This is a genomic window from Paucibacter soli, from assembly GCF_037482845.1.
GTDB lineage: Bacteria > Pseudomonadota > Gammaproteobacteria > Burkholderiales > Burkholderiaceae_C > Paucibacter_B > Paucibacter_B soli.
The window spans coordinates 218,472-311,220 of sequence record NZ_JBBHJW010000008.1 but is presented as its reverse complement, the minus strand read 5'-3'; the positions used below and the strand labels follow the sequence as shown (position 1 = coordinate 311,220).

Here is a 92,749-nt window from a genome sequence, read left to right as displayed (position 1 = left end):
CTAAACATCAGGATCCGGCTCTTGCCAGAGGCGCCCACTTCGGTGGGCGCCTTTTTGTTTGTGTCATTCCCACAGTGATGGATTGGAAAACCGGAATGGCGTGGAAAACGCACGTGAGAGGTGATGCAGCATGTTCGGCTCGGCTGCGCTTGCTGGTTGAATGCACCTGGTTCAACACGGCGCCTCCAGCGTCGCGGAGCTTCGGAGTGCGGCGGGAAGAAGTTTGTCCCCTGAATTCGTGAAGAACCGCGGTTCAAGCCACTCTCACCCTTCAAACGGGGGGCTTTCAAGAGTGCCTGCTGGAGGCATGATCGCCTCGCAGTACGGTTTGCGCCCTTTCGAAGCAGCTCCTTGGTCGGCGGATTCTGGTAGTCCTCTGACAGGCCGCTAGATTCGGCTTGCTCACCAACCGAACGGTGCTGAAGGCGTGCAATTGGGGACAGGCATGATTCGGATATTTAACCATTACCTGCACAGACAGACTTTGGTCCAGGTCTTCTTTGACCTCGGGCTGATCATCGTTGCCATCTTCTCGGTCGTGCTCAGTCAGGGTGATGGTGCTGGGCAGGTGATTCCGTTCGCTGCGTCACACGGCCTCTCGCTTGCGGGATGCATGTTCGTTATCAACTCGGCGTCCGGTCTGTATCAGCACGCTCACAATCGATCGCTGACCGAGTCATGCGCGCGCGCCCTGCTCGCTTTGTTGATAGGGTTGCCGCTTGCCTATGGGATCTTCAGCCTTGTTCCTGCCAATGCAAGTCACCGCGACCTGCTGATTCTTGCCGCCATGGGGGCAGTGGCTGCGGTAATGGTTCACCGGGTTTATGCCGCGCATCCAATCGGTCAGTCACGTACGCGCAGCAAGATTCTGATCTTCGGCTCGGGTGCTGCGGCCTTGTCGGTCGGCAATACGCTGCGTGCTGCTGATCCGCATGCCCAGGTGGTGGGCTATTTCCCTGGCCCCAATGAGGATCGTTCGGAAGTGCCGCATGGCGAGTTGATCGAATCCAAGGGGAGTCTGACCGATACCGCACTGCATCTCGGTGTGGATGAAATCGTGGTGGCGTTGTCTGAGCGCCGTGGTGGCAGCATGCCTCTGCGCCAGTTGCTGGACTGCAAGCTTTACGGCATCAAGGTGGTGGATATCGCCACTCACTTTGAGAAGACGCTGGCGCAAATCAAGATCAGCCATGTGAATGCGGGTTGGCTGGTGTTTGGTGATGGCTTCAATCAAGGTGCTTTGCGCTCGGCAGTGAAGCGGCTTTTTGACATTCTGTTCTCGTCTGCGATCCTGGTGCTGACCGCCCCCATCATGGCGGTGACGGCAGTGCTGGTGAAGCTTGAGTCCAAAGGCCCCGTGTTCTATCGCCAGGAACGTGTGGGTCAGAATGGTGCGGTGTTTGACGTGGTCAAGTTCCGCAGCATGCGTACCGATGCCGAGAAAGATGGCAAGCCAGTGTGGGCCACGAAGAACGACGATCGTGTGACCAAGGTCGGGCGATTCATTCGCAAGGTGCGCATTGATGAGTTGCCGCAACTGATCAATGTGCTCAAGGGTGAGATGAGCCTCGTTGGGCCTAGGCCTGAGCGTGCCTATTTCGTGGACGAATTGGTTGCCAAGATTCCGTACTACGCTGTTCGCCACAGTGTGAAACCCGGTGTCACCGGTTGGGCGCAAGTGCGTTATGAGTATGGATCCACCATAGAAGACTCGGTGGAGAAGCTCCAGTACGATCTGTACTATGTCAAGAATCACACCCTGTTCCTGGATCTCTTGATCCTGTTGGAGACAGTGGCTGTGGTGTTGACCGGCAAAGGCGCTCGCTGAGTCAGTAGTCCACACTCCATCGTCGTGTGGATCGCTCAACTGGCGTGATCCATTCCCGCTTCATAGCGCTTTGAACGCTAACATGCGTTAGGCATTCCTGAGTACCGGCCGCGCGTTCGACGAAGCGGCTTTTTTGGCTCTACGACGCATGCTTGAACATGGCCTAAATTTGGGGGCAGCATCGGGACTGATTGCTGCCTTGGCCCATCTTGGGCTTGGGCTTTGGGCCCTCTGGTTTCTTGCCAAGCAACCCCTGCATCGCCGCCTATCGTTTGCTTTTGTTTCGGCCCTGCTGCTGACTGCCGCTTGGTCCGGGCTGGATGCTGTCGCACAACAGGGAGTGTGGCCCAAGCGGGACTGGATGCTTGCCGTATTGCTGCCCGCATTGGATGCCCTGCGCTACGGTGCTTGGTTTGCCCTGCTGCTGGGCTTGCTGGCGGGTGGGCACGGGGGAGCGCTTCTCGGGCGTCAGGGCTGGGGTTGGCTGTTGTTCGCCTGCGCCGCAGTGGCCACGCCCTTGGTGCTCGTGCTTGGGCGCCAAATTCTGGCGTTGCCGTATTTCAGCCTGGAGCGTGTCCAAGCCTATGCGGCACTGGCGCTGGCAGTCTATGGGCTGCTGCTTGCAGAGCAGGTGCTGCGTAACGCCTCAAAGGATGCACTCTGGAGTGTCAAGCCCATCTTTCTCGGCCTGGGAGCGATATTTGCCTTTGACCTGTTTGTGTTTTCCCAAGCCGCGTTGTTTGAGGATTTTGATGGCGACGCCCTAACGGTCAGAACAGCGGTGCATGCTGCCGCAGTACCCTTGTTTTGGATGGCCAGTCGCCGAAACCGCCAGTGGACGAGCCGGCTCCATGTGTCTCGTGCCGCGGTGTTTCACTCTGCCACTTTGCTGCTCGTCGGTGGCTATCTCCTGATAGTGTCGGCGGTCGGGTATTACGTGCGCTACACCGGCGGCGAGTGGGGCCGTGCATTGCAACAGGCGCTGGTTGCGGTGGCGGTGGTGGTGTTGCTGTTGATTGGCCTCTCGGGCTCGATGCGCGCAAGGCTGCGTGTGTACATCAGCAAGAACTTCTTCAGCTACCGCTATGACTATCGCGAGGAATGGTTGCGCTTCACCGCGATGCTGGCATCAAGTGGCTCGCCGCATCAATTGGGCGAGTCTGTTGTGCAGGGGCTCGCGAACCTGGTGGAAAGTCCGGCTGGATCGCTCTGGCTAGCTAATGGCAGCGGCGGCACATTCTTCCAGTCGGCACGCTGGAATCTGCCGGAATGCCGTGCAACCGTGGAGGCAGGTTCGTCGTTTGTCCGCTTCCTGCAAGAGCGTGCATGGATAGTTGATCTAGAGGAATGGCGCACCGCGCCTCATCGCTACCAGGATGCGGACGTACCGGCGGTATTGTCGGATGAGCAGCGACACTGGCTCATTGTTCCCTTGTTGACCGCAGGTGAACTGATGGGCTTTGTGGTGCTTGCCAAGCCCCGCACGACGATCGACCTGAATTGGGAGGTGCGGGACTTGCTTAGGACCGCAGGCAGTCAGGCCGCCAGCTATCTGATTCAAATGCAGGCTACTGAGGCCTTGCTGGAAGCGCGCAAGTTCGAGGCCTTCAATCGGATGTCCGCATTTGTCGTGCACGACCTCAAGAACATCGTGACGCAACTGTCGTTGATGCTCAAGAACGCCAAGCGTCTGCGCGATAACCCCGAGTTTCAACAGGACATGTTGGACACCGTCGAGAACTCCTTGGAAAAGATGCGGCAACTGATGCTGCAACTGCGGGAGGGGGGCAAACCGCATGGCGTCGCAGGCGGCGTAGACCTTGTCATGATCGCCAGGAAGCTGGCTGATTCAGCTCAGCGCAAAGGCCGAGTGCTAGAGCTGCGGGTGCCAGAACCGCTGAGTACGCGGGGTCATGAGGATCGCGTCGAGCGCGTTATCGGGCATGTGGTGCAAAACGCGTTCGATGCAACGCCAAGCGACGGGCGCGTTTGGCTGGCACTTAAGCAGTCAGGCAGCCACGCATGCGTCGAAGTCGGCGATACTGGCTGCGGGATGTCTGCTGAGTTCATCGAGAACAGGCTCTTTAAGGCATTTCAAACGACGAAGTCCACCGGGATGGGCATCGGTGCATACGAGAGCTTTCAATACCTGCAGGAACTTGGCGGAAAAATTGAAGTGGAGAGCAAAGTGAATTCGGGTACCAAGGTCACGATATTGCTGCCAATCTTTCATCCCGGGCATGGCGTGGGTCTTGCTATGACCACTGCGCGATGAGTTCGCCCGCGTGTCCAGCCCTGTTGATTGTCGAAGACGATCTTGCGTTGCAAAAGCAACTCAAATGGTCGCTCGACAAATTTGAGTCGGTTTCGGCGCATGACGGAGCAAGTGCGCTGCTGCTGTTTCGCCGGCACACCCCCGCGGTTGTCACCATGGACCTGGGTCTGCCTCCGGATCAGGACTCGGTGAGTGAAGGCTTCAAGTTGCTGGAGCGTCTGCTCGAGTTGGAGCCAATGACGAAGGTCATTGTCTTGACCGGGCAAAACGACCAATCGAACGCTTTGCGTGCCATTCGGATGGGGGCGTACGACTTCCTCGCCAAACCGGTGGATCCGGATGTGCTGTGCCTGACAGTTGAGCGGGCCCAGCGCTTGTACGAACTGCAACAAGAGAACCGCAGACTGCAGATGCAGCAGTCCGATGGGGCGTTGCGCGGACTGCTGACGCGCGACCCTGCCATGTTGAAGATCTGTCGAACGATTGAAAAGGTTGCCAGCAGCAGCGCCACTGTGCTGTTGCTTGGTGAAAGCGGGACTGGCAAGGAGGTGCTTGCGCAAGGGCTGCATGAAGCCTCCGGCCGCAAGGGGCGTTTCGTCGCAATTAACTGCGCGGCCATACCCGACGCCTTGCTTGAGAGTGAGCTATTCGGCTATGAGAAGGGCGCGTTTACGGGCGCCGTAAAAACCACGATTGGCAAGATCGAGACCGCAAATGGCGGCACCTTGATGCTGGACGAAATTGGTGATCTACCAATGCCACTGCAAGCGAAGTTGCTTAGGTTCTTGCAAGAGCGCAGCATTGAACGTTTAGGCGGACGGACTGAAATCGCTGTTGATGTACGCATCGTTGGCGCTACACATCAGAATCTACAGAGCCTGATTGCACAGCAACAGTTTCGCGAAGACTTGTACTATCGCTTGGCCGAAATAGTGGTTGATATCCCGCCGCTCAGGAAGCGCCAGGGTGACGCAGTCCTGCTGACGCACGCTTTCGTCCGGAAATACGCGTCTGAACTCCGACGCGCCGCCCCCAGCCTAACTGACGATGCGGTGCGAGCGATCGAGGCGTACAACTGGCCTGGCAATATCCGGGAACTGCAGAATCTGACACGCCGTGCTTGCATCATGGTGGATGGTGATCGTATTGCGGCTGAAGACCTCAGTTTGAAGTCGGCAGAAGTCCCAGAGGACGAGGCTGGCACGCTTGATTTACGTACGGTGCGCGAATCGGCTGAGCGGCGTGCGGTGATCACGGCCCTGGCGCGTGCTGGCGGGAACATGGTGAAGGCCGCAGAGTTGCTGGGCGTGAGTCGACCCACACTCTATGACCTGATGAGCCGGCTGCAGATCAAATGACGTGTAGATAATCGGGGGTGCGAGCTTGAGAACAAGGAAACTTTCGGCCACGGTGACTGTGGCGGCGCTGAGCTTGTTAGTGCTCTCCGCGTGCAGCGGCAATTCACCGGAAGCCTCCATTGCGAATGCAAAGGCAAGTATTGCAAGAACCGACAGTGCGGCCGCGTTCGTTCAACTGAAGAGTGCGTTGGAGAAGAATCCGAATTTGGCCGAAGCCAGATTCCTGCTCGCGCAGCTGCTGCTGGATGGTGGCGATGCCAAGGGTGGCCTGATTGAACTGGATAAGGCCAAGGAGCTTGGCTATCCAAGCGAGAAGCTGGCAAGCAAATATGCCCAGGCCTTGCTGCTGCAGGGCAAGCCGGATCAGGTGCTTGCGCAATATGGGAAACTGGCACCCGCCACCCCGCAAGATTCCGCTGAATTACAGATTTACCTTAGCAGCGCCTATGCACTGCAAGGCAATTCGGCGCTGGCGCTGAGCACGATAGAGAATGCTCTCAGCATTGACCCCGATAATGTAAAGGTGCAGTTGGCACGTGTGCGATTGCTGGGGTCGTCTGGTGCGCTTGAAGCCGCGTTGTCCGCCCTGTCCGATGTGCAACTGAAGCATCCTGAACTGGCTGACGCTTGGCTTTTGAAGGGGCAGTTGTTGGGAGCCGCAAGCAAGCCCGACGAAGCACTGCAGGCGTTCGACAAGACAATATCGCTGGACAAGAACAACAGGATTGCATATTTTCATGGCATTACGCTGTCGCTTGGGAAGCGGGATCTTGACGGCGCGAAAAAACGGCTGGATGGGTTGGTTGCGCTAGGCGCGAATCACCCTCAGACGCGCCTGCTCGTGACCTCTGTTGCCCTCGCCAGGAAGGACCTGACGGTTGCGAGGGAGAATGTTCAGCAATTGCTGAAATTGGCGCCAGATGATGTGAAGATTCTGTACCTCGCTGGAGTCGTTGAATTTCAGCGTGGTGCCCTGCTTCAGGCTGATAGTTATCTTAGTAAAGCGCTTTCAATACAGCCAGACTCTGAGAAGATTCGAATATTGTTGGCGAAGAACCATACAAGGCGCGGTGAGTTCTCTAAATCGACCGCGGTGCTGAGTCCGTTGCTGGCGAATGCCAAACCGAGCTTTGAAGTCTATTCTGAGGTTGCCGAAGCGTATCTGCAGCAAGGTGATTTGAAAAATGCCGAACTCTACCTGGCTAAGCAGGCAAAGCTAAACCCAGAAGATGCTAGAAGCCGGACGCTGTTGGTGTTGATGCAGATGCCTCGCGGTAATATCGGTCAAGCCCTCGGGGAATTGCAAGCCATATCAGAGGCCAGCGCAAGTACCGCACCGGACATGGCGCTCATCACAAGCTATTTGCGCATGGGTGATGCGGAAAAGGCACTCAAGGCAATTGCTGTGCTAGAGAAGAAGGAACCGAACAAACCGAACGCTGCGAATCTGCGCGGGCGGGTCGAACTTGCACGTGGCAATCTGGAGCAGGCGCGTGCGGCGTTTGAATCGGCGTTGAAAATTGATCCAGTGTATTTTCCGGCTGCCGAGAGTCTCGCGTCGCTTGATCTTGAGGCGAACCAAAGCGATGTGGCGATTGTCCGTTTCAAGAAATTACTAGAAGTGGACCCCAGGAATTTACAGGCCCTCATGGCTGTCGTGCAGATTCAGGAGAAGGCTGGGCTTGGCAAGGACGAGTTGGTTGCGCAGTTGGGTAAGGTGATCAAGCAAGTGCCGGGTGAGGTGCTGCCGCGCCGGGCGCTTGTTAACTTGCTGCTGGAGCGCAAGGACATCAAGGCGGCACTGACCGCTTCGCAGGATGCAATCACAGCGTTCCCGGATGACTCTGATATGCGCATCTTGGATGGAAAGGTGCAGGCTGCTGCAGGCGATGTCAATCAAGCATTGGCCGCAATGAATAAGGCGATCGGCTTGCAGCCAAATTCGCCGGTGCCTTTGCTGGCGCAGGCTGAACTTTATGCCGCTCAGAAAGACTATGCCGCGGCGATGCAGGGCCTTAAGAAGGCGCTGAGTATCAAAGCAGATTACCTTCCCGCGCAAAAAATACTTCTGACGATTCAGTTGGCGACAGGGCGTTTTTCCGAGGCCCGAAGCATGGCCAAGGCGATGCAAGCGGAGCCGGCGACCGCGACCTTGGGGAAAGTGTTCGAAGGTGATGTTGCGGCTGCCCAGAAGAACTGGCCGGAAGCAATCGCAGCGTACCGGAACGTTCTCGACAAGAGTCCGACCTCGGAGTACGTCATTAAACTTCATCGTGTCTTGGCCGCGGCGGGCAAGGCCGGCGAAGCCTTGCAACTGGAAGGCGATTGGCTGAAGCGTCATCCGCAAGACGCCGTCTTCTATCACTATCTCGGAGATGTCGCGCTATTGCGCGCGGATTTTGAGCTGGCCGAACAAAGATTCATGAAGGTGCTGCAGTTGCGGCCCAACCATGTCGTGGCCGCCAACAACTGCGCCTGGTTGCTTATGCGTGCCAAAAAGCCCGGGGCCCTCGACTATGCATTGAAAGCAGTCAAATTGGCGCCGAATCAGCCGCCGCTGCTTGCGACGCTCGGCGAAGTATATGCGGCTGCAGGGGATCTGAATAAGGCGATTGAAACGCAAAAGCGAGCAGTAGCCTTGTCTCCAGATATCGGCGACTTCCGCATGGCGTTGGCAAAATACTTAATCGCGGCCGGTGACAAGAACTCAGCCCGTGAGGAACTCAACAAGTTGCGCGCATTGGGCGACAAGTTCGGTGAGCAGAATGAGGTACGGGGATTGCTGGCAACGCTCTGACCGGTGTGTGGAATGATGGCCTGAATGAAGGATTGTCATGAGTCATATTCGGCGTTCGACGTTGCGGAAGCGGCTCCATCATGCGCTCCGTCGTTTGTTCTCGGGCGTGCCTGCCTCGCTTAGATTTGCGATTTATCGCCTGATGGTTGACTGTGATCCAGCACCCGACAGTCGCCTTGAATTGAAGATCGCCGAGACGCAGGAAGAATTGGAGGCGTGCTTTCGCATACTTCACGATGCCTACGTCGCGAGTGGCTTTATGAAGGCCGATCCTAGTGGCATGCGTATCACGATCTATCATGCGCTCCCAACCACCACCACGCTATGTGCCAAATATGACGGCCGCGTCGTTGGTACGATTTCAATGATTCGCGAAGGTGTTTTTGGCTTTCCATTGCAGTCAGTCTTTGAATTGGGGCATGTGAGGGCAAAGGGTGGGAAGTTAGCTGAAATTTCTGCGCTGGCGGTGCATCCGGACTTCAGAAAAACTGGCGGGGCGATCCTGTTTCCTCTGATGAAGTTCATGCGAGAGTACTGTTCAGAGTATTTTGATACACGGCATCTTGTGATTGCAGTTAATCCTGAAAAAATTGAGCTTTATGAGGCCTTGCTTTTCTTCGATCGCTTGCAGGAAAAGGTTGTCGAGAGTTACGATTTCGCCAATGGCGCACCGGCGGTGGGCGCGACACTGGACTTGAAGTATGCTGCAGAACTGTTTAAGGCGGGCTATAAGGGACGTCCGACGCATAAGAACCTGTACAAGTATTTCTTCAGGTTGAAGCTCCCAAACATCAGGATTCCGCAGCGCCGCTACTTCACCACCAACGATCCGGTGATGACGCCGGAACTGCTGGACTACTTCTTCAACAAGAAGAGTCAGGTTTTTGACAACCTGGACGATCGGCGTAAAGCGCTGCTCTGGTCGATCTATACGATGGTGGAATATCGGGCTGTGCTGCCAATGCTTGCCGGGCCCAGCTTGCCGGGTCACCCGATGCGGCAGCACCAGCGCTATTCGATCAATTGCCCTGGCGAGGTCCGATTTGGACTACCAGATGGTGAGCAAGCTTATGTGTTCAATGTGATCGAAGTATCGCTGCACGGTTTTCAGGCAGAGTCCAGCCTTGAGCTTCCTCTTCAGGCTGAAGGTGTTGCCGCGATTGAATTGGGCAAGGGCGAGCTTTCGCAGGTCACAGTGTGTGTGATGCGTCGGCGCGATACCGAATCTGGAACGTTTTTTTATGGCTTCAAGTTGGAAGAACCTGACGCGGTGTGGCGCCGGTGTGTTGCGGCGCTGGAGGTCGGGCATACCTCTGGCGACCTGATGCAATGATCGCGCCCATGCACGTCCGGCGGCGAGCCATTAGCGCGCTTATGGTGCTATCGGCATGCTATTCCGGGGCTGGTGCTGAGGATTTGCCGGCGCTGATCGAACAGAGCAAGCCGTCGCTCCTGCTCATAGGTACCTTCGCCGACACCGACAACCCACGTTTTACGTTCAGAGGTACGGGCTTCGTCGTTGGGGACGGGCGTCTCGCCATCACAAATGCACATGTGTTGCCGCCGGACGGAGAGATGGTTGTGGCAAATCGTCGCCTTGTGATCCAGTCGCGCGATGCTGGCAGCGGTGTCTGGCGTATGCGTGGAGCCAAGGTCGTGGGGTCGGATGCGACGCATGATCTGGTGCTGCTTCGCTTCGATGGCGCGGAGATGCCTGCCCTCAGATTGGCACCCGAGGGGCGCGTGCGCGAAGGCGGGGCCATCGCGCTGATGGGTTTTCCGCTCGGGGGCGCATTGGGCTTTTCCCCGGTGACGCATCGAGGGATTGTTTCTGCAATCACCGCGATAGCCTTGCCTCCTCCGACTGCCCGCACGCTCAATCCGCAAGCAATTCGGCAATTCAGGGATGGGGTTTTCGATATTATTCAACTTGACGCCACGGCATATCCGGGCAACAGTGGCGGGCCAGTGTTTAGTATCGATTCCGGCGAAGTGCTTGGCGTCGTCAATATGGTGCTTGTCAAGGGGCGAAAGGAAACCGCCTTGAGCAGCCCATCGGGCATCAGTTACGCGATTCCTGCACATTTCGCCCGCCAACTGATTGACGCGGAACGAAAGGATTGACCGGCGATGTCTCGTGTCGGTAGAGCGAAATAGAAAGAGGCCGCTTTCGCGGCCTCTCTTTATTGCTGACGAATTCGAGAGGGCCTCATCGCAAGAGGCCCACTAACATTACGCGCGCGTGGTGCGACGGCGTGCAACACCGGCGCCCAGCAGAGCCAAGCCGACCAACGCCAGGGAAGCGGGTTCCGGCACAGTTGCCAGCTTGAATTGACCGTTATTGCCAATCCAGAGCAGGCCAGGATTGGTAGCGGGGTTCCAGCCAGCGCCAGTCGCGCAATTTACGCCCACCGGCGTCAGACCGGCAAAGTCGCATGCGTATTCCTTAACATTCGACGCAGTCGGTACTTGCAGGGGATTTGCGTCCGTGAATGCGAAGGACAGGATGTCTTGCGTGCTCAGATCGCCACCAGTCGGATTGAACCAGTATCCGGCCGTCAGATCACCCGCCACTGCGCTCATGTTCACGATCACCTTGCCGTTTCCGGTCGGGTTGCCGGTACCATCCACCAGGCCGCCGCCGCCAGCCAAGACGTTGAAGCTACCAATCTTGGTGCCATCATTGGAACCATTGATGAGCGTGCTGCTGGCACTCAGCAGGCCGAAATTGTTGGCGGTGTCCGAGTAGATATCCATCTTCCCCGAGGCAAAGGTGAAGTTGCCGCTGAAGGTGCCGGTACCGGATGCCTCGAAAATCGCCGTGATGTAGTTGGGCGTCGGCAGGGGAACGCCGCCGTCGTACTGCGTCACGCTGAACGTCGCGTATTCCTTGAAGCTGAAGGTCCCGCCGCCCGTGGGCGTCAGCACGATCAGTGCGCGGCCGCTAAAGTCAAGATTCTCATTGATGATGGTGGCGGTGGCAAAGCCGGTGCCGTTGGGGTTGAAGCCCCAGTCGTTGACGATCGAAGCTGCCTGAGCAGTGCCAGCGAGCGCCATTGCTGCGCCTGCGATGCAGGCCATTTTCTTGATCAGTTTCATGTTGACTCTCTTGCGGTTGCCGCCGGGATTGGCTTGCCCTTGTTATGCAATGTTGGTGCCAGTGATGAAATTGTGAATTAAATCAATAAGTTGGAGATGTGTTGCGCTGCCGGAGGTCGGCGAATGTAAAGAATTTCGACATGGCTGAATTGTCGCAAGCTAGTGCTGCCCAGGCTTGGCCGTCGATGCACGGGTATCTGACGCACCAAGATCGCTCATCAGCAGTTCGCTCAGTGGCTTGCGAATGGACCGGGCCCGGGCTGGTCTCCCGGCGCCTATGCGGCCCATGAAAACCGCAAGGTGCGCGGTGCTTGCGCCGATCGTCCGGTCAAGACTTGCGCCGACCTCGGCTGCTTTGTCGCTCATACCAGGGACCTTGGAGAAGGTCCGCTGTTCGCGCGCATAGCGTGCAAAGACCAGTGGCGTGACCTCGGGTTGCAGCTGCAGCCCCAGACTCGTGGCAGTCAGCCAGAATCGCTGTACCGTACGCCCGGCCTCTATGTAGTCGTCGATATCCTTGGGTACGGCTTTGGCGCAAATGACGAAGTGTGCTGCGCACGCAAGGCTTGGCAGCAGGTCTAGTTGAATTCTTGGGGCCCAGGTGCCAGCGAGGTAGCGATTGAAGAACTCCACGCGTTTCCAGTCGTGCATCACAAACTGCATCAATCGCGTGGTGCCTGGGTCTGTGCCGAGCGCTTGATCGGGTACGCGGTCGCGGCTGAATTGGGCGTTCCATTCGATGATGTCGCGATGCACTTCGTAAGCTTCGGGCATCGTGAGCCGCAACTTGGCTGAATGAAACATGAGCAAGGCAGCCTGCAAGCGCCTGCGCGGTCCTTCTAGCCAGATCACATCATGCTTGGGCCCCGCAGCCGTGTTCAGCGCTTGGCGCTCACCGTCCGTAAGAGTCCGCATACTCAGAGGGCGTCGCTGTACGCTGCGCCGCTCAATGCTGTCGCACAGCGGACTGGTGACGACGCTTGGGTCGCTGTAGAAATGCAGGTCGAATACTGGGTTGGTCACAGGCGAGTCGGCTCTGCGGCAGGCCTGTACCCGCAGGCCGTGTTTGCTTGCTGCAATCGAGGTGGTCTCCAGCAATGCGCCGATGGAAATTTGGCTCGGGTGGCCATCCAGGTCATAGACGCAATGCTCGCGCGTATCAAAACCATGCACCACGACATGACGAGAGTCGACTATCTGAAAACGCCAAGGCTGGGTGTTGTCGCCGCTGGGGGCCCAGCGCGCCAAGTCAAGAATTTGCCTGAGCGTGTCGTTCGATGTCATATAAAAATCTTACGCAATGCAATAGGCGTTGGGCAGGCCAGCGCAGGGAAGTGGCAGATTTCGAAAGGCGCCCTTGGGGCGTGGCATGATAGTTCCTTCTTGGCATTGAAGTGCGAATTGGAGGCATGCCCGTGGCAACTGCATCCTTGTTTGACTACAACCGCGCTTTCTCGCGGAACATTGGTTGGGTGACGCGCGACGAGCAGCAAGTCCTGCGGCGAACGAGAGTCGCAATTGCAGGCCTTGGGGGCGTCGGCGGTACCCACGCCTTGACGTTGGCGCGCTTGGGTGTCGGCAAGTTCTGCATAGCGGACTTCGACTCGTTTGAAGTGCATAACTTCAATCGTCAGGTGGGCGCTTCTATGGCCACGCTTGGTCAGCCAAAGGCGGAAGTGCTGGCGCGCATGGTGCTGGAGATCAATCCGGAAGCGGATGTGCGGGTTTTCAAGGAAGGCGTGACGCCCGAGAATATTGGCGAATTCCTGCGGGACGTCGATGTCTATGTGGATGGCATCGATTTTTTTGCGATGGAAGCGCGTCGGCTGCTCTTCAATGCTTGCGAGCGCTTGGAGATTCCTGCATTGACGGCTGCGCCGCTGGGTATGGGTGTGTCATTCCTATACTTCAAGCCTGGCGCTATGCGCTTCGAGGACTATTTCCGCTTCGAAGGCGCTTCTGTACAGGAGCAATATGCACGCTTCATCGCGGGGTTGTCGCCGGCCATGCTTCAACGCGCCTATATGGTGGTCCCTGATGCCGTCAATTTCGCGCAGCGGCAGGGGCCATCGACCATGATGGCTTGTGAACTGTGCGCTGGGGTCATGGCGACCTCCGTGTTGAAGCTTGTCCTGAAACGTGGGAATCTGCGCGCGGCGCCATGGGCCATGCAGTTCGACGCCTATCGGCAGCAACTCAGGTTTACCTGGCGTCCGCTTGGGAACGCCAATCCGTTGCAACGACTGATGTTGATGTTCATCCGACCGATACTGCGGGGGCAAATGGAACGATGAAGTCGTGGGGTTGCTTGGCGCCCAGCATTTGATCGGGCCCCTTGCTTCGTTCAACCGTTGCGTCGGTGGTTCTGTACGCCTACTCGCGGGATTCCACAAAAGGGACGAGCTGGGGTTGAATTGCGGCGCGCCGGCAAGTGCCAATCCGCGTCGTGTTGCTTGCGTGCGGAACATCACATGGCTGGCAAGGTGTGGCAGCAAGTACTTGGCGAAGTTGCCGATACTGCTAGCTACGGTGCAGACCCCTTTCCCTGTTGCATGTGCGGGGAGGTCATTTGCGTGCGCATCCGTCGCGATGTGCCATGATCGTGCAGGCGCTGAAACAGTTCGTAGAGAGGATGTGACGTGAAGCAAAAAAGCAAGTTGGTTGGTGCTATTTATCGGGTTGCGCTGCTTGGTTCAGTGGCGCTGGCGTTGGGCGGCTGCGCTGGCCTCGGGGCGCCCAAGTACCCGGCAGCGCCGGCCGGTGTTGCTGCGCAGGACTACAGCTACATCGTTGGCGCGGGTGATAGCCTCAACATCATCGTCTGGCGCAATCCGGAGTTGTCGATGGCGGTGCCAGTGCGGCCTGACGGCAAGATCGCAACGCCACTGATCGATGAACTGGTGGCGCAGGGGAAGAACTCTGTTGAAATTGCGCGCGACATCGAGAAGCAATTGTCCAAGTACGTGCGCGATCCCGTGGTTACCGTGATCGTGACTGGCTTTGTCGGCCCTTACAGCGAGCAAATCCGTGTCGTGGGCGAGGCCGCAAAGCCGCAGTTCCTTCCGTACAAGCAAAAGATGACGCTGCTCGATGTCATGATCGCCGTGGGTGGGTTGACCGACTTCGCGGCGGGCAATGACGCGAGCATTCTTCGCTCATCGGAAGGCAACAAGCAGTATTCGGTGCGACTGAAGGATTTGATCAAGCGTGGCGACGTTTCGGCCAATGTGGAGATGCGTCCTGGCGACATATTGATCGTGCCGCAAAGCCTGTTTTGAGTGGCCGAGCCCTGGCTGGGGCTTTGCTGGTTTTTTGTCCCCGGAAGTCGGCTGATGCCTGTTGCGTCCCCATTGGGTGCGCGAGTCGGTCGGTGGCTCCGGTTCCCCATCCTTACCAAGTGTTGTTCCGATGGACTTATTGATAGCCCAGCTACTTTCCATTGCAAAGCGCATGTGGAAGTACCGTTGGTATGGTGTGGTGGTGGCGTGGCTGGTTGGTGTCGTGTCGGCCGTTGTTGTGCTCTTGATGCCCGATCGCTTTGAGGCCAGCGCGCGGATCTATGTGGATACGCAGTCGATCCTGAAGCCGTTGATGTCGGGCCTGGCTGTGCAGCCCAATGTCGAGCAGCAAGTTGTGATGCTGAGTCGCACGCTGATCAGCCGGCCCAACGTCGAGAAGCTCGTTCGCATGGCTGACTTGGATCTGAAGAGTCAATCCAAATCGGAGCAGGAGGCAACCATCGATCGGGTCACCAAGGCGCTGTCGATACAGAGCACCGCGCGCGACAATCTTTATACGCTTGCCTACCGTGACAAGGATCCTGAAACGGCCAAACGGGTGGTGCAGTCCTTTGTATCGATCTTTGTTGAGTCGAGTCTTGGCGCAAGCCGCAAGGACACCGCCACAGCGGCGACCTTCATTAACGAGCAGATCAAGAACTACGAAGCCAAGCTTGAGGAAGCGGAGGGGCGGTTGAAGGCGTTCCGGCTGCGCAACATCGAGCTGACTGCTGCTGATGGCAAGGACTCGGCAGGGCGCTTGAGCGAGATGTCGGCACAGTTGGATCGTGCCCGGCTTGAGTTGCGTGAGGCGGAAAACGCTCGGGATGCTGCAGAACAGCAGATCGAGGGCGAGCGATCGAAAGGCAGCAACTCCACCACGCAGAGCTTGTTGCAAGAGTCGGCATTGAGTGTGGCTACCCCGGAAATTGATGCGCGTATTGAGGCGCAGAAACGCAACCTTGATGCCTTGTTGCAGCGCTACACGGACGTCCATCCCGATGTTCTCAGTGTTCGCAAACTGATCAAGGATCTTGAGGAACAGAAGCGCAAGGAAGTTGCAGAGCTGCGCAAGGCGGGTATGGCGGCGCCTTCAACCTCCGGCACGGGTAGCAGCCTTGCGCAACAGGAATTGATGCGCATGTTGGCAGCAAGCAAGGTGCAGGTGGCGGCGCTGCGTGCTCGGGTACAGGAGTACGCCAGCCGCTATGCCGCTGCCCTGAACGCCATGAAGACCTCGCCGCAGCTTGAGGCTGAGGCCGCCCAGTTGAACCGTGATTACGCGATTCACAAGAAGAACTACGAGGACTTGGTATCGCGTCGCGAATCTGCCGCAATATCCGGTGAGCTCGATGTGGCCAGCGGCGTGGCTGACTTCCGCTTGATCGATCCGCCGCGCGCGTCGGACAAGCCCGTTGCGCCCAATCGCATCCTGTTGCTGGCTGGGGCCTTGCTTGTGTCCTTGGCGGCGGGGGTGTTTACATGTTTTGTGGCATGCCAACTGCGCCCGGTGTTTCATGATGCGGCAGAGCTGCACAGCCGCAGTGGTCTACCGATACTGGGGGTCGTCTCCAGCCTGGTGACACCAGGAGAAAAGCGTCGTGATCGTGTTGACTTGGTGCGTTTTGGCGCCGCCACCTTGGGGTTGGTCGGGGCCTTTGCAGTAGGCATGGCAGTGATGGCGATTATGTTGGCCAAGCAGGTGGGATAAGCGATGAGTAGCCTTATTGAACAAGCCGCGCAGCGCCTGGAGCAGCTGCGTCAGGCTGGCGCGAATGTTCCCGAACTTGAGCCGCAGGCGGTTGAACCCGTGGCGGATCCTGTCCGGGTGGCTACAGAAAGCCAGGCGCTGTCACGGCGCGTTGATCTCGATCTGGACATGCTTTTGGCGCAGGGGCTGTTGACGCCCAATGCGCCGCGTTCCATGCTCGCCGATCAATACCGCGTCATCAAGCGTCCGTTGATCAAGAACGCCATGGGCAAGGGTGCGGAGACCATCAACCATGCCAATCTGATCATGGTGACCAGTGCACTGCCGGGCGAAGGCAAGAGCTTCACCTCGCTGAATCTCGCCATGAGCATTGCTGCGGAAATGGACAACACCGTGATGCTGGTGGATGCCGACGTCGCGCGCCCCTCGGTGCTGCGCATGCTGGGCTTGCCGCCCGGGCCCGGCCTGCTGGACATCCTTGAGGAACGCGCCTCAATCTCCGACGTCCTGCTGCGCACCAATATCGACAAGCTGACGGTCTTACCTAGCGGCACACCGCATCCAAGGGCGACCGAGTTGCTCGCCAGCGATGCCATGACCGCGTTGCTGAACGACATGGCCGAGCGGTATTCGGACCGGATCATTATTTTCGATTCGCCGCCGCTCTTGCTTACCACTGAGTCGCGCGTGCTGGCCTCACACATGGGGCAGATCGTGATCGTCGTGCATGCCGACAAGACCCTGCAAAGCGCCGTGCAGCAGGCCTTGTCCACGATAGATACCTGCCCGCTCAAGCTGATGATACTGAACCATGCCCGTGGCAATGCGTCGACAGGCTACGGCTATGGCTATGGCTACGGCTACGGCTACGGATACACCCATGACGATGCAGCCAAGGCCGCTTGAATTGCTGCAGTTGACGAGGGCGGCTCCATCCAGTGCTGCAAGTGCGGGCGGCGTTTGGCTGTTGTGCCTGGGGCTGCTGGCGGGCGGCTGTGCGATTGCCCAGACCGAAGCGTCAGGCCCGGCTCGTTCGGGCATGAGGGTTGAGCCGCGCCTGTCGGTCTCGGAGATGTATACAGACAACCTGCTGCTGGACGACGCGCTCAGGGATCGGGCCCTTGTCACGACACTGGCCCCCGGTGTCAGCGTGGCGATGAACTCGGCGCGTACGCGCCTGGTGCTTGATTACAGTCTGAATGGTCTGCTCTACACCAAGACCGAGCGCAAGAACCGCACTCAGAATGCACTCTCCGCTAATGCGAGCGTCACCCTGGTGGACGATTGGCTGAGCGTGGACACGCGTGCCCAAGTCGGGCAGCAAGCCCTGTCCGCCTTCGGCGCAGTGGGGAGCAACAATGCGCTCGTGAACCAGAATCAGGCCGAGACCGCGACGGCCAGCGTCACGCCCATCATGCGGGGGCAGTTGCTCGGGCTGCTGCGCTACGACCTGCGCGGCACCGTGAGCGAGACCCGCACCAGGAACAATCTGGTGGGCGATGGCAGCGGCCGCAGCGCGTCGCTGCGTGTCGACAGCCTTGCCGCAGCAGGTAGCCCTCTGAGCTGGTATCTGAGCTCACAGGTCCAGCGCAACACCATCAAGTTGGGCCGCAGCAATCAGACTTCCAACCAGACCGCCGGGCTGCGCTGGCATCCCGACGTCGATTGGACGCTGGGTGCCCTGGTCGGCGCCGAGCGCAGCGACCTGGGCTCGGTGCGCCAGACTGCCGGCACCACGTACGGCGCAGATCTGTCCTGGCTGCCAACGCCGCGCACCAACGTGCTGCTCAACTGGCAGCACCATGTGTATGGCGACAGCCATAGCCTGAGCTTCGATCACCGCATGGCACGTTCCGCGTTCCGCTTGAGCGACACCACCAGCGCCAGCGCGGGCGGTGTGATCGGGGCGGGCGGGCAATTGACCAACTACGAGTTGCTATTCCAGCAGTTCGCCAGCATCCAGCCCGACCCGGTCAAGCGCGACGAACTGGTCAAGGCCTTCCTGCAGGCCAATGGGCTCGCCGCGGATGCCTTTGTTGGCAGCGGTTTTGTGAGCAACGCCGCAACACGCTCGCGGCGCCAGGAGGCATCGTTCTCCTGGACCGGCATACGCACGTCGCTGATTGCGTCGGTCAACCAGAGCCGCTCGGTCCGTTTGGGCCCACAGCCTGGGCAGCCTGACGATCTGGTGAGCAGTGGACTCATCAAGCAGCAAGGCGCGTCGCTCAGCCTCAGCCATCGGCTGGCGGCTCAGGCTTCTGCCTCGCTGACGGCCAGCTACCTGCGCACGCGTGGCGACTTGGCAAGCCAGAGCACCAGCCTGAAGTCGCTCATGGCAAATTGGAATGCGCGGCTGGGCCATAGACTGACCGGCCAGCTAGGCTTGCGGCGTGCGCAGTTCTACAGCCTTAGCAAACCCTACCGGGAGAACGCCTTGTTCGTCACCTTGGTCCAGCAGTTCTAGAGCATGTACGAATCGTTCTATGGCCTGAGCAGCAAGCCGTTTCAACTCAGCCCAGATCCCAGCTTTTACTTCGGCAGCAAGCAGCATCGTCGCGCCAAGGCCTATTTGGACTACGGCGTGCTGCGCAGTGACGGCTTCATCGTCATCACGGGGGAAATCGGCGCAGGCAAGACCACCCTGCTGCGCGGGCTGCTCGACAGCCTGAACCGTAGCAATGTGGTGATCGGCAATGTCGTCACCACGCAGCTGGATGCCGAAGACACGCTGCGCATGGTGGGGGCGGCCTTCGGCGTGAGGGTCAAGGAGCTGTCCAAGTCAGAACTGCTGATGGCGCTCGAGGCCTTCCTGGTTGGGCAGGTGACGCAAGGCAAGCGCTGCCTGCTGATCGTCGATGAAGCGCAAAACCTGACCCCGCGCGCCGTCGAAGAGTTGCGCATGCTGTCGAATTTTCAGTTCGGCAACCAGTCTTTGCTGCAGACATTTCTGGTCGGGCAACCCGAGTTCAGGCAGATCCTGCAGAGCCCGGAAATGGAGCAGTTCCGGCAACGGGTCGCGGCGACCTGTCATATCGGACCTCTTGCCGAGGACGAGACCCAGCGCTACATCGAACATCGGCTCAAGTGCGCCGGCAGTACCGGCAAGCCCAGCTTCGACCCGGAGACCTTTGTTGCCATTCATACCGCCAGTCATGGCATTCCGCGGCGCATCAACTCGCTGTGTGACCGCCTGCTGCTGCTGGGCTTCATGGCCGGCCGTACGCATCTGTGCGTTGCCGATGTGGAAGAAGTGCTGCAAGACGTGGCCAAGGAAAACGAGTTGCCGGCGGTGGTTCCGGTGCAGGGTGCGCAACGTGCGCTGGCGGCCCTGCCCGATGAGGGTGTGAGCATCGACGTGAGCCAGTTCCAGCACGCGCCTGGCGCACTCGATGGGATTGCCACGGACTTTGGCCAGCTCGGCCAGCATCAGGTGATGGACCGTCTGCAAAGCTTGGAATCCAGCCTGATGCGGCTTGAGCGCATCAACCTCCAAACCCTGGGCTTGTTGCAGAAGTTCGTCGAGGCGGTGCGCGGTGGCACGGGCGAGGGCAAGCCATGAGCGTCCCGCGCAATGCGATGACCATCGACGTGGAGGATTACTTCCAGGTCTCTGCGTTCGCGCCCTATATCGCGCGGACCGATTGGGATCGCCGCGAATGCCGCGTCGAGCGCAACGTCGAGCGCATTCTTGCCTTGCTGGGCGAGCGCGAGGTGAAGGCCACGTTTTTCACCCTGGGTTGGGTGGCTGAGCGCTATCCGCAAATGGTCGCTCGTATCGTCGCAGCCGGTCATGAACTGGCCTCGCATGGCTACGGTCATGAGCGTGCCAGCGACCTCAGCCCGGAGGCTTTCCGTGCCGATGTGATGCGCGCCAAGCAGCTGTTGGAGGACCTGGGCGGCCAGGCTGTGTTGGGCTACCGTGCCCCCAGCTTCTCGATCGGCACGGGCAACCTATGGGCCTTTGATGTGCTGCAGGAGGCCGGCTATCGCTACAGCTCCAGCGTCTATCCGATTCGGCACGACCATTACGGCATGCCGGACTCGCCGCGCTTTGCCTATCCCGTGAGGGATGGGCTGCTGGAGGTGCCGGTCACGACGCTGCGCATGCTCGGGCGCAATCTGCCATCCAGCGGCGGCGGCTATTTCCGTTTGCTGCCCTATGGCCTGTCACGCTGGATGCTGCAGCGTGTCAATGAGAGCGATGGCCAGAGCGCCGTGTTCTATTTCCACCCCTGGGAGATTGATGCCGAGCAGCCGCGCATTGCAGGCATCGATGCAAAGACGCGTTTCAGGCACTACGTCAACATCGACCGGACTTTTGGGCGCATCGCCCAGTTGCTGGGCGACTTTCAATGGGGACGCATGGACGAGATATTCCTGCCGCAGACCAATCGGTCCAAGGGGGCGCACTGATGGTGGCGCCATGCCAGGTGCGGCAGCTGCGCGTCGAGGATCAAGCAAGCGCGCGACGTTGGGACGAGTTTGTGCTGACCTGCCCGGGCGCCAGTTTTTTCCACCGTGCCGGCTGGCTGCAGGTCATTCATAAGGCATTCAGCCACCGTTGCATGTTTCTATACGCGGAACGCGGCGGGCGTATCGAGGGTGTGTTGCCGCTGGCCCAGGTCAAAAGCCTGCTGTTCGGCCATGCACTGGTGAGTCTGCCCTTTGGCGTGTATGGCGGCGTGGCCGCTGTCGATGAGGAAGCGGCGCAAATGCTGGAGCGCGAAGCACAAGTGCTTGCGCAGCAGCTGGGCGCAGAGCATCTGGAACTGCGCCATATGCAACAGCGCCACGCGGACTGGCCACAGCAGGACCTGTACGTCACCTTTCGCAAGGAAATCCTGCCTGACGAGGAGGCCAATATGCTGGCGATTCCTCGCAAGCAGCGCGCCATGGTGCGCAAGGGCATCAAGAACGGGCTTGTCAGCCATCTGGACGAGGGGGTCGATCGCTTCTTCGTCTTGTATGCGGACAACGTGCATCGGCACGGCACGCCGGCCATGCCCAAGCGCTACTTCGAGTTGCTGCGCGAGGTGTTTGGACAAGACTGCGAGGTATTGACCGTCACCGATGCGGCAGGCCAGCCGCTCAGCTCGGTCATGAGCTTCTATTTCCGTGACGAAGCCTTGCCCTACTACGCTGGCGATGCCGAAGCCGCTCGCGACTTGGCTGCGAACGATTTCAAGTATTGGGAGCTGATGCGCCGCGCCTGCGCGCGTGGCCTGAAGGTGTTCGACTATGGCCGCAGCAAGCAGGGCACGGGCTCCTACGCCTTCAAGAAGAACTGGGGCTTTGAGCCTACGCCTCTGCACTACGAGTACCGCCTTTACAAGCGCCAATCCGTGCCCCAGAACAATCCGGCCAACGCCAAGTACCAGCTGCTGATCAAGACCTGGCGCAAGCTGCCTATCAGCTGGGCCAATTGGCTGGGCCCCTTCATCGTCCGTAGCCTGGGCTGAGAAAGCACTGCATGAAGCAAGCAGGCATCCCTCACGTTGAAAAGGTCGGCGCATGATCCGGGTGCTGCGCGACCCCGGCATCGCATTGCCGCCGCCGGCCTGGCGGCGGCCGCTGCTGACCCTGCTGCTGGCACTGCTGTTGCTGGGGCTTCTGTTCCATGACAGTCTGTTGGCCATGGTGCGGATCTGGGAGCGTTCCGAGACCTTCGCACATGCCTTCCTGGTACCGCCGATCAGCTTGTGGCTGATCTGGCGACAGCGCCATCAGTTGGCAGTGCTGCAAGCGCGCCCGGCGCCTCTGCTGCTGTTGCCAATGCTGATCCTTGGCCTGGGATGGCTGCTTGGCGAGTTGGTGTCGAGCAACGCAGCGACGCAGTTGATGGTCGTATCCATGATCGTCTTGCTGGTGCCGACCCTGCTTGGCGTCGAGATCAGCAAGCGCATTGCCTTTCCCTTGGCCTTCCTGTTCTTCTGCGTGCCCATCGGCGAATTCATGTTGCCGGTGCTGATGCAGCACACCGCGGACTTCACCGTCGCGGCCCTGCGCTTGTCGGGCATACCGGTGTATCGGGAGGGCCTGCAGTTCATCATCCCGTCGGGGCAGTGGTCGGTAGTGGAAGCCTGCAGCGGCGTGCGCTACCTGATTGCCTCGGTGATGGTGGGCAGCCTGTTCGCCTACCTCAACTATCGCTCGTACACGCGCCGTCTGCTCTTCATCGGTTTCGCGATCGTGCTGCCTATCCTGGCCAACTGGATTCGGGCCTATGGCATCGTGCTGCTGGGGCATGTATCGGGCAACACCCTGGCCGTGGGGGCCGATCATCTGATCTACGGCTGGGTGTTCTTTGGCGTCGTGATGCTGGCGATGTTCATGCTGGGGGCGCGCTGGCAGGAGCCCGAGTCCGCGCAGACGCCCGCGGCGTGCCCGACCGTACGCGCGGACGTCGGTGCCCGGTATCCCGTCTGGGTAGCGCTGCTGAGCATACTGGTCCTGAGCCTTCCGACACTGGTGCTGCGACAGCTGGATGCAGATGCCGACGGTCAGCGCACGACCAGTTTGCACGCGCCCGCCATCGCGGGCTGGACGCGCAGCGCCGAGGCCTTGAGCGACTGGGGGCCGATCTACCAGAACCCAGCCGCCCAGTTGCAAACGGTCTATGTTCATGGCGAACAGCGCATCGGCCTGTATCTGGCCTATTACCGCCAGCAGGATCACCAGAGCAAGCTGATCAGTTCGGACAATGTGATCGTGGCATCCGGCGATCCGCGCTGGGCGCGCGTCGCCAGCAATGCCACCACGCTGCGACTGGCCGGTACCGACTTGCCGGTACAAGGCGTGCAACTAAAACGCGCGGATGCCACATCGGGGACGGTCGGCCGCTTGCTGGTGCTGCGCTATTTTTGGGTGCAGGGCGAATGGAGCTCCAGCGAGGTCTATGCAAAGCTCCATACCGCCGCCTCGCGTCTGCTCGGGCGCGGCGACGATTCGGCCGTTGTGATGATTTACGCTGCCGCAAGCGAACGCGACAGCGGAGCTGCCGAACAGGTCCTGCGCGACTTCGTGCAGCAGCATTGGCAAGCGATCGAAGCCAGCCTGCAGCAAGCCCGCGGCACGCCGCCATGAGCCACCAGCCGCACGGCAAGTGCGGCATGCCGATGTCATCCAGACCTGAACCATTGCTGATCGTGCATGTGATACACCGACTCGCGATCGGTGGGCTGGAGAACGGCCTGGTCAACCTGATCAATCGCCTGCCGCATGAGCGTTTTCGGCATGTGGTGGCCTGCATCGAGGATTACACCGACTTCGCACAGCGCATCGAGCGCGACGATGTGGAGCTGGTGGCTTTGGGGCGTTCACGCATCGGGGTATGGCGCTTGCGTTGGCGCCTGTGGCGATTGTTTCGGCGCCTGCGGCCGCATATCGTGCACTGCCGCAACCTGTCGGGTCTGGACGGGCTCTTGCCTGCACGCCTGGCGGGCGCGAAGACCGTGCACAGCGAGCATGGCTTTGATGTGAGCAACCTGCGCGGACGCGCCACCAAGCCGGCGCTGCTGCGTCGCCTGCATGCGCCGCTGGTCGGTGCGTATGTGTGCGTGTCACGCGATCTCAAGCGCCTGATGATCGAGCAATGGGGCATCGCGGCGACGCGCATCACGCAGATCTACAACGGCGTCGATACCGCCCGCTTCAAGCCGCCGGCCGCAAACGATCGGCAAGCCCTGCCAAGCGGTTTTGCAGGCAGCGATGCCTTCATCGTCGGCACGGTTGGGCGGGTGCAGGCGATCAAGGATCAGGCCACCTTGTTGCGCGCCTTTGCTGCGGTGCTGAAACGCCGGCCCGATTGGCGCTCGCATCTGCGCCTGATGATCGTCGGCGATGGCCCCCTGCTGGAAGCCCTGCGCCAGCAGGCGCAAGAGCTGGGTGTGACGCCGGCCTGTTGGTTCACCGGGCCGCGGGACGATGTGGCCCGCTTGATGGGCACCATGGACTTGTTCGTGCTGCCATCGCTGAACGAAGGTATTTCCAACACCTTGCTGGAGGCCATGGCCACCGGCCTGCCGCTGTTGGCCACCGCCGTGGGCGGCAATGTGGAGTTGCTGGAAGAGGGCGTGGTCGGCACGACCTTTGCACCCGGCGATGTCGAAGGCCTGGCCGACATGATCGAGAATTACGCCGCCGATCCGGCCATGTGCCGGACCCAGGGGAAGGCTGCGCGTCAACGTGCCGAGACCCAGTTCAGCCTGCAGGCCATGGTGGCCAGTTATCAACGCGTCTACGAGACGCTCTAGAGTCAAACAAGCATGTGCGGAATCACCGGAATCTTCGACACCCGCGGCGCGCGTGACATTGAGCGCACGCGCCTGCAGCGCATGAACGACTCGCAGCTGCATCGCGGCCCGGACGAAGGCTCGCTGCACCTGGAGCCCGGGCTGGGCATGGGGCATCGCCGCCTGTCCATCATCGATATCGCCACCGGCCAACAGCCGCTGTTCAACGAGGATGGCAGCGTGGTGGTGGTATTCAACGGCGAGATCTACAACTACCAGTCGCTGATTCCCGAACTGCAGGCACTCGGTCATGTGTTCCATACCAAGAGCGATACCGAGGTCATCGTGCATGCTTGGGAAGCCTGGGGCGAGGACTGCGTGCAGCGTTTTCGCGGCATGTTCGCTTTTGCGCTCTGGGATCGCAATCGCCAGACCTTCTTCATGGCGCGCGACCGCCTGGGCGTCAAGCCGATGTTCTATGCCCTGCTTGACGATGGCGCTCTGCTGTTCGGCTCGGAACTGAAGTCGCTGCTCGCGCATGGCGGCATGAAGCGCGACCTCGACCCGGCGGCGCTGGAGGAATATTTCGCGCTTGGCTATGTGGCCGAGCCGCGTTGCGTTTTCAAGCAGGCACGCAAGCTGGCGCCCGGACACAGCCTGTGCATCCGACGCGGTGAGGCGATGCCCGCGCCGCGCGAATACTGGGATGTGCGCTTCACGCTCGATCGCAAGATCGGCGTCGATGAGGCCTGCGCCGAGCTGACGCGCCGCATCGACGAGTCCGTCAAGCTGCGCCTGATCTCCGAGGTGCCGCTGGGCGCCTTCCTGTCGGGCGGGGTGGATTCCAGCGTCGTCGTGGCGTCGATGGCCGGCCTGTCCGAGGGGCCGGTGAACACCTGTTCGATCGGCTTTGACGATCCGGCCTTCAACGAATCCGAGTTCGCCCAGTTGGTGGCCGACCGCTACCGCACCAACCATCGCCTGGAGGTCGTGGGCAGCGATGATTTCGATCTGATCGACACCCTGGCACGGCTTTACGACGAACCCTATGCCGACAGCTCGGCGATTCCGACCTACCGCGTCTGCCAGCTGGCACGCAAGCATGTGACCGTGGCGCTGTCGGGCGACGGCGGCGACGAGAGCTTTGGTGGCTACCGGCGCTACCGCATGCACCTGATGGAGGAGGGCATGCGCGCCAAGCTGCCGCTCGCGCTGCGCAGGCCGCTGTTCGGCACCATGGGCAGGCTCTACCCCAAGGCCAACTGGGCGCCGCGGGTGTTCCGTGCCAAGACCACCTTCGAAGGCCTGGCGCGCGATTCGGTCGAGGCCTACTTCCACGCCATGTCGATCTTTCGCGGGCCCATGCGCGCGCAGCTCTTCAGTCCGGCCTTCAAGGCCGAGCTGGCGGGCTATTCGGCCGAGCAGGTGTTCAGCCGGCATGCGGCGCGCGCCGATACCGACGATGGCTTGGCCCTGATCCAGTACCTGGACACCAAGACCTATCTGGTCGGTGACATCAACACCAAGGTGGACCGTGCCAGCATGGCCCATTCGCTGGAGGTGCGCGAGCCCTTGATGGACCATGAATTGGTCGAATGGCTGGCCAGCCTGCCGTCGAATCTGAAGATCAAGGGCAGCGAGGGCAAATACCTGCTGAAGAAAGCGGCCGAACCACGCCTGCCCGACGAGGTGCTCTACCGGCCCAAAAAGGGCTTTGCGGTGCCGCTGGCGCGCTGGTTCCGCGGCCCGCTGAAGCAGCGCGTGCGCGACGCCGTGCTCGGCCCGCGTCTGGCGGCCACCGGCTGGTTCAATCCGGCCTATCTGAGGCAGTTGCTGGACGAGCATCAGTCGGGCAGGCAGGACTACAGCGCACCGCTGTGGACCCTGCTGATGTTCGAGGCCTTCCTGCGCAATGTGGTGGATGGCGGCGAGGCCCAGCTCCAGCTCCCGGAAAGCGCGGTGGCCCACGCATGAGCCCGAAGATCCTGCACCTGCTGGACCATTCGCTGCCGCTGCACAGCGGCTACAGCTTCCGTACCCTGGCGATCCTGCGCGAGCAGCATGCGCTGGGCTGGCAGACCCTGCACCTCACCACGCCCAAGCAAGGTGCGGGCGAGCAACTGGAAGAAGAGGCCAGCGGCCTGCGTTTTCTGCGCACGCCCAGCCCGGCCGGTGCCGGCCTGATCCAGCAGATGCGGCTCACCGCGCGCCGCCTGCGCGAGGTTTGCGAGCGCGAACGGCCCGATCTGATCCATGCACATTCGCCGGTGCTGAATGCGCTGCCGGCGCTGTGGGTGCGGCGCAGCCTCAACATCCCGGTGGTCTACGAGATGCGCGCCTCCTGGGAGGATGCGGCGGTGGACCATGGCAGCACCACCGAGGGCAGCCTGCGCTACCGGGTCTCGCGCGCGCTGGAGAGTTTTGCGCTCAAACGCGCCGACCAGGTCACCACCATATGCGAGGGCCTGCGCGGCGATATCGCGGTGCGTGGCGTGGCCGCCGAGCGCATCACGGTGATTCCGAATGCGGTGGATGCGCAGCTATTTCAGTTCGGTGTTGAGCCCGATGCGGCCCTGCGCAGCCGGCTGGGACTGGATGGCGCCACCGTGCTGGGCTTTGCCGGCTCGTTCTATGGCTACGAAGGGCTGCATCTGCTGCTCGACGCGGTGGCACGCATGCACGCCCGTCATGCCAGGCTGCGCGTGCTGCTGGTGGGCGGCGGGCCGCAGGAGGAGGCCTTGCGGGCCCAGGTGCAGCGCCTGGGCTTGCAGGAGCTGGTGGTCTTCACCGGCCGCGTGCCGCATGCCGAGGTGCAGCGCTATTACGAACTCATCGATGTGCTCGCCTATCCACGCCTGCCGATACGCCTGACCGAGCTGGTCACACCCTTGAAGCCGCTGGAGGCGATGGCCCAGGGCCGCATGTTCGTGGCCTCCGATGTGGGCGGCCATCGCGAGCTGATACGCGACGGCGAGACCGGCTTTTTGTTCCGCGCCGGCGATGTGCCCGCGCTCGAGCAGGCGCTGGAGAAGGTGCTGGCGCAGCGCGAGCAATGGCCGCGCATCCGCCAGCAGGCACGCCATTTCGTCGAGAAGGAGCGCACCTGGGCCTCCAGCGTGGCGCGCTACCGCGAGGTCTACCGCCGTGCCCTGGCCGCGCGTGGCCACGATGTTCAACCCGTTCTGAGCTGAGGCCCGACCAAGGTGTGTGGAATCCACGGACTCTATCGATTTGACGGCCGTCCGGTCGAGCCGGCCTGGCTCACCGCGATGGGCAACGTCACCCAGCATCGCGGGCCGGACGACGAGGGCCAGCATATCCATGGTGCTTGCGGCATCGCGATGCGGCGCCTGTCCATCATCGACCTGGCCGGCGGCCATCAGCCCCTGTCCAATCAAGACGACAGCCTCTGGCTGGTCTGCAACGGCGAGATCTACAACTACCGCGAGCTGCGCAGCGAGCTGCAGGCCAAGGGCTATCGGTTCAAGACCGGCTCCGACAGCGAGGTGCTGCTGCACCTCTACGATGCCGAGGGCGATGCCTTTGTGCACCGCCTCAACGGCATGTTCGACTTCGCGCTCTGGGACGCACGTCGCGAGCGCCTGCTGATCGGCCGCGACCGCATCGGCGTGAAGCCGCTCTATGTGCTGCAGGATGGGCAGCAGCTGGCCTTCGCCACCGAGGCCAAGGCCTTGCTGGCCCTGCCGGGCGTGCGCGCCGAGCTGGACACCGCGGTGCTGCCCAGCTATCTGCAGCTCGGCTATGTAGCCGCGCCGGCCAGCATGTTCAAGGGCATACGCAAGCTGCCGCCGGCCACACTGCTGAGCGTGGAACGCGGTCAGGTCAAGCAGTGGTGCTACTGGCAGCTCTCGCCGCAGATGCAGACCGGACGCAGCGAGGCCGACTGGATAGAGCAGGTGCGTGCCGGCCTGGAGCGCTCGGTGCGCATGCAGATGGTCAGCGATGTGCCCATTGGCGCCTTCCTCTCCGGAGGCGTGGACTCCAGCGCCGTGGTGGCCTATATGGCGCGCCAGACCGGCGAACCGATACGCACCTATGCCATCGGCTTCGAGGGCGGCGAAGCCGAGGCGCTCTACAACGAGCTGCCCTATGCGCGCCAGGTGGCCCAGCTCTTTGGCACGCGGCACCGCGAGATCGTGGTCAAACCCGATGTGGTGGACCTGCTGCCCCAGCTGCTCTGGCATATGGACGAACCGGTGGCCGACACCGCCTTCATCACCACCTATCTGGTTTCGCAGTTCGCGCGCCAGGATGTCAAGGTGATTCTCTCGGGCGTGGGCGGCGACGAGCTGTTCGGCGGCTACCGCCGTTATCTGGGCGGGCATTACGCGCGCAAGCTGCAAGTGCTACCTGGCTGGTTGCGCGGCGCGCTGGCGGGTGCCGCACGCAGCCTGCCGGCCGATCGGCATTCCGGCCTGCTCAACACCCTGCGCCTGGCCAAGGGCTTTCTTGCCTCGGCCGAGATGGGCGCCGACGCGCGCTACCAGAGCTATCTGCAGGTGCTGAGCCAGGATCTGATCGCACGCCTGCTGCTCAAGCCCGCTGCCGCCTACGATCCGCTGGCCGCCGCCTTCGCGCAGGCCGGGCATGAGGACGAGCTCAACCGCATGCTGGCGGTGGACATGCAGACCCAGCTGCCCGATGACCTCTTGATGCTCACCGACAAGATGAGCATGGCGGTTTCGCTGGAATGCCGCGTGCCGCTGCTGGACCATGAGCTGCTGGAGCTGGCGGCGTCGATGCCGGCCGGCATCAAGGTCAAGGGCGGGGTGCTCAAGCATGTGATGAAGCGCGCGCTTGCCGATCTGCTGCCGCAGGACATCCTGCATCGCAAGAAGCGCGGCTTTGGCACGCCCATGGGCGCCTGGCTGAAGAAGGAGCTGGCACCGCTGTTGCGCCGCCTGCTCAGCCCCGAGGTGGTGGGCGCGCGCGGCCTGTTCGTGCCGGCGGTGGTCAGCGGCCTGATCGCCGACCACGAGGCCAACCGTATCGACGGCACCGACGCCTTGCTGGCGCTGATGAATCTGGAAATCTGGAGCCGCATCTATCTGGACGGCCGCGCGGCCGCCGATGTGGCGCATGAACTGAAGAGCTATCTGGCCGCATGAACATCCTCTACCTCTGCCACCGCTTCCCGTTTCCGCCCAAGCGCGGCGGCAAGATCCGGCCCTTCAATATGATCCGCCACCTGACCGCCCAAGGGCATCGGGTGACGGTGTGCTCGCTGAGCCGCTCGGATGCCGAAACCGCCGAAGGCCAGGGGCTGGAGAAACATTGCCAGGCCTTCGAACTGGCGCGCGTGCACAACCCGGTGCAGGCCCTGCGCATGGTGGCGCGGTTGCCGCTGCTCACGCCCTCGTCGATGGGCTTCTTCTACTCGCGCGATCTGCAGCGCCGCGTCGACCACTTGCTCGCCACGCAGCAGTGGGACCTGATCTTTGTGCACTGCTCGTCGGTGGCGCAGTATGTGGAGGACGTCAAGGGCATCCCCAAGATCCTCGACTTCGGCGACATGGACTCGCAGAAGTGGCTGGAGTACGCGCACTACAAGCCCTTTCCGCTCTCGCTGGGCTATACGCTGGAAGGCCACAAGATGCTGCGCGCCGAGAAGGCACTGGCGCGCAAGTTCGATCTTTGCACCGCCACCACGCGCGCCGAGTGGGAGACCTTGAACTCCTACGGCACCGGGGCTGCCAGCGACTGGTTCCCCAATGGCGTTGACGCCGAGGCCTTCAGCCCGAAGCCTGATGGAGAGGGGGCGGCCTACGACCCCGATACCATCAGCTTCATCGGGCGCATGGACTACTACCCCAACCAGGAGTGCATGGCGCGCTTCTGCGCCGAGACCTGGCCCCTCATCAAGGCGCAGCGCCCGCAGATGAAGCTCACCATCGTCGGTGCCGATCCTTCGCCGGCGATGCGCAAGCTCGGTGAGATCGACGGGGTGACGGTCACGGGCTCGGTGCCGCAGGTGCAGCCCTATGTGCGAAAGTCCGCATTGATGGTGGCGCCCTTGGCGATTGCGCGCGGCACCCAGAACAAAATCCTCGAGGCCATGGCCATGGGCGTGCCGGTGGTCACGAGCACCATCGCCGCGGGTGGCGTGGATGCGGTGGCGGGCGAGCATTTGCTGGTGGCCGACTCGGCCCAGGACTGCGCGGCCGCGGTGCTGCGCATCTGTGCCGACCCCGCGGAGCGTGCGCGCCTGGCCGAGGCGGGCAGGGCGCGCATGCTCAGCCACCACGCCTGGCCGCGCTCGATGGAGCGGCTGGACAAGATCATCGAAGGGGTCCGCAATCGCGGCTCGAAGCAGGGAACAGGTGTCAGAACATGAAGATCAGTATTTTTGGCTTGGGTTATGTGGGGGCGGTGTCGCTGGCTTGCCTGTCGCGCGATGGCCATGAGGTCATCGGCGTGGACATCGAGCAGGCCAAGCTCGACCTGATCAAGGCCGGCAAGACCCCGGTGGTCGAAGAAGGCATGGTCGACTTGATGGCGCGCGTGGCCGCCAGCGGCCATGTCAGCGTGACCAGCGATGCCAGGCAGGCGGTGCTGGGCAGCGAGATCTCGCTCGTCTGTGTGGGCACGCCCTCGGCCGCCAACGGCAGCCAGGATCAGGGCGCGGTGCTGCGCCTGGCGGCCGAAATCGGCGCGGCACTCAAGCACAAGGCCGAGCCGCATGTGGTGGTGTTCCGTTCGACGCTCGTGCCGGGTACGGTGGAAGACGTGCTGCGCCCCATCATCGAGGCCCACTCGGGCAAGCGCGACGGCGAGGACTTCTACCTGTGCTTCCAGCCCGAGTTCCTGCGCGAGGGATCGTCGATCCGCGACTACGACAAGCCGCCCTTCACCATCGTCGGCGCCAACCACGCCTACCCCGCGGAGCGCCTGCAGGCCCTGTTCGGCCACCTGCCGTGCAAATTCCTCAAGACCTCGGTGCGTGCGGCCGAGATGATGAAGTACAGCTGCAACAACTTCCACGCGCTCAAGATCACCTTCGCGAACGAGACCGCGCGCCTGTGCGACGCGCTCGGCGTCGATGCCTTCGAGGTGATGGACCTGGTGTGCCAGGACACGCAGCTGAACATCTCCAAGGCCTACCTCAAGCCCGGCTTTGCCTTCGGCGGCTCGTGCCTGCCCAAGGACCTGCGCGCCACCAGCTATCTGGCCAAGGTGCATGACCTTGAATTGCCGATGCTCTCCAACATCCTGGTGTCCAACCGCATGCACCTGGACCAGGCCTTGGACAAGCTGCTGGCGCTGGGCAAGCGCAAGATCGGCTTCATCGGCCTGTCCTTCAAGACCGGCACCGACGACCTGCGCGAGAGTCCCTTGGTGACCCTGGCCGAGCAATTGCTGGGCAAGGGCTTCCAGCTCTCGATCTATGACCCCGAGGTGCACCTGGCCAGCCTGCTGGGTGCCAACCGCAGCTTTGTGCAAAAGCATCTGCCGCATATCGGTCAGATGCTGAAGCCCGAGTTGGCCGAAGTGGTGGCCGATGCCGAGGTGCTGGTGATGGGGCTTTCGGGGGCCGAGATCGCCGCCGCCGTGGCTGCCTTGGCCAGGCCAGATCAGGTGCTGCTGGATCTGGTGAAGCTGCCCAACCGGCAGGACTTCAAGGCCGAGGTACAGGGCCTGTGCTGGTGAAGTCAGTCGCCTGCTGCGCCAGCGCTGCCTGCCGGACCTGCCCGTGCCTGCGGTGAGCTTCGAGGGCTTGCGCGTCGGTGTGATCGGCCCATTGGCGCCGCCGGCGGGCGGCATGGCCTTGCAGACCGAACAACTGGCGCGCTTGCTTGGCGAGGCCGGCGCTCGCGTCGAACTCCTGCAAACGAACGCACCCTATCGGCCCGCCTGGGTGGCGCGGCTGCCGGGGCTGCGCGCGGGCTTTCGCCTCTTGCCCTATTTGCTGCGGCTCTGGCACATGCTGGCGCGGCAGGACGTGATTCACCTGATGGCGAACTCGGGTTGGGCCTGGCATCTGTTCGCGGCGCCCGCGATCTGGATGGCCTCTTGGCGCGGCACGCCGCTGGTGGTGAACTACCGCGGCGGTGGCGCCGCCGAGTTCCTGCAGGGTTCGCAGCGGCAGGTGCACGCCAGCATGCGGCGCGCCGGCGCCCTGATCGTCCCCTCGGGTTTTCTGCTGGAGGTGTTCGGTCGCTTCGGCATGCCGGCCAGCGTGGTGCCCAATATCGTCGACCTCTCGCGTTATGCGCCCGCGCCGGCCGATGCGGCTCGCGCGCTGGGGCCGCACCTGATCGTGACGCGCAATCTTGAGGCCATCTACGACAACGAGTCGGCGATCCGCGCCCTGGCGCTGGTGCGCAAACGATTCCCGACGGCCCGCCTCACGATTGCCGGCAGCGGGCCCGAGCTCGGCCGGCTGCAGGCGCTGGTGTCGCAGCTGCGCCTGGATGAGGCGGTGCGCTTCGCTGGGCGCCTGGACCGTGGCGCCATGGCCGAACTCTACCGCTCGGCCGATCTGATGTGGAACCCCAGCCGCAAGGACAATATGCCCAACTCGGTGCTGGAAGCGCTGGCCAGCGGCGTACCGGTGGTGAGCACGGCGGTGGGCGGGGTGCCTTTCCTGCTGGATCATGGCCGCACCGGCTGGCTGGTCGAGCCCGGGCAACCGGCCGCGTTGGCCGACGCGGCAGCCCTGCTGCTGGGTGACGCCGCGCTGCGCAAGGCCTTGATCCATGCCGGGCTTGAGGAGGTGCAACGCTATACCTGGGACCGGGTTGCGCCGGTACTGCTCAACAGTTATCGCCAAGTGATAGCCACAAGGCGTCCGCAATGAACGACTACAGCATCTACACCCGCTTCGTGTCCGGCGTACTGTTTCCACTGCACGAGAAACTGAAGCGCCATGACACGGTGGCGGTGCGTCGCGAACTCGATGCCTCGCAATGGTGGAGCGCGGCGCAGTTGCAGGCCCACCAACTGCGCCGCTTGCGTGAACTCCTGTGCGAGGCCGGTCGTGCCGTGCCCTATTACCGCCAGCTCTTCGCTGAACTGGGCTTCGATCCGGCGGCAATCCGTTCGCTGGACGATTTGAGGCGCCTGCCCATGCTGACCAAGCCGCTGATACGCGCGCACAGCGAGGCCATGAAACACCCGCAGGCACAGCAGCTGAGCATGTCCTCGACCGGCGGGTCCTCGGGCGAGCCGCTGCGTTTTTACATCGGGCGCGAACGCGTCAGCCACGACGTGGCGGCCAAGTGGCGCGCCACCCGCTGGTGGGACGTGGACATCGGTGATCCGGAGGTGGTGATCTGGGGCTCGCCGATCGAACTCGGCGCGCAGGACCGGGTGCGCGTGTGGCGCGACCAACTGATGCGCAGCACGCTGCTGAGCGCCTTCGAGATGTCCGAGGCGAATCTGGACGGCTACATCGCCCGCATCCGCGCGCTGCGCCCGAAGATGGTGTTCGGCTACCCCTACTCGATTGCGCATATCGCCGCCCATGCCGAGCGGCGCGGTGTGCGGCTCGACGATCTGGGCGTGCGGGTCGTGTTCGTCACCTCCGAGGCCTTGCACGAGCATCAGCGCGAGATCATCTCGCGTGTGTTCGGCGCGCCGGTGGCGAACGGCTATGGCGGGCGCGATGCCGGTTTCATCGCCCATGAGTGCCCGGCGGGCGGCCTGCACATCACCGCCGAGGACATCATCGTCGAGCTGCTGGACGAGGCCGGTCAGCCGGTGCCGGATGGCACGCCGGGCGAAGTGGTGGTCACGCATCTGTGCTCGCGCGATTTTCCATTTGTGCGCTACCGCACCGGTGACGTGGCGGTGCGCGCCACGCAGGCATGCGCCTGCGGCCGTGGCCTGCCGATGCTGGCCGAGATCCAGGGGCGTACCAACGACTTCGTCCAGGCGCTGGACGGCACCTTGCTGCCCTGCAAGGCCTTCACCTACATGATGCGCGAGATCGACGGCATCGATGCCTTCAAGATCATCCAGGAGACCTTGCAGCTGACGCGGCTGCAGCTGGTGCGGCCTGCCGGGCTTGATGCGGCCTTGCGTGAGCGCCTGATGCAGGGTTTCCGGCAGCGTCTGGGCGAGGGGGTGCAGATCGAGATCGAACTGCTCGACCATATCCCGACCCAGGGCAACGGCAAGTACCGCTATGTCGTCAGCCATGTGGTGGGGCAGGGGGCGTCGGTGCCGGGGGTGAGCGCATGAGCCCCTTGCGCATGGCGATTTCGCTGCTTTCGCCAGCGGCGGCGGGCGCGCGCCTGTCGGTATTCATCTTCCACCGCGTCTTGCCCGAGCCGGACGCGTTGTTCCCCGACGAGGTGCATGCCGCGCGCTTCGATCAAATGCTGGCGTGGATCAAGACCTGGTTCCAGGTCTTGCCCCTGGACGAGGCGGTGCAGCAGTTGGGTGCCGGTCGCTTGCCCGCGCGCGCGGCGGCCATCACCTTCGACGACGGCTACGAGGACAACGACAGCGTGGCCAGGCCGCTGCTGCGGCGCCACGGCCTCACGGCCACGTTTTTCATCGCCACCGGTTTTCTGGACGGCGGGCGCATGTGGAACGACACGGTGATCGAGTCCATACGCCGCACCCAAAAGGCCGAGCTCGATCTGCGCCCGCTCGGCTTGGGGCAGCATGCGCTCGCCTCGACGGAGGCGCGACGCGCTGCGATTGCGCAGCTGCTGCCGCAGCTCAAGTACCAGCAGCCCGAGGCCAGGCTGGCGCTGACGCAGCGCCTGGCCCATGTGGCTGAGGTGTCGCTACCCGCGGATCTGATGATGCGCAGCGAACAGCTGCTGGCCATGCGACGCGCCGGCATGCAGATCGGCGCGCACACGGTGTCGCATCCGATCCTGGCGCGGCTTGATCTCGCCACCGCACGCCAAGAGATGGCGCAGAGCAAGCAGGCGCTGGAGCAATTGCTGGGCGAGCCCGTCACGCTGTTTGCCTATCCGAATGGTCGACCCGGCAAGGACTATCTGCCCGAGCACGCCCAGCTGGCGCGGGAGCTGGGCTTCCAGGCCGCCGTCTCGACCGCCTGGGGCGCGGCGCGCCAGGGCTGCGACCCCTTCCAAGTCCCGCGCTTCACTCCCTGGGACCATGACAGGCTGCGCTTCGGCCTGCGCATGATCCGCAACCTTCGGCTGTCGGCCTAACACTATGCGTGACCTGCTGCTCTTGCTGATCATCGCGCCGGGTTGCCTGATGGCGCTGCGCTTCCCCTTCGTGGGCGCCATGCTGTGGCTGTGGATCAGCACCATGAACCCGCACCGCCTGACCTATGGTTTCATGAACGAGGCACCGCTGGCGCAGGTCATTGCGCTGTGCATCCTCGTCGGCATGCTCACCAACAGCGAAAAGCGCTCGCCCTGGCTGGGCGCGCCCATGACCTGGTTCGCGCTGCTGATCGCCTGGATGTGCCTGACCACGGCGACGGCCTTCTTTCCCGAGTCGAGCTACGAGCAACTCACCAAGGTTCTGAAGATCGACCTGATGATCTTCGTGACCGTGATGCTGGTGCGTACGCGCCGCGAGATGATGGTGTTCGCCTGGATCATGGCGCTCTCGGTGGCCTATTACGGTGTCAAGGGAGGCATCTTCACGCTGGCCTCCGGTGGCGGCTCGCGCGTCTATGGGCCAAGCGGCAGCTATATCCAGGAGAACAATGCCCTGGCCGTCGCGGTCATCATGACGGTGCCGATGTTGCGCTTCCTGCAACTGACGCTGAGCAAGACCTGGCAGAAGCACGCCATGACGGGCGCCATGCTGCTGTGCGGCGTCTCGGCGCTGGGGTCACACTCGCGCGGCGCCCTGCTGGCGATCTGCGCCATGCTGACGGTGATGTGGTTTCGCAGCCGCAACAAGTTCGGCATGGGGATCTTGCTGCTGGCCGTCGGGGCGGCGGCGCTGGCGTTCATGCCCGAGAACTGGTGGACACGCATGGGTACGCTGCAGACCTATGAGGCCGATCAGTCCGCCACCGGGCGCCTGAACGCCTGGCACCTGGCCTTTAATCTGGCCAAGGACAACCTGCTTGGCGGCGGCTTCGCCATCTGGAACAAGTACGTCTATTCCATGTACGCCCCGGATCCCAACTTCGTCGTGTCCGCGCACAGCATCTACTTCCACATGATGGGCGAGCATGGCTTCATCGGCCTGGCCCTGTACCTGGGCTTCTGGGTGTCGACCTGGATCGCGGCGGAATGGCTGCGCAAGAACGGGCCCAAGCATCCTCAGTCGGAATGGTGCGGGCATCTGGGCGCGATGGTGCAGGTGTCGCTGATCGGTTTCGCAGTGGGTGGGGCCTTCCTCAGCCTTGCCTATTACGACCTGCCCTACAACGTGATGGCCTTGACCGTGATGGCCCAGGTATGGGTCCGGGCCCGCGGCTGGGAGCTTGAAGGGCCAATGCAGCCGCTGAAAAAGGTGATGGGTATTCCGCTGTTCGTGGGTGATCGCCTGCTGGCGCAGCGCCAGCGCATGTCCTAGCCCAGCGTTCAGCGGCGGATCCAGCGTTTGAGCTTGGCCTTGAGGCCGGCTCGCTGCAGCGCGCGGCCCAATGCCGCCGAGCATGTGTTGGTGGCCTTGTGGGCATGCACCACCAGCCTGTTGCGCAGGCTGTCGCGCAGGAAGTAGACGTTGGCGCATTGCCGTTGATGCGTTGCGAACAGGCGCTTGTGTTCCGACTGGCCCTCGGTGAAATCAAAGTACTTGAAGCGCGCTTCGTTCATCAAGTACTCCAGCGCCAGCCATTGCAGCACCGTCCCGGCCGACAGGCTCGCATAACTCGGCTCATAGCCCAGATAGGCGTAAATCAACGCGTCCTGCTCGGCAGGACAGTAGAGGTAGGACACGGGGCGCTGCCGGTCGAACAGCACAAAGGCACGCACGCGGTCGGCCTCCGCCAGGCGCTGCACCTCGCGCGTGAATTCCTCCGAGCCCGGGATGCCCACGTCCAGCAATCGTTCCTGATAGGTCTGTTTGGAGACCTGCCGGGCATGCTGCAGAAACTCGGCCATCTCCGTCGGACGGGTATAAACCTTCCATTCGAGGGCGCCGCCGCCATGCTCGGTGAACTTCCTCACCTTGCGCTGGATGGTAGAGCGCGTCTTGGATGAGAAGCGCTGGGTATAGGCGTCCCAACCCAGGCCCAGGTCAACGTGGCAATGCTGGTACTGCAGCGGCGCGTAGCAGAGCAGCTCACCCTGCTTGGACAGGGTTGGCAGGCTGGCGTTGATGGGCAGGCCGCGAATCAGCAGACCCTGGCTGCCCGCAGGGATCTGCGAGGCATCCTGCCGCAAGGCGGACGATGGATCCGGGTTGCTGCCGAGGCGCTCCTGCCTGACCTGCATGGGCAGGCGAAAGCTGGCCAGGGTGAGGTCACCCAGCCGCAGTCGCAGCCACACGTTCGAGGACTTCCATTCGTTCATCCGGTCCGTCCTCAGAAGTGCAGGCGCCGCTGCAACTGCTCGATATGGCGCTGCGCGGTGCTGAGCATTTGCGCATGGGGCCTAGCGTCATGCGTCGCCACCGAGGCTGTGCCCAGTTCCATATCCTTGGCAAAACCACGCACGGTGTAGCGCTCCGGGTGTGCGGCGAGATGGGCGCACAAGGCCTCGAAGCGGCGCGCCACGATCCAATCGGGTTCGCTGCTGCCCGCCTTGAGCATCTCGAAGTTGTGCGACACGATCACGAAGGCGGCGTGGCCTGCGTCGGCGGCCGTCGCGAGTGCTTCGCGCATCTCGCTGGCGCTGCAGGCACCGACCTGCGCCGGCCTCAGCCTGCCAAAGCCGTCCTTGAACACCGTCACCGGATAGGTGCTGACGCCGTCGATGATGAAGGGCGAGTCCGATGACCAGTCACTGCCCAGATCAGCGCCGCTCACCGCATGGCAACGATTCAAGCTGGTATCCAGCATGAGGCCATTGCGCCGCAGCGCGGCATAACTGTCGCGGTTGACGGCAAAACTGCCCGCCCGGAATGCCGTCAAGGGGCCGCTGCCAGCTGCCTCCAGCAACTCGCGTCCGCGGGCGATCAAGGCCACCTGTTCGTCCAGGCTGTAATAGCACAGGTGCTGCCGCTTGTGCTTGCAGTCCGCGATGATGGGGTCGCGGGCCTCGTCGGTCCATTCCGGATGCAGATGCAGTTGGATCTCATGGCCGGCCTCGCGTATCAAGCGGACGATGGTCTGCAGCGCCGGCAGGCCAAAGCGCGCCGCAAACAGCGGCTCGACGAAGAACACGCCGAGCAGCCCGTGGCGATTCAGGATCGCCAAGGTTTCTGGCAACGCGTATTCGCCGTGCGCCGAGCGACCGTAGACATAGCGCTCAAAGCTGCCGGGAAAAGCCTGGTCGAGGTTCTCCCAGCCATTGCACCAGACCTCGATGTCAAAAGTCAGATAGACGTTCATGCGGCCCGTCATCCGGCTCAGTTGAAGCGGCAATGTGGCGCCTTGGCCTGCAGCCATTGCTCCAGCATCATCAGGATCCAGACCATCTCGCCGTAATAGCCCGGGTGTTCGTGCAGCCGCTGCTCCAGCAAGGGCTTGACGAAGTCGGATCTAAGCACGCCGCGTCCGGCCAGGCCGTGCAGCGAGTCGCGCGCCAGCGCCAGCAAAGCCGGTGTGCGCGTGGTCCACACACCGAAGGGCAGCCCGAAGCCATGCTTCTTCTTGCTGATGATTTCGTCCGGCAGGAAACCACGCAATGCCTCCTTGAAGAACCAGCGCAGCTGATGGCCCCTGAGCTTGTAGTCGAGCGGCAGCCTGAGCGAAAAGTCGAGCAAGCCCTGGTCCAGCAGTGGGAATCCAACGCTCACGCCTGCCATGCTGGTGGCGCCATTCACCTTGGGCAAATCGCTCTCGGCCAGGGTGAAACGCCAGTCATAGGCCAGTTCGCGATTCAATGCGTGGCATTGGCCGGCTTGCTGCCATACCTGTTGCTGTAGTCGTAGCGGGGCCTGCAGGTCGACATGGCGCAGGAAGCCGTCGTCCAGCACCTCGGACGGGCCAAGCCGCATGATCAGGTTGTAGAGCTGCAGTCGATCGGGCATCGGCATGCGAGCCTGCTCCACGTAGCTCTTGGCCTTGCGCGTCAGCGCCAGCGCGGAGGCGGCGCCGGTGCCCAGCAAGGGCTCCATCAGCCCCTTCCTGACGAGTGCCGGCACATGCTCGTACAGACCGAACACGCGTTGCTTGGCATAGCGCGAGTTGCCGCCGAACAGCTCGTCGCCGCCATCGCCGGCGAGCAGGCGCGTGACGCCATCCTCGCGCGCCATCTTGGCGCAGTAGTAGGCGGGCAGGGCGGACGAGTTACCGAAGGGCTGGTCAAAATGCTGGGCCACCGCGGGAATGCTGCGCAGCAGGTCAGCCGGCGTCACGTAGTACTCGTGATGCGAGGTGCCGAAGCGCCGCGCCGCCAGTCGCGCGTACTCCATCTCGTCATAGCCCTGGGCATCGAAGCCGATTGAATAGCCAGATACCTGACCGACGCCCAGCTCGCTCATCATGCCGGCCACCGTGGAGCTGTCGGTGCCGCCGCTCAGGAAACAGGCCGGTTTGCTGCCGTCCAGCTGCTGTTGCACGGCACGTTTGAGCAGCTCCCTGAATTCATCGCGCAAGGCGTCGAACGAGGCGCCGCGCGGTTCCGTGAAGGCCGGCGTCCAGTACGGCGCCACCGTCAGCTTGCCCTGGTCGAACAGCGCATAGTGGCCGGGTGGCAGCCTATGTACCTGCTGGTAAATGGTGCCAGGCGAAGGGATGTTGTGGAAATACAGGTAGTCGAAAACCGCCTGGGCGCTGATGCGTTCATCGCCTCCCGCGAGGGCATCGGCGCGCTCGGCGAAGCGCAGTTCGTCGCCATCGACGCGGTAGCACAGCGTGCGTTGCGCAAAACGGTCCACCGCCAGCCAGGTGCGGCCAAGCGAGTCGCGCAAGCCCACGGCAAAGTCACCCCCCACCTGCGCAAGCAGCTTGGGCAGATCGCCATGCTCGGCCATCTTTGCCCAGGCCGCGGCGGCCCCGTCGCGCTTGGCGATGGCGTCCCAGTCCTGATTGGCAAAACGCGGGAATCCAGTAGCCAGGGGCGTCAATATCATGTTGGAAATGCAGGGGCGGTAATTTGAATGCGCAGCCGGCCATGCGGCGGCAGGCGGGTAAATGCGCTGCGCGGAGTTTATGTTGCTGGCCCGGCCAAGCCCGTGAATTATTCTGCATCGCCGGCCCTGCGGCGCCCCCTGAATGCGTGGCTTGTGGCGCAGTCGAGCCAGGCCGGGGAAGTCATTGACCCATAATGCGCGATCCCATGGGGGGAGCAAGAAAAGGGCTGTGAATGGTGGTGCGTAGAGCGTTGGGAATCGCTGGCCTGTCCGAAGCAGTGACCTTCGTTCTGGGTTTCGCCAACGTCGTGATCGTGTCGCGCCTGCTGCGCCCGGACGAGATCGGTGTGTTTTCGGTGGCGGTATCGGTGCTCGGCTTTGCGCACATCTTCCGCGAGTTTGGCGTCGGTCAGTATCTGGTGCAGGCGCCCGTGCTCGGCAAGGAACAGTTTCGGGCCGCGGTGACGGTGAGTATTGGCAGCTCCTGGCTGATTGCCGCGCTGCTGTTTCTGATCAGTCGACCTATGGCCGCCCTTTACGGGCATCCGGGTATCGGCGAAGTGCTGGCGATGCTGGCGGTGAACTTCCTCATCATGCCGTTTGGCGCCCCGCTGCTGTCGGTGCTGAGGCGCGAGTTGCAGTTCGGCAAACTGGCCTGGGCGACCGTGCTGGGCGCGGTGGTGCAGACGGGCGTGACCATCGCCGCTGCCATGCATGGCGCCAGCTACCTCAGCATGGCCTGGGGCTCGATCGCGATGCATGTGTTCAAGACCAGCTTTCTGAATTTCCTGCGCCCCGGCGAGACCTTTGTGCTGCCGACGCTGCGTGGCTTGAGCGATGTGCTCAAGTTCGGTTCCTTGGTCAGCGTCGGCTCGGTGGTGCGCCAGATCGGTTCCAGCGCGCCGGACCTGGTGTTCGGGCGTACCTTGGGTTTTGTCGAGGTGGCCATCTTCAGCCGCGGTGTCGGCCTGCAAAAGATGGCCATCGAGCGCATTGAAAGCATGGTGCGCAGCGTGCATTTCCCGACCTTTGCCAGCAGCCTGCGGCAGGGCGGCGACGCCGCACATCTGTACACCCAGGCCAGCGCCTACCTGATCGCGGTCACGTTGCCGGCCCTGGCCGTGCTGGCCAGTCTCGCCGAACCGCTCATCCTGTTCGTGTTCGGCGAGCAGTGGGCTCGATCGGTGCCGATTGCGCAGGTGTACTGCCTGGCCTCCATGCTGACCGCGCCCTATTCGCTGTTCACGCTGTCGTTGACCGCAGCCGGCCGCGCCGCACTATGCCTGCGCACGGAGTTGATTTCGCAGACGGTGCGTGTGGCGGCTCTGCTCACGTCGATCTGGCTCGACCTGCATCAGGTGGTCTGGCTGCTGCTGATCGCGCATGCCGTGGAAGCCCTGCTTTCGCAATGGGCGCTGAAGCAGGCCTTCGGACTGAGCGGCCTCGGCTTCCTGCGCGGCATCTGGCGTGGCTTGGCCTTGGTTCCATTCGCTGTGTGCATGCCGCTGCTGCTGGCGATGTCCGCATCGCATGTCCCGTTCCTGTCAGGGCATGCCCTGCTGCTGCTCCTGGCCGGCGGGGCGACGGCCTTGCTTGGCTGGTTGCTGGGTCTGCGCGTGCTCGGGCATCCGGTCTATGCCGAGGTGCAGCGCCTCGTCGCGCTGCCTAAGCGCTGGGTTTGAGATGCTGCCGCGACGTTTGCATTTGGCTGTTGATCGTTCGAGGTCCTTATGGTGCCGATGACAGAGTATTTCGGTGATCCGCAGGGGCGCTGGCTGGACTGCGACCGCGATGCGCGTCCCTATCTGGGCCTGCAATGGCGCCCGGATGGGGTGCTGGTGCATGGTCAAGCCGAATGCAGCCTGGGGCGCCGTTTGGGCGACGACGCGGGTGACGAAGGGGTGTTTCTCGAGTGGCGCTGGGATGGGCAGCGCCTGACCGTGCGCAACGATCGTTTCGGTGTCTATCCGCTGTTCTACTCGGCGGTGGGCGACGAAATCTGGCTCTCGCCCTCGCTGGCGGCGGTGCTGCAAGGCAATTCGGCGCGCCGGCCCAACGCCGCCGCACTGGCCGTGCTGCACCGGCTCGGACATTTTGTCGGTGAGGACACACCGTTCGAGGATGTGCACTTTCTGCCGCCCGGCGCCACCTTGGTGTGGGAGGCGGGGCGGTTGGATCTGCAGTCGCGCGGCATCGAGCCCAGGCTGGTTCAGGAGCTTCCCGCCGACTTCGATGGCGCCATCGCGCGCTATGGCGAGCTGTTCGCGGCCGCCGTCTCAAAACGGCTACCGCATGGCGAAGCGTTCACCGTGCCGCTCAGCGGCGGGCGCGACTCGCGCCACATCCTGCTCGAACTGGTGCGCCAGGGCGCAATGCCGCAGGCCTGCCTGACCGTCAAGTACCGCCCCCCCGCCACCAATGAAGACGCGCGCATTGCCGGCCTGCTGTGCGAACGCTTGGGGCTGAGGCATCACGTCATCGACAAGCCTGCGTCGTTCTTCCAGGCGGTGCGCAAGGACATTCAGCTGACGAGTTACTGCGGTGGCGGCCACGGCTGGTCGATGCCGCTGGCGGCCGAACTGGCGCGCACGGCAAGCCTGAGCTACGACGGCCTGGCGGGCGACATCTTGTCGGCCGGCCATATGCAGGACGCCGGCAAGGCACGGCTGTTCCAGGCCAATCAGTTGCGTGAACTTGCCGTGCAGTTGCTCAGCGAGACGCGCCACGAGGCCGTGCTCGCAAAGGTACTGCCTGCCGCCGTGCTGGCCGAGCAGCACTTCGAATTGGCAGTTGCGCGCATGGTCAAAGAGCTGGAGCGCCACCAGCAGCGCGCCAACCCGCTGCGCTCCTATCTGTTCTGGAATCGCACGCGGCGCTGTATTGCCTCGATCCCATACGCCATCCAGTCCAGCGTGGCGACCGTGCACTGCCCCTATCTGGATCATCAGCTGTTCGACTTCCTGATGGCACTGCCACTCGAATGGACGCAGGGCGGGCGTTTGCACAACGCCACCATCAAGGCCAGCTATCCGGAGTATGCCGACGTCCCCTACGAGGACAAGACGCTGGTGGCCACGCTGTCGCCGGCCGATTGCCGTTACTACGATGGTGCGCGGCGCGAATTCGCTCGCTATCTGATGGCCGGGCTGGGGCGCCATCGGCGCGCCCTGAGGCTTGGATTCCTGCTGCCAAAGCTGCTGCAGGAGTTGCTGGGCCGTCAGGCGGGCTCGCCCTGGTACCTGTTCACCGCCGTTTATGCCGCGGAGTTGCACGCCTTGGCGGCGCGCGCGCGCCTGCCCGACAGCGCACGATGAGAAGGAATTTGCCATGCATGCCCTGAAGGTGGCGGTTGTCATCCCCTTCTTTCAACGCCAGGTCGGCCTGTTGACGGCCGCCGTTCGCTCGGTGTTGGCGCAGTCCGGCGGGCATGTGCTGACGGTGATCGTCGTGGACGACGGCGCGCCCATCGCTGCCAGCGAGGAGTTGGCCGACCTGATGGCACAGTACGCCGGGATCAAGGTGGTGCGCCAGCCCAATAGCGGCCCGGGTGCGGCGCGCAATCATGCGCTCGGTCTGGTCGAGCCCGATACCGATCTGGTGGCTTTTCTCGATTCCGACGATGTCTGGACCCCGGACTTTCTGAGCCAGGCAGCGGCGGCGATGGCCGCCGGCTGCGAGATGTTTTTTGCGAACAGCCAGCGCTATGGCAAAGAGGGCACGCGCTTCGAATGGCCGACCGCCTCGGGGCGACAGCTGCTGGCGGCCGAGCATGAATGCCTGGATGCCGCCACGGGCTTGCACGCCTATCGCGGCGACTTCTTTGATTTCGCCCTGCGCAGCAGTGGCGTCATCAGCACCTCGACCCTGGCCTACCGCCGCGCCTGCGCGCCCGATTTGCGCTTCAACGCCGAGCTCTTCAATGGCCAGGATCGCTATTTCAAGCTCGAGCTGGCATTGCGCGCCAAGCGCGTCGGCTTTTCTACGACGGTGGGGGCGGTTGAGGGCGTGGGCGTCAATATCTTCGACAGCGCAGGCTGGGGATCGGCGCGTTCGCTCAATCTGGTCTGCAACTACATCCGGTTGTCGCGCTTGATCCTGCGTCGTCTGCCGGTCGACGCGCAGCAGCGCGCCTATATGCGGGCGCAGCTGCAGAAGTCGCGCTACTCGATGGTCGGCACCATCCTGCACCTGCTCAAGAGCGGTGTGCATATCGACCTCGCGGCCCTGCGTCGCGTGGCGCGTGACGATCCTGGGTCGATCTTGTGTTTCGGCCCCAATCTCGTGCGCATTCTGCTCGCCAAGCTGCCCGGATTGGGCAGGGCGTTGCGGCAGCACTGACCCACAAATCAACCGCGCAAACTCAGCCCCTCATCATGAACGCATGGCCCCTGGTTTCCGTCGTCGTACCCGTCTACAACGGCGCTCAACATATCGGCGCCTGCCTGAGCAGCATCTTGCGGCAGGACTACCCAGCGCTGGAATTGATCGTCGTTGACGATGGCAGCACCGACGAAACGGCGGAGCGCGTGCGTGCCTTCGGCGACGCGGTGAAGTATGTGCGCCAGGACAACAGCGGTTCGGCCGTAGCGCGCAATCTGGGTGTAGAGCTGGCGCGCGGCGAATACATCGCGTTCAACGACGGCGACGACCTGTGGGCGCCGCATCGGCTCAAGCAGCAAGTCGCCTATCTTCGTTCGCAGACCGAGTATCAGGCGGTGTGCGGCCGCTTCCTGGCGGTGCCGGATGACTACACCCTGGACGAGGCCGACCGGTTGGAGTACCAGGAGGAGGCCGTGTTCGACCCGCAGAAGAGTGGCTGGACCTATTTGCGCCTGATCGAGACCTCGATTTATCACATCGACACCTTGCTGGTAACGCGCGAAGCGATGCGCAGCATCAAGTTCAACCGCGACTATCGGCGCGGGCAGGACTTCGACTTCTGGCTGCAACTGCTGCACGTGACGCCGATGGCCCAGCTCGACAATCTCTACGCCTTTTACCGTCAGAACCCGCAGAGCATCACCAACAAACCCTTTGTGCGCAACTTCCGCGCCGAGATCATCGGCGCCGCGCTGAAGAAGTACGGCCGGCGTGATCAGCTTGGCCGGGAAATCAGCCAGCAGCAGTTGGACACCATTCTTGCCAAGAGCTGGTACGGCCATGGCTATGAGCTCTATCAGGCCGGCTGGTTTCGCGAGGCGGCGGCGGCGTTCCGGCTCGCGCTGCGACATCGACGCAGCCATCGCGGCGCCTACAAACTCCTGCTGTTGAGCTATCTGCGTTGGTTCCAGGACAGGATGCCGGCCCATGCCCTCAAGCGCTGAGCTTGCGAAGCTGGGGCGCTTTCAGTGGCAGCGCCTGCAGCGGCTGCTGCGCATGCGCCGGCCCTATCGGCAAGGCGACGCAGCCATGGTCGCGCGCGCGGCGGACCTGGGTGACGACGCGTCGGCCTTGTCGGATGAGCTGGTGGCCTATTTCTGGGCCGCGCAGCGGCACTATTCGGTGCGGGGTGGGACGCTTGCCTACTATCCCGGCCACCCCAGCATTTACGGCGCGCGCAACGATGCCATCGAGGGTGTCAGCCGCCTCATGCCGGTGTGGGCCGCCTATGTCACCAGCCCTGGCGCGGCGCCCCGCCTAGCTGCGCAGATGCGCGCCCATCTACGCCAGACTTTGGCGCTCGCCTTTGACCCGCATTCGAGTGACTACTGGGGGCAGATCGGCGATCGCAGCACGCTGATCTGCGAGGCCGCCGATGTGGCGCTGGCGCTCTGGCTGCTGCGCGACGACCTCTGGGCAACGCTAGACGGGGCGAAGCGGGAGTTGTTGCTCGCCTGGCTGCGCCAAGCCGTGGGGCGCGAGACTGCGGACAACAACTGGCACTTGTTTGTGGTGTTGATCGACGCCGTGCTCGCTGAATTGGATCCACAGCACCGCTTCAGCAGCGCCGCGAGATTGACACGCATTCGCGAGTTTGCCCGCAGCGACGGTTGTTTTGTGGATGGGCCCAAGGGAGACGTCGACTTCTACAACGCCTGGGGCTTTCACTACCCGCTGTTCTGGTTGCGCCAGATGCCCGTAACGGCGCGACTGGCCGGCTTTGGCGCGGCGGCCCTGCGTGAGTTTTGCGACTGGTACCAATGCCTGTTCACCCCCACCGGCCTGCCCCTGTTCGGGCGTAGCCTCTGCTATCGCTTTGCGGCCAGCACGCCTTTGCTGGCCTGTGCCCTCGAAGCTCCCGAGGTGGTGGCGCCGGGCGTCGCCAAACGGGCCTATTTGCTCAACTGGCGATACTTCATCGCCGAGGGCGGGCTGGCTGCGGGGCGTCCTACGCAGGGCGTATTCGCAGACGACTTGCGTTGGCTCGATGCCTACAGCGGGCCGGCGAGCAGCCTGTGGGGCACCCGTTCCCTGGTGAGCTTTCTGTATGCGAAGCGCACGCTTGATTGGGCGTCAGTCCCGATGGTCAGGCTGCCCGCAGAGGCGGCGTCGATTGATCGATGGGTCGAGGGGTTGCAGGCCCGGCTGCTGGCCGAGCCCGCCGAACCAGCCACCGTGCGCCTAAGCTTTGCCAGTTCGGCCGGCACGGGCGGCGGCGTGCCTCAGGTACAGCTGCAGACGCGCGGCGAGCGCATGCGCGAATGGATCTATGCCGACGCCTGGCGGCCGACCAACAACCTGCTGAAGTCGGGCGTCAGCGAAATTGACTCGACGCTGGCAGCGTACCGCTGAACGGGCATTCCTCTGTGCATTCAATTGGCGACCTGCCAGGCCTCAATCGAACCTAGAGATCGCCAGGCCGGGTGCCGTCGAAACCCATCTGATGCCTCTTGCTTGTCCAGCCCGTTGGCAGTCGTTCCGTCAATGGCATCGCTTGCACGCTTGCCCTTTGCCTATGCTGACGCCAGAGTGCGAACATCAGCCCGGTGCTGAGGCCGAGCGCCGCTGGCGCCATCAGTTCGGTACGAAAGCCCATGCTGGAGTCTTTGTGCATCAGCAGCGCGAACAAGCCAAACGATGCCAGGCAGATGGGCACCATGTGCCGGATACCCAATCGAAAGACACGCTGCAAGCGGTTCGTGCATGCAAAGGCAAGCATGCTGATGACCGCAAGCTGCAGCACGTAATAGCCAAGCGCGGCAACAGGGCCGATCACAAACGAGGCGCGCTCTGGATAGCTGTACGGAGCTGCGTCAGGGCGAAGTTGGTCGGGCAGCAATCGGCCTGCCAGCTGGTCGACGCGGGCACGCGCGAGCCTGGTTGACCCCAGCTCTATGTCGCGGTCAGCGAGCTGGCTGATGGTGAGCAGCTCAACATCCTTGCGCGCCTGCAGCCAGTCGAGCATGGCTTCGAACTCGGCGAGCGTGAGCTCGCCGGTGCGTCTGCGGCGTTCCTTAAAGTCATAGAGGTGAAACATCACCACCATGATTGCCTGCTCTTCAGCGGACTGGCTGAGCGCTTGCACGGCGGTCTTGACATTGGCCAGACCCTTCACCGTCATGGGCACATATTTCAAGGGCAGGCTAGGATCCGATTCCCCCAAACGGCTGCCCGAAATAAGCTGGAAACCCTGATCCGCCAGCACCTTGAGGGTTGTGCGGTCATAGCTATTCCAAGGCGGGATGAATAGGTCAATCGGTCTGCCCATCAGCCCCTCCAGCAGCCTGCGCCCCTGCATGATTCGTTTGCTCTGCTCCTCGTAGGGCATACCGGCAAACTCTGAGGCTGCGGCATGTTCGTCGTGCCGCTGATGGCGCCAGCCGTGCAAGCCAACATCGACCAAGCCATCGGCCTGGCCCTTGCGCAAAGGGGCGGCGCGCGCGGCGCTCAATTCTGTACAGGGGCGTTCGGCAATGTCATGCATATCCCCGTCAACCAGACAGGGAATGACGCCGATCGTGACCGGGATGTGTCGGCGCCGGAAGGCTTGCAGCACCTTCTCATCCAGCCCATCGGGGTCCTGCGCCGAATAGTCGTCATAACGGAATATGACGCTGACCTTGCGGTCGTCGATGGCCGACGCGGGCATGCAGCTGAGCAGGGTCAGGAGCGCAAGCAACGCTCCGGCTATTTTCGTCAACAAGAATCGTCTCCAGCTCGGTTGGGCGCCACGCCATCTACTCGTTATGGTGATGCCACGGTCAGGCCGGCGCAGCCTTTCTCGCAAGCGGGGACTTGCAGCTTCTTCAATTGCCCGTACTCGTTCAGCCAGCGCGCGACCGCCAATTGTTCTTCCTCGCGATCGGCATCATCCAAGTAGATCTCCGCGCCGCTTGCCAGGCGGTCCATGAGCAGCGGAACCGCTGGGTACCTTGCCGCATGAGCGACAAACCACGGCGGCCCGTCAATCACCAGCATATTGATGCGTAGATCGCTCGGCAGGCCTGCCAAGGAGTACCAGTCACCCTGCCAGTTGTTCAGCTCATACCTCTGCAGTGGCGCGTCAATCACTGTGGCGTGCTCGGCCAGGCCATGCTTGAGCAGCAATTGCCGGGTCTTTTGCGCATACTTCGCGTCGTGCTCCAGGCTGTAGATATGACCACGCCCATTGAGCTGAACGCAGCGCGCCAGCACCAAGGTGCTGACGCCACTGCTGCATTCAACGATGCAATCGGGGCCTTGCTCAAGCGCACGTTGCATCAGCATCCGCAGCACATCCGGCGATGCGGCCCAGCCTCGGGTCGATGGTAAGGCCTGCGCCAGGTTCAGGTCCTGCCGCAGTGCTGCGAGTGCTTCCAGCTGCGTGAACAAGTTGTCGCTGACCTTGGGAAGTTGCTTGGACAGCCGGTCGATGGCTGACGAAAGCTTGTGGTACAGCAGCGCTAGCGCGGCCGTGGGAACAATAGCCAATGCCAGTAAGCCGATGGCAGCAGTGCCTTCAAACAACATCAGAATGCTCCTTGCGATTTGTGATTCGGGGTCCAGCTAACGCTTTTCCTGACGATCAGTGCCAGCCGTCATCCAGGCTCGAAGGCGCTGGGCGCCGTAGTGCCGAGCCGCCGCTGTCAGTCCGATGAGTGAACGGGGATTGAAGACAATCAAGCCTTGCCGTGCCCGCCTGCCGGACATCCATTCGGCCTTGTAGCTCTCGTCGCCCACGAGGAAATCGATTTCTCGCGCCAGGTCTTGATCCAGCGCCTGCTCGAACAGCGCGGCGGTCAGAGCCGTGCCCACGCCGTGGCGCGCATAGCGCTCGTCGTAAGCCAGTTTGAAGATGGAGCTTGTGCCAGAGCTGTGCAGCCAGATCTGGGCAGCAACGGGCTTGCCGTCCAGATAGCTGATGCCCAGTCGCAACTGGCCCAGGCGGTGCGCGAAGGCGCACAGCCCGGGAATGAAGTCGGGGAAGGGTTCGGGGCGCTTCCAGCTATGCGCGTACACGGTGTGGAAGTCGCGCACCAACTCAGCCACGCAAGCCGCGTCGGTGTCGGCATTGCTGAGCTGGATCTGGTAGCCCGGCGTCTTTTCAAGCCGCCTGCGGCTGCGCTGTATGGTGTGTCGCAGGCGCGAGGGGCGCTGCTCCAGATATTGCGCCCAGCTTTTCCCGGCTGCCGGCAAGTACCAGTTCCAAAAAGCGAAATAGCGGTCTACCCAATAACCGCGCTGCACCAGTTCCGCTGTCAACGCGGCCCAGAACGGGCGTTCGGCACCAATCGGATGCAGTCTCAGCGTGCCGAATCCATGCGCATCCAGCGCAGCGGCGATGCCCTTGGCATGGCGCACGGAATCCGCGCCTTCCGTGGTGATCGGGCCGTAGAGTGCCGTGTAGAAGTTTGACAGCGATTCCAGGCGAGCGAAGCTCAGTCGCCGCAGCGGCAGCACGGTGGCATGCTCGCCCGCGCCCACCAGCAGCTGCCCCCTGGCGGTGGCAGCACAGGTTTGCGCTAGGTTGTCAAACCAGGCGAGGCTCTCAAAGACGCTGCCCTGGGCCGCTGCGGCCAGGCGCTCGCCCGCCGCACTGGTGCGCAAGCTGTCGATGCTGGCCCAGGATGGGCAAGCTGCCATATCAACGTCGTGTGCGCTCATGGCCAGCGGGCACCGTGCCAAGCAGGATTTCGGCTCATGCGCGCAACCTGCCCAGGCGTTTGCCCAGGCCGCGCCAAACCGCGGTGCCGAACTCACGCAGGAATTCCTTCAGGAAGGCGAGCGATGGACCGGGGTCGTCGCGATGAAGGAACAGATAGCTGGCACGCCGACCTCGCATGAGGCGCAGGATCCAACCCAACCAGAGCCGACCGATGGGATCTCGGTCTTCGTTGAACCAGACAGCGACGTCGCGCTGCCGCAGGTCCGGCATGGATCTGCCGGCCTGGTGGCAGTACTCAAGCAAGGGGATGTTGACGCCGTTGACCGTGCAGAGGCCGATCCAGAAGTCGGTTCGCCCCACGGTGGGTTCTATCACCCAAAGCGCCCCGGCCTGATCTCTCTTCAATTCCAGCGATACCGGCCCGCTCAACTGCAGCGGTGCGAAGAAGCGCAATGTCTGCTCATACACCGCTTGATCGACCAGTGCCTCGGCGATCGAGGTATGGCCCATCGGTCGGGACCTGAGCTTGTGACCGTCGAAGCGTGCCAGTACCTGGCCACGATCCAGATACAAGGCGCAGAAGTGGATGCTGCGGTCATCGCCGGGTATGAAGCGTTGCACCAGGAAGGGCAGGTCGCTCGGGAAGCGCTCGAACAAGCCGAGCAACTCGCCCACGGATTGCGGTAAGGCCGTCTTGAAGCGCGAGAGCGGGCGTGAGGGCTTGACGATGATGGGGAAACCGATCGCCCTGGCGGCGGCCTCGGCCTCGGCCGCGTTGCGCAGCACCAGGGTATTCGGGTAGGCCACACCGACCCGGTCGCAATGTGCCTCCAGAGCCACCTTGTCCAACAAGGGCAGCAGGCGTTCCGCGGCGGCTCCCCAGCTGAGCGCATAGCTGCCCGCCAGTCTTCCCCAGCCGTGACCGACGGTGCGGACCATGGTGTCATTGGTCAGGAAGAGCACGGGATTGCCTGGGCAGCGAATGTGCTGGCGCAAGTTCAGCAGGGCCTCGACGAGGGCTGGACCGTTGATGTCCTCAATGGGCACCAGTTCCGCCAGGCGCGTGCGTACGCCTGGCAAGAGCAGGTCGGACTCCAACATCAGCACCGGCACGCTGCCTTCGTTGAGGGCGCGCACCAGTGCCAGGCCGTGGCCGCACGCGCCCACCACAATCGCCGGCGGCTGTGCGTATTGGTAGCTGCGGCCCGAGGCATGCGCGCCGGGCGTGGTGGGGCTGGCCTGGCTCATTGCGATGCTGAGGACGCGGGTGCGGAGGCGGCGCTGGCGGCACTAGCCGCGGACTCTGCAGCATGGGCGGGCGGTTCCTGCCACTTGCCGACGCTTTTCAGTCGGTCCATCAGCTCCGGGCGCTCGAAGCCGAGCCGTAGCGCCTCATGGGCTTGTTGCAATGCCTGTTCGTACTCCTTCAGGTCAAAGAAGCCCATGCCGATGTTGAAGTGGCTGAAGCCGCTATCGCCGGCGCGCTTGGCCGCGAGTTCCAGCTGCCGTACAGCATCCGCTTGCCGCCCCGCAGCACCCAGATACTGCGAATAGAGAACCCTGACGATGGTGTCGTCCGCGCGGAAGTACACGGCGCGATCGAAGAAGCACTCGATCGAGTAGCGCATGCCGTCGACGTGGTGGGTCTTCATCTTCTGACCCAGCTTGATCAGGGAAATCAGCGCGCGATGGTGGTTGGGGAATTTGTTGAGCGTGTAGTCGATGTCTGGTGCAGGGCGCGAGGTGCTCTCACCTGCAAGCAAGGCCTCGACCTTGGGCGTGAAGTGACGCAGCTCGACGATGGGCAGCATCTGGTGTTCGTAGCGATAGTCAAACGGCCCGGCCCCGTGCCTGGCTGTGAGGTCGCAACCCTGCGCTTGCGCCTGCACCAGTCCGGGGACCGCCAGCAGCGTGGCCCAGCAGAGCAGGGCGGCCAGCCGGGCTGAAGGCGTACCAGTACGTAAACCGGGAGCCGAGATCGTGGAGCGCATCATGAGCCTTCTGGTAAGGAATGAAGAGATGGCCCGGACTGGCACTGTCCGGCATCGGTCAGGGCGGCAATCCAGCACAGCAGTGCATCTTCAGCCTGCAAGTGGCTGCCATGGTTCGAAAAGGTGTGGTCGGCACCGGCCACATCGATTCTGGTGAGATTCGGCCGTGCCAGTTGCTCAAGCCAGGGCGGGCGCTGTGCCGCGTACTCAAGAAACTCCTTGGCGGTGTAGTCGTCTCCGCTCAAGATCAGCAATACCGGACCATTGAATCCGTGCAGGCCGGCAAGCATCTGCTCCTGGAACGAACCCATGGGCGCGCCCGCCGTTCGGGCGGTTTTCGTCTGGGCCAGGCGTAGCGAGCGCGCCAGTTCCAGCAGGGCGCCAGCAGCGACCTTGCCGCTCAGCAGCTTGCTCCAGAACGAGCGCTCGCGCAGGCGCTGCAGGTAGTAGTGCTTGACGCGCGTGCGCGCCTGGCTCTGCGCTGACCTGACCCATGGGTTGAGCAGGCAGACGCCGGCGATGCGACGATCGTGGCGGCGCTGCACATAGAGCAGGCTGGCCGAGGCCGCATCGCACAGGCCCCAGAGCACCCAGCGTTCCAGCTGTGGCAGCGCTGCCTGCATGGCCTGCAGGGCGGCCGCGATGTCATCGTCCAGGGCGTCAAACGGGCGCGCATCGCCCGAGCTGTCGCCCATGCCGCGCGCGTCAAAGCGCAGTGCCGCGATGCCGGCACTGGCCAGGCGGCGTGCCAGCAGCGTGAACTGCCGGTGACTGCCCGCCCGGTATTGCGGCCCGCCCACCACGATCAGCACGCCGAGCTTGCCGGGCTGCGCCGTGGTCATGGGGGTGCTGAGCACGCCGATCGCCTGGTCTGTGCCGACGCGCCACTGCAGCGCATGCTCGCGGAACAGCGCGTCGTTTTCAGTCATAGCCCGACACCTTCCGCCTGCCTATGCCCAGCCGTATCAAGTCCGCGAAGCCGCATAGCGCGGCCTCGAACTCGACCTCGTGCACGTCCTCGCCATCGAGAAACCGGTGCAGGGCGTGGCGAGGCGTGCTGGCGCTGTTCAAGCCGGGCTCGCAGGTGGTGGAGCTTGCGATGTCCATGCCATCCAGCCAGGCCCATTGACGCTGGTGCCACTCGCCGCTGGGATAGCAGAAGTGCCGCGGCTGCCAATCGCTGCCCAGCCAGCGAGCCAGGGCCGCGCGGTTGTCGCGCAATTCGGCCTCGGCGACTTCGCGCTGGTCGACCGGAAAGCGGTGCCTGTGGGTGTGCAACTCGATGTCAACGCCGCCATGCGGCAACTCGCGCAGTTGCTCAGGCGTCATCAGCAGCATCAGCCCTTGCTTGCCGATGGCGGCCATGTCCAGGCCAAGCAGGCGACCGAGCTCCATGCTCAATGCCTGGCGCCCGGCCTCGTCACAACGTTGCTCGCCCTGCTCGATGCAGGCCCACATCAGGCCTTCGGCCTGTTGGGCATCGGCCAGATCGACCTGCTGGGGGGCGATGCCTGGCAAGCCGCTGACGCTGATGGTGCTGGGCTTTGCCTTCCAGAACATGTACTGCAACAGCAGGCGATACACCGGCGCATGCTTTTCCACGTAATAGCTGGTGACGTAGACCGTCGAGGGGTAGCCGTAGCGCTTGAGGGCCGGCAGCGCGAGCGAATAGAAGCTGCAAAAGCCGTCGTCCACGGTGATCACCACCGTGTCCTTTTCGACCCGCCCCGACGCCAGCTTGTCGACCGCCTCGTTGAGCGTGACGACGCGGTAACCCAGCCGGTGCAGGCTGGCGAGGCGCTGCTCGAACAAGGCCGGACTGATGAAGAGCTTGGGTCTGAACGATGCTTCATCGCAGAGTTCAAAGCCGTGATAGCAAAGGATCTTGGGATTGCTGGCCGTGCAGCGGCGCGCCAGGGCAAACAGCCCTAGGGCGCGACAAATCAGCATCATCCAGATCTTCAGTCGTCGCATAGGGTTCCGTGCGCCGTCACGGGCATTTCAGCCAGTCGACCGATCGCGCCAACAATTGCGGCGCCAGCTCGATTTCGGCGCTCTGCCAGAACGCTGGGCCATTCACAGCCTCGGCATGCAGGGCGGCCGCCCCCGGCTCGGCGGCCCAGTCTGCCATGGTTTGTTGGCTGCCCGGCAGCAATGCCGGCGGGTTGGCACGGGACAACTCAAACCATCCGAGCCGCCCGCCCGTCGGGGCCGATAGCCTGGCCTGCTCCAAGCCATCGAGCAAGGCTGCCCGGCAGCGATAGCCGGCGATGTCGATGACTTGTTCGGCGCGCAATTGGCCGCGGACATCGTCCAGGCCGAGTTTGGCGCCGCCCTCGGCCTTCATGGCGCCGGCCAACTTGAGTCTCAGCCATTGCTGGACCAAGGGCTTGCCGCTGGTCGGCGGCTGCCACCAGAGTTGACCGCTCACGTCGCCCCAGCGCTCGGCTGCCGCGCTGGCCAGCAAGCAACCGGCCCGCAAACCCCAGAGGTACAGCGGTGCGCTGCCTTGCCCATCCAGCCAGTGCCGCGCCAACTGGAGGTCGTCGAGCCAGTCGGGCCAGGCAGCGTCGCCAAAGTCGCCCGAGCTGTCGCCACAGCCAAGCAGGTCCATCTGCAGCACCGAGACTCCTGCGGCCTGCCAGGCGCGCGCCTGCAAAGCGGCCATGCGCCGGGACTTGTTCATCTCCTCTGCGAACGGGTGCACATAGAGCACCCGCGCATGTGCCCGTTCGGCCCTGTGAAACAGGCAGAACCGTTGTCCGCCCCCGGGGGCGTCAAGGAAGAAGGCTTCTGGCATGCGCAGGAATTCGCAGGAACGGCGGCTTGCCGGAATCAGCTCAGCTTGGCGCTGACGTAGTCGCTCAGGGATCCCACCGTGGCGAAGGTCGAGCCATCGATGTCATCGTCGTCCACCGCAATGCCCAGCTGTTCCTCCAGGGCCGTGATCAGCGATACCACCGCCATCGAATCCAACTCGGGAATGGCGCCAAGCAGCGCGGTGCTGCGGTTGAAGCTGGCGCTGCGGCCGCCCAGGCTGAGGACGTCGTCAAGGATTTGCAGGACTTGTTGTTCGGTGGACATGGTTGGATTTGGCCGGTAGGCAGGATGCGCCGCATCTTAACGGCGCGCTGTTGCCCGTTCCGGCCCCTACCGGCCCCGCAGTTGAAGGGGGGCGAGCAAGCCATCACGGTTGGCGTTGCCGGCCTGCGCTACATTCGTGTGCTCCGCGCATCGCACGCCACACCCGATGAGTTCCATGCCTCAGCCATTGCCCGCCGCGCCTGTCGACACGATCCTGCTACACGAACTGATCATCCACACCGCCGCACGCACGCCGGAGGCGGTGGCGCTCAGCTACCAGGCTCAGGTCCTGAGCTACGCGCAGCTGGCCCAGCAGGTGCAGGCGTTCGCCGCCGGCCTGATGCAGTTGGGTCTGCCGCGAGGGGCGAGGGTGGGCATCTACCTCGAGAAACGCTTTGAAACGGTGGTGGCCAGCTTCGGTGCGCCCGCCGCAGGCCTGGTGTTCGTGCCCTTGAATCCGCTGCTGAAGCCCGAGCAGGTGGGTTTCATCCTGCGCGACTGCGATGTCCAGGTGCTGGTGACCTCACCCGAGCGGCATGCCTTGCTGGCCGATGAGCTGGGCCAATGCGCCGCCCTGCGCGCGGTTGTGCTGACCGCGGCGCCGACGGTGTCGGCGCTGGCGGGCAACTTGCTCGATTGGGCCGAACTGCTCAAGACACCGGTCGGCCCGACGCACCGCGTGATTGACACCGATATGGCGGCCATCCTCTACACCTCGGGCAGCACGGGCAAGCCCAAGGGGGTCGTGCTGTCGCATCGCAATATGGTGGCGGGTGCCAAGAGCGTGGCCAGCTATCTGGAAAACGGCGCCCAGGACATCCTGCTTGCGGCACTGCCCCTGTCCTTCGATGCCGGCTTCAGCCAGCTGACCACTGCCTTCGTCAGCGGTGCCCGGGTGGTGCTGTTGAACTACCTGATGCCGCGCGACGTGTTGAAGGCCATGGAGCGCGAACGCGTCACCGGACTGACGGCCGTGCCGCCGCTCTACATCCAGTTGGCGCAGCTCGAATGGCCCGCGGGCATCCGTGAGCATTTGCGCTACTTTGCCAATACCGGAGGGCGCATGCCGCGTGAGACGCTGGATGCGCTTCGCCAGCGCGTGCCACACGCCAAGCCCTTCCTGATGTACGGCCTGACCGAGGCCTTTCGGTCCACCTATCTGCCCCCGCACGAGGTGGACAGGCGGCCTGACTCGATTGGCAAGGCGATTCCCAACGCCGAGATCCTGGTGCTGCGCGAAGATGGCACGGCCTGTGGCCCCGACGAAGCTGGCGAGCTCGTGCATCGCGGCGCTCTGGTCGGCATGGGCTATTGGAACGATGCAGAGAAGACGGCCGAGCGCTACAAGCTCTTGCCGCCAGGGGCGCCGGGGCGCGAGTCTGGCTTGATGCTGCCCGAATACGCGGTGTATTCCGGCGACTATGTGCGCATGGATGCTGAAGGTTATCTGTACTTCATTGGCCGTCGCGACGAGATGATCAAGACCTCCGGCTATCGCGTCAGTCCGAGTGAGGTGGAGGAGATCCTCTACGCGACCCGCTTGGTGGGTGAGTGTGTGGCTTTTGGGGTCGAAAACGCTCAACTGGGGCAGGCCATCCAGGTGATTGCCACGCCGCCGAGCGGCAGTGCCACGCTGGACCTCGACGCCCTGCTGGCGGAGTGCCGCAAACACATGCCTGCCTATATGGTGCCCGGCGGCATCGACGCGCGCAGCGGCCCATTGCCGCGCAATCCAAATGGGAAGATTGACCGCAAGCTTCTCTCCACCGAATGGCTAGCCCGTTCCTTGCCCCGATGACTACTTCCGACCAACCCGCCCGCAGCCTGCCCGTGCACGCAGCCATGTCCCAGTTCGCTGTTGTCGATGGGGAGTTGTGCATCGGTGGCTTGCCTTTGTCGCGTCTGGCCGCCCGTGTCGGCCAGACGCCTTTCTATGCCTATGACCGCGGCCTGCTGCACCGCCGTGTTGCCGAGCTGCGCGCTGCCTTGCCGCCCGAAATCCGGCTGCATTTCGCCATGAAGGCCAATCCCATGCCCGCGCTGGTGGCTGAGATGGCGCGCCTGGTGGACGGCATCGATGTGGCGTCGGCCGGGGAACTGAAGGTGGCCCTGGACGCCGGCGCCAAGGTGGGCGAGGTCAGCTTTGCCGGCCCTGGCAAACGCGAGTCGGAGCTGCGCCAGGCTACGGCAGCGGGCGTGTTGATCAACGTTGAATCGTTCCGCGAGCTTGAAATTCTTGCCCGCGTGTCGCAGGAGCTTGGTGTGGCCGCCCGGGTCGCGGTACGGGTCAATCCGGACTTCGAGCTCAAGGGCTCGGGCATGAAGATGGGTGGCGGCCCCAAGCAGTTCGGGGTCGATGTGGAGCAGATGCCTGCACTGCTGGCTGCGATCGGCAATGCGGGGCTGGCATTCGAGGGCTTCCATCTGTTTGCCGGCTCTCAGAATCTGCGCGCCGAGTCGATCTGCGAAGCGCAGCAAAAGTCCTACGAGCTGGCGCGCCGCTTGGCGGCGTATGCGCCGGCGCCGGTGCGCTTTCTGAACTTGGGTGGAGGCTTCGGCATTCCCTATTTCCCGGGTGAACAACGGCTCGATCTGGCCCCCATTGCGGCCAATCTGGCCGATCTGGTCGGCCGCGCGCGCATCGAACTGCCGCAGGCCGAGTTGGTGATCGAGTTGGGCCGCTATCTGGTGGGCGAGGCCGGCATTTATGTGACGCGCGTGCTCGACCGCAAGGTGTCGCGAGGGCAGGTCTTCCTGGTGACGGATGGCGGCTTGAACCACCATCTCTCCGCTTCGGGCAATTTCGGCCAGGTGATTCGCAAGAACTATCCGGTGACCATAGGCAACAAACAGGGCAGTGCTGTCACCGAAACGGTTTCGGTGGTGGGGCCGCTGTGCACGCCCTTGGATCTGCTGGCCGATCGCATGGAACTCCCTGCAGCCGGCGAGCATGATCTGGTGGTGATCTTTCAGTCGGGTGCCTACGGGGCCAGCGCCAGTCCGCAGGCGTTCCTTGGGCATCCGGCCGTGGTCGAGGTTTTGGTATGAGAGGCAAGCCGCTGCTGGTTTTCGTCCCTGTGCTTGGTTGGCTGCCCGCGCTGGCCTTCTTGTTGTATTCGGTATGGATTCGAATTCATGACAAGTACATGAAATCGATCCTGCTGGCCTCGGGACGGCAGGGGTCAGAGGGCGACGCTGCAGACATTGCCTTCCTGTTCCGGCAGGACCTGCTCTGGTTTGGCGTCGTTACACCGCTCTTGATTGCCCTTGCTTGGCACTTCGGAGGCAAGTGGATACGCAGGCTGGTGGTCAGCTTCACCCTGTTGGTGCTGCTTCTGCTCTATGCCAATTTGCAGAGTTGGGGGCAGATCGGACGCTTCCTGAACCTCTCGTCGCTCATCGATGGGATCTCTTTCGGCATCGCCAATCCGGCCATTGCGCGCTACTACATCTCGATCAAGGGCCTGGTCAAGTTGGCGCTGGTGGTGATGGTGACGCTTGCGGCCTTTGGCTTTGCCGGGCGCTTGCAGCGCCACCGCAGCGTTGGACATGGGCTTGGCGGTTTGGCGCTCTTGCTCGTGATCGGTTGTGCCGGGGCTGCGCAGCTCGGCTATCGCTCGACATTGCGCGACACGCCGGTGACGCGCAGCTTCATGCTCAACGCCGCCGCGGCGCTGGCCGGCCATAGTCAGGATGGTGATCGCTTTGCCAAGTCCAGGAACGAGGACTTGGACGCGGCATTCGAGCGACTCGCATTGCATCCGCGTGCCACACGAGACCCGCGCCCTGCGGGCTTGGAGCGCAACTCCAACCTGCTGCTGTTCGTGATGGAGACGGCATCCATCGAGTTTCTGGATACGCGCAAGCCCTTGCCAGCGCATCCGGTATGGGCCAAGTTGAGCGCGTCGCGCCATATCGGGGCCAATCACTATTCGACCTTCCCCGCCTCGGCCGAGTCGAATTTCTCGATTTTGGCCGGCCTGTATCCGCCGCGCGCGTACTACGGCACCTGCATGGCCGACCGATTTGCGGACGACTCCGTGCCGACCTTGTTCGGGGCATTGCGCCATCAGGGCGTCAACACCGCGGTCTATCTGCCCTATTTCAGCAAGGTGCCACTGGACAAGGTCGTGTTCGAGGCGACCGGGTTTGAGAAGGTCTATTACGGCCAGGGGCGGCCGCAATCCAAGGACATTGGCTCCGATCGCGTTGCGCTCAATGAAATGATTGCGGATGTGAGCAAATGGGGGCGGGCAAAGCAACGTTTTGCCGTCGCCTACTTCCCGCAGACAGGCCACGGTCCCTGGAGCGAGGCCTGGGGCAAGACCATCACCGACCGCGGTCACGCCAAGGCGATGCGGCAACTCGACTGGCTGGAGTCTCTGGTCGATGCTCTGGCGAGCAGTGGCGTGCTCAACGACACCGTGATCGTCTTGACTGGCGACCACGGCGTGCGTACCACCGAGGAGGATCCGCGCGTTCCGGTAGGCATGATCGATGCGTACCCACTGCATGTGCCGCTGGTGATCGTGGCGCCCCATGCCGCTTACTCGGGCCAGATTTCGATGGCGCCGACGTCGCATGTGGACATTCCGGCGGAGCTTGGTCACTTGCTGGGTGTGGCGCCACACCCGGTTGGGCAAGGTCTGCCATTGCAGGATCCCGCGATAGCCAGCAGGCGGCAGTTTTTCATGGCAAATTGGTACTACGGCGCCGATGGCTATCGGGCCCCGGGCGAATCGGCCATGTTCAACACGGAACTGGGCGTGGCTTACTGGCGGCGTGATGGCCTGCTCAATTTCGGCTCGGCCAATATCGTTGCCGACCTGCAAAAGGAAGCACGCATCAGAGACACGCTGTCAGAAATGCTGGACCTGCAGTCCGAGTGGATCAAGCGGCGGGTTTGCCAACTGCCGGCGCTGCATTAGGCGGGGTGCCTCAATGCACAAATGAAAAAAGCCCAAGCTCAGGGGAGATTGGGCTTTCCGACGTCTTGTCTGCTTGGCGGAGAGGGCGGGATTCGAACCCGCGGTGGGGATTAGCCCACACACGCTTTCCAGGCGTGCGACTTAAACCGCTCATCCACCTCTCCGAAGCCCGCCATCATAGCGCAGTTTTTCGGGGCCTTTAGCAAAATTCAGGACTTGGGCGTCACCTTGTGCATCAGGGCCATGGCCGTGCCTATCAGGCCGGAGACCTCGCTCATATTGCCCGGCACGATCATGGTGTTGTTCTTCTGGGCCAGGTGGGCATAGGCATCCACAGCCTTCTCGGCCACCTTGAGCTGAACCGCCTGCTCGCCACCGGGAGACTGGATGGCGGCAGCGATCTTGCGGATGGCGTCGCTGGTGGCATCGGCCACGGTGGTGATGGCGGCGGCTTCGCCCAGGGCCTTGTTGATCTCGGCCTGCTTCTCGCCCTCGGAGCGGGCGATCGCGGCCTCGCGTTCGCCGGTGGCGATATTGATTTGCTCCTGGCGGCGTCCCTCGGAGGCGGCGATGAGGGCGCGCTTCTCGCGCTCGGCGGTGATCTGGGCCTGCATGGCGTGCAGGATGGCTGGCGGCGGGGTCAGGTCCTTGATCTCGTAGCGCAAGACCTTCACGCCCCAGTTGAGCGCGGCTTCGTCGAGTGCCTGCACCACCGAGCTGTTGATGGCGTCGCGCTCCTCGAAGGTGCGATCCAGTTCCATGCGGCCTATCACCGAGCGCAGCGTGGTCTGGGCCAGCTGGGTAATGGCGACGATGTAGTTGCTGGAGCCGTAGCTGGCGCGCATCGGGTCGGTGACCTGGAAGTAGAGGATGCCGTCCACGGTCAGCTGGGTGTTGTCCTTGGTGATGCAGACCTGGCTGGGCACGTCGAGCGGAAACTCCTTGAGCGAATGCTTGTAGGCCAGGCGGTCCACAAAGGGCACCAGGATGTTGAGCCCGGGTGCCAGCGTGGCGTGGTACTTGCCCAGGCGCTCGACCACCCAGGCGTTCTGTTGCGGCACGACCTTGATCGACTGCATCACAAAGATGATGGCCGCGGCCAGGATGACCAGTGCGATGACTTCCATTGCTTGTTCTCCTCGTTTGCTGTTCTGTATGGATGGATCAGTGGCTGGCATCGGCGGCGTCCACCAACAGGCAGGCGCCGTCGATGCCGCGTATTACATGGCGCCCGGCGCCGGGCTGGCCGCTGCCGGCATAGCGCACCTGCCACTCGGCGCCACGGTATTTGACCTTGGCGGTGCGATCGGCACCCCAGTGACTGACATGCACGGACTGGCCGATGTCGATGTTGACGTCCGGGTTGGCCGACGCGGGCGGCTGTGCGCGGCCTTGCTTGAGCTGGCGTGCATGCCAAAGGCTTACGGCCGTGCCTCCCACCAGGGCAGCGGCCAGCATCTGCGCCGTACCGCCCAGGCCCAGATGCGCAGCCAGGGCGGCGGCGGCGGCGCCCAGGGCCAGCATCAGCAGGTAGAAGGTGCCGGTGGCCAGCTCCACGGCAATCAGCGCGCCGCTGGCGATCCACCAAAAGGTGGCCTGATTCATGTCCATGTCACCCTCTCTCGTTCATGATGTGATTCGAGTGTACGGGGCCGCAGCCGTCCTGTTTGTGCGACAAAGCGCCATTGCCTCTTGCGCTGTCAGCCCCTGGCCCTACACTTCGCGCCTTTCAATTTCTTGCCCTGCTCCCGGAGGCAACCTCATGCTGCGCTTTCGCTTCCCCATCGTCATCATCGACGAGGACTACCGCTCCGAGAACACCTCGGGATTGGGCATTCGCGCCCTGGCCGATGCGATCCAGAAAGAGGGCTTCGAGGTGCTGGGCGTCACCAGCTATGGCGACCTGAGCCAGTTCGCCCAGCAGCAAAGCCGTGCCAGCGCCTTCATCCTGTCGATCGACGACGAGGAGTTCACCCCCGGTCCCGAGCTCGATCCGGCGGTGCTGAACCTGCGCAAGTTCATTGAAGAGATCCGCTTCAAGAACGCCGACATCCCGATCTACGTCTATGGCGAGACGCGCACCTCGCAGCATTTGCCCAATGATGTGCTGCGCGAGCTGCATGGCTTCATCCATATGTTCGAGGACACGCCCGAGTTCGTGGCGCGCCACATCATCCGCGAGGCCAAGAGCTACCTGGACGGCCTGGCGCCGCCCTTCTTCAAGGCGCTGATGGACTATGCGCAGGACGGTTCCTACAGCTGGCATTGCCCCGGTCACTCGGGCGGCGTGGCCTTCCTGAAGAGCCCGGTGGGCCAGATGTTCCACCAGTTCTTTGGCGAGAACATGCTGCGCGCCGACGTCTGCAACGCGGTGGAGGAGCTGGGCCAGCTGCTGGACCATACCGGCCCGGTGGCAGCCTCGGAGAAGAATGCCGCGCGCATCTTCAATGCCGACCATTGCTTCTTCGTCACCAACGGCACCTCCACCTCCAACAAGATGGTCTGGCACCACACGGTGGCGCCCGGCGATGTGGTGGTGGTGGACCGCAACTGCCACAAGAGCATCCTGCACAGCATCATCATGACCGGCGCGGTGCCGGTCTTCATGACGCCCACGCGCAATCACTACGGCATCATTGGCCCGATTCCCGAAAGCGAGTTCTCGCCCGAGAACATTCGCAAGAAGATCGCCAAGAACCCGCTGCTCAAGGGGGTGGATGTCAAGAAGGTCAAGCCGCGCATCATGACGCTGACGCAGAGCACCTACGACGGCGTGCTCTACAACACCGAGACCATCAAGAGCAAGCTGGACGGCTGGATCGATACCCTGCATTTCGACGAGGCCTGGCTGCCGCACGCGGCCTTCCACAGCTTCTATGGCTCATATCACGCCATGGGCAAGAACCGGCCACGGCCCAAGACGGCCATGGTCTATGCCACGCAGTCGACCCACAAGCTGCTGGCCGGCCTTTCACAGGCTTCGCAGGTGCTGGTGCAGGACTCGCAGAACGTCAAGCTGGACAAGCATTTGTTCAACGAGGCCTATCTGATGCACACCTCCACCAGCCCGCAATACTCCATCATCGCCAGCTGCGATGTGGCCGCGGCCATGATGGAGCCGCCCGGCGGCACCGCCTTGGTGGAGGAAAGCATCAGCGAGGCGCTGGACTTCCGCCGCGCCATGCGCAAGGTCGATGCGGAGTACGGCCAGGACTGGTGGTTCAAGGTCTGGGGTCCGGACAAGCTGGTGGAAGAGGGTTACGGCAAGCCGGCCGACTGGACGCTGAAGGCGAACGCCAAGTGGCATGGCTTCGGCAATATAGCCGCCGGCTTCAATATGCTGGACCCGATCAAGTCCACCATCATCACGCCCGGCCTGGACATGAGCGGCAAGTTTGCCAAGACCGGCATTCCGGCCAGCATCGTCACCAAATTCCTGGCCGAGCATGGCGTGGTGGTGGAGAAGACGGGCCTGTACTCCTTCTTCATCCTGTTCACCATCGGCATCACCAAGGGTCGCTGGAATACCTTGCTGACCGCGCTGCAGCAGTTCAAGGACGACTACGACAAGAACGCGCCGCTGTGGCGCATCCTGCCCGAGTTCTGCGCCGCCCAGCCGCGCTACGAGCGCATGGGCCTGCGCGATCTGTGCCAGAGCATCCATGAGGCCTATGCCAAGGGCGACATCGCGCGCCTGACTACGGACGTCTACCTATCCGAGCTTGAACCGGCCATGAAGCCCAGCGACGCCTATGCGCATATCGCGCACCGCCGCACCGAGCGGGTGGCGATCGACAAACTGGAAGGGCGCGTCACCACCTCGCTGCTGACGCCTTACCCGCCCGGCATCCCGCTGCTGATTCCGGGCGAGCGCTTCAACAAGAAGATCGTCGACTACCTCCGGTTCACGCGCGAGTTCAATGCCCAGTTCCCCGGCTTCGCCACCGATGTGCATGGACTGGTGGAAGAGAAGGGCGACGACGGCAAGTCGAGCTATTTCGTGGACTGCGTGGCCTGAGGCCTGCTGCTGGCGAAGAAAAACGGGACCCATGGGTCCCGTTTTTCTTGTGGCTGGCGCGCTGCGAGCTTGCTCAGACCGCCTCGTCCGTCAGTGCCACATGGCTGAAGCCGCCGTCCACGTACATGATCTCGGCGCTGACGCCCGCGGCCAGGTCCGAGAGCAGGAAGGCCGCGACGTTGCCGACGTCATCGATGGTGATGTTGCGGCGGATCGGGGTATTGGCGGCAAAGTGGGTGAGCAGCTTGCCAAAATCCTTGATGCCCGAAGCGGCCAGGGTCTTGATCGGGCCGGCGGAGAGCCCGTTCACGCGCACCTGGCGCTTGCCCATCGAGTAGGCCAGGTAGCGTACGCTGGCTTCCAGCGAGGCTTTGGCCAGGCCCATGGTGTTGTAGTTGGGCACATAGCGCTCGGCGCCCAGGTAGGAAAGCGTCAGCAGCGAGGCGCCGGGGCGCAGGCGCGAGACCGCCGCCTTGGCCATGGCGGGGAAGCTGTAGGCCGAGATGTCGTGGGCGATGCGGTAGTTCTCGCGCGACAGGCCTTCCAGGAAGTCGCCGGCAATCGCTTCGCGCGGCGCGAAACCGATGGAATGCACAAAGCCGTCAAACTCGGGCCAGGTTTCTCCCAACTGGGCGAACATGCCGTCGATCTGTTCGTCGCTGGAAACATCGCAATCGAAAATGAGTTTGGAATCAAATTCGGCCGCGAATTCGGTGATGCGGTCTTTGAAGCGTTCGCCCACGTAGCTGAAGGCCAGTTCGGCGCCCTCGCGGTGGCAAGCCTTGGCAATGCCGTAAGCGATGGATCGGTTGGACAGCACGCCCGTGATCAGCAGTCGCTTGCCTGCGAGAAATCCCATGTCTGCTCCTTGGTATCAATGTTCAAATCAGCGCGGGATTCTCGCATGCCATGCGTTTTGGGCAAGCCGGGTTCTTGCGGGCATGGTGCTTGCATAGTACAATCCTGGCTTCGCTGAAAAGTGAACGGTGGGCGGATTCATCCAGCCCATTTTTTTTGCTTGAGCGTTCCCGTTAACTTCCTGTAACGCCACCTGGGCCCCGAGAGAGCATAGACACGCCGCGCATGACAAATTGGCAAGCTGCTGTAGAGAAAACCGTGACCGGCCTTGGTTACGACCTGGTGGACTGCGAGCGCAGTGCCGGGGGCTTGCTGCGCGTGTATATCGACAAACTGCCCGAGCAGGCGGCCCAGGGCGAATTGATCAATGTGGACGATTGCGAGCGCGTGACACGCCAGCTGCAGTACGTGCTGGAAGTCGAGAACGCCAGCTACGAACGACTGGAAGTGTCCTCCCCCGGCCTCGACCGCCCGCTGAAGAAGCCCGCCGACTATGCGCGTTTCGCGGGCCAGCAGGTGCAGATTACCCTGCGCGTGGCCTTCCAGGGCCGTAAGAAATACAAGGGTGAGCTCTCGGCCGAGGGCGAAGGCTGGCGTCTCGTCTTCAATGACGGCAAGGGCGACCAGGCATTGGATTTTTCCCTTGAGGAAGTGCGCGAGGCGCGTTTGGTGCCCGCGGTTAATTTCAAGGGGCGTGCAGCCAAGCCGGATGGCGCGGCTGCACCGAAGGCGGGCAAAGCTGCGAAGCCCAAGAAGCAGAGCAATGCCAAGGCCAGGCAGCAGCTGGATGATCCAGCCGCTGCGGACAAGGATGACAAGGTTGACGGAGGTCTCGATCAATGAACCGCGAACTGTTGATGCTGGTGGATGCCATCTCTCGCGAAAAGAGCGTGGAGCGCGATGTCGTGTTCGGCGCAGTGGAAGCTGCACTGGCCTCGGCCACGAAGAAGCTGTATGGCGGCGAGGTGGACATTCGCGTCTCGATTGACCGCGATTCTGGCGAGTACGAGACCTTCCGCCGCTGGCACGTGGTGCCCAACGAGGCCGGCCTGCAAAACCCCGACTCCGAGATTCTGCTGTTTGAAGCCCAGGAGCAGATTCCCGACATCGAGGTCGAAGACCATATCGAGGAATCGGTCGAGTCGGTGCCGATTGGCCGTATCGGCGCCCAGGCCGCCAAGCAGGTGATCCTGCAGAAGATCCGCGACGCCGAGCGCGAGCAGCTGCTGAACGACTTCATGTCGCGCGGCGAGAAGATCTTCATGGGTACCGTGAAGCGCCTGGACAAGGGCGACATCATTGCCGAGTCCGGTCGTGTCGAGGGCCGCCTGAAGCGTACCGAGATGATCGCCAAGGAAAACCTGCGCACCGGCGACCGCGTACGTGCCGTGATCCTGGGCGTGGACCCGACCCAGCGCGGCCCGCAAATCATGCTCTCGCGCTCTTCGCCCGAGTTCATGAAGGAGCTGTTCGCGCAGGAAGTGCCCGAGATCGAGCAAGGCCTCCTGGAGATCAAGAGCTGCGCCCGCGATGCCGGCAGCCGCGCCAAGATCGCCGTGCTCTCGCACGACAAGCGCGTGGACCCGATCGGCACCTGCGTGGGTGTGCGCGGTTCGCGGGTGAACGGCGTCACCAACGAGCTTGCTGGCGAGCGGGTGGACATCGTGCTGTGGTCCGAGGACCCGGCGCAGTTCGTCATCGGCGCGCTGGCGCCGGCGAATGTGCAGTCCATCGTGGTGGACGAAGAGCGTCATGCCATGGACGTGGTGGTGGACGAGGAAAATCTCGCCATCGCGATCGGCCGTGGTGGTCAGAACGTGCGCCTGGCCTCCGAGCTCACCGGCTGGCGCATCAACATCATGTCGGCCGAGGAATCGGCCGTCAAACAGGCTCAGGAGTCTGAGTCGGTCCGCAAGCTCTTCGTCGACAAGCTCGACGTCGATGCCGAAGTGGCCGACATCCTGATCGCCGAAGGGTTCACCAGCCTGGAAGAAGTGGCCTATGTGCCCATGCAGGAGATGCTGGAAATCGAGGCCTTCGACGAGGACACGGTCAACGAGTTGCGCACCCGCGCCAAGGATGCGCTCCTGACCATGGAAATTGCCCGTGAGGAAAGTGTCGAGGAAGTCTCCCAAGACCTGCGCGACCTGGAGGGTGTGACGCCCGAACTGGTCGCCAAGCTCGCCGACGGCAATATCCATACACGCGACGACCTGGCCGATCTGGCCGTCGACGAACTCGTTGAACTGGCCGGCATGGACGAGGCCGCGGCCCGCGCCATGATCATGAAGGCCCGCGAACATTGGTTCACCGCCTGATGGGCGCCATGAACACCACTGTACGCACAGCAGATTAGCAAGCTTAAGGATTCCACAATGGCTGTGACCACCGTCGCCCAGTTCGCTGCAGAGCTACAAAGGCCTGCAAGCACGCTGCTTGAGCAGCTGCAAGCTGCGGGCGTCAAGAAGGCGTCCACCGAGGACGCCCTCAACGAGACCGACAAGGAACGGTTGCTGGACTACCTGCGCACGGCGCATGGTACGACCGGTGCCGATCGCAAGAAGATCACGCTGACGCGCAAGTCGACCAGCGAGATCAAGCAGGCCGATGCCAGCGGCAAGGCTCGCACCATCCAGGTCGAGGTGCGCAAGAAGCGCACCTTCGTCAAGCGCGACGATGCCAGCGGCATGGACGAGGCCAGCGCGCAAGCGGCCGAGGAAGCCGAGCTGCAGCGTCGCCAGGAAGAGGCCCAGGCGCATGCCGAGGCCCTGCGCGCCCAGGAAGAAGAGCTTGCCGCCCGCGTGCGTGAACGCGAAGAGCAGGAGCGTCTGGCACGCGAGGCCGAGGAGCAGCGCCGCCAGGAGCGCCTGGCTGCCGAGGCCCGCGCCGCCGAGCAGGCCGAGAAGGATGCCGCCGACAAGGCCGCCGCCGAAGCCGCTGCCAAGATCGCCGCCAAGCAGGATGCCCAGGCCGCCGCGCGTGCTGCTGCCGCCGCCACCAACAAGGCGCTGGCCGCCGGCGGCCGCCGCGCGCCCGCGCCGGCCGCCGAGCCTGCACCCGCCCCTGTGGCCCCTGTGGCCGCTGCCCCGGCGCCGATCGCCGAGCCTGCACCCGCCCCGGTGGCCGCTGCGCCCGTGGCGCCGGCCGCGCCGGTGGAGCCGCCCAAGCCGCAGCTGCGCGTCATCAAGGCCGTCGATGTGGGCGCCGAGGAAAAGCAGAAGCAGGTCGACCTGGAGCGCCGCCGCAAGGCCGCCGAGGCCGAGGCCGCTGCCATCCGCGCGATGATGAATGCGCCCAAGAAGGTGCTGGTCGCGAAGAAGGAAGAGCCCAAGCCCGAGCCTGCCAAGGAAATCAAGGGCACCATTCACAAGAAGCCCGGTACGCCCGGCGCGCCGGCCACCGCCGCCGCGGGTGCCGCTGCCAAGCCCGGCGACAAGAAGTCGGTCAAGAGCGAGAAGCTCTCGTCCTCCTGGGCCGATGATGCCGCAAAGAAGCGCGGCCTCAAGACCATTGGTGCGGGTGCCCCCACGGGTGCTCGCCCGGCCGCCGGCTGGCGCGCACCCAAGGGTGGTGCGTCGGGCCGCCGTGGCGACCGCAATGACCGCGGTGGTCAGCCGTCCAACTATGTGGCGCCGAGCGAACCGGTGGTGCAAGAGGTGCATGTGCCCGAGACCATCTCGGTGGCTGACCTCGCCCACAAGATGTCGATCAAGGCGTCCGAGCTCATCAAGCAGTTGATGAAGCTGGGCCAGATGGTCACCATCAACCAGCAGCTGGACCAGGAAACCGCCATGATCCTGGTGGAGGAAATGGGCCACAAGGCCTTTGCCGCCAAGCTGGACGATCCCGATGCCTTCCTGGAAGAAGAGGGTGCGGCCGCCGAGCAGCAGCATGCGATGCTGCCGCGCGCACCGGTGGTCACCGTGATGGGTCACGTCGACCATGGCAAGACCTCGCTGCTGGACTACATCCGCCGTGCCCGTGTGGCCGCGGGCGAAGCGGGCGGCATCACGCAGCATATCGGCGCCTACCACGTCGATACGCCGCGCGGCATGATCACCTTCCTCGACACCCCCGGTCACGCGGCCTTTACGCAGATGCGTGCCCGCGGCGCCAAGGCCACCGACCTGGTGATCCTGGTGGTGGCGGCCGACGACGGCGTGATGCCCCAGACCAAGGAAGCCATCCACCATGCCAAGGCGGCCGGTGTGCCCCTGGTGGTGGCGATGAACAAGATCGACAAGCCCGGTGCCAACCTGGAACGCCTGAAGAGCGAGCTGGTGGCCGAGGAAGTCGTGCCGGAAGAATTCGGCGGCGATTCGCCCTTCGTGCCAGTGTCGGCCAAGACCGGCGAGGGCGTCGACGCCCTGCTGGAGCAGGTGCTCCTGCAGGCCGAGGTGCTGGAACTTACCGCGCCGGTGGAATCCATGGCCAAGGGCCTGGTGATCGAAGCCAAGCTGGACAAGGGCCGCGGCCCGGTGGCCACGGTGCTGGTGCAGAGCGGTACGCTCAAGCGCGGCGACGTGGTGCTGGCCGGTTCGACCTATGGCCGCGTGCGCGCCATGCTGGACGAAGACGGCAAGGCCTGTACCGAGGCCGGCCCGTCGATCCCGGTGGAAATCCAGGGTCTGACCGAAGTGCCGCAGGCCGGTGATGAATTCATGGTGCTGAGCGATGAGCGCCGCGCCCGTGAAATCGCCACCTTCCGTTCGGGCAAGTACCGCGATGTCAAGCTGGCCAAGCAGCAGGCCGCCAAGCTGGAGAACATGTTCGAGAACATGGGCTCGGGCGATGTGCAGACCCTGCCGCTGATCATCAAGGCCGACGTGCAGGGCTCGCAGGAGGCGCTGGCTTCCTCGCTGCTCAAGCTCTCGACCGACGAGGTCAAGGTGCAGATCGTGCACGCCGCGGTGGGTGGCATCAGCGAGTCTGACGTCAACCTGGCGATCGCCTCCAAGGCCGTCATCATCGGCTTCAACACCCGCGCCGACGTGCTGGCCCGCAAGCTGGCCGAGGGCAATGCGGTCGACATTCGCTACTACAACATCATCTACGACGCCGTGGACGAGGTGAAGGCAGCGATGGCCGGCATGCTGGCGCCCGAGCAGCGCGAAGAAGCGCTGGGCACGGCCGAGATCCGCGTCGTGTTCGTGGCCTCCAAGATCGGCACGGTGGCCGGTTCCATGGTCACCTCGGGCCTGGTGCGCCGTGGTGCCAAGTTCCGCCTGCTGCGCGACAACATCGTCATCTACACCGGCGAGGTCGACTCGGTCCGCCGCGAGAAGGACGATGTCAAGGAGGTCAAGGAAGGCTTCGAGTGCGGTATCAAGCTCAAGAATTACAACGACATCGCTGAGGGCGACCAGCTGGAATTCTTCGAGATCAAGGAAGTCGCCCGAACGCTGTAAGGCGGAGTTGGCCTCATCCCCAAACCCCGCCTTCGAAACAAGAAGGCGGGGTTTGTATTTGGAGTAGCAGATGCGACATAAACGAGCGATACCCAACCGGTCCTTCCGGATCTCGGACCAGATCCAGCGCGATCTGGCCGAGCTGATCCGCGAGCTCAAGGATCCGCGCGTGGGCATGGCCACGATCAATGCCGTGGAAGTCACGCCTGATTACGCCCATGCCAAGGTGTTCTTCTCGGTGCTGATCGGCGAGCCGGCCGAATCCGAGGCAGCGCTCAACGAGGCCGCGGGCTTTCTGCGCAACGGCCTGTTCAAGCGCCTGCAGATCCACACCGTGCCGACCCTGCATTTCCATTACGACCGCACCATCGAGCGTGCGGCCGAGCTGAGCTCGCTGATCTCCAAGGCCAACGCCACGCGCGCCCTGGACGACGGCGAGGAACCGAGCAAGAACGACTGACCCAGAAGAAGCCGAGCCGCCCGTGAACGCCCCCAAACCCCAGCGCCAGAGAATCCAGCGCCGTGCCCTGCACGGTGTGCTGCTTCTCGACAAGCCGCTGGGCCTGTCCAGCAACGATGCGCTGCAAAAAGCCAAATGGCTGCTGCGCGCGGAGAAGGCCGGCCATACCGGCACGCTGGACCCGCTGGCCACGGGCCTCTTGCCGCTGTGCTTTGGTGCCGCCACCAAGTTCAGCCAGGTCAGCCTGGATGCCGACAAGGCCTACGAGGCGACCCTCAAGCTGGGCCAGACCACCAGCACCGGCGACGGCGAGGGCGAGGTGCTGGAAACGCGCGAGGTGGCAGTCACCCGCGCGCAGATCGAGGCGGCCTGTGCCCAGTTCACCGGTCTGATCTCACAGGTGCCGCCGATGTACTCGGCGCTGAAGCATGAGGGCAGAGCGCTGTACGACTATGCCCGTCAGGGCATTGAAATCGAGCGCCCGGCGCGTCAGGTCACCATACACAGCATTGACATCCTCGACTGGCAAGCTGAACGGCTGACGCTCGCGGTGCGTTGCTCCAAGGGCACTTACATCCGCACGCTGGGCGAGGACATCGGCCGCGTGCTGGGCTGTGGCGCGCACCTCAGCGCGCTGCGCCGCACCGCCAGCGGCCCGGTGACGCTGGACGGCGCCATCAGCCTGGATGCGCTCGCCGCGATGACCGAGGCCGAGCGCGAAGACCTGCTGCGCCCGCCGGACGCCTTGCTGGCGGACTGGCCCGAGCAGCGTCTGGATGCTGCCGAGGCGGCCCGCTTTCTATCCGGTCTGCGGCGTCGCGTTGCCGTTGCAGATGTGAGTCGGGTGAAGGTCTACGGGCCCGAACCGCAGGCCTTTCTGGGCAGCGCACATATCAAGGACGGCGAATTGATCGCTGACCGCCTGCTCAGCCCGCAGGAAGCCCAGGCCCTGCTTGGCGCCGCGGCCTGACGTACCAGTTCTGAAGTGAGTTTTTATGAGCATCCAAATCCGTAACATCGCCATCATCGCCCACGTGGACCATGGCAAGACCACCCTGGTGGATCAGCTGCTGCGCCAGTCGGGCACCTTCCGTGAGAACGAGAAGGTCGCCGAGCGCGTGATGGACAACAACGACATCGAAAAGGAACGTGGCATCACGATCCTGTCGAAGAATTGCGCGGTGTCCTGGAAGGGTACCCACGTCAACATCGTCGACACCCCCGGCCACGCCGATTTCGGCGGTGAAGTGGAGCGCGTGCTCTCGATGGTGGACTCGGTGCTGTTGCTGGTGGACGCCGTCGAAGGTCCGATGCCCCAGACCCGCTTCGTCACCAAGAAGGCGCTGGCGCTGGGCCTGAAGCCCATCGTGGTGGTGAACAAGGTGGACCGCCCCGGCGCGCGCCCCGACTACGTCATCAACGCCACCTTCGACCTGTTCGACAAGCTCGGCGCCACCGAGGAGCAGCTCGACTTCCCGGTCGTCTACGCCTCCGGCCTGAACGGCTGGGCCACCCTGACCGAGGGCGAGACCGGCACCGACATGGCGCCGCTGTTCGACACCGTGCTGCGCCATGTGCCGCCGCACGAGGGCGATATCGGCGGCCCGCTGCAGCTGCAGATCTGCTCGCTGGACTACTCCACCTTCGTCGGCCGTATCGGCATCGGCCGCATCACCAGCGGCAGCTTGAAGCCCATGCAGGACGTGCTGATGTACGCCGGCCCCGATAGCGCCCCCAAGAAGTGCCGCGTCAACCAGGTCTTGAAGTTCGAAGGCCTGGAACGTCGTCAGGCCGATCTGGCCCTGGCAGGCGACATCGTGCTGGTGAACGGCATCGAGGAGATCGGCATCGGCGTGACGCTGACCTCGCCCGACAACCCCGTGCCCCTGCCCATGCTCAAGGTTGACGAGCCGACCCTGACCATGAACTTCTGCGTCAACAACAGCCCGCTGGCCGGCCGCGAAGGCAAGTTCGTCACCAGCCGCCAGATCTGGGACCGCCTACAGAAGGAACTGCAGGCCAATGTGGCGCTGCGCGTCAAGGAAACCGACGAAGACGGCATCTTCGAGGTCTCGGGCCGCGGCGAACTGCACCTCACCATCCTGCTGGAAAACATGCGCCGCGAGGGCTACGAGCTGGCCGTCTCGAAGCCGCGCGTGGTGTTCCACGATGTCGATGGCGAGCGCCACGAGCCGATCGAAATGGTCACCGCCGACGTCGAGGAAGCCCACCAGGGTGGCGTGATGCAGGCCCTGGGCCTGCGCAAGGGCGAACTGGTGAATATGGAGCCGGACGGCCGTGGCCGCGTGCGCCTGGAGTACCGCATCCCGGCGCGTGGCCTGATCGGCTTCCAGAACGAATTCCTGAACCTGACGCGTGGCACCGGCCTGATCTCCAACATCTTCGACGGCTATGAAGCCCACAAGGGTGAGATCGAAAGCCGCAAGAACGGCGTGCTGATCAGCCAGGACAACGGCGAAATCGTCACCTACGCGCTCGGCAAGCTGGACGACCGCGGCCGCATGTTCGTGAAGGCCGGCGACCCGGTCTACGAAGGCATGATCGTGGGCATGCACAACCGCGACAACGACCTGATCGTGAACGCGGTGCGCGCCAAGCAGCTCACCAACTTCCGCGTTTCGGGCAAGGAAGACGCGATCAAGATCACCCCGCCGATCGAGCTTTCGCTCGAGTACGCGGTGGAGTTCATCGAGGACGACGAGCTGGTTGAAATCACGCCCAAGAGCATCCGCCTGCGCAAGCGTCACCTGATCGAGCACGAGCGCAAGAAGTTCGCGCGCGAAAACTCCGGGGCTTGATGAGCCACCGGCACGCGGTTGCCCTGATGCTGCTGGTCACCCTGCTGTGGAGCACGGCAGGGGTGGTGTCACGGCATCTGGAAGCGGCGCGCAGTTTCGAGGTCACCTTCTGGCGCAGTGCCTTCAATGCGCTGGCACTGATCGTGGCGCTGGCAAGCATGCAGGGCCGCGCGCTCTGGGGTCAGGTCTTGCGCGCGCCGCGCAAGGTTTGGGCCTCGGCGCTGTGCTGGGCGGTGATGTACACCGCCTTCATGCTGGCCATCACCATGACCAGCGTGGCCAATGTGCTTGTGACGATGTCGCTGGGCCCCTTGCTTACGGCGCTGTTCGCGCGCCTGTTCTTGCGCCACCGCCTGCCGGCGCGCACCTGGGGCGCCATCCTGCTGGGCAGTGCCGGCATCGCCTGGATGTTCGGCCACGAGCTGCAGGGCGGCCTTGCCAGCCTGGCCGGCATGGGTGTGGCGCTGGGCGTGCCCATCGCTGCGGCCACCAATTGGACCCTGTTGCAGCACGACAGCAAACAGGCCGGTGACGAGCGCAGCGACATGCTGCTGGCGGTGCTGCTGGGTGCGCTGATTTCGGCCGCCTGCACCTTGCCGCTGGCCTGGCCCCTGGTGGCTTCCGCGCATGACCTGACCCTGCTGGCCGGCCTCGGCCTGTTCCAGCTGGCCCTGCCTTGCCTGCTGGTGGTGCGCCTCGCACGCGTGCTCTCGGGGCCCGAGCTGGCCCTGCTGGGCCTGCTGGAAGTGGTCTTCGGCGTGCTGTGGGCCTGGCTGGGTGCTGGGGAAGCCCCGTCTTCCGCCGCCCTGGTGGGCGGTGCTATGGTGCTGGCAGCTCTGGCAGGCAATGAACTGCTGGGCTGGCGTGGGCGCTCACCGGCCACGCCACTGACCCGTTAACTAACGAACAAGCTTTCCGTTGTTGGAGTTGTCCCGCATGCCCGCCGCCGCTGCTCTTCCCCCGCTGCAATCCGATGGCCAGATCCTGGCCGAAGTGAACGGTTGCCTGGGTCTCATCACACTCAACCGCGCGCCGGCGCTGAACGCGCTGTCGCTGGCGATGATCCGCGACATCACCGCCTTGCTGAAGACCTGGGCGGCGACGCCGGCGATCCAGGCGGTGGTGGTGCTGGGTGCGGGGCGCGAGGGCAAGCCCGCGGCCTTCTGCGCCGGTGGCGACATCCGCTTCTTCCACCAGGCCGCGCTGGCGGGCGACAGTGCGCTGGAAGACTTCTTCACCGAGGAATATGCGCTCAATCACCTGATCCACCATTACCCCAAGCCGTACATCGCCTTGATGGACGGCGTGGTGATGGGCGGCGGTATGGGCATCAGCCAGGGCGCCAAGCTGCGCGTGCTGACCGAGCATTCCAAGCTGGCCATGCCTGAGACGAATATCGGCCTGTTCCCCGATGTCGGTGGCGGCTGGTTCCTCTCGCAGTGTCCCGGTCATGTGGGCGAATGGCTGGCCCTGACCGGCCAGCCCATCGCCGCCGGCGACGCCATCGAGCTGGGGCTGGGCGACGTGTTCGTGCAGAGCAGCGACCTGCCCGCCATCATCCAGGCCTATCGCCATGGCGAGCAGCACAGCGCTGAGCACGTGGTGGCCACGGTGATGGAGCGCGCCGACCTCGCGCCCGCGCCCGATCATCTGGAACTGCGCCCGCGCATCGATGCACATTTCTCCAAGCCCACGCTCGCCGACATCATGGCCTCGCTGGCCGCGGCCGACGATGCCTGGGCCCGGCACACCCATGCCACGCTGCTGAAGCGCTCGCCGCTGATGCTGGCGGTGACGCTGGAGCAACTGCGCCGCGCGCGCCACATGACCAGCCTGGCCGAGGATCTGCGCATGGAGCGCGATCTGGTGCACCGCTGTTTCCATCTGCGCCCCGGCGCCGCCAGCGAGACGGTGGAAGGCGTGCGCGCCCTGGCGGTGGACAAGGACCATGCTCCGCGCTGGAACCCGGCCAGCATTGCCGAGGTCACGCCCGCCATGGTGCAGGCCTTCTTCGAGAGCCCCTGGACGGCGCAGCAGCATCCCTTGCGCCAACTGGCATGACCTGACCCCCGCGGCGGACCATAATCGCGTCACTCTCCCACAAGGAGCATTGATGCCCTCCGACATCGAGATCGCCCAAGCGGCGACGCTGCGCAAGATCCTGCCGCTGGCCCACGAGCGCTTGGGCCTGCCCGAGGACTGCCTGATCCCCTATGGCCACTACAAGGCCAAGCTGAGCCTGGCGCATATCGACACGCTGCAGGACCGGCCCGACGGGCATTTGGTGCTGGTCACCGCCATCACACCCACGCCGCCCGGCGAGGGCAAGACCACCACCACGGTGGGCCTGGGCGATGCGCTCGGCCGCATCGGCAAGCACGCCATGGTGTGCCTGCGCGAGCCCTCACTGGGCCCCTGCTTCGGCATGAAGGGTGGCGCGGCCGGCGGCGGCCATGCCCAGGTCGTGCCTATGGAGGACATCAACCTCCACTTCACCGGCGACTTCCACGCCATCGGCCTGGCGCACAACCTGCTCTCGGCCCTGATCGACAACCATGTCCACCATGGCAATGCGCTCGGGCTGGATGTGCGCCGCATCACCTGGCGCCGTGTGGTCGACATGAACGACCGCGCGCTGCGCCAGATCACCGTGGCGCTGGGCGGGCCGGGCAATGGCTATCCGCGCGAGGACGGTTACGACATCGTGGTGGCCTCGGAGGTGATGGCGATCCTGTGCCTGGCCACCTCGCTGGCCGATCTGAAGCGGCGCCTGGGCAATATCGTGGTGGGCTATACCGCCGCCAAGCAACCGGTGCGTGCGCGCGATCTGAAGGCTGACGGCGCGATGGCGGCCCTGCTCAAGGATGCGCTGGCGCCGAATCTGGTGCAGACCATGGAGGGAACGCCGGCCTTTGTGCATGGCGGCCCCTTCGCCAATATCGCGCATGGCTGCAACTCGCTGATCGCCACCCGCACGGCGCTCAAGCTGGCCGACTATGTGGTTACCGAGGCGGGCTTCGGTGCCGACCTGGGGGCTGAGAAATTCATCGACATCAAGTGTCGCAAGGGCGGGCTCAATCCGGCCTGCGCGGTGCTGGTGGCCACCGTGCGGGCCATCAAGCACCATGGCGGCAGCGGCCTCGATGGCGTGGCCGCGTTGGAGGCCGGCATGGCCAATCTGCGCCGTCATGTGGAGAACGTGCAGCAGCATCTGGGCCTGCCCACCGTGGTGGCGATCAACCAGTTCACACAGGACACGCCGCAGGAGCTGGCGGCGATTGCGCGTACCTGCGCGGAGCTGGGCGTGCGCTGCGTACTGGCCAACCATTGGGCCCATGGCGGCGCCGGCGCCACCGAGCTGGCCCGGGCCGTGGTCCAGCTGTGCGAGGCCGGGGCGTCGCACCGTGCCGAGGTCTATGCCGACGAGCTTACCCTGGACCAGAAGATCGAGACGGTGGCGCGCAAGATCTACCGTGCCGCCGGTGTGCGGCTCGAGCCCAAGGCGCGCCAGCAGCTGGCCGAGCTGCAGGCGCTGGGCTGGGGCGGGCTGCCGGTGTGCATTGCCAAGACTCAGTATTCCTTCAGCACCGACCCCGGCCGCCTCGGCGCGCCCGAGGGCCATGTCTTGCCGGTGCGTGAGCTGCGCCTGAACGCCGGTGCCGAGTTCGTCACCGCCATCTGCGGCGACATCATGACCATGCCGGGCCTGCCCAAGGCGCCGGCCGCCGAGCGTATCAGCGTCGACGATGCGGGACGCATCAGCGGCCTGTTCTGATGCGGTAAAGTTCGCGCCCTTTTTCATCTGCAAGTGCGTGAATGATTGCGAGTGCCAAACAGCGTTCAGCCGCCGCCGCCCGGGCGGCGGAGTTTTTTGTGATGAGCCAGCTGCTGCGCCAGGGCCATGAGGTCGTGCCCACGCTGGGCGGCATGGGCGAGGTGGAGTTGCTGGTGAAGAGCCGCAGCGGCCGGCGCTACGAGGTGATGGTGCGCGGCGTGGCCGACAACGGGCGCTGGGTAGTGAACAGCCAGAACGAGGCCGAGCTGGCCGAGCGCGTCTATGTGCTGCTCAACTACAAGCGCTTCGAGGAGGCACGCAGCTACCCGTTGGTGTACCTGCTCTCGGGCGCCAGCGCCGAGGCCTTGAAGGTCGAGCGCGGGCGCGCCCGCGTGATCGCCTTCGCCGGCAAGCAGGCGCAGAGCAGCGAGCTCGAACGCTGGATGGAAGCCTGGCATCTGATCCAGTGAAGCCGTGCTAGGCTGAGCCACCCCATTCCAAAGGTAGGGAGCAGACTCATGCCATTTCGGCGCGCCGCCACCCTGGGCCGACCCATGCAGGGCTTTCTGTACAGCGAGGTGCTGACCGTGCTGGCCCTGATGGTGGGCGGCGTGGCCACGCCCTGGTGGGTGGCGCAGCAGGGTGGGGCGCAGGCCTTGGCGCTGAACGGCACGCTCACCTCGGTGGCGGCCTTTCTCTTCATGCCCCTGCTGTCACCGCTGGGTGATGCCTGGCCCAAGCAGCGTCTGATGATGGCCGGCCTGCTGCTGAGCGCCCTGGGCGCGGCGGGCATGGCCGGCATGATCAGCGCGCAGGCCTACAGCCTGGGCTGGGTGCTGGCGATCGGCGCGCTCGCTGCGCTGGCCTGGGGACTGATGGCGCCGGCGTCGCTGTCGATCGCGGCCGAGCTGGTGCCGGCGGCCCAGCTGCCCGAAGCGCTGCGCCTGCAGCGCAGCGCGCAATCGCTTGGGCGCGTGCTGGGGCCGGCCGTGGGCGGCCTGCTGGTGAGTGCGTCCACCGGCGTGGCTATGTGGGCGCAATGCGGGCTGCTGCTCGCCGCCGCGCTGGCGGTGCGTGCGATCCCGGGCCATGCCGCGGCGCCGACAAGCGTTCCGCGCGCTGCCTGGCGCGACGAGTTGCGCCAGGGCCTGAAGGCCAGTTGGTCGGTCAGGACCGAGCGCGGCTGGACACTGGTGAGCTTTGTCGGCACCACCTGCCTGTTGCCGGGCTTTGGCCTGCTGGTGCCACTCAAGCTGCAATCGCTGGGGCTCTCGGGCGGCTGGCTGGGCGCGGCCGAGGCGGGCCTGTCGATGGGCATGCTGGGCGGCGCGTTGGGCGGCTCCAACTGGGTGGCCGCCAGGCTGGGACGCTTTCACACCCGCGTCGGCGGCACCCTGCTGCAGGGGCTGGGCCTGTGCCTGGCGGGCGCCACCTCGCAGGGCCTGGTGCTGGTGCTGGCCCTGTTCGGCGTCGGCTTTGCCAACTCCTGCGGTGTGCTCGCCGGCCAGACGCATCGCATGCTGGCCATCCCCGCGCATTTCCGCGCCCGGCTCAATGCCGTCAGCATGATGCAGCTGCAGGTGTCGGCCGCGCTGGGGCCGGCGCTGGTCGGCTGGGCCCTGCTGCATGCCAAGGTGAGCAGCGTCTACGTCGCGATGGGCGCGATCGGAGCCTTGTCGGCACTGGGCTTTGCGCTCGTGCCGGGGCTGCGCGAGATGTTGAGCCTCGAACATGAGCAGGTGCGCGACTGGTACGCGCGTCAGCACCCCGAACTCTTCCATGCACATTCCCCTGCAACTTCCTGAGCAAGCATGACAACACGAGTTCTCTATGCCGCTGGCCTGCTGCTGGTCCTGAGCGCCTGCGCCGCGGGGCCGCAAGGCCAGGCCGGCAAAGCGCCCACCGAAGAGCGCATTGCCGACGCCGCCACCGCGCCCCTGGCCGACCTGAACCTGGTGCGGGCCAAGATCCCCGAGCTCTTGCAGCGTGCCCAGGAGCAGCCCTACCAGGCCCCGGCCGAGCGCAGCTGCGCCGCGCTGCAAGCCGAGGTGAGGGCGCTGGACGAGGTGCTGGGCCCCGACGTGGATGCGCAGCGCGCCCGGCAGAGCGATGCCGAGCGCGGCGGCGAGGCCCTGGGCGACGCCGCCATCGGTGGCCTGCGCGGCGCCGCCGAAGGCCTGCTGCCCTTCCGCGGCTGGGTACGCAAGCTCACCGGTGCCGAGCGCTATTCGCGCCAGGTGGCGGCGGCGGTGGCAGCCGGCATGGCGCGACGTTCCTACCTCAAGGGCCTGGGCCAGCCGCTGGCTTGTGAGTTTGTGCCGGCCCCGCTGCCAGCGCCGCAAACACCCTAAGGGATAATGCCGGGGTGCAAGACCCCACCCCGAACCCATCGCCCAGCCCCTGGCGCCTCTCGGTCGCGCCCATGCTGGACTGGACCGACCGGCACTGCCGCTTCTTTCATCGCCTGCTCACCAAGCAGACCCGGCTCTACACCGAGATGGTCACCACCGGTGCGCTGCTGCATGGCGACCAGCCACGTCATCTGGACTTCAATCCCGAGGAGCATCCGCTGGCGCTGCAGCTGGGCGGCTCCGAGCCCGCGGACCTGGCCGCCTGCGCCCGCCTGGCCGAGCGCTGGGGCTATGACGAGGTGAATCTGAACTGCGGCTGCCCCAGCGAGCGGGTGCAGCGCGGTGCCTTCGGCGCCTGCCTGATGGCCGAGCCCGACCTGGTGGCCGATGGCGTGAAGGCGATGCGCGATGCGGTCGCGCGCATTCCCATCACGGTCAAGCACCGCATTGGCATCGACCGCATCGAGAGCTACGACTTCGTGCGCGACTTTGTCGGTCGCATCGCCGAGGCTGGCTGCGAGGTCTTCATCGTGCATGCGCGCAATGCCTGGCTGCAAGGCCTCTCGCCCAAGGAGAACCGCGAGGTGCCACCGCTGCGCTACGAGCTGGTGCACCGGCTCAAGCGCGAGTTCCCGGCGCTCACCATCGTGCTCAACGGCGGACTCAAGACCGACGTCGAGATCGCCGAGCAGCTGGCGCATGTGGACGGCGTGATGGTGGGCCGCCAGGCCTACCACGAGCCCTGGCAGCTGGCGGCCTGGGACGAGCGCTTCTTCGGCAGCGCCGGCCCGGCCGACCTTGGTCCCGGTGGCCGTGAACAGGTGGAGGATGCCTGGATTGGCTACCTGCAACGCCTGGTGGATCAGGGCCGACCGTGGCCGCAGGCGATGCGCCATGCCCTGGGCCTGTGGAACGGCGCCGCCGGCGCCAGGCGCTGGCGCCAGGTCTGGTCCGACCATCATCTCAAGGGCCTGCCGCCGGCGGTGGTGCAGGGCCAGGCGAGCGCGGCGCGCCTGGGTGTGGCGGCGCATGTAGAGCAGGGCGCGCGCGCGGCCTGACGCCTGGCACGGGCACCCGGGCCCACAAGCCTGGCATGCTGGCAACATCAAGGAGACCCCATGTTGCTGCGCCACCTGCTTGTGTTGAGCCTCATGCTGTGCACCGCGGCCCAGGCTGCCACCCCTCAGGCGCTGGATGATGATGAAGGCGTCTTCTGGCTGCCCGGCAGCCATGTCGCAGGGGCCCAACCCGACGGCAACAGCGTGCTGCTGCGCGGCGCGCAGGGCTGGGTGCTGGTGGACAGCGGCCGCCACGCCGCCCATACCCAGGCCCTGCTGGACTTCTTCATGCGCGGGCGAGAAAAAGGCGGCAAGGAGCTGGCCCTGATCAACAGCCACTGGCATCTGGACCACCTTGGCGGCAATGCGCTCATTCGGCAGCAATGGCCGGGGCTGCGCGTCTACGCCAGCGCGGCCGTCGAGGGCGCTCTGCAGGGCTGGTTGAGTGACTATCGAAAGCAGCTCGAGGGCTTGATCGAGAAGCCACAAGATCTCGACGAAGACAGCCTGCGCTCGGTGCGCATCGACCTGGCTCTCTTGCAGCAGGCCGAGGCGCTGCGCCCCGATCAGATCCTGGATGGCGCCCAGCAAGACCTGACCCTGGCCGGCCGCAAGCTGCGCCTGGGTGTGATCAAGGGGGCGGTGAGCGGCGGCGATGTCTGGGTGCTGGATCTGGCCAGCCAGACCCTGGTGGCGGGTGATCTGGTGACCATGCCCGTACCCTTTCTGGACACCGCCTGCGCCAGCGGCTGGGCTACAGCCCTGCAGACGCTGGCGGACCAGCCCTTCACCCGCCTGGTGCCCGGCCATGGGCCGGTGCTGAGCCGGCAGGAGTTCCAGCACTATCGCGAATCCTATGGGCGGCTGCTGCAATGCGCCGCTTCCGCGCAGGAGCCGACGGCATGCGCCGACCAATGGCTGCGCGATGCCGCGGCCTGGATCGCGCCGGCCGAGCAGCCGCGTGCCCGCGCCATGCTGGGCTACTATTTTTCGCAGCATCTGCGCGCGCCCACACGCGAGCGCTTCTGCAACGCCTCGCCATGAACGGGCAGATGCTGTTCTTCCACTGCTACGACACCGCCCTCGGCCACTGCGGCATTGCCTGGGGTGAGTGCGGCATCGTCGGCGCGCAGCTGCCTGAGGAAAGCGCGGCGGCCACGCGCGACCGCATGCGCGCGCGCTTCCCGGCGGCGCGCGAAAGCGGCGCGCCGCCGGCCGAGATCATGGCCGCCATCGAGGGCGTGCAGGCCCTGCTGCGCGGCGAGCCGCGCGACCTGCTGGAGTTGCGCCTCGATGAGACCGGCATCCCCGACTTCAACCAGCGCGTGCATGCACTGACCCGCCGCATCCCGGTGGGCCAGACGCGTACCTATGGCGAGCTGGCCCAGGCCCTGGGCCTGCCCGGCGCGGCGCGCGCGGTGGGCCAGGCCGAGGGCCACAACCCCTTCGCCCCCATCGTGCCCTGCCATCGCGTGATGGGGGCTGGCGGCGTGGGCACGGGATTCTCGGCGCATGGCGGGGTGGCCACCAAGCTGCGCCTGCTGGCCATAGAGGCGCGTGCCACCGGGCAATGGGCGGGTGAGCAGGGCGGGCTGTTCGGCTGACTCATACAATTGGCCCCCCTCCCAGCCTTCCCGTTCACCGGGACCCGCCCATGTCCTTCGCCACCCTGGGCCTGATGCCCGCCCTCGTGCACGCGGTGCGCGAGCAGGGCTACCACGCGCCCACGGCGATACAGTCGGCCGCTATTCCCGCCATCCTGGGCGGCGGCGATGTGCTGGGCCTGGCCCAGACCGGCTCGGGCAAGACCGCCGCCTATGCCTTGCCATTGCTGCACCGAGTATGGGAGCAGGGCGCCGATGCCGCGCGCCAGCCGCGCGCGCTGGTGCTGGTGCCCACGCGCGAGCTGGTGAGCCAGGTGGGCGAGGCGCTGCGTGAGTTCGCGCGCGCGCTGCCGGCCAGGCTGCACATCGCGCTTGCCTTTGGCGGTGTCTCGATCAACCCGCAATTGATGGGCTTGCGCGGTGGCTGCGACGTGATGGTGGCCACGCCCGGCCGCCTGCTGGACCTGATCGAACACAATGCCCTGCGCCTCGCGGCCGTGCACACCCTGGTGCTGGACGAGGCCGACCGCCTGCTGGACCTGGGCTTTGCCGACGAGCTGAACCGGCTGCTGGTGCAGCTGCCGCAACGGCGCCAGAACCTGTTCTTCTCGGCCACCTTCGCGCCCGCCGTCGAGGCGCTGGCAAACGGTTTGCTGACGCGTCCTGTGCGCATCGAGATCGCCCCCGAGCCGCTGCGCACCGACGCCATCCAGCAGCGCGCCATCGTTGTCGATGCCGCCAAGCGCACGCCGCTCTTGCGCCATCTGCTGCAGCAGGAGGCCTGGCCGCGCGCACTGGTGTTCGTGGCCACCAAATACGCCACCGAGCATGTCTCCGACAAGCTTTGGGCCCATGGCATCAAGGCCGCCGCCCTGCATGGCGAGCTGAGCCAGGGGGCGCGCACGCGCGTGCTGCAGGCACTCAAGGACGGCGAGCTGCAGGTGCTGGTGGCCACCGATGTGGCGGCGCGTGGCCTGGACATCCCCGAGTTGCCGGTGGTGCTGAACTACGACCTGCCGCGCTCGGCGGCCGACTATCTGCACCGCATCGGCCGCACCGGCCGCGCCGGTGCCAGCGGTCAGGCACTGAGCTTCATCAGCGGCGAGACGGTGACGAATTCGGAGCAGCATTTCCGCCTGATCGAGAAACGCCAGGGGCAGCGCGTGGCGCGCGAGCAGATCGCAGGCTTCGAGCCGGCCGCCACGCTCAGCGCCGAGCCCGGCCCGGGCGGCATCAAGGGCAGGCGCAAGAGCAAGAAGGACAAGCTGCGCGAAGCCGCAGCCCTGGCTGCAGCAGCCGAGGCTCAGGCCTTGTCGGCGTCGAAGTAGTAGGCCAGGCGCTTGCGCGGCGCGAGGTAGTCGAACACCGCCTCGGGCAGTTGCTGGGGCTTGAGGGTGCGCACGATGCTCACATCGGCCTCCTGCTCCAGGTCCACCAGGATGGCCTGGTCCCGCGGCACGGCGGCGTCGTAGACCAGCACCATGGGCTTGAGCGGCCGGGCGCTGTTGACCGAGACCACCATGGCCATGCTGTCGTTGGACAGCACCACCAGCGTGCCGGGTGGGTAGATGCCCATGCAGCGTATGAAGGTGCTCAGCGGCAGGGCCTCGAACTGGCCGCGTTGCTGGCCATACATCACCGAGAGCGCCTCGTGCGGCGTCATCGCGCGCGCCGGGTTGGCCGGGTTGCAGAAGTTGTCAAAACTGTTGGCCACCGCCACGATGCGCGCCAGCATCGAGATCTGCGGGCCCTTCAGCCCCTCCGGATAGCCGCCGCCGTCCACGCGCTCATGATGCTGCCCTATCACGTTCAGCACCTCGGGCGAGAGGCCCAGCTTGCGCCCCGTCACCAGGCCGTATTGGCAATGCTGGCGCAGCAGCTCGGCCTCGGGCTTGGTGAGCGGTTCCTGTTTGCGCACGATGCGATCGGGCACGTCGAACTTGCCGATGTCATGCAGCAGGGCGGCCACGCCCAGCAGCTTGATGGCCTCGGGCGGCGCCTTCAGCTCCTTGGCCAGCATCATCGCCAGCACCGTCACATTGAGGGCGTGGTGGTAGGTTTCGTCGGCACCGATCTTGTCCTTCATCAGATTGATGGCCACCTCGGCATCGGCAAGCATGGACTCGGCCATGGTGGCCACCAGCTTGAGCGCTTCCTCGCGGGCCTGCTCGGGCTGGGAGAACAAGTTCTGGTTGATGCTCTTGAGCGCCTTGGCCGCGGAGAGGAATTCGCGCTCGCAGGCCTCCACGCGAGCACGCTGTGCGGCCAGCCGCGCGACGCGCTCGCGCTTGGCGCGGTAGGCCTCGCTGTCGAGATCGTTGCTGGCCGCGGGCGGCGCCTCGCGGCCGGCATCCGCCGCCGGCAGGGCCAGCGGCTCGCCGTCGCTCTTGCCGGGCAGGTAGCGGATCTGCTTCAGCCCCAGCGACTGCAGGGTCTGGATCTGGTTCAGATCCTTGATCTTGAAGCTGGAGAAGGTGAAGGGATGCTCGGTCCAGGGCAGCTCGAGCACCACATGCAGGCCGATGCAGAGCTGGCTGGGGTGGATGTAATCGGGACCTGGGGTCATGGCACGGACTGGATGGAGAGATAGGTAGATCTGCCTGCATCATGCGCGCTCGCCGCACCGGCGCGCAAGGCTGCAGATCAATCCCAGGGCGCGCTTTCCAGCGTTTGTGTCGGCGCGGGTGCCAGGTCTTGCGGCAGCGCCGCCGGCAGGCTGGCGCCGGCGGCAGCGAAGTCATGCTCGCCGCCCAGCCCTTCGATCAGCTCGGGGATCAGCTGGCCCAGCTCCAGTGTGGCCAGCGCCGCGTCGGCGTCGAAGGCTTCGTCCTTGGCGGGCTTGTCGCGACCCTCGAAGACCAGATCCAGGAAGGCGATCTTCTTGATCTGCATGGTGTCGGTGAGCATGAAGGAGACGCGGTCGCGCCAACTCATCGCCAGCTTGGTGGGCGCCTTGCCGCCGGTGAGGTGCTGGCGTACCTCCTCGATGTCGAGCGCATGGCGGGCATAGCGCACCACCGACTTCATCTCGTCCTCGCTCTTGAGCTCGCACTCGCGGTCTATCGTGAAGCCAGCGGGCGGCACGCCGTCCAGCAGCCAGGCCGTCATGCAGGCCGCGGGGGATTCGGCCGTCTGCACCAGCTGCAGCGAAAGCCCGTCGAGCTGCTTGACCAGCAGCGTCACCACCTCGTCGGCCTTGGCCGGCGAGCTGGCATCGATCATCAGGAGGCCCTGGCGCGGGCTGATCCAGACGCGGATGGCCGATTGCTTGGTGAAGGCCTGCGGCAGCAGCTCATGGGTGACCTGTTCCTTGAGCTCGTTCCTGGCCTTCTTGCCGGGCTTGCGGCCGGTTTCCTGCTCCATACGCTCGGCCAGCTCGTCGACCCGGCGCTTCACCACCGAGCCCGGCAGCACGCGCTGCTCGATCATCAGCTTGAGCAGCAGATGGCCGCCCACGTTCTCTACCAGCGGGGCATGCTTGACGCCGCGCGGCTCCACCCAGCCCATCGAAAGCGCCTGCGAGGCGCCACATTCGACGAAGGCGCCCTGGGCCAGGGCGTCCTCGAACTGTTCGATGGTGGGCTGCCAGTCGGGGGCGATCCGGTACACGATCAGGTTCTTGAACACTGCAAAATCCTCGGGGAGAAAAAAAGGGCGCCCGGCCGAGCCGGGCGCCCCTGGCATGAAAGCCGATATTGTCTCAGGCTTGGGCCGGGCTCTCGGCCGCCAGCCGCCTCAGCACCTCCTCGAATACCGCCGGCTCCTGGCCGCCCTGGATCAGGTGGCGGTCGTTGATGATGACGGAGGGTACCGAGTGGATGCCCTGGGCCTGGTAGAAGGCCTCGCGTTCGCGCACCTCGGCGGCGTAGCGGTCCGATGCCAGCACGGCGCTCGCGGCCTCCACATCCAGGCCCAGCCCGCGCACGGCGTCCAGCATCACGGCGTGATCGCCAGGGTTCTTGCCCGCGCTGAAGTAGGCGGAGAACAGTGCCAGCTTGAGTTCGCGCTGCGCCTCGGAGCCCTGCTCGCCGGCCCAGTGCAAGAGGCGGTGGGCGTCGAAGGTGTTGTAGATGCGGCTGCGGTTCTGCATATCGAACTCAAAGCCCAGCTCGGCACCGCGCTTGCGGATTGCTTCGCGCACGCCGGCGGCCTGCTCGGCGCTGGCACCGTATTTCTGTTGCAGGTGCTCGTCGATGTTCTGGCCCTCGGCGCCCATCTGGGGGTTGAGCTCGAAGGGCTGGAAATGCAACTGAACCGGCAGATCGGGCATGCGCGCCAGCGCCTGCTGCAGCGATTTGAGGCCGATGGCGCACCAGGGGCAGGAGATGTCGGAGACGAAGTCGATTTTCATCGGCGCACTTTAGCCAAGCCGCCGATCACTCGCTCGCGCCAGGTAAAACCACTCATGGCCGGGCAGGGCTTTTGAATTCGGGAACACGATGCGTCCATCGGCCGGCGCCAGCACCGGCGCTCCGTCGTGGCGCGTGCCGATGCGCTCTCCCTCGGTGATCGCGTCGAAGCTGGCCCATTCACGCTCGAAGCGGTCGCCCTCGTGCTGGCGGTCCACCACCTCGTAAAGCCTGAGCAATTCGGGCGGGTTGGCGGGGCGGTGCGCATCAACGGTCTCGGGCGCCAGCATGCCCAAGAGCACCAGGGTGCGCAGGATGGCGCGGTAGGCCACCTCGGGGGCCTCGGGGTCGGCATGCTGGCCGCATTCCAGCGTCACGCCATAGCCGCCGCGTGCACGCATGTACTCGGTGGTGCCCATGCCGTAATGGGGATCCTGGTGGGGTGCGCCTTGTTCGGCGCGGCGGCGCAGCCCCAGCTCGTAGGTGGAGAGCCAGCCCTCGACGATGCGTGTGGGGCCCAGCGCCGCGGCCAGTGCGGCCTCGGCCGCGGCATGGGCAAAGGGTTCCAGCTCGCCCTGGTTGTCGCGCGGGCCCAGCATCACGAAGGCTTGACCCTGGCCCTGGAAGGAATGCAGGTCCAGCAGCACCTCATGCGCGGCCAGCAGGGGGCAGAGCCGGTTGGCGATGCGGTCCTCGACGTCCTGCGGGATCGGGCATTCGCGCAGATTGCGGTTCAGGTTGCGCTGGCCCTCGCGCTCGCCGCGCTGGTAGGCCAGCGGGTTGACCACCGGCACGCAGGTGAGCGTGCCGCGCAAGAGGCGCAGCGCGCCGCGGTCGAGTTGTTCAAGCAGGCGCGTGATTGCCAGGCTGCCGCAGATCTCGTTGCCATGCACGGCGCCGGTGACGAGCAGGCGCGGGCCTGCGGCCAGGCCGGCAAACTGGTGGATGCGCAGATGGGTGGGGGTGTCGGGGCTCGTCATGGCGCGATGGTAGGGCAGCCGCGCGGCGCCATACCATCGCTTTTCATTGCTGCCCCATGCCTTGGCTGCGCTCCGGCCAGGTGGCCAGCAGCACGCCGAGCAGGGCCAGCGCATAGGCCAGGGCCTGCAGCGCGCCGATCGCCTCGCCCAGCGCCAGCAGGCCCACCAGGGCGGTGGCAATCGGCAGGAAGACCATGAAGACGCCGGCACGCGCCGCCGGCACCTGCTGCAGGCCGTGCATCCACAGCCACACCGTCACCATGCTGGCGGCGCTGGCGTAGAAGGCAAGCAAGCCCCAGCTGGCCAGGCTCACGGCAGCGAAGTTGAACTGCCAGGCCTGCCACAGCCCCAGCGGCGTCACCAGCACAAGGCCCCAGAGATTGATCAGGGCGCTGATGCGGCGCGGGGGCAGGTCTTGCGTGAGGCGCTTGCCGATGACCACATAGCAGGCTTCGCACAGCACCGCCGCCAGCACCAGCAGCGGACCCCAGCCGCTGTCCGCGCCGCTGCCGCTGTCAGCGCGCGTGAGCGCCACCAGGGCAATGCCGGCCACGCTCAGCGCCACCCCCATCAGCACGCGCGGTGCGATGTGCTCGCGCAGCAACAGCCAGCTCAAGCCCGCCACCGCCGCCGGTATGCCCGCCAGCAGCACGCCGGCCACCACCGCCGAGGTGCTGCGCAGGCCATAGAGCAGGCAGATCGAGAACAGGAAGTTGCCGATAAAGGATTCCAGGAACAGCAGGACGCGCGTGCGGCGGTCCATGCTGGGCTCGTGCGGCGCGCGCCGCAGCCAGCTCAGCATCAGCACGGCCGCGAAGCCAAAGCGCAGCCAGGCCAGCAGAAACACCGGGAACACCAGCACCAGCAGCTTGGACAGGCCCACATAGCTGCCGACCAGGCCGGTGCTGAGGGCCAGGCTGGCATAGGCCAGCCAGGGAACGCGAGCGGAACTCAAACGGCGGGCTTCAGAAGCGTTCGGCGTACTGCTGCAGTTCCCAATCACTCACATGGCGCGCATGGGCCAGCGCCTCGGCGCGCTTGAGGCGCAGGAACTGCGCGCGCAATGTCTCACCGAGCGCCGCGCCTATCACCGCATCAGCCTCCAGCGCGTCCAGGGCCTGGTCCAGCGATTGCGGCAGCAGGGCAATGCCGCGCTGGCGCAGCGCCGGCAGCGTGAGCTCGAACAGATCGTCCTGGCAGGCCGGGGGAGGCGCCAGGCGACGCTCGATGCCGTCCAGCCCTGCGGCGATCAGGCCCGCGGTGGCCAGATAGGGATTGGCCGAGGCGTCCGGCAGACGCCATTCGAAGCGGCCCTTGAGCGTGCGTACCAGGGCCGTGCGGTTGTTGGGGCCATGGGCTACATAGGCGGGTGCCCAGCTGGTGCCCGAGAGCGATTCGCCCACCACCAGGCGCTTGTATGAGTTGACGGTGGGCGCGGCCAGCGCGCACAGCGCCGCCGAGTGTTCCAGCACGCCAGCGATGAAATGCTGCATCAGCGCCGCGCCGCCCGGGGCCGGCTGGCCCGGATGGTCCTCGAACATGCACTGCGCTTCATCGGCCTCGCCGCGCCACATCGAGACATGGAAATGCATGCCGCTGCCGGGTTGATTGGCGAAGGGTTTTGGCATCATCGAGAACACGGCACCATGCTGTTCGGCGATCGCCTGGGCGGCGAGCTTGAACAGCATCAGGTGGTCGGCGCTGCGCAGCGCCAGGTCATGGCCGAAGTTGAGCTCGTACTGGCCTTGCGCGTCCTCATGGTCGATCTGCAGCACCTCCAGTCCGCTGCTGGCCAGGGCCTTGTGCAGCTCGCGCAAGAGGCTTGCCTGGCGTGGCAGCGTCTTCAGATCGTAAGAAGGCTTGTCCAGCCCGTCCTGCGCGTCAAAGGGCAGGTAGCCGGCCTGTGCATCGCGGCGCAGCAGGAAGAACTCGGGCTCGATGCCGGTGCGCAAATACCAGCCATGCTTGGCGAGCTGCGCCTCGGCGCGGCGCAGCACCTGGCGTGGGCAGGCGTCAAAGGGCGCGCCGGCCACATAGCCATCACAGACGATGCGCGCATAGCCGGGCATCCAGGGCAGCACCTGGGCCGTGCTGGCGATGCCACGGCCCCAGTACTCGCTGCGTGGGCCGGTGCGCGGCAGGCCGGTGCCGGCGATCGAGGGGCCGGAAAAACCGGCGCCCTCGGTGAGCAGCTGGTCGAGCTGCTCGATCGGCAGGTACTTGCCCTTGGCGACACCATGGATGTCGGTGAACTGCGCCAGCAGGGTGTGGACCTGGGCGGAACGGAGTTGTTGCAACAGGTCTTTCACGCTGGGGTCCAGGGGTCAGGTGTTGTTGATGCGCAGCCAGGTGGTCTTGAGCTCGGTGTACTTGTCAAAGGCGTGCAGGGACTTGTCGCGCCCGTTGCCCGACTGCTTGTAACCACCGAAGGGTACGGTGATGTCGTCCTCGTCGTATTGGTTCACATGCACGGTGCCGGCACGCAGCTGGCGGGCCACGCGATGTGCGCGGTCCACATGGCTGCTCCAGACGCTGGCCTGCAGACCGTAGCTCGAATCATTGGCCTGCGCAATCGCGTCGGCCTCGTCCTTGAAGCGCAGCACGCTCATCACCGGGCCAAAGATTTCCTCGCGCGCGATCTTCATCTCATTGCTGACGCCGGCGAACACGGTGGGCTCGACATAGAAGCCGCCGCTCTCGCTGCGCGCCTGGCGACCTCCCACGACGGCCTTGGCACCCTCGCCATGGCCGGCCTCGATATAGCTCATCACGGTGCGCAGTTGGCCGTCGTCGACCAGCGCGCCCATCACGGTGGCGGGATCCAGCGGGTCGCCCGGCTGGTAGGCCGGCGTCTCGGCCGCCACCAGGGCCACGAACTCGTCGGCAATGCTCTCGTGCACCAGCACGCGCGAGGGCGCGTTGCAGCTCTCGCCCTGGTTGAAGAACATGCTGCCGGCCACGGTCTGGGCGGCGCGCTTGAGGTCGTCGAAATCGGGGAACACCAGAAAGGCCGACTTGCCGCCCAGCTCGTTGTAGACGCGCTTGAGGTTGGAGCGGCCCGCATACTCCAGCATCTTGCGGCCCACCCGCGTGGAGCCGGTGAAGCCGATGGCGTCCACATCGGGGTGCAGGGCCAGGGCCTCGCCGGCCTCGTGGCCAAAGCCGGGCACCACATTGAACACGCCCTCGGGCAGGCCGGCCTCGAGCGCCAGCTCGGCCAGGCGCAAGGCGGTCAGCGGCGATTTCTCGCTGGGTTTGAGCACCACCGAGTTGCCCGCCGCCAGCGCCGGCCCGAGCTTCCAGGCCGCCATGATCATGGGGTAGTTCCAGGGCACGATGGCACCTACCACGCCCATGGGCTCGCGCTGGATCAGCGCCAGCGCATTCGCCCCGGTGGGCGCGATCTCGTCGTAGATCTTGTCCACCGCCTCTGCATACCAGGCGATGCAGCGCGCCGCCGCCGGCACGTCCACGCTGCGCGAGTACTGGATGGGCTTGCCCATGTCCAGGGTCTCCAACAGGGCCAGCTCATCGCGCGCCGCCATGATCTTGTCGGCAAAGGCGAGCAGCACCTTCTTGCGCGCGGCCGGCGCACGCCCGGCCCAGCGGCCATCGTCGAAGGCGCGGCGCGCCGCCGCCACGGCGGCGTCAACGTCGGCGGCCAGACCGCGCGAGACCTGGCCCAGGCTCTTGCCATGCACGGGCGAGATGCAGTCGAACTGTTGGCCTGCCTGGGTCTCGACGCGCCGGCCGTCGATGACCGGGCGACCGTCTATCGTCAGCGCCGCGGCGCGCTCATGCCAGTTGATGCCACTCATGCTTGATCCTTAGAACTTCACGACCACGGACGCACCCAGCAGGCTGTTGCTCTTGCGGAAGCTGCCGTCCTTGACGAACTCGAACACCGACTGGCTGGCGCGGTCGTAGCGGTACTCGAACTTGAATGTGGTGGCGAGGTCGTAGGCGTAGTTCATGCCCAGCGCCAGCGCGCTGCGGTTGGCACCGCGCTCGGTGTCGCCGAACAGCAGGTCGCCGGTGGTGGCGTCGCGGCCCAGCATCTCGGGGCCGATGCCGTTGCGCGGGTCGGCGCCATAGCCCAGCAGGCCGCCACCGTTCTTGTTGTTCTTGACGTAGTCCAGGCGTGCCACGCCTTCCAGTCGCGGCGTGAACTTGTAGGCCGCCAGGGCCGAGAGTCCCAGCCACTTGGCCGTGCGCAGCTCGCCGGTGTCGGGGTCGGGCGTGACGGCCGCCTGCTTCTGCATGCCATAGCTCAGCTGGCCCTGCAGGGTCCAGTCGCCGCGGATGAAGTAGGCGTCGGCCTCGAACAGATTGAGTGCCGTGTTCTTGGTGCCGCCCACCAGATTCGCCGCCTT

Annotated in this window: 75 protein-coding genes and 1 tRNA gene (1 of these 76 running past the window's edge); 50 read left to right on the top strand and 26 right to left on the bottom strand. The window is 64.2% G+C overall.

Annotated elements, in window-relative coordinates; all coding sequences use genetic code 11:
• The first annotated feature begins 445 nt into the window (after positions 1-445).
• From WG898_RS17830 to WG898_RS17805, 6 genes are all read left to right on the top strand, one after another.
• Entirely contained in the window at positions 446-1,828 is a 1,383-nt protein-coding gene (locus WG898_RS17830) for a TIGR03013 family XrtA/PEP-CTERM system glycosyltransferase (protein ID WP_339604139.1), read from the top strand.
• 148 nt (positions 1,829-1,976) lie between these two features.
• A complete protein-coding gene (gene prsK / locus WG898_RS17825) occupies positions 1,977-4,103 on the top strand; it encodes an XrtA/PEP-CTERM system histidine kinase PrsK (RefSeq protein ID WP_339604138.1) in 2,127 nt (708 codons plus the stop codon).
• Complete coding sequence (gene prsR, locus WG898_RS17820) at positions 4,100-5,461, top strand: PEP-CTERM-box response regulator transcription factor (RefSeq protein ID WP_339604137.1); 1,362 nt, start codon at positions 4,100-4,102, stop codon at positions 5,459-5,461. The genes prsK and prsR overlap by 4 nt, the downstream gene beginning before the upstream one ends.
• Before the next feature lie 79 nt (positions 5,462-5,540).
• Complete coding sequence (gene prsT / locus WG898_RS17815; RefSeq protein WP_339604152.1) at positions 5,541-8,258, top strand: XrtA/PEP-CTERM system TPR-repeat protein PrsT; 2,718 nt, start codon at positions 5,541-5,543, stop codon at positions 8,256-8,258.
• Between the two features lie 37 nt (positions 8,259-8,295).
• Positions 8,296-9,591, top strand: coding sequence for a GNAT family N-acetyltransferase (locus tag WG898_RS17810; protein WP_339604136.1), 1,296 nt, complete (start codon positions 8,296-8,298; stop codon positions 9,589-9,591).
• Entirely contained in the window at positions 9,588-10,382 is a 795-nt protein-coding gene (locus tag WG898_RS17805) for a S1C family serine protease (RefSeq protein WP_339604135.1), read from the top strand. The genes WG898_RS17810 and WG898_RS17805 overlap by 4 nt, the downstream gene beginning before the upstream one ends.
• 108 nt (positions 10,383-10,490) lie before the next feature.
• Here WG898_RS17805 and pepA read toward each other — a convergent pair whose 3' ends face one another.
• Both pepA and WG898_RS17795 read right to left on the bottom strand, forming a co-directional pair.
• Complete coding sequence (gene pepA, locus WG898_RS17800; RefSeq protein ID WP_339604134.1) at positions 10,491-11,357, bottom strand: flocculation-associated PEP-CTERM protein PepA; 867 nt, start codon at positions 11,355-11,357, stop codon at positions 10,491-10,493.
• 159 nt (positions 11,358-11,516) lie between these two features.
• Positions 11,517-12,641, bottom strand: a complete 1,125-nt coding sequence (locus WG898_RS17795; RefSeq protein WP_339604133.1) for a nitroreductase family protein — start codon at positions 12,639-12,641, stop codon at positions 11,517-11,519.
• A 131-nt stretch (positions 12,642-12,772) separates the two neighbouring features.
• Here WG898_RS17795 and WG898_RS17790 point away from each other — a divergent pair, with 131 nt between their 5' ends.
• The 19 genes from WG898_RS17790 (at position 12,773) to WG898_RS17700 (ending at position 37,063) form a co-directional block, all read left to right on the top strand.
• Entirely contained in the window at positions 12,773-13,651 is an 879-nt protein-coding gene (locus WG898_RS17790; RefSeq protein ID WP_339604132.1) for a ThiF family adenylyltransferase, read from the top strand.
• Between the two features lie 390 nt (positions 13,652-14,041).
• A complete protein-coding gene (locus WG898_RS17785; protein WP_444718969.1) occupies positions 14,042-14,635 on the top strand; it encodes an XrtA/PEP-CTERM system exopolysaccharide export protein in 594 nt (197 codons plus the stop codon).
• 130 nt (positions 14,636-14,765) lie between these two features.
• Positions 14,766-16,346: an XrtA system polysaccharide chain length determinant gene (locus tag WG898_RS17780; RefSeq protein WP_339604130.1), complete on the top strand. Its 1,581-nt coding sequence runs from the start codon at positions 14,766-14,768 to the stop codon at positions 16,344-16,346.
• 3 nt (positions 16,347-16,349) lie between these two features.
• The gene (locus WG898_RS17775; RefSeq protein WP_339604129.1) at positions 16,350-17,252 is read left to right on the top strand and encodes an XrtA-associated tyrosine autokinase; all 903 of its coding nucleotides are present in this window, start codon (positions 16,350-16,352) and stop codon (positions 17,250-17,252) included.
• Positions 17,227-18,810 (top strand): TIGR03016 family PEP-CTERM system-associated outer membrane protein, encoded by a 1,584-nt coding sequence (locus WG898_RS17770; protein WP_339604128.1) that lies wholly within the window; start codon positions 17,227-17,229, stop codon positions 18,808-18,810. The genes WG898_RS17775 and WG898_RS17770 overlap by 26 nt, the downstream gene beginning before the upstream one ends.
• A gap of 3 nt (positions 18,811-18,813) precedes the next feature.
• Positions 18,814-19,905, top strand: coding sequence for an XrtA/PEP-CTERM system-associated ATPase (locus WG898_RS17765; protein WP_339604127.1), 1,092 nt, complete (start codon positions 18,814-18,816; stop codon positions 19,903-19,905).
• Positions 19,902-20,759: an XrtA system polysaccharide deacetylase gene (locus tag WG898_RS17760; protein WP_339604126.1), complete on the top strand. Its 858-nt coding sequence runs from the start codon at positions 19,902-19,904 to the stop codon at positions 20,757-20,759. Before WG898_RS17765 ends, WG898_RS17760 begins: the two co-directional genes overlap by 4 nt.
• Positions 20,759-21,805, top strand: coding sequence for a FemAB family XrtA/PEP-CTERM system-associated protein (locus tag WG898_RS17755; protein ID WP_339604125.1), 1,047 nt, complete (start codon positions 20,759-20,761; stop codon positions 21,803-21,805). Before WG898_RS17760 ends, WG898_RS17755 begins: the two co-directional genes overlap by 1 nt.
• A 52-nt stretch (positions 21,806-21,857) precedes the next feature.
• Positions 21,858-23,429 carry an exosortase A gene (gene xrtA, locus WG898_RS17750; RefSeq protein WP_339604124.1) on the top strand — a complete coding sequence of 524 codons (1,572 nt, stop codon included), beginning with the start codon at positions 21,858-21,860 and terminating at the stop codon, positions 23,427-23,429.
• 26 nt (positions 23,430-23,455) lie between these two features.
• The gene (locus tag WG898_RS17745; RefSeq protein WP_339604123.1) at positions 23,456-24,598 is read left to right on the top strand and encodes a TIGR03088 family PEP-CTERM/XrtA system glycosyltransferase; all 1,143 of its coding nucleotides are present in this window, start codon (positions 23,456-23,458) and stop codon (positions 24,596-24,598) included.
• Positions 24,599-24,610: 12 nt separating this feature from the next.
• A complete protein-coding gene (locus WG898_RS17740) occupies positions 24,611-26,551 on the top strand; it encodes an XrtA/PEP-CTERM system amidotransferase (protein ID WP_339604122.1) in 1,941 nt (646 codons plus the stop codon).
• Entirely contained in the window at positions 26,548-27,768 is a 1,221-nt protein-coding gene (locus WG898_RS17735) for a TIGR04063 family PEP-CTERM/XrtA system glycosyltransferase (RefSeq protein ID WP_339604121.1), read from the top strand. Before WG898_RS17740 ends, WG898_RS17735 begins: the two co-directional genes overlap by 4 nt.
• A 12-nt stretch (positions 27,769-27,780) precedes the next feature.
• A complete protein-coding gene (gene asnB / locus WG898_RS17730) occupies positions 27,781-29,706 on the top strand; it encodes an asparagine synthase (glutamine-hydrolyzing) (RefSeq protein WP_339604120.1) in 1,926 nt (641 codons plus the stop codon).
• Positions 29,703-30,932, top strand: coding sequence for a TIGR03087 family PEP-CTERM/XrtA system glycosyltransferase (locus WG898_RS17725; protein ID WP_339604119.1), 1,230 nt, complete (start codon positions 29,703-29,705; stop codon positions 30,930-30,932). Before asnB ends, WG898_RS17725 begins: the two co-directional genes overlap by 4 nt.
• Entirely contained in the window at positions 30,929-32,245 is a 1,317-nt protein-coding gene (locus WG898_RS17720; RefSeq protein ID WP_339604118.1) for a nucleotide sugar dehydrogenase, read from the top strand. Before WG898_RS17725 ends, WG898_RS17720 begins: the two co-directional genes overlap by 4 nt.
• Before the next feature lie 43 nt (positions 32,246-32,288).
• Entirely contained in the window at positions 32,289-33,395 is a 1,107-nt protein-coding gene (locus WG898_RS17715; RefSeq protein WP_339604117.1) for a glycosyltransferase family 4 protein, read from the top strand.
• Entirely contained in the window at positions 33,392-34,780 is a 1,389-nt protein-coding gene (locus WG898_RS17710) for a phenylacetate--CoA ligase family protein (RefSeq protein ID WP_339604116.1), read from the top strand. Before WG898_RS17715 ends, WG898_RS17710 begins: the two co-directional genes overlap by 4 nt.
• The gene (locus WG898_RS17705) at positions 34,777-35,730 is read left to right on the top strand and encodes a polysaccharide deacetylase family protein (RefSeq protein WP_339604115.1); all 954 of its coding nucleotides are present in this window, start codon (positions 34,777-34,779) and stop codon (positions 35,728-35,730) included. The genes WG898_RS17710 and WG898_RS17705 overlap by 4 nt, the downstream gene beginning before the upstream one ends.
• 4 nt (positions 35,731-35,734) lie before the next feature.
• A complete protein-coding gene (locus WG898_RS17700) occupies positions 35,735-37,063 on the top strand; it encodes a putative O-glycosylation ligase, exosortase A system-associated (protein ID WP_339604114.1) in 1,329 nt (442 codons plus the stop codon).
• Positions 37,064-37,071: 8 nt separating this feature from the next.
• Here the strand turns inward: WG898_RS17700 and WG898_RS17695 are convergent, their stop codons facing one another.
• Genes WG898_RS17695 through WG898_RS17685 form a run of 3 tightly spaced genes read right to left on the bottom strand, consistent with a single transcriptional unit; the run spans position 37,072 to position 40,669 of the window.
• Entirely contained in the window at positions 37,072-38,004 is a 933-nt protein-coding gene (locus tag WG898_RS17695) for a GNAT family N-acetyltransferase (RefSeq protein WP_339604113.1), read from the bottom strand.
• Positions 38,005-38,015: 11 nt separating this feature from the next.
• Entirely contained in the window at positions 38,016-38,984 is a 969-nt protein-coding gene (locus WG898_RS17690) for a polysaccharide deacetylase family protein (protein WP_339604112.1), read from the bottom strand.
• A 17-nt stretch (positions 38,985-39,001) separates the two neighbouring features.
• On the bottom strand, positions 39,002-40,669 hold the full coding sequence (locus tag WG898_RS17685) for an asparagine synthetase B family protein (protein WP_339604111.1): 1,668 nt from the start codon (positions 40,667-40,669) through the stop codon (positions 39,002-39,004).
• Between the two features lie 233 nt (positions 40,670-40,902).
• Between WG898_RS17685 and WG898_RS17680 the strand changes: the two genes are divergently transcribed.
• Genes WG898_RS17680 through WG898_RS17660 form a run of 5 tightly spaced genes read left to right on the top strand, consistent with a single transcriptional unit; the run spans position 40,903 to position 47,401 of the window.
• A complete protein-coding gene (locus WG898_RS17680) occupies positions 40,903-42,351 on the top strand; it encodes an oligosaccharide flippase family protein (RefSeq protein ID WP_339604110.1) in 1,449 nt (482 codons plus the stop codon).
• 48 nt (positions 42,352-42,399) lie between these two features.
• The gene (locus tag WG898_RS17675; protein ID WP_339604109.1) at positions 42,400-43,983 is read left to right on the top strand and encodes an asparagine synthase-related protein; all 1,584 of its coding nucleotides are present in this window, start codon (positions 42,400-42,402) and stop codon (positions 43,981-43,983) included.
• 13 nt (positions 43,984-43,996) lie between these two features.
• On the top strand, positions 43,997-45,007 hold the full coding sequence (locus WG898_RS17670; RefSeq protein WP_339604108.1) for a glycosyltransferase: 1,011 nt from the start codon (positions 43,997-43,999) through the stop codon (positions 45,005-45,007).
• On the top strand, positions 44,932-45,993 hold the full coding sequence (locus WG898_RS17665; RefSeq protein ID WP_339604107.1) for a glycosyltransferase family 2 protein: 1,062 nt from the start codon (positions 44,932-44,934) through the stop codon (positions 45,991-45,993). Before WG898_RS17670 ends, WG898_RS17665 begins: the two co-directional genes overlap by 76 nt.
• Positions 45,977-47,401 (top strand): DUF2264 domain-containing protein, encoded by a 1,425-nt coding sequence (locus WG898_RS17660; RefSeq protein ID WP_339604106.1) that lies wholly within the window; start codon positions 45,977-45,979, stop codon positions 47,399-47,401. The genes WG898_RS17665 and WG898_RS17660 overlap by 17 nt, the downstream gene beginning before the upstream one ends.
• A gap of 52 nt (positions 47,402-47,453) precedes the next feature.
• Here WG898_RS17660 and WG898_RS17655 read toward each other — a convergent pair whose 3' ends face one another.
• The 9 genes from WG898_RS17655 to WG898_RS17615 all read right to left on the bottom strand — a co-directional run bounded on the left by WG898_RS17655 (position 47,454) and on the right by WG898_RS17615 (position 55,768).
• The gene (locus WG898_RS17655) at positions 47,454-48,752 is read right to left on the bottom strand and encodes a DUF2334 domain-containing protein (protein WP_339604105.1); all 1,299 of its coding nucleotides are present in this window, start codon (positions 48,750-48,752) and stop codon (positions 47,454-47,456) included.
• A gap of 41 nt (positions 48,753-48,793) precedes the next feature.
• A complete protein-coding gene (locus WG898_RS17650) occupies positions 48,794-49,558 on the bottom strand; it encodes a class I SAM-dependent methyltransferase (protein WP_339604104.1) in 765 nt (254 codons plus the stop codon).
• A gap of 36 nt (positions 49,559-49,594) precedes the next feature.
• Entirely contained in the window at positions 49,595-50,692 is a 1,098-nt protein-coding gene (locus tag WG898_RS17645; protein WP_339604103.1) for a GNAT family N-acetyltransferase, read from the bottom strand.
• A gap of 34 nt (positions 50,693-50,726) precedes the next feature.
• The gene (locus tag WG898_RS17640; RefSeq protein WP_339604102.1) at positions 50,727-51,830 is read right to left on the bottom strand and encodes a hypothetical protein; all 1,104 of its coding nucleotides are present in this window, start codon (positions 51,828-51,830) and stop codon (positions 50,727-50,729) included.
• Between the two features lie 107 nt (positions 51,831-51,937).
• A complete protein-coding gene (locus WG898_RS17635; protein WP_339604101.1) occupies positions 51,938-52,687 on the bottom strand; it encodes an ABC transporter permease in 750 nt (249 codons plus the stop codon).
• Entirely contained in the window at positions 52,684-53,613 is a 930-nt protein-coding gene (locus tag WG898_RS17630) for a hydrolase 1, exosortase A system-associated (protein WP_339604100.1), read from the bottom strand. Before WG898_RS17630 ends, WG898_RS17635 begins: the two co-directional genes overlap by 4 nt.
• Positions 53,606-54,637, bottom strand: coding sequence for a polysaccharide deacetylase family protein (locus WG898_RS17625; RefSeq protein WP_339604099.1), 1,032 nt, complete (start codon positions 54,635-54,637; stop codon positions 53,606-53,608). Before WG898_RS17625 ends, WG898_RS17630 begins: the two co-directional genes overlap by 8 nt.
• Positions 54,638-54,674: 37 nt before the next feature.
• Positions 54,675-55,484, bottom strand: coding sequence for a hydrolase 2, exosortase A system-associated (locus WG898_RS17620; RefSeq protein WP_339604098.1), 810 nt, complete (start codon positions 55,482-55,484; stop codon positions 54,675-54,677).
• A gap of 35 nt (positions 55,485-55,519) precedes the next feature.
• Positions 55,520-55,768 (bottom strand): acyl carrier protein, encoded by a 249-nt coding sequence (locus WG898_RS17615; RefSeq protein ID WP_339604097.1) that lies wholly within the window; start codon positions 55,766-55,768, stop codon positions 55,520-55,522.
• A gap of 166 nt (positions 55,769-55,934) precedes the next feature.
• Here WG898_RS17615 and WG898_RS17610 point away from each other — a divergent pair, with 166 nt between their 5' ends.
• From WG898_RS17610 to WG898_RS17600, 3 genes are read left to right on the top strand one after another with little or no spacing between them, the layout of a single operon-like run.
• Entirely contained in the window at positions 55,935-57,566 is a 1,632-nt protein-coding gene (locus WG898_RS17610) for an acyl-CoA ligase (AMP-forming), exosortase A system-associated (protein ID WP_444718966.1), read from the top strand.
• Entirely contained in the window at positions 57,563-58,816 is a 1,254-nt protein-coding gene (locus WG898_RS17605; protein ID WP_444718965.1) for a pyridoxal-dependent decarboxylase, exosortase A system-associated, read from the top strand. Before WG898_RS17610 ends, WG898_RS17605 begins: the two co-directional genes overlap by 4 nt.
• Positions 58,813-60,696 (top strand): sulfatase-like hydrolase/transferase, encoded by a 1,884-nt coding sequence (locus WG898_RS17600; protein ID WP_339604094.1) that lies wholly within the window; start codon positions 58,813-58,815, stop codon positions 60,694-60,696. Before WG898_RS17605 ends, WG898_RS17600 begins: the two co-directional genes overlap by 4 nt.
• A gap of 74 nt (positions 60,697-60,770) precedes the next feature.
• On the opposite strand, the gene WG898_RS17595 is transcribed toward WG898_RS17600, so the two are convergent.
• The 3 genes from WG898_RS17595 to WG898_RS17585 form a co-directional block, all read right to left on the bottom strand.
• Positions 60,771-60,860: transfer RNA gene (locus WG898_RS17595), tRNA-Ser, on the bottom strand.
• Positions 60,861-60,905: 45 nt separating this feature from the next.
• Positions 60,906-61,823, bottom strand: a complete 918-nt coding sequence (locus WG898_RS17590) for an SPFH domain-containing protein (protein ID WP_339604093.1) — start codon at positions 61,821-61,823, stop codon at positions 60,906-60,908.
• A gap of 37 nt (positions 61,824-61,860) precedes the next feature.
• Positions 61,861-62,307, bottom strand: a complete 447-nt coding sequence (locus WG898_RS17585) for an NfeD family protein (RefSeq protein ID WP_339604092.1) — start codon at positions 62,305-62,307, stop codon at positions 61,861-61,863.
• 151 nt (positions 62,308-62,458) lie between these two features.
• Between WG898_RS17585 and WG898_RS17580 the strand changes: the two genes are divergently transcribed.
• A complete protein-coding gene (locus WG898_RS17580) occupies positions 62,459-64,714 on the top strand; it encodes an Orn/Lys/Arg family decarboxylase (protein ID WP_339604091.1) in 2,256 nt (751 codons plus the stop codon).
• Positions 64,715-64,787: 73 nt separating this feature from the next.
• Here WG898_RS17580 and fabI read toward each other — a convergent pair whose 3' ends face one another.
• On the bottom strand, positions 64,788-65,573 hold the full coding sequence (fabI, locus tag WG898_RS17575) for an enoyl-ACP reductase FabI (RefSeq protein ID WP_339604090.1): 786 nt from the start codon (positions 65,571-65,573) through the stop codon (positions 64,788-64,790).
• 224 nt (positions 65,574-65,797) lie between these two features.
• On the opposite strand from fabI, the gene rimP reads away from it, so the two are divergent.
• From rimP to WG898_RS17495, 16 genes are all read left to right on the top strand, one after another.
• The gene (gene rimP / locus WG898_RS17570) at positions 65,798-66,415 is read left to right on the top strand and encodes a ribosome maturation factor RimP (RefSeq protein WP_506546829.1); all 618 of its coding nucleotides are present in this window, start codon (positions 65,798-65,800) and stop codon (positions 66,413-66,415) included.
• The gene (gene nusA, locus WG898_RS17565) at positions 66,412-67,890 is read left to right on the top strand and encodes a transcription termination factor NusA (protein WP_339604089.1); all 1,479 of its coding nucleotides are present in this window, start codon (positions 66,412-66,414) and stop codon (positions 67,888-67,890) included. The genes rimP and nusA overlap by 4 nt, the downstream gene beginning before the upstream one ends.
• Positions 67,891-67,947: 57 nt before the next feature.
• The gene (gene infB, locus WG898_RS17560) at positions 67,948-70,980 is read left to right on the top strand and encodes a translation initiation factor IF-2 (protein WP_339604088.1); all 3,033 of its coding nucleotides are present in this window, start codon (positions 67,948-67,950) and stop codon (positions 70,978-70,980) included.
• A gap of 70 nt (positions 70,981-71,050) precedes the next feature.
• Positions 71,051-71,440, top strand: a complete 390-nt coding sequence (gene rbfA / locus WG898_RS17555) for a 30S ribosome-binding factor RbfA (protein WP_339604087.1) — start codon at positions 71,051-71,053, stop codon at positions 71,438-71,440.
• A 22-nt stretch (positions 71,441-71,462) separates the two neighbouring features.
• Positions 71,463-72,410, top strand: a complete 948-nt coding sequence (truB, locus tag WG898_RS17550; protein WP_339604086.1) for a tRNA pseudouridine(55) synthase TruB — start codon at positions 71,463-71,465, stop codon at positions 72,408-72,410.
• 25 nt (positions 72,411-72,435) lie between these two features.
• Positions 72,436-74,259, top strand: coding sequence for a translational GTPase TypA (gene typA / locus WG898_RS17545; protein WP_339604085.1), 1,824 nt, complete (start codon positions 72,436-72,438; stop codon positions 74,257-74,259).
• Complete coding sequence (locus WG898_RS17540; protein WP_339604084.1) at positions 74,259-75,158, top strand: DMT family transporter; 900 nt, start codon at positions 74,259-74,261, stop codon at positions 75,156-75,158. Before typA ends, WG898_RS17540 begins: the two co-directional genes overlap by 1 nt.
• 37 nt (positions 75,159-75,195) lie before the next feature.
• The gene (locus WG898_RS17535) at positions 75,196-76,320 is read left to right on the top strand and encodes an enoyl-CoA hydratase/isomerase family protein (RefSeq protein ID WP_339604083.1); all 1,125 of its coding nucleotides are present in this window, start codon (positions 75,196-75,198) and stop codon (positions 76,318-76,320) included.
• A 52-nt stretch (positions 76,321-76,372) separates the two neighbouring features.
• The gene (locus tag WG898_RS17530; protein WP_339604082.1) at positions 76,373-78,034 is read left to right on the top strand and encodes a formate--tetrahydrofolate ligase; all 1,662 of its coding nucleotides are present in this window, start codon (positions 76,373-76,375) and stop codon (positions 78,032-78,034) included.
• A 101-nt stretch (positions 78,035-78,135) separates the two neighbouring features.
• On the top strand, positions 78,136-78,504 hold the full coding sequence (locus tag WG898_RS17525; RefSeq protein WP_339604081.1) for a hypothetical protein: 369 nt from the start codon (positions 78,136-78,138) through the stop codon (positions 78,502-78,504).
• Positions 78,505-78,552: 48 nt separating this feature from the next.
• Positions 78,553-79,839: an MFS transporter gene (locus WG898_RS17520; protein WP_339604080.1), complete on the top strand. Its 1,287-nt coding sequence runs from the start codon at positions 78,553-78,555 to the stop codon at positions 79,837-79,839.
• Positions 79,840-79,845: 6 nt separating this feature from the next.
• Positions 79,846-80,385: a hypothetical protein gene (locus WG898_RS17515; RefSeq protein WP_339604079.1), complete on the top strand. Its 540-nt coding sequence runs from the start codon at positions 79,846-79,848 to the stop codon at positions 80,383-80,385.
• 71 nt (positions 80,386-80,456) lie between these two features.
• Positions 80,457-81,443: a tRNA dihydrouridine(20/20a) synthase DusA gene (gene dusA, locus WG898_RS17510; protein WP_444718968.1), complete on the top strand. Its 987-nt coding sequence runs from the start codon at positions 80,457-80,459 to the stop codon at positions 81,441-81,443.
• Between the two features lie 60 nt (positions 81,444-81,503).
• Positions 81,504-82,487 (top strand): MBL fold metallo-hydrolase, encoded by a 984-nt coding sequence (locus tag WG898_RS17505; protein WP_339604077.1) that lies wholly within the window; start codon positions 81,504-81,506, stop codon positions 82,485-82,487.
• The gene (locus WG898_RS17500) at positions 82,484-83,047 is read left to right on the top strand and encodes a methylated-DNA--[protein]-cysteine S-methyltransferase (RefSeq protein WP_339604076.1); all 564 of its coding nucleotides are present in this window, start codon (positions 82,484-82,486) and stop codon (positions 83,045-83,047) included. Before WG898_RS17505 ends, WG898_RS17500 begins: the two co-directional genes overlap by 4 nt.
• Positions 83,048-83,097: 50 nt before the next feature.
• On the top strand, positions 83,098-84,375 hold the full coding sequence (locus tag WG898_RS17495) for a DEAD/DEAH box helicase (protein ID WP_339604075.1): 1,278 nt from the start codon (positions 83,098-83,100) through the stop codon (positions 84,373-84,375).
• On the opposite strand, the gene WG898_RS17490 is transcribed toward WG898_RS17495, so the two are convergent.
• The 8 genes from WG898_RS17490 to WG898_RS17455 all read right to left on the bottom strand — a co-directional run.
• Positions 84,351-85,613 (bottom strand): HD-GYP domain-containing protein, encoded by a 1,263-nt coding sequence (locus WG898_RS17490; protein ID WP_339604074.1) that lies wholly within the window; start codon positions 85,611-85,613, stop codon positions 84,351-84,353. The genes WG898_RS17495 and WG898_RS17490 overlap by 25 nt on opposite strands.
• Before the next feature lie 77 nt (positions 85,614-85,690).
• A complete protein-coding gene (locus WG898_RS17485; RefSeq protein WP_339604073.1) occupies positions 85,691-86,674 on the bottom strand; it encodes a recombination-associated protein RdgC in 984 nt (327 codons plus the stop codon).
• 73 nt (positions 86,675-86,747) lie between these two features.
• The gene (locus WG898_RS17480; protein WP_339604072.1) at positions 86,748-87,398 is read right to left on the bottom strand and encodes a DsbA family oxidoreductase; all 651 of its coding nucleotides are present in this window, start codon (positions 87,396-87,398) and stop codon (positions 86,748-86,750) included.
• A gap of 9 nt (positions 87,399-87,407) precedes the next feature.
• Entirely contained in the window at positions 87,408-88,376 is a 969-nt protein-coding gene (locus WG898_RS17475) for a M14 family metallopeptidase (RefSeq protein ID WP_339604071.1), read from the bottom strand.
• Positions 88,377-88,419: 43 nt separating this feature from the next.
• On the bottom strand, positions 88,420-89,331 hold the full coding sequence (locus tag WG898_RS17470; RefSeq protein ID WP_339604070.1) for a DMT family transporter: 912 nt from the start codon (positions 89,329-89,331) through the stop codon (positions 88,420-88,422).
• 10 nt (positions 89,332-89,341) lie between these two features.
• Positions 89,342-90,673 (bottom strand): type III glutamate--ammonia ligase, encoded by a 1,332-nt coding sequence (locus WG898_RS17465; RefSeq protein ID WP_339604069.1) that lies wholly within the window; start codon positions 90,671-90,673, stop codon positions 89,342-89,344.
• Between the two features lie 27 nt (positions 90,674-90,700).
• Positions 90,701-92,194 carry an aldehyde dehydrogenase gene (locus tag WG898_RS17460; RefSeq protein WP_339604068.1) on the bottom strand — a complete coding sequence of 498 codons (1,494 nt, stop codon included), beginning with the start codon at positions 92,192-92,194 and terminating at the stop codon, positions 90,701-90,703.
• 9 nt (positions 92,195-92,203) lie between these two features.
• On the bottom strand, positions 92,204-92,749 hold the 3' end of the coding sequence (locus WG898_RS17455; protein WP_339604067.1) for a DUF3138 family protein. Its footprint extends 837 nt past the window's final position; 546 of the gene's 1,383 nt are visible here — the last part of the coding sequence; its start codon lies off the right edge, out of view; the stop codon is at positions 92,204-92,206.

What these genes read in the sequence shown, in the direction of transcription:
- WG898_RS17830 (WP_339604139.1), top strand. Translation starts at nt 446, where the DNA reads ATGATTCGGATATTTAACCATTACCTGCACAGACAGACTTTGGTCCAG.
- prsK (WP_339604138.1), top strand. Translation starts at nt 1,977, where the DNA reads ATGCTTGAACATGGCCTAAATTTGGGGGCAGCATCGGGACTGATTGCT.
- prsR (WP_339604137.1), top strand. Translation starts at nt 4,100, where the DNA reads ATGAGTTCGCCCGCGTGTCCAGCCCTGTTGATTGTCGAAGACGATCTT.
- WG898_RS17810 (WP_339604136.1), top strand. Translation starts at nt 8,296, where the DNA reads ATGAGTCATATTCGGCGTTCGACGTTGCGGAAGCGGCTCCATCATGCG.
- WG898_RS17805 (WP_339604135.1), top strand. Translation starts at nt 9,588, where the DNA reads ATGATCGCGCCCATGCACGTCCGGCGGCGAGCCATTAGCGCGCTTATG.
- pepA (WP_339604134.1), bottom strand. Translation starts at nt 11,357, where the DNA reads ATGAAACTGATCAAGAAAATGGCCTGCATCGCAGGCGCAGCAATGGCG.
- WG898_RS17795 (WP_339604133.1), bottom strand. Translation starts at nt 12,641, where the DNA reads ATGACATCGAACGACACGCTCAGGCAAATTCTTGACTTGGCGCGCTGG.
- WG898_RS17780 (WP_339604130.1), top strand. Translation starts at nt 14,766, where the DNA reads ATGGACTTATTGATAGCCCAGCTACTTTCCATTGCAAAGCGCATGTGG.
- WG898_RS17775 (WP_339604129.1), top strand. Translation starts at nt 16,350, where the DNA reads ATGAGTAGCCTTATTGAACAAGCCGCGCAGCGCCTGGAGCAGCTGCGT.
- WG898_RS17770 (WP_339604128.1), top strand. Translation starts at nt 17,227, where the DNA reads ATGACGATGCAGCCAAGGCCGCTTGAATTGCTGCAGTTGACGAGGGCG.
- WG898_RS17765 (WP_339604127.1), top strand. Translation starts at nt 18,814, where the DNA reads ATGTACGAATCGTTCTATGGCCTGAGCAGCAAGCCGTTTCAACTCAGC.
- WG898_RS17760 (WP_339604126.1), top strand. Translation starts at nt 19,902, where the DNA reads ATGAGCGTCCCGCGCAATGCGATGACCATCGACGTGGAGGATTACTTC.
- WG898_RS17755 (WP_339604125.1), top strand. Translation starts at nt 20,759, where the DNA reads ATGGTGGCGCCATGCCAGGTGCGGCAGCTGCGCGTCGAGGATCAAGCA.
- xrtA (WP_339604124.1), top strand. Translation starts at nt 21,858, where the DNA reads ATGATCCGGGTGCTGCGCGACCCCGGCATCGCATTGCCGCCGCCGGCC.
- WG898_RS17745 (WP_339604123.1), top strand. Translation starts at nt 23,456, where the DNA reads ATGCCGATGTCATCCAGACCTGAACCATTGCTGATCGTGCATGTGATA.
- WG898_RS17740 (WP_339604122.1), top strand. Translation starts at nt 24,611, where the DNA reads ATGTGCGGAATCACCGGAATCTTCGACACCCGCGGCGCGCGTGACATT.
- WG898_RS17735 (WP_339604121.1), top strand. Translation starts at nt 26,548, where the DNA reads ATGAGCCCGAAGATCCTGCACCTGCTGGACCATTCGCTGCCGCTGCAC.
- WG898_RS17725 (WP_339604119.1), top strand. Translation starts at nt 29,703, where the DNA reads ATGAACATCCTCTACCTCTGCCACCGCTTCCCGTTTCCGCCCAAGCGC.
- WG898_RS17720 (WP_339604118.1), top strand. Translation starts at nt 30,929, where the DNA reads ATGAAGATCAGTATTTTTGGCTTGGGTTATGTGGGGGCGGTGTCGCTG.
- WG898_RS17710 (WP_339604116.1), top strand. Translation starts at nt 33,392, where the DNA reads ATGAACGACTACAGCATCTACACCCGCTTCGTGTCCGGCGTACTGTTT.
- WG898_RS17705 (WP_339604115.1), top strand. Translation starts at nt 34,777, where the DNA reads ATGAGCCCCTTGCGCATGGCGATTTCGCTGCTTTCGCCAGCGGCGGCG.
- WG898_RS17700 (WP_339604114.1), top strand. Translation starts at nt 35,735, where the DNA reads ATGCGTGACCTGCTGCTCTTGCTGATCATCGCGCCGGGTTGCCTGATG.
- WG898_RS17695 (WP_339604113.1), bottom strand. Translation starts at nt 38,004, where the DNA reads ATGAACGAATGGAAGTCCTCGAACGTGTGGCTGCGACTGCGGCTGGGT.
- WG898_RS17690 (WP_339604112.1), bottom strand. Translation starts at nt 38,984, where the DNA reads ATGAACGTCTATCTGACTTTTGACATCGAGGTCTGGTGCAATGGCTGG.
- WG898_RS17685 (WP_339604111.1), bottom strand. Translation starts at nt 40,669, where the DNA reads ATGATATTGACGCCCCTGGCTACTGGATTCCCGCGTTTTGCCAATCAG.
- WG898_RS17680 (WP_339604110.1), top strand. Translation starts at nt 40,903, where the DNA reads ATGGTGGTGCGTAGAGCGTTGGGAATCGCTGGCCTGTCCGAAGCAGTG.
- WG898_RS17675 (WP_339604109.1), top strand. Translation starts at nt 42,400, where the DNA reads ATGGTGCCGATGACAGAGTATTTCGGTGATCCGCAGGGGCGCTGGCTG.
- WG898_RS17670 (WP_339604108.1), top strand. Translation starts at nt 43,997, where the DNA reads ATGCATGCCCTGAAGGTGGCGGTTGTCATCCCCTTCTTTCAACGCCAG.
- WG898_RS17660 (WP_339604106.1), top strand. Translation starts at nt 45,977, where the DNA reads ATGCCCTCAAGCGCTGAGCTTGCGAAGCTGGGGCGCTTTCAGTGGCAG.
- WG898_RS17650 (WP_339604104.1), bottom strand. Translation starts at nt 49,558, where the DNA reads ATGTTGTTTGAAGGCACTGCTGCCATCGGCTTACTGGCATTGGCTATT.
- WG898_RS17645 (WP_339604103.1), bottom strand. Translation starts at nt 50,692, where the DNA reads ATGAGCGCACACGACGTTGATATGGCAGCTTGCCCATCCTGGGCCAGC.
- WG898_RS17635 (WP_339604101.1), bottom strand. Translation starts at nt 52,687, where the DNA reads ATGATGCGCTCCACGATCTCGGCTCCCGGTTTACGTACTGGTACGCCT.
- WG898_RS17630 (WP_339604100.1), bottom strand. Translation starts at nt 53,613, where the DNA reads ATGACTGAAAACGACGCGCTGTTCCGCGAGCATGCGCTGCAGTGGCGC.
- WG898_RS17625 (WP_339604099.1), bottom strand. Translation starts at nt 54,637, where the DNA reads ATGATGCTGATTTGTCGCGCCCTAGGGCTGTTTGCCCTGGCGCGCCGC.
- WG898_RS17620 (WP_339604098.1), bottom strand. Translation starts at nt 55,484, where the DNA reads ATGCCAGAAGCCTTCTTCCTTGACGCCCCCGGGGGCGGACAACGGTTC.
- WG898_RS17615 (WP_339604097.1), bottom strand. Translation starts at nt 55,768, where the DNA reads ATGTCCACCGAACAACAAGTCCTGCAAATCCTTGACGACGTCCTCAGC.
- WG898_RS17610 (WP_444718966.1), top strand. Translation starts at nt 55,935, where the DNA reads ATGAGTTCCATGCCTCAGCCATTGCCCGCCGCGCCTGTCGACACGATC.
- WG898_RS17605 (WP_444718965.1), top strand. Translation starts at nt 57,563, where the DNA reads ATGACTACTTCCGACCAACCCGCCCGCAGCCTGCCCGTGCACGCAGCC.
- WG898_RS17600 (WP_339604094.1), top strand. Translation starts at nt 58,813, where the DNA reads ATGAGAGGCAAGCCGCTGCTGGTTTTCGTCCCTGTGCTTGGTTGGCTG.
- WG898_RS17590 (WP_339604093.1), bottom strand. Translation starts at nt 61,823, where the DNA reads ATGGAAGTCATCGCACTGGTCATCCTGGCCGCGGCCATCATCTTTGTG.
- WG898_RS17585 (WP_339604092.1), bottom strand. Translation starts at nt 62,307, where the DNA reads ATGGACATGAATCAGGCCACCTTTTGGTGGATCGCCAGCGGCGCGCTG.
- WG898_RS17580 (WP_339604091.1), top strand. Translation starts at nt 62,459, where the DNA reads ATGCTGCGCTTTCGCTTCCCCATCGTCATCATCGACGAGGACTACCGC.
- fabI (WP_339604090.1), bottom strand. Translation starts at nt 65,573, where the DNA reads ATGGGATTTCTCGCAGGCAAGCGACTGCTGATCACGGGCGTGCTGTCC.
- rimP (WP_506546829.1), top strand. Translation starts at nt 65,798, where the DNA reads ATGACAAATTGGCAAGCTGCTGTAGAGAAAACCGTGACCGGCCTTGGT.
- nusA (WP_339604089.1), top strand. Translation starts at nt 66,412, where the DNA reads ATGAACCGCGAACTGTTGATGCTGGTGGATGCCATCTCTCGCGAAAAG.
- infB (WP_339604088.1), top strand. Translation starts at nt 67,948, where the DNA reads ATGGCTGTGACCACCGTCGCCCAGTTCGCTGCAGAGCTACAAAGGCCT.
- rbfA (WP_339604087.1), top strand. Translation starts at nt 71,051, where the DNA reads ATGCGACATAAACGAGCGATACCCAACCGGTCCTTCCGGATCTCGGAC.
- typA (WP_339604085.1), top strand. Translation starts at nt 72,436, where the DNA reads ATGAGCATCCAAATCCGTAACATCGCCATCATCGCCCACGTGGACCAT.
- WG898_RS17540 (WP_339604084.1), top strand. Translation starts at nt 74,259, where the DNA reads ATGAGCCACCGGCACGCGGTTGCCCTGATGCTGCTGGTCACCCTGCTG.
- WG898_RS17535 (WP_339604083.1), top strand. Translation starts at nt 75,196, where the DNA reads ATGCCCGCCGCCGCTGCTCTTCCCCCGCTGCAATCCGATGGCCAGATC.
- WG898_RS17530 (WP_339604082.1), top strand. Translation starts at nt 76,373, where the DNA reads ATGCCCTCCGACATCGAGATCGCCCAAGCGGCGACGCTGCGCAAGATC.
- WG898_RS17525 (WP_339604081.1), top strand. Translation starts at nt 78,136, where the DNA reads ATGAGCCAGCTGCTGCGCCAGGGCCATGAGGTCGTGCCCACGCTGGGC.
- WG898_RS17520 (WP_339604080.1), top strand. Translation starts at nt 78,553, where the DNA reads ATGCCATTTCGGCGCGCCGCCACCCTGGGCCGACCCATGCAGGGCTTT.
- WG898_RS17515 (WP_339604079.1), top strand. Translation starts at nt 79,846, where the DNA reads ATGACAACACGAGTTCTCTATGCCGCTGGCCTGCTGCTGGTCCTGAGC.
- dusA (WP_444718968.1), top strand. Translation starts at nt 80,457, where the DNA reads ATGCTGGACTGGACCGACCGGCACTGCCGCTTCTTTCATCGCCTGCTC.
- WG898_RS17505 (WP_339604077.1), top strand. Translation starts at nt 81,504, where the DNA reads ATGTTGCTGCGCCACCTGCTTGTGTTGAGCCTCATGCTGTGCACCGCG.
- WG898_RS17500 (WP_339604076.1), top strand. Translation starts at nt 82,484, where the DNA reads ATGAACGGGCAGATGCTGTTCTTCCACTGCTACGACACCGCCCTCGGC.
- WG898_RS17495 (WP_339604075.1), top strand. Translation starts at nt 83,098, where the DNA reads ATGTCCTTCGCCACCCTGGGCCTGATGCCCGCCCTCGTGCACGCGGTG.
- WG898_RS17490 (WP_339604074.1), bottom strand. Translation starts at nt 85,613, where the DNA reads ATGACCCCAGGTCCCGATTACATCCACCCCAGCCAGCTCTGCATCGGC.
- WG898_RS17480 (WP_339604072.1), bottom strand. Translation starts at nt 87,398, where the DNA reads ATGAAAATCGACTTCGTCTCCGACATCTCCTGCCCCTGGTGCGCCATC.
- WG898_RS17475 (WP_339604071.1), bottom strand. Translation starts at nt 88,376, where the DNA reads ATGACGAGCCCCGACACCCCCACCCATCTGCGCATCCACCAGTTTGCC.
- WG898_RS17460 (WP_339604068.1), bottom strand. Translation starts at nt 92,194, where the DNA reads ATGAGTGGCATCAACTGGCATGAGCGCGCCGCGGCGCTGACGATAGAC.